The organism is Polaribacter sp. Asnod6-C07, assembly GCF_045063625.1.
Lineage (GTDB): Bacteria > Bacteroidota > Bacteroidia > Flavobacteriales > Flavobacteriaceae > Polaribacter > Polaribacter vadi_A.
Window position 1 is genome coordinate 3,402,217 of record NZ_JBEFOF010000005.1, and the last position, 115,343, is coordinate 3,517,559.

Below are 115,343 nucleotides of genomic sequence, written 5' to 3' on the forward strand. Positions count from 1 at the left end.
CTGTTTTTTTAAATAGTCATAGAAAATAACTTTTTCTTAACTTTTTGATTTATCAGTTTTTTATCAAAAGCCATGCAAATATTTCTTACAAATGGTCTTGCATTTAATGGTATTGTTATAGAATTATCATTTATGATTACGAGGTCATCTTCTATTAAAGGTTTTAATAAATCTAAATGATCATCAATATTTTCTATTTCTGTAGATGTTTTATCCCAAGAAGTGTAAAAGTTACACATTATATTTAAAATGTGTTTTCTTATAATTCTATCTTCTTTTGATAAAATATGCCCCCTAAAAACAGGAATTTCTCCAGCATTTACAATTTCTTGATAATCTTTTACCGTTTTTACATTTTGTGCAAATCCGTACCAAGAATCAGAAATTGCAGACATACCTAAACCAATCATTAATTGTGTTTTGTTTGATGTGTACCCCATAAAATTTCGATGTAAAGTTTTATTGATGGTGGCTTTATATAAACTGTCTGTTTTTAATGCAAAATGGTCCATACCAATTTCTTCGTAACCTAAATCTGTAAAAAGTTGTTTACCTATTTCATAAAGAGCTCTCTTTTCATCATCTTTTGGTAAATCATTTTCATTAAAACCTCTTTGGCCTACACCTTTTACCCAAGGCACGTGTGCATAACTGTAAAATGAAATTCTGTCTGGTTGTAATTCTTTGGTTTTATTTATAGTGTAAATTACATTTTCTTTTGTTTGATGTGGCAAGCCGAAAATTAAATCGTGACTTACAGAAGTGTAACCTATTTCTCTAGCCCAGCTTGTAACTTGAGCTACAGCCTGAAAAGATTGTATTCTGTGGATTGCTTTTTGTACTTTTTCATTATAATCTTGTACTCCAAAACTTACTCTTGTAAAACCACAATTGTATAAAGTTTTTAATTGTGCTTTAGTAGTATTACTTGGGTGCCCTTCAAAACTAAACTCTGCTTCTGAATGTTTTTCTGAGTTTGCGAATATTCCGTCTAACAAATATTCTAAGTTTTCTTTAGAAAAAAAAGTAGGAGTACCACCACCTAAATGTAGTTCTTTTATAATGGGAGTTTCATCTAACAAGTTGACATATAGTTGCCATTCTTTTAAAACCGATTTTATATAATCTTCTTCTACTTCGTGCCTTTTAGTAATGTGTTTATGACATGCACAAAACGTACATAAACTCTCGCAAAATGGTAAATGAATGTATAAACTAATCCCTTCTTTTTGATTACTTTCTACAAATGATTTTTTAAAACTCTCAATCCATTTTTGTTTTGTAAATGTATTTTCATCCCAAAAAGGTACTGTTGGATAACTAGTATATCTTGGCCCTGGAACATTATACTTTTGAACTAATGATTTCTTTTTCATAATATTTTTAGTTGATTTCTAATGCTATTTCTATCATTTCTTTAAAAGTATGTTCTCTTTCTTCTGCTGTAGTTTTTTTTTTTGTGACTAAGCTATCAGAAATTGTAAGAATAGATAACGCATTTACATTGTGTTTAGCAGCAATTGTATATAAGCCAGAAGTTTCCATTTCTACACATAAAATTCCGTATTCTGCCCATTTTTTATAACTCTCAAAATCATCAGCATAAAACTCATCAGAACTTAAAATACCACCAGCTTTAATAGGTATATTTTTATTATCTGCAATTTCAATGGCTTTCTTAAATAATTGAAAACTTGCAGTTGGTGCATAATCTGCACCATTAAAACGAATTGTATTTAATCCTGAATTTGTAGAAGCAGACATTGCAATAACAATATCTCTAATTTTAATTTCTTTTTGATAAGAACCTGCAGAACCCACTCTAATTAAATTTTTTACACCAAAATTATTAATTAATTCATGTGTATAAATTAAAGTTGATGGGATGCCCATTCCTGTACCTTGCACAGAAATTTTCTTCCCTTTGTAAGTACCTGTAAATCCTAACATTCCACGAACTTCATTGTATAAAACAACATCTTCTAAAAACGTGTCTGCAATCCATTTTGCTCTTAAAGGATCTCCAGGTAATAAAACTGTTTCTGCTATTTGACCTTTTTTTGCATTTATATGTACACTCATAATTAGTAGTCATTTTTTTCTGATATTCCTTGTGTAACCAATAAAACCCCAGATGAAGTTCCTAAACGAGTTGCCCCAAGAGCAATGTATTTTTTGGCTATTTCTATATTTTTAATTCCCCCAGAAGCTTTAATTTGTACTTTATCTTTTACAATACTCTTCATTAATTCTACATGTGCTAATGTTGCTCCATTTGTACCTAAACCAGTAGAAGTTTTTACAAAATCTGCACCAGCATTTACAGCTAATTCACAAGATTTTTCTATTTGTTTATTGGTTAAATAACAAGTTTCTAGAATTACTTTTAATACTTTGTTACCAATGGCTTTTTTTATTTTCTGAATTTCATTTTCAATATATTCAAATTCATTGTCTAATAATTTACCTACATTTAAAACCATATCTATTTCTGATGCACCATTTTCAATACAATTTTCGGCTTCAAAAACTTTTGCTTTTGTAGTCATTGCACCTAAAGGAAAACCAATTACAGCTGCAATTTTTACATCTGTATTTTTTAAGTTTTGTTTTACTAAATCTACATAACAACCATTAACACAAACAGCATAAAAATTGTACTGTTTTGCTTCATCACAAATTTTAATAATATCTTTTATTGTTGCTGTAGATTTTAATAAAGTGTGATCTATATATTTATTTATTTGCATAACTTTTATTTAATTTTTTACCTACTAAATTAGTAGAAATGGTTGTGAAAATTACAATACTAATAGAACTTAAAGGCATTAAAATTGCTGCAATTACAGGCATTAACTGACCAGTAATTGCAAAATACAAGCCTACAATATTGTAACAGAGTGAAAGTACAAAACAATATTTTATTATAGTTATCGCTTTTTTAGATGCTTTAAAAAATTGTTCTAATTTATGAAATTGTGAAGCATCTAAAATAGCATCGCAAGCAGGTGAAAAAACGTTTATATTTTCTGATAAAGCAATACCAACGTTACTTTGAGCAAGTGCACCAGCATCATTTAAACCATCACCAATCATGGCTACTTTTTTTAATGTTTTTTGCTGGTTTTCTACAACCTTTAACTTATCGTCTGGTTTTTGATTGAATAATAATGTGGTTTCTTTTGGTAAAAATTCTTTTAAATAAGTTCTTTCTCCTTCATTATCACCAGAAACTACTGCTAAATTATAATTACTTTCAAATGAATTAAAAATTTCTTTTACACCATTTCTATAAGAATTTTTAAACGTAAATTTTCCTTTATAAGTATCATTAAAATTGATGTGTACAGAAGTATCAAAAGAAGAACTATTTACATTATTATTTACAAAAGAAGCTGAACCTAATTTTAGTTTGTCATGTTGATATTCACTTTGTATTCCTTTACCTAAAAACTCATTATAATCTTCTAATTCTAAAACTTCTATATCTTTAAATGAATTGTATAAAGTTCTACTTAATGGGTGATTAGAAGCTCTTAAACTACTTTTTAAAATCCTTTTTTCTTGCTGATTTAAAGGTGTTCCATCATAAGTAATTGTACTCTCTTTGTTTGTTGTTAAGGTACCAGTTTTATCAAAAATTATTGAATTTATACTTGCTAATTGTTCAATTACTGTTGCGTTTTTTAAATAGAATTTTTGCTTACCAAAAATGCGTAATAAATTTCCTAAAGTAAAAGGAGCTGCTAATGCTATTGCACAAGGACAAGCAATAATTAATACAGCTGTAAAAACGTTTAAAGCTTTGGTAGCATCAAAAAACAACCAAAATACAGTTGCTAAAAATGCTATGGATAAAACTATAATCGTAAAATTTTTACTTATTTTATCTGTTAAGGTTTTAAATGAAGATGTTTTATCATTTTTAAAAACATCATTACTCCATAATTGCGTTAAATAGCTTTGTGAAACAGAAGACAAAACTTCCATTTCTAAAACACCAGATAATTGTTTACCACCAGCAAATAACTTATCGCCAGATTTTTTTGTTACTGGTTCTGCTTCTCCTGTAACAAAACTGTAATCTATTTGTGCATTTCCGTTGATTAAAATTCCGTCTACAGGTATTAATTCTTGATTTCTAATTAAAAGTCGATCTCCTTTTTTAACATCATAAATCTGAACATTTTCTTCTTTTTTATCTGATAAAATTCTTGTGACAGCTATTGGAAAATACGATTTATAATCGCGTTCAAAAGACAAGAAATTATACGTTTTTTGCTGAAAAAATTTACCCAATAATAAAAAGAAAACCAAACCAGTTAAACTATCAAAAAAACCAGTTCCTAAATCGAAAATAATTTCGATTGAACTTCTTATAAAAAGTACAGAAATACCAAGTGCAATAGGAACATCAATATTTAAAATTTTAGAATGTAAACCTTTAAAAGCAGAAATAAAATAATCGTTTGCAGCGTAAAAAACTACAGGTAAAGAAAAGACAAACATTAACCATCTAAAGATATTTTTATACTTTTCTAACCAAAACCCATCCACTTCAAAATATTCTGGAAAAGACAGAAACATTACGTTACCAAAGGCAAAACCTGCAATACCTAATTTGTATATTAAACTTCTATCAACCTTTTTTTTACCTGTTTCGTAATCTTCTAAACTTATATAAGGTTCGTAACCAATTGAGCTTAACAAAATTACTATTTCTTTAAGTGATGTTAAGTTACTATTGTAAGAAACACGAACTGTTTTTTTTGGAAAATCTACTTGAGAAGTAGATATTTTAGGATTTAATTTGTTTAAATTTTCTAAAACCCAAATACAAGAACTACAATGTATATGAGGTATGTATAAGGTTATAATTTGGGTATTATCATCATTAAATTCCAACAATTTTTCTATGATATCTTTATTGTCTAAAAAATCATATTTTCCTTGAATTTCAGTAGGAATTGCACCAGGGTTTTCTTGAAAATCGTAATAACAAGTTAAGTCATTCTCAGAAAAAATTTCATAAACAGTTTTACAACCATTACAACAGAAGTTTTTATCGTCTAATTTTATTGTATTTTCATTACAAGAATCTCCACAATGATAACATAGTGTAGTATTCATATTTACTCTTTTTGCCTGCCACAAATTTCTGATAAGTATTATAGATAAAATATGATATTTATCAGCTTTTTTTTATCTTGCAACAGGTTCTAAATTATTATATAATGAGCAAATGTGAACAATGTATTGTACGTCAGTTTAATTCTTTAAAACATCTTTCTAAAGATGAATTAGTCAGAATGTCTGCTTGTAAAACTTCTAAAATTATAAAAAAAGGTGAACCTTTATTTGTTGAAGGTGAACATATAAATGGTGTTTTTTGTATTAAAGATGGTATTTGTAAGGTTTCTAAAATGAGTGAAAATGGTAAAAATCAAATTGTAAACTTGGTTCATCGTGGAGATTTAATTGGAGAAAGAAGTTTAATTTCTGATGAAGTATCTAACCTAAATGCTGTTGCTTTAAACGATTTAGAAATTTGTTTTATACCCAAAACTGAAATTATTAAAGATTTAGAAAAGAATCCTAATTTTACTATGGATGTTTTAAAAACTATGGCAAATTCTTTAAAAAATGCGGATAATCTGATTGTTGATATGGCTCAAAAAACGGTTAAACAACGTTTAGCAGAAGCTTTACTAAATTTAGAAGAAAAATTCGGAACGACCAATGAAGGTGCTTTAGATATTCAACTTTCTAGAGAAGATATCGCAAACATAATTGGTACAGCTACTGAATCTGCAATTCGTTTATTATCAAACTTAAAAAAGAAAGAAATTATAGTTTTTAAAGGTAAAGACATTAAAATTATAAACCATAATGAGCTCGAAAAAATTTCTCATGGTTTTTAATTATTACTCTTTTATTTAAAAGGAATACCCAATTGCAAAGTTAAAAACGGGTTCGTCTACTCTAAAATCTAAACGCTCACCTTCTGGTAAAGAAGGATCGTGAAAAGGTGCTGCTAAATCAAAACGAATTACAAAACCTTGCACATCTATTCTTAACCCAAAACCTGCACCCATACCTAATTCATTTATAAAATTAGAGCTAAATTTATCTGTACCATTAAATGTTGGGTTTTCTACTGAATTCCAAACATTACCAGCATCAACAAAAAATGCACCTTTAAAAAAAGAATAAATAGGAAAACGATATTCTATATTTGCTTCCAAACGAATATTACCAGATCTATCAAAAAATGTTGTGCTATTTTCACTATCTGTGCCAGAGTAAGTTCCTGGTCCTAAAGAACGCGTATTAAAAGCTCTAACACTATAAGGACCTCCAGAAAAATATTGTTTTACAAAAGGGATTACATCAGAATTACCATAAGCTAAACCATAACCTGCAAAAATTCTTGCAGCCAAAGTTTGTTCTTTATTATTCCCAAAATTAAAATGATATTTTAAATCTACATCTGCTTTTGCATATTGTGCATATTCTAAACCTAAAAACTCTTTTGGTTCTCCTTCTGTTTTTTCTTTTGCAAATAAGCTTATCGAATTCCCTGCAACATCTAAATTAGTATTCATATAAAATTGATGCGTTTTATTTGCTGACAACATTTCGTTATACGTAAATGAAAATGTTAAACCAGAAATAAATTGCTGTTCAAAACTTTGCGATAAAAATGGATTATCTTCTAAAATTTGTTCAAACTCTTGTGTAGAATTAGAAAGTCTTGTATAATTTACAGAAATAGGGTTAAACTCATAAGTAATGTATTTATTGGCATTCCACACATAACCAAAAAGTGCAGTACCAGAAAGCAATGTATACAGCTCACTTCGATCTAAATATGTTGCACTTAAACTGGTTTTTGTTTTTGGGATTGAATATTCAAAAAAATCTTCCTTAATAGAAAAAGGCGCAATTACTCTTGGAAAAATTAATTCTGATTTTAACTCTAGTTCTAAACTACTTAACCCAGAATTATCGCCAGATGAAACTTGTGTTTCATAACCAACACTAGAACTAAGGTTTAATGTTTCTCCACCACCAAAAAGGTTTCTATTACTAAAAACCAAACCTAAAGTTGGCCCTGCAAAATTATTAGATTTTGTAACTGCTTGTAATTCTGCACGAATTGCACGCTTTGTTAATGGTGATAAAAATATATTGGCTTCTAAAGCACCTTCATTATCATTAGCTATAGTATCTATTTCTTTATATTGAATGTTTACATATTTATAAGCACCAATTGTAGACAAACGTCTTGCTGTGTTTTTAGATGTATTTGGGTTGTAATATTCGCCTTCTTTTAAGGTGATAAAATCATCTAAATATTTAGGTTTAAAGAAAACCTCATTCTGATAATAATTTTTATTTTCGAATCTATTTGGCTCATTAGTAGTAGAATCTCTTAAATTATAATTAGGATAAACGTTGATTGTTTTAACCTTATAAGGAATTATTGCTTTTTCTGGCACATCTTTTTTCAACTTTAAAAAAAGGTCGAATTTTTTATTTTTATATTGATTGGTATCTGCTTCGAAAATTAAAAAATTACTATTAAAATTATAATACCCTTTATCTTTCAATTCGCTATCTAATCTTTGTCTTTCTAATTTTAAATTACCTAAATCGAAACGCATATCTTTTTCGAAAGGCGATGTTGAACTTAGCTTTTTTATTTCTTTATAAATTGGTTTTATAAAACTATCTACTTTATAATTAGCCATTGTATATGGCTCTTTCACTTTTAGTTGATATTCTATTGAAGCTCTTTTTTCTGATTCTGTAAAAGAAGATGCAGCAGAACTATAAAAGAAACCATTGTTTTCTAATTTGTTTAGTAAAATTTCTTCTACTTCTAAATTCTCTACATCAGACTGATAAACAGGGGCTTCACCAAATTGTTTAAATAGCCATCTATTTATAAAATTCGTTTTTTCTTTCTGATTTTTATAATAGTAATACAAACCTAAATGCATCCCTAAAAACTTAGAATTTGGTTCTGGCCTTAAAACCTGAGTTAAGTTTTCTTTTAGTTTACTTGGTTGTTTTATAGCAGAATCTGCATCCATTTTAATGGTAGCACCTGTATATAATCTTTTACCTTCTGGTATAAATTTATTTATACTACAAGAGTATAACATAAAAGTTACCACTAAAACTAAGACACTATTTTTCAACAAATTTTTCAATGATTAATTTTTTTTCTTTTCTAAACTATTATTTGTTTTTTCTTCTTTGTCACTTATTTTTTCTTCTGCTAAAGCTTTTTCTTTTTCAACCTTATCATTTTCAGCTTTAAAAATGGCGCTCCAAAGTGCTCTAAATTCGTTAAATTCTTGTGTAAAAATTAACGCAATTCCGTTTACAATGGTTTGCCCGTCAATTACGTTTTCGTATTCACTTTTTCTAAAACCTTTTAATCTAAATCTACCATCTTCAGATAATTTGTACTCTAAACTAACATTACCTATTAAAGGTGTTTCTTCATCTGTTTGGCTGCTACCTTGTATATCTACATCACTACCCACCCTAACAATTAAACGTTCGTTAAATAATTTTTTCTGAGCAGTAACTCCCAATTGTGTTCTGTCTGTAGTAGATGTACCTTGATAATCTGTGTAACTATTTAAATCGAAATTTAATTCTATACCAGAATTTCCTAAAATTTTATCAGAAAAAGCATTTAATTGCCCAGAAACAGCATCATTTAAATTATCTCTTGCAATTGTTGCAAAACCACCTGAACTACCATCACTTCCAGAATCTGGATAAAATCGATTTAAAACCAATAAAGAAAAAACTTGTTTATTTAATTCTTCTTCTTGTTCATTTACTTGTTGTACTCTACCATAAACTTGGCCACTTACAGCACCTTGTTCTTCTTCTGGCATATCTAAATTAAAAGATATTTCTGGCTGTAATAGATTACCATCAATATTTAAGTAGACATAAAAAGGTAAAACTTGTTTAAATTTATTTTGAACTGAAGAATCTTCATCAGAAATTTGAGATGCCATTAAAGCAGATGCAGTTGTTTCTATATTGTAAACAGCACTAACATCCAAATTTGCATCAAAAGGATCTCCTGACCAAGAAACTCGTCCTCCAGGAACTAAATCGAATCTTCTATTTACTAAACTATATAAATTTAACTCATAATGTCCATCAGCAATTTCGTAAGTTCCTGTTAAAGATATTTTACCATTTGGCACCATATTTAAAAGGAATTCTCCTTCTCCAGAAACATTAAAATTGTCTCCTGTTTCTTCATCAATAATAATAGTTATTGCAGCGTCTTTACTAATATTTAATTTTGTAAAAATATCAAACCCTGTAATTGTTGCAGATTTTTCTTCGGTTTGTGTAAGTATAGCATCTGGGTTTTCTCTATTTACAAAAACCACAACATCATCTCTATTTTCTACACTTGCATAAGTTGCAGGCAAAACATAAGTTACATCTGTATCTGAACCGACAGTTACATTTGCTGATAATTTTGGTATTTGTAAATCTCCTGTTAAATCTGCTTTTGCATTAAATGTTGCTAAACCATAAAATGAAGGATTATCTTTTTTATCAGCATTTAGAAATCTAAAGTTTTTCGCAGTTAATTTTAAATCAAACTTAGGGTTGATAAAACTTTCTGTTAAGATTTTACCAGATAATACTAATGCGTTTTTCTTAGCATCTAAAATGGTGAATTTAGATAAATACAAACCATCATTATCTAAAGTTAACTTCTCATTCTTTAAAGTGAACTTTGTATTTAATTTAGTGATGTTAAAATCTGCGTTATTAAAGTTTATATTTCCATTATATATAGGGCTAGAAGTTGTACCTGTTACTTTAAAATTACCATTAAAACTACCACTTGTTTCTTTAATTTCTCCTAAAGAAAGTGTGTTTAAGGCATTCATTTTAAATTCATTTAAATTGATGTTTAAATTTAAATTGGCATCATTATTTGCAACAACATAATCGCCTGTTAAGTCTAAATCAATATCACCTTCTTTTAAATTGGCTTTAAAATCGTATTTATTACCTCCTAAAGATTTTGCATCAATAGAAAATTTACCTAAATCTGTTTTTAATACTTTAAGTTTATCTACTTGTAAATCAGCAACAATACCTGTATCATTAAAAGGTTCTTCTAAAATAAAACTACCATTTAAAATTCCATTTGCAATTTGTTTATCAGGATTTAAGTAATTTAAAACCTCACTAATTTTAAAATTTTTATAATTAACTGCAATGTGCGTTTTGTCTATATTGGCTACTTTGTCTGTTATTTCTATAGATTGATTACCTTTATTTATTTTAAAATTATTAAAACTCAATAAGTTATTATCGCTTAAAATAAGGCTATTATCATTCGCAATATTCCAAATACTATTGTTTAAAACTAAATTTTCTGGATCTACCGAAAAAACCAACTTTTCACGACTTCCTGTAATTTTTGCGCCAACATTCATTAAGGTTTTTCCTTTATCATTACCAACAAATTTTAAATTGAGCTCATTATTTATTTGTTTACCTGTAATTATTGTTTTTGGAACTCTTAATGGGTTTGCGTTAATACCATTAAAACCTAATTCGAAATTAAAACTTTCTTTATCTGTATGCATTTTAAATGCCAAACTATCTAATTCACTTCCATTATAATTTATATGAGGCACAGAAATTTTAGCTTCTAGTTTTCTTTTTACTTCATTAAAATCTAAAGCAACATCAATGGTGTCTATATCTTTTAAATTTACTAAAAACACATCTTTAATTAAAGGAGTCTGAGAAATTTTGCTTCTAAATTTAATATTTACAGGGTTTAAAATTGTATCTGTAAGTACTACATCTCTATAAAAATAGCTAAATATATGTTTTTGTAAAGCAGTTGTAAATCTCTGAGGACCTGTATTAGATTCTAACTCTAAGTTTAACATCTTATTCTTAACAGAAACTGCTGTTGTATCTTTATTTGTAAAAGCATTTGCAGTAATTTTACCTAATAAATATGTTTTATTATCGTAAACAATAACTCCATTTTCAACCTCTAAATCAGTTTTATAATCAGTTGAATTACCATTAAAATTAGCATCTATATTCAAACTCGTTTTAATGTTTCTGTCCATTAATTTTAAGCCACCTAAATCTGCTCCAATAATATTTAAATTAATTTTTGCTTCCGTATTTACAGTGTCTAATTCTACTAATGCATTTAAATCGAAATTTAAATTATCATCCTTATATTTTGATGTTAGTTCTCCTACTCCATTTTTAAAATCTCCAGTTAAAGCAACATCTTTAATTTTATAATTGTTTAAAGTAAAATCGGTAACAGTTGCCTTTAAAGAAGCATCTAAATTATTTATATTTTCTCCACTACCTGATGCAATTATATTTAAACTTAAAGCTCCTAATTGATCATTTTTTAAAAGCTCATTTAGTTTATAATTTTCTATATTAATTTCTGTATTAAAACTTATAGTTTCTTTAGAGTTGTATTTTCCTTGTAGCGCAATTGCTCCTTGAGAGGAGTTTAATTTTAACTCTGTTGCAATATCATTTAAACCTCCATTTACATTACCAGCAATTGAAATATTATCTGGTAAATTAATACCAATATCATTTTCATTCACAAAATTTAAGAGATCAGTTTTTATTGTTTTAGCTTTAAATTTTGGTAAATTTAGTTGTAAATCATCAGTATCTGTGGCATTTAAAACTGTACCATCAACAATAATATTTGTAGTGTTTCCCCAATTAATTTGACTATTGTTAATATTTATTTTTGATAAATTTCCGTTTGCAAAAAACTTACCTGTAATCGTTTTTTTACTTAGCGCATTTATGTAAATATTATTTTTCAGGTCTGGTTGAAGATTTAAAAATGGATTTAAGTTTAACTTTATAATAGGTAAATTTAAATCAACTTTTACATTTTCTGGATTATCAATAAAACTTGATAATGAAGTGTAATTCAAGCTTAAATTACCAGCAACTTTATTTTTATCAAAATCAAAAAAGAAGTTATTTAAACTCATTTTTTTATCAGAAATATTCGCTTTAAATTTTAATTCATCTAAATTTAAACCCGAACTTTCTTTAAAATTGAAGCTCTCTACATTTAAACTTCCTTTTTTATTATCGTAATTAATGCTATTTGCTAATAAATTAAATTCTGAAACTGAAATTGCATTTTGATTAAAGACATTATTTTTAATCTCATCATTATTAACAGCATAAATAATATTATTGTTTTGTAAACTAATATCATTAATATTTACAAATAATTCTGGCCATTCAAACTCAGAATTGGAAGTAGAACTTGAATTTTGAGTATTATTTAGGTTGATGTTAATTTTAGAATTGTTTAATGCTAATGAATTAATATCAAAAATTGATTCTTTTAAATTGATTCTTAATACATCAGTCTCAAAATCTTTTAAATTTACTTTCGTAGTTAGTTCATTTACTTTGTCTTCATAAAAAAGACTTGTATTTTTTATATTAATTTGGTTGGCGAATAAATTAGGTAGCTCTACTTCTTCTTCAGTAGGATTAAGCAAAACTGGCATTTGAATATATTCAATTTTTGCATCAGAAAGGTTTATTACTTCAGTTTCAAAAATCATGTTTTCAACATCAATAGTTTCTATTGTAGTTTCTAAAGCATCAATTTTAAAGCTACTTTTTATTCCTAAAGGGATATCAGTATAAACAATATCAAAATTATTTAGGTTTAGGCTACCAACAACAATTTCTGGAGATGGGTTTATAGTATCTGTTTGTACAGTCTTTGATTTTGTTGCATTTGGAGTAACTAAGGCATCAATTAAAAATTGAAAATTATAACCATTAATTGTATCTTTTCTAATGATATTTGCCTTTAAACCATTCCATTCAACATCATCTACACCTAATTTTGTTCCTCTAATTAAGCCCCAAATTGGTAAATTGGCTTTTAAAGATTTAGAATATATTAAAGTGTCTCCTTTTTTATCTTCTAAATACAATCCATCTAAAGCTAAACTACCATTAAAAGTTATAAAAGCTTTATCAATTTCTACAACCGTATTTGTTTTGTTAGTTATATAATTTGTGGCTTTGTTTACAATTATACTTTGGCCCCAAGGACTTCTTATAAATAAAACTATTAGAAAAAGAAAGATGAAGAAACCAAGTAAAACTCTAAGAAATCTTCTTAAAAATCGATGTTTATGCTTTTTCTTATCTTTTATTGACACTCTTCTGGTTTTAATTAACAAAGATATTACAGAAGTATTTTTTAAATTATCTCATTTGATTTTTTTATTAACTTTTTCGACAACAATATTTTTCTAAAAAGTTTTAATACATTTGTTAAGAACTTAATATATAGCCCCAACATATGAAACAAATTATTATTTTTTTACTTTTAATAATAGTAGCAATTATTGGCTATGGAAAATACAGTCAATATAAAAGATATAATTCACCAGAAGTTAATTATGTAAGTGATAAAAAAATAGATGAAACTTACCATAATAAAGAGCTTTTATATAATTATTACGAAGCTATTGAAGACTTAAACAGCTATGTAATGCTACAATGGTCTGCAAATAATATTGATGTTAGAACACCTAAAGATGATGATGAAGAAACTAAATTTGCAGTAGATAATTTTGCTAAAAAATTAGCTAAAGTTAAATATTATGAGGCTATACTTGGTAATTCTTTACATCTTAAAGAAAATGGATTAACAAATGAAGAAATTAAATTTTTAGAAGAAAAAGGAATGGATTTAGAATCTTACACTAAAAAATTAAAGAATTCTAAAATTAAGAATCTGTATAACTCAAATTTAAAATTATATAATGGTTCTAAAAATGCTATAATTTACGAAGTACAAAAAGAATTAAAGAAAAAAGGACATAAAATTAAAATTGATGGTGTTTATAGAATTGAAACACTAAATGCAATCAAAAAATTTGAAGAAGAAAATAACCTTTTAGTTGATGGTTTATTAGACGAATTAACAGTTGAATTAATGTTTCAATAGAATTTAATTGGGTAATATTTGTTGAATTGTTAATTTTCTTTGGATTTTACCTGTTTCAGTTTCTATGAAATTGCTAACAAAATAAATTTCTTTGGGTTTTTCGAACTTTGAAAGTGAACAATTTTCGAAACTAATTTCTTGCTTAATTCCTTCAATTATTAGAATTAATTTTTCACCTAATTTATCATCAGTAATGCCAGTTACAAAAAAACGATTTGTAATTATTTTGGATAACTTTTCTTCAATTTTCTCTGGATGTAATTTTACACCACCAGAATTAATTACATTGTCAAAACGACCTAACCATTTAAAATGGTTATCAGAAATTAGTTGTACTACATCATTTGTAAAAATAATTTCTTCGGATACTTTTTTTGCATCTATTACCAAACAATTTCGTTCATCAATATAAATGGTTACGTTTGGTAAAGTTTCATAAAACAGGTTTTCTACTAAATTAGTGTTCTTATTCGAAAAATTATTTAGCTTTTTAACAGCAATATGTGTTATGGTTTCTGTCATTCCGTAAGTTGCGAAAACATTAGTGGTAACCGTTTGCAATTTGTCTTGTAAACAATTTGATACTACTCCACCACCAACAATTAATTGCTTTATCAAATTTAATTTAGAAATCGAATTTTCTACTTGTAAAGGCACCATTGCAGAAAAATCATATTTATTTTTTATGATTTCTAAAGGATTTGAATTTGATTCGATAACATCTAATTGCCAACCTAAAGTTAAGGCTCTAATCAGCATCATTTTACCAGCTATATAAACAATTGGTAAACATAAAAGTGCTTTTGTGTTTTGGGGTAAATTAAAATAATTACCTGTTGCTTTTGCAGAATTTATAATCAATTCTTTTTTAAGCTGAATTGATTTTGGAGTACCAGTAGAACCCGAAGTTTTTACAGTAATTGCTATTTCATTAGAAAACCAATTTTGTAAAAACAGATGAATATCAACAGAAATACTTTTAGAAAAGCTCAGAATTTCATCCACAGAAGAAAATGAAACTCCATTTAATTTAAAATTCTTATGAAATTTATTCTGCTCCAATTTCATCTAAAACTCTGTAATTTTCTTGTAAATTAATTGGTTTATCTATTTTACCTGTTAATTTTTCTTTCCAATCTTGCCATTTATAAACCTTAGTAAATATGAATATTAATATAGGGAAAATTACAAAAACAGGTACAAATACATCTGCACCTAAAACTGGTTCTGAAAGATCTATTAGTAAAGAATCTGTTTGAAAAACTGTATAATCTGCAGTTACTAATAATGCAGTAATTAAGTTATTAGCTGCGTGAAAACCTAGGGCTAACTCCAAACCTTCGTCCATTAATGTTATAATACCTAAGAAAAAACCTGTACCAATGTAATAAACTAAAATACCATAACCCAATTTAGCTACCTCTGGATTTGCAATGTGTAATAAGCCAAAAACTAAAGAAGTAGAAATTAATGGAAACCATCTATTTTTAGTAACCATACCCAAACCCTGCATTAAATATCCTCTAAAAAAATACTCTTCGAAACTGGTTTGTAAAGGAATTAAAATCACTGCAATTAAAACAAGATTTAAAAATTTATCTAAATCAAAATTCCATTGATAATTTTCTGGAGACATTTTAAAATCTATTACTACAAAAAAAGTAGTTATACTCGCCCATAAAAAGAAAGCAAAAAACACTCTTTTCCAATCTATTTTTTTTCTTGAAGTTGTTAAAGAAGTTATTGTTTGTTTATGTATAAATTTTACCCAAATTAAAAGAGCTAACAAACCTACAGCAAATTGTGCTAGGCTTTCTATCAAAAATCTATTTGCACCTTTTTTAGCAATTTCTACTTTCATTATTTTTTCTACATCTAAATCTAAAAGCCAAATTGCTAAAAAATTTAATGCCATTAATCCAAAAAATAAAATAGGAATAATTAAGTATTTCCACATTCCTAATTTTCCTGTATATCCTTGTTGTATGTAGTTCATTTTTGTTTTTAAGTTTCTGAATTTGTGCTAAAACCACACAAAATTATAAGTATTTTTTTAAACTAAATTAAAATTCCAATGTAAAGCTGGGTTGTATTGTAATGTTCCGTTTTTAACTTCTAGTGGACTATTAAAATTATTGGTAAATAAACCACCTGTACCCAAACCTTGAGGCAAATTATTTTGCAATGTATACGTAAACTGTGCAATTGCATTTAAGCCAATATTACTTTCTAAAGCAGAAGTAATCCACCAACCAGATTTATTTTCTTCTGCTAATTTAATCCATTCTTTGCTACCTGCAAAACCACCTATTAAACTTGGTTTTAGAATAATATATTGAGGATTAATTTCATTAATTATCTTCTTTTTTTCTTCGGATGAAAATACACCTATTAACTCTTCATCTAAAGCAATAGGCAAAGGTGATTTTTGGCAAAGTGTTGCCATTTCTAAAAGCTGACCTTGTTTTATAGGTTGCTCTATAGAATGGATTTCTAATTCTGATAATCTTTTTAATTTCTCCAGGGCATTTGCTGGATTAAAAGCACCATTTGCATCAACTCTTAACTCAATTTCATCCGCAGAAAACTCTTTTCTAATTGATTTTAATAATTCGATTTCAGCATCAAAATCAATAGCACCAATTTTCATTTTAATGCAAGAAAAACCTGACTTTAATTTCTCTTTAATTTGGTTTTTCATGAATGCCTTTTCCCCCATCCAAATTAAACCATTTATAGAAATTGCTTTGTTTCCTTTGGTAAATTCTGATGGAAAAAGTTCAAATTTATCATCACTTTTTAAAGATAAAAAAGCTTGTTCTAAACCAAATTGAATTGATGGAAAATGTGATAATTCTGCCAATAAAAAATCTAAATCTTTATTGATATTTGCACAAACCCAACTTAATTTTTCTTCGTAATTTGGTACATCATCTATACTTAAACCTCTAAAAAGACCAGTTTCTCCAATTCCGATTTTATTACCTTTCTTTAAAATGATAAACCAAGTTTCTTTTGTTCTTAAAATTCCACGAGAAGTACCACTTGGGTTTTTGAAATTAAGAATATATTTTTTGTAGGTAGCTTTTATCAAAATAAAATTATTGTTTTTCTACAAAACTTTTAAAATTATTTAAATAATCTTGGTCTTGTCTTTTAAAAGTGCCTTTAAAATATGGAAACAAACAAGACATTATATAAGAATCACTTCTGCAAGAAGAGTTTAAAGTAACTGTTGTTAATTCATTTTCTGTTGTAAAAATGTAATCGTCTGTTTTTAGCATATTTTCGGCATCAAAAAATAATGTTACTTTTTCATTTGGTATGTAAGCCATCACTTTTTCTGTCATGGTAATTTCTTGACCTTGATTTACAACTACTATTTTATAGGTATTACCTGTTCTGCCTAAAGTTTCATTAATTACCTCAAAAGATTTTATTTCTGGAATCCATTCTTTTAAATTCTCTTGATTATTAAACGTAGTAAAAACTTCTTCTAATGGTTTATTTACAGAAACTTGTGTGGTATAATTGGTTTCTTTTACAAATAAGCCTGTTGCAAAAAATACAATTGTAAGGGCAGTTATAATCCCTAAAATAATTTTTATAATTTTCATTTAAATGTTTTTATCTTCTCCTATTTCTAAAATAATTAATTCTTTTTCTTTTGATAAAAATTTTTCTATTGCTTTATTTACATCAATCTCAATTGGCGGAAATGTGTTAAAATGACAACCAATTACTGTATTACACTCAACTAAATTACTTGCTAAAATTGCATCTTCTACACCCATTGTAAAAGTATCTCCAATTGGCAAAATTGCGGCATCTAACGTAAATGACATTGGTATTAATTTCATATCCATAGTTAAAGCTGTGTCACCAGCAATATAAATATTTTTCTCTTTAGATGATAATACAAAACCTCCTGGTTCACCACCATAAGTACCATCTGCAAAAGAAGAAGTATGAATTGCATTTACATATTTTGCCGAAAATTGATCTGCTTTAAAAGTACCTCCATGATTTAATGCAAATACATTTAAATCTTTAGCACCATAATACAGGGCAATTTCATAATTAGATACAATTACAGCTTTTGTTCTTTCTGCAATTGCCTCTACATCTAAAACATGGTCTTGATGAGCATGGGTTAACAAAATATAATCTGCTTTTAAAGTAGCTATATCAATATGAGAAGCTAAAGAATTACCAGTAATAAAAGGATCTACAATAATAGAAATATCTTCTATTTGAATAGAAAAACAAGAATGACCTAAAAACTGAATATTCATAATACTTAATTTTATCTGTTATACTTTAAAAAAATGTGTTTGTAATTCCGAAAAGAATTGCAAATAAAAAGGTACTTAATGCTACTTTTTTTAATTCTTTATCTAGTTCTGCAGGAATTTTATTTTCTGATACTGTTTTTACATTTTTAATTAACGGAATAAAAGCCATTAAAAATACAAATTGATAAACAGATTCAAAAGTTAAAAAGACAAAAGTTAATGCAGAAATTAAAGCTCCGAAAATTAAACAATAATGATATTTTTTTGCTTTCTCAGTTCCTAATTTAACAACTAAAGTATTTTTATTATTCTTTTTGTCTTCTTCTCTGTCTCTTAAATTATTTAAATTTAAAACAGCTGTACTTAATAAACCTATTGAAATTGCTGGTAAAAATATAGCAAAGTTGATACTTTTTGTAAATAAAAAATACGAACCCACAACACTTAATAATCCGAAGAAAATAAACACAAAAACATCTCCAAAACCAGAATAACCATAAGCTGAATTACCAACTGTATATTTAATTGCTGCTGTTATTGAGGCAATACCAAGTAAAAAAAACAAAATAGAATAACCAAAGTTTTCACTACCAAAAGAAACATATATTAACAGTATTGCAATAATTAAAGTGATTATTGTAGTTACTATCATTGCCCTTTTCATTTGTTTGGGCGTAATTGCACCAGAAGAAACCATTCTTGCTTCTCCTGTTCTGTTTTTGTCTGATCCTTTAATTCCATCTCCATAATCATTGGCAAAGTTAGATAATACTTGAAAGCCTATTGTGGTTAGAATTGCTAGCCAGAAAATTTCAGATTCAAAAATTGAAGGGCATCCAAAACAACAACTAAAAACATCTGGAGAGTTTAAATATTCAAAATGACCTAAAAAACTCCCCACAATTATCCCTGAAACAGATAAAGGTAAAGTTCTTAAACGTGCTGCTTTTATAAAACTTTTTACATCCATTCTTTATTTGTATTTTCTACTTTGTATAAAGTATGATTATAAATATTTATGGCATCAGAAAAAGGAATACAAGGAATTTTTATTTTACCTGAAGCAGTTTGTAAGATTATATCTGCTACATTGCTTCTTTTCTGAAAAATAGTTTGCTTCATTTTAATATTTTGCACTTTAAAAATTTCTAAATAAGTAATGTGAGTTTCTAATAAACCTTTACCAACCAACAACATAGAATCAGAGGTTTTATAAAAGCGTTTTTTTACTTTTGTAAAGACCAAAAATACAACAATAGGTATCACTAAAAGAATAGAATAGAAGATTTCAATACGAGAAAATGTTAAATATAATGCTGTGTAAACTATAATTAAAAATAAAAAAGTGAAAAGAAAAATTCTTCTCTTATAATAATTATCAGGAAATTTTTTAAGACTGTTTTCTACATCAGAAAAATGAAATAAACTATTTTTTATAGTTTCTATTTGATCTTTTTTACAACCAACTATACGTATTAATTTTTCTTTCTTTTTATTGTTTGTTTTACCACTTACAGCTTGCTTAAAAGTAACAAAATAAATACCTATTAATCGTTTTAAAGGGTTTGTTGATATTCTAATATTCTGAACCTTTCCCTTTTTTAAAACAATAGATTTCTTGGTAAATAACCCTTGATTAATTTCGAATGCGTTTTCTTTTAAATATACCTTTAAATTAAAATGCACTAAGAAAACTCTTACAAAAGATGTTATTAATGCAATTACAATTAGTGCAATTAATAGTATAAATATTAAGAATACACTTGCTGTTAGTGCATTAGTGTTTTCTTTTATAAAACCATCTAAGATTTCTGTTTTACCAATACTATCTGTAAATTGTTGTAATTGCTGAAAAAAACCAATTAGTAGTGCTAAAAATAGAAATAAGTTTTGCAAATGATTTTCGGTTAAACTTACTTTAAACAATTCTTTAACATCAATATTTAATAATGGTTTTATTTCTGTTTCTATATTATTTTCTGAATTAAATTCTTTATTTGTTGTAATAATTTCTTTTAATGCTGTTGCTTTTTCTAAGGATAGTGCTTTAATAGAAATTTCGGTTTTACTTGTACCAGCTGTTTCTATACTAACTTCATAAACATTAATGATTTGCTGAAATATATTTTGTTTAAAGTTTATGTTTTGAATTCTATGAAATGGTATAGCTGTATTCGTTTTTTTTAAAATGCCTTGATTTAATATAAAATGCTCATCTTTAATTTTAAACTGGAAATTTTTATAAATTAAGATGGCTCTTATCAATAAAAAAAGTAAAACAAAAATAAAGCCTGCATAAATGTAGTTTACATTAAAACTTGATATCTCAGAGAAATCTTTAAAAACTATAAACAACAATAACCAAGTTGCTTTTAAAACCTTGTAAATAAGTGCTGTGTAAATAACAAAAATTCCTTTTGGAGATTGTTTTGAGAAAGAAGAAAAATCAAAAGAATTATTCATTAATTTTTGTACTTATAAATTCTTTGATTTGCAGAGCTGTTTCTTTTTTAATGCCTTTTATTACCAAATCATCACTACTATCGCCTGCTGTATAAACGCTTAAAGAAGACAAGCCAAATAATCTTGAAAAGGGTTTTTCGTCAGTTTCTACGTGTTGAATTCTAGAGAAAGGTACTGTCGTTAATTTTTTAACAATTAAACCTTCTTTATAAGAAATATCTTTTTCTCTTAAAGCATATTTTCTTTTAGAAAAACTCATTTTTTCAAAAATAAAAATTAACAAAAAAAGAAATGTAAATAACAGATATAGGTATAAAATATATTCGTTTAAATAATCTGGAAAAACGAATTGATGCAACACAATTAACCCAGCTAAAAACAAACCAATAACTAAAAAAAAATTGATTAAAATTACCTTAAAGTAACTTTTATCAATTTTCTTAAATTCAATTTTTGTAATATCTGGTAATTCTGACACTAAATCATTTTTAAAATAATTCGTCATAAAAAACTACTCTTTAATATAAAATTCTTCGTTGCTTAAAACCAAAGCTTTTTTAATATCAATTCTGTCACTTTCTTTATTATATGGTACTATAAAAGCATCATCTAAACCAATTTTTTTAATTTCTTCTTTAAATAAAGTTGCTGTTGTGTAACTAGAAAAAACTCCCAATTGATAAATTCGTTTGTTTTTATTTTCAATTTCTTTAAAACTAAAATTTTCTTTTGTACTAATGTCTAAATCTAATTTTTCGAAAACGCCTAATTGAATGGTATAAATTACATCTGGATTAATAACAGCAGATTTTAAAACTGATGATTTTGGTTCAGAATTTATTCGGTTTAATAAAGTAACTATTTTTTGCTCTTTAGTTTCTAAAACAGATTGTGCATTTGAATGCTTTGAGTAAAGGAATATTGATAAAAAAACAAGTATAATGATTGCAATAATTAAAATAATAATATTTCTTCTATTTGCTTTTTTCTCTTGATTAGATTTTAGTTTTAAATCTACAAAACCAGCCTGTAGTTTTTCTTTATCGATTTTTAACTTATCTAATTCTGAGTATAATTCATTAAGTACTTCTTCTTTTATTATTGGCATGATTAAGGTTATAAATTATTAGCTTCTGCAATTAACTCTGCAATATCCTTTACAACTACTTCTGCTTCTTTTTCCTTAAATTTTATTCCATCTGTCATCATAGTATTGCAATAAGGGCAACCTGTTGCAATAATATTTGGTTTGGTTTTTAAAGCATCTTCTGTTCTTAAAACATTAACTTCTTTGTTACCAGGCTCAGCATCTTTAAACATTTGTGCACCTCCTGCACCACAGCATAAAGCAGTTTCTTTATGACGTTTCATTTCTGTTAAATTAACGCCCAATCTTCTTATTAAATCTCTTGGAGATTCGTAAACTTCGTTAGCTCTACCTAAATAACAAGGATCATGAAACGTAACTCTTTTACCTTTTAAAGTAGTATCATCTATATTTAAACGACCTTCTGATATTAAATTTTGTATGAATTGTGTATGATGATACACTTCGTATTTACCTCCTAAAGAAGGGTATTCATTTTTTAAAGTATTAAATGAGTGCGGGTCGCAAGTCACAATTTTTTTAACTTCATAACCATTTAAAACCTCAATATTCATCATGGCTTGCATTTGAAACAAGAATTCGTTTCCTGCTCTTTTTGCTGCATCTCCTGTAGAAGTTTCTTCAATACCTAAAACTGCAAAATCCACTTTTGCTTGATGTAATATTTTAACAAACGCTCTACTTATTTTTTTTGCTCTATCATCATAACTTCCTGCAGCACCAACCCAAAACAACACTTCTGGTTGTTTGCCTTGAGCCATCATATCTGCCATTGTTGGTACTATCATAAATTACAAATTTTGAATTATGAATTATGAATTTAAACAATTCGTAATTGATAATTATTAATTAAAAATTGTTTATTCTTCGTTTGCCCAGTTTAATCTGTCTTGTTGATTATATTGCCAAGGAGCTCCATTATTTTCAACATTAGTCATCATCATATTTAATTCTTGTGGAGCAGCACTTTGTTCCATAACTAAATACCTTCTCATATCCATAATAATAGATAATGGGTCTATGTTTACAGGGCATTCTTCTACACAAGCATTGCAACTTGTACATGCCCAAAGTTCTTCTGGAGAAATATAATCGTTTAGTAATTGCTTATTATCATCAACAAAAACACCATTATTAGCATCAATATTTCTACCAACTTCTTCTAAACGATCTCTTGTATCCATCATAATTTTACGAGGAGATAGTTTCTTACCAGTTAAGTTTGCAGGACAAGAAGACGTACATCTACCACATTCTGTACATGTATAAGAGTTTAATAATTGCACCCAATTTAAATCTGTAACATCTGATGCACCGAATTTTTCTGGCACAGTTTCTTCTGCTCCTTCTTCTGGCATTGCATAAGGATCTGCATCAGGGTCCATCATTAATTTAACTTCGTTAGTAACTGATTCTAAATTATTGAATTGTCCTTTTGGATTTAAATTTGCAAAATATGTATTTGGGAATGCCAATAAAATATGTAAATGCTTTGAATAATATAAATAGTTTAAGAAAACTAAAATTCCTAAAATATGAATCCACCAAGCAGTTCTTTCAATTGCATGAATTGTATCTGAAGAAAAACCATTAAATAAGGGCGCAACAAATTGACTTATTGGATTTCCAATCCCTGCTTGTTGAAATGTTGGATCAGTGGCATTCATCACCAAAAACAAGGTCATTAAAACCATTTCAAAATAAAGGATGTAATTTCCATCATTTTTTGGCCAACCTTTCATTTCTTTACTTAAAAAACGTTTAATGTTAGATACATTTCTACGTAACCAAAAGATAACTACTGCAATAAAAACTAAAGCAGCTAAAACCTCGAAAGTACCAATTAAAAAACCATAAAAAGCATTGCCTAAAACACCAAGAAAAATTCTGTGTGTGCCAAAAATACCATCAATAATAATTTCTAAAACCTCAATATTTATAATGATAAAACCAACATAAACAATAATATGCAAAAATCCTGAAAAAGGTCTTTTTACCATTTTAGATTGCCCAAGAGCAATCATCATCATATTTTTTAAACGTTCAGACTTTCTGTCTGATCTATCTACATCTTTCCCTAATTTGATGTTTCTTGATAATTTTTTGACATTCATCACAAAAAAACCAATACCTGCAATTAAGACGATAATAAAAAATATGTTTGGTAAATATTGCATTCTATAAAAATTAAATTAATATAACATTATTCTTTGATAAACAACAAACTATCTGGAGCTGTAGGAACGTATTCTTTAGGTTTTTTACCAAATAAAGAAAAATGAACATATCTCTTAGGATTTGTTTTTAAATCTCTTAATAACTGTTCTAATTCTTTTGATGCTGCTTCCATATTTTTATACAAGTCATCATCATTAATTAACCTACCAATAGTACCATCTGTTGAGTTAATTTTAATTGATAATTCGTTAAAATTGTCTACAGCATTTTCTGCTTTCTGTACAATTTGATTAAAGTTAACTGTTGTTAAACTATCTGAAAGTTTATTTAAGTTACCAGTAATATTTTTTGCATTCTCTAAGGTTATTTTTAAGTTTTCTTTATTATCAGAAACTAAATGGTTAACAGATGTAACAGCTTGTCTTAACTCATAAATAGTTGCAGCTAAATTGGTTACTGAAGAATTTATACCAACAATAGTTTCGTCATTTAAAACTTTATTTATTCCGCTAAACAAAGTATCTGCTCTTACTATAACTTTTTCTAATTTTGTTTGTAAGGGATCTAATCGTTCTCCTATAGATGTTAATAAGCCAGCTTTTATTTCTCCTTGTAAAGTATCTGATGTAACAGCAAGTTCACCTTCATAACTTGGTATAATTGCTAAATTAGAACCAGATAATGGGTTTGGTGAATATATTTTTACAATACTTTCTTTAGAGAATTCAATATCATTTTCTAAAGTGAATCTAACAACTAGTTTTCCTTTTTTACCAGGATTATTGTTAAAATTAATATCTTCTACTTGTCCTACTTTTAAACCATTTATTGTAACTAGACTAGCTTCTGTTAAACCACCTACATTATTATATTCTACAATAAACTCTCTTGCTGAGGGCGAAAAAACATCATGGCCTTTTAAAAAATTATAGCCCCAAAAAAAAGCAACTACAATTAAAATAGCTATTATACCGGTTTTTAATTCTTTTGACATATTTGGAAATTTACTAACAATATTACTAATTATTTTTGGTTGCTACCATCAAATTTAATTCATTTTATACACATCTTGTACAGCAACTTTTTCTCCATTTTTAAAAGCAACCATAAAAGCTGATTTATATCCTTTTTGTTTTGCAATCTTTAAAGATTTTAAAGCCTCTTTATATGAGTTACTTACACCATAATAATATTTGTAATAACTACCAACTTGCACTCTCTGAATATTTGATAAACCCTTAAAATTATAAGATTTTGTAGGTATTTTATTTTTACCAGAAGCAATTTGAATTTTAAATTCTACAACATCTACATTAATATTATTATATGTTTCTTGGTTAACTGTATTTAATTTTAAATTATTAATGTATTTTTTTAAAGCATCTACAATTGCTTTACCCATTTGTTGTTGTCCTTTAGAAGAATTTAAATATCTACCTTCATTTTTATTGGTTAAAAAACCCAATTCTACCAAAACACTTGGCATAATTGTTTCTCTTAATACTTGAAAATTATCTTGTTTAACCTTTCTATTATTACGTTTTAATTTATAGGCAAAATTACTCTGAATTAAACTGGCTATTTCTAAACTTTTATCTAAATTTTCTTCTTGTAAAAGCGACAAGCCAATTACAGATTCTGCAGAATTAGAGTCAAAACCTTTGTATTTTTCTTTATAATTATCTTCGTATAATAAAATTGATGCATTTTCTCTCTTAGCAATTTCTAGGTTTTTTTTATTACCCCTTAAACCTAAAACAAAAGTACCTGCCCCAAAAGCATTAGAGGTATGAGAATCGCAATGAATAGAAACAAACAAATCTGCTTTAGCTGTATTTGCAATTTCTCCTCTTTTCCAAAGATCTGGGTAAGTATCTCCTTTTCTAGTATAAATAACTTTTATATCTTTTTCTTTAGATAAACTTTCACCAACTATTAACGCTACTTTTAAAACAATGTCTTTTTCTTTATAACCATTTCCTAAATTACCAGGATCTTTACCTCCATGACCTGCATCTATTACAATAGTATATACCTTTTGTGCGTTTATTATTGATGATGACAAGAAAACAAACAAAGAAATGACTAAAAAGAATAGATTTTTTAAGTTGATATTAAATTTGTGGGCATGTAAATTATTCATCAATAAATTTTAACTAATTTTGGCTTCATTAATTTTGTGTTTCAAATATTGAGCCATACTTTTACTCACTACAAAAATAGTATTTATAGCATTGCAAACAAACCTATCATACTTACTTTTATTTTGCTGCTTCTTTGTAATAAAGAATAGTTTTTCACAAGATATAAAATCCAAAGAAAAAATAGTAATACCTACTGTAGTAAAAGACACGATTAATCCGAAGAAAAAAGACTCTTTAAATACAATTAACAAAGATTCTATCTTTCAATTTAAAAAAGATAGTTTACTCACAAAACAAATAGATACCATTGTTAATGATTCTTTAAAACCAAAAGAGTCTATTGATGATATTATTGTTCATGTAGCAAAAGATTATACAATTCAAAATGCTAAAGACCAAACAGTAACTTTATATAACGAAGCCAATATTACTTATACTGATATAGATTTAAAGGCTGGTACAATTGTTATTGATTATAAGAAAAATACACTTTTTGCAAAAGGGATTATAGATAGTACTGGTTATGCACAAAGACCAGTTTTTAAACAAGGTGGCCAAGAATCTGAACAAGATTCTATATTATATAACTTTAAAAGTAAACGTGCTTTAATTTATGGTTTAAAAACCAAACAAGGAGAAATGTTTACTTATGGTGAAAAAACAAAACGTGTAAATGATTCTACAATTTATATCAGAAAAATAAAATTTACTACTTCAGAAAAAGAAGTGCCAGATTATTACATCAAAACAGATAAAGCAAAATTAGTACCAGGAAAAAAGATTATTGTTGGTTTTAGTAATTTAGTTTTGGCAGATGTACCCACACCACTTGTATTGCCTTTTGCCTATTTCCCTATGACAGAAACAAGTACATCTGGTTTTTTAATGCCATCTTTTGATACAGGAAGTAGTAACAGAGGTGTTGGTTTACAAAATGGTGGTTACTATTTTGCTATTAATGATAATGTCGATTTAAATCTTACTGCAGATGTTTGGGCTAATGGTAGTTGGGGTATTAGAACTAACTCAAATTATGTAAAACGCTATAGGTTTAGTGGTGTTTTTAGTTTTGATTTCGAAAATATTATTAGTGGTATTAGAGGTTTTGATGATTTTAGTAAAAGCAATAATTTTAATGTAAGGTGGAGCCATAGTCAAGACTCAAAAGCCAGTCCTAATTCTAGGTTTTCTGCCTCAGTAAATTTGGGTAGTAGTAGCTTTTTTAGAGAATCTCTAAACCAATATAATGTAGCACAAACCCAAAATAATACTTTTAACTCATCTATAAATTATAGTAAAACTTTTGTTGGTACACCTTTTAATATGGCCCTTACAGCTACACATCAACAAAATACAAATACAGAAAGCATAACTATGACTTTGCCTTCTTTAACTTTAAATATGAATAGACTTTATCCTTTTCAAGGAAAAGGAGGTATAAAAAATAATCCTATTCAAAAATTAGGTTTTAATTATAATATGCAAGGTCAGTATTTAATTAACACCACAGATGATGAGTTTTTAACTAGTAAAATGTTTGAAACAGCTAGAGCTGGTGCACAACACAGCACAAGTACTAGCACCAATATAACAGCCTTTAAGTACTTTACATTATCACCAAGTGCAAATTATGAAGAAACTTGGCAATTTGATTATATTCAAAAAGAATATGATGAAACTAGTAATGTTGTTGTAACTGATACTTTAAGAGGTTTTAAAACCTATAGAGAATATAATATGGGTGTTAGTTTATCTACGAACATTTATGGTACTTTCAACTTTAAAAAAGGAAGACTAAAAGCAATTAGACATACCTTTAGACCTACAATTTCATATTCTTACAGACCCGATTTTAAAGATAAATTTATTAAAGAAGTACAACAAAGTACAGACCCAACTGACTTTGAAGAATACACAATTTTTGATCAAGGAATTTACGGAGCTCCATCCTCTGGATTAAGTAATTCTATTGGTATCTCTTTAAATAATGTTTTAGAGGCAAAAGTAGCCCCCAAAGACCCAGATAGTGATGAAGAAGATGAAAAAGTAATGCTCTTAAACAACTTAAATTTTAGTTCGTCTTATAATATTGCTGCTGATAGTTTACGTTGGTCTAATGTTTCATTTAATGCTGGTACTCGTTTATTTAAAGATAAATTAGCGTTAAACTTTACTGGTTCTTTAGATCCTTATCAAGCAATTGATGTAGATGGAAGTACTGTTAGAATTAATGAATTTAATTCTTTTCCTAGATTATCGAGTGCAAATTTAACCGCAAATTATTCTATTTCTAGTACTGATTTTGATAAATCGAAAGAGAATGATAAAGATAAAAATGGAAATGGTGCAAACAATCCTCCAGATACAATGGGTGCTAATATAGACCCTACAAATGATCAAGGTAGAAGAACTACAGCAAAAAATGAAAAAGGAGGAACTACAAAAACAGACTTATATAGAGCTAAAATACCTTGGTCTTTAAACTTAGTCTATTCTGCTAATTATAGTAATAATGGTATAGAACCTGGAGAAGTTGGTGTACATACTTTAGGTTTTAGTGGTAATATAGAATTATCACCAAAATGGAAAGTGGGTTACTCTTCTGGTTATGATGTTAAAGGTGGTGCTTTCTCTTTCTCTCGATTTAATTTTACAAGAGATTTAGATAGTTGGCAGTTTAACTTTAACTGGGTTCCTTTTGGTACAAATTCTTCTTACACCTTTTTTATTGGTGTAAAATCATCTACACTTTCTGATTTAAAATGGGATAAAAACAAACCACCAGATAGAGTTTTATTTTAATTATAGATAAAACACTTCTTCAAAATCTTTTATTATTACCCTTATTTAAATTGATATTTAAAGATATTAAACTTACATAAAAATGAAAAAAATAATAACAACTAAGTATGCTCCTGCTCCTATTGGCCCATACAATCAAGCAGTTTTAAGTGGAAATACTTTATATACTTCTGGTCAAATTGCAATTAACCCAGAAAGTGGTGAATTAGTTTTAGATTCTATTGAAAATGAAACCAAACAAGTAATGCAAAATGTAAAAGCTGTTTTAGAAGCTGCAGAAATGACCTTTGATAACGTAATTAAAACTTCTATTTTTATTGCTGATATGCATCAATTTGCTAAAATTAACGCCATTTATGGAAGCTATTTTAATGAAGAAACTGCTCCTGCCAGAGAAACTGTAGAAGTAGCTAATTTACCAAAATTTGTAAATGTAGAGATTAGCGTAATTGCTATTAAATAGCTTTAATTAATAAATTTGCAGTAGAAGGATTTGTTGCTAAAGGTACATTATGTACATCACAAATTCTTAATAACATAATAATATCTGGTTCATGAGGATGTTTTGCATGTGGGTCTCTAAAAAATAAAACCATATTACATTTACCTTCAGCTACTCTACTTGCTATTTGAGCATCACCACCAATTGGGCCTGACAAAAACTTAGTTACCTTAAAACCTGCTTTTTCTGCTTTTAAACCTGTTGTACCTGTAGAAATTAATTGAATTCTTTTTTGAAGTAATGTTTCTTTGTGTTCATTTAAAAATTGAACCATTTCTGCTTTCATGCCATCATGAGCTATAATTGCTATTTCCATATTTAAGTTTAAAATAAAAGCCTAAGTGTAATTTCTTACACTTAGGCTTAAAAATTATATAATTATTTTTGTTTATAATGATGCAGAATATTCTACTAAATCTACTAATTTAGTTGAATAACCGATTTCATTATCATACCAAGAAACAACTTTTACAAAGTTATCATTTAAAGCAATACCTGCATTTGCATCAAATACAGAAGTACGAGTTTCACCAACAAAATCTTGAGAAACTACTAACTCTTCAGTATAACCTAAAACACCTGCCATTTCATTTTCTGAAGCAGATTTCATTGCTGCTTTTACTTCTTCGTAAGAAGCACCTTTTTCTAACTTTACAGTTAAATCTACAACAGAAACATCCATAGTTGGTACTCTAAAAGCCATACCAGTTAATTTACCATTTAATTCAGGAATTACTTTACCTACTGCTTTTGCAGCTCCTGTAGAAGAAGGTATAATATTGTGTATTGCTGCTCTACCACCTCTCCAATCTTTATTAGAAGGGCTATCTACAGTTTTTTGAGTTGCAGTTGCTGCGTGAACAGTTGTCATTAAACCTTCTGCAATTCCGAAGTTATCATTTAAAACTTTAGCAATTGGTGCTAAACAATTTGTTGTACAAGATGCGTTAGAAAAGATAGTATCTGAAGCTTGTAATTTTGTGTGGTTTACCCCCATTACAAACATTGGTGCATCTCCAGAAGGAGCAGAAATAGCTACTTTTTTAGCTCCACCTTGTATGTGTAAATCAGCTTGCTCTAAGCTTTTGAAAATACCAGTACATTCTAAAACATATTCAGCTTCTACTTCATCCCATTTTAAATCAGCTGGGTTTCTTTCTGCAGAAATTCTAATTTCATTACCATCAACGATTAATTTACCATCTGCAACTTCTACAGTACCATCAAAAGCACCATGAACTGAATCGTATTTTAACATATAAGCTAAATAATCTACGTCTAATAAATCATTTATTGCAACTACTTGTACATTTTCTCTTTTAACTGCAGATCTGAATGCTAATCTACCAATTCTACCAAATCCGTTAATTCCTATTTTAATCATCTTATTCTTGTTATTTATGTTATACAGACATTATATCTGAAACTCGTATTAATTCTTTATTTATTTTTGATTGTCCTTTAATTGCTTTTTCTAATGGTGTAACAGTTATTTTATCGCTAATTAAACCTACCATTAAATTAGATTTACCATCAATTAAACTTTCTACAGCCTTTACACCCATTCTACTTGCTAAAACACGATCAAAACAAGAAGGAGACCCCCCTCTTTGCATATGACCTAAAACAGATACTCTAACTTCATATTCTGGTAAATGTTCGTTTACATAATCTTTCAATTCAAAAACATTTTTACCTGTTTTATCACCTTCAGCAACAATTACAATACTAGAAGATTTACCAGATTGTTTACTTCTTCTTAAAGATTCTAATAAACGCTCTAATCCTAAATCTTCTTCTGGTATTAAAATTTCTTCTGCACCTGCACCTACACCAGCATTTAATGCAATATGCCCTACATCTCTACCCATTACTTCTACAAAGAAAAGTCTGTTGTGTGATGATGCAGTATCTCTAATTTTATCGATAACATCTACAACTGTATTTAATGTTGTATCGTAACCAAGTGTATGAGAAGTACCTTCTATATCATTATCTATAGTTCCTGGAATACCCATTACTGGAAAACCAAATTCTTGATTAAAAACTAACCCTCCAGTGAAACTACCATCTCCACCAATTACAACAAAAGCATCAATTTTTGCTTTTTGTAACTGCTCAAAAGCTTTCTGCCTACCTTCTTTAGTCATAAATTCTTTAGACCTTGCAGACTTTAAGAATGTACCTCCTTTATTGATTATACCTTTTACACTACGTGCATTTAGTTCTATAAAATCCCCTTCAATCATACCTTGATATCCTCTATAAATACCTGCACACTCTATTTTATAAAAAGCACAAGTTCTTACAACAGATCTGATTGCTGCGTTCATACCTGGAGAATCCCCTCCAGAAGTTAAAACGCCTATTTTTTTTATTTTTTTCATATTATTATGATGTAAAAATAATTCTTTTTAATGATTTAAAATAATAAAGTTACGAAAACGTTATAGCCTTAAAGTCCCTTATTTTAAAAGGAAAATTAAAGATTCTGACTCGAAATCGTTTTCATTTTTTTGATTAGTAATTGTTATAAAATCTTTGCGGAAATGTTAATGATTAATTCCCTTCAAAATTTATTAATTGATTCTTTTTAGGTTTTAAAGTATCTTTTTTTACAAGATTTTCTGATTTGTTTATGGCTTTCTTCTTTAAACCAATTTTAGTAAGTAAACCTGATATTGTATTAAAATTAACTTGATACGATAGACCTACACCCTGAGTGTAGCCTTCTTCTTCTTGTGAGTACTGAATTTCGTTTTGACGATTAAAAATAATACCTCTAAAGTTACCATCTGTATTTAGTAATACTTCTACCTTTACCTCACCAACAACACTAGATTGAGTTTCTGCACCTACAGGTACACCTACTTTACCATTAATTATTACTCTTTCACTTACTTGAGTGCTAACAGATAAATCAAATTGATTATCAATATTTAATCGATCTATATCATTAACTTCTCCTTGTTGATAGTCTAAACCTAATTGAAACTTACTATCTGGACTGTTTAATAAATTTGAAAAAGCGCCTGCAATTGCACTTGAGGCTGTGCTAGTAAGTGTATTATTAACATCGAAACTAGCATTATCTGGGTTTCTAAATGAATTAAAAGCTAATAATGAAATAAACTGAGTGGTTTTTTCATTTACATTATTATCATTTAAAATAAATTCTAACTCACTTGCTATGGTTGGGTCTACATTTGTTAGTTGAATATCTAATTCTTGTTTAGAATTAAATAAATCTCCAGTAATTCTCGTTACTAAATCTATTTCTTCTTTTCTATTAGAATTAAAGTTTTCTAATAAAACACCAGGATTAGCTTTTGCTGTATAAATGGCTGTAACATCTAAATTAGCTTCATATGGGTTACCACTCCAAGAAACTGTACCTCCTTTTTGAATTACAAATGGTTTATTAATTATACCTCCATATTTAAAATCATATACTCCATTATCAATAATATAATCACCAAACATATCGAATTTACCTCTTGTATCTATTCTTATTTGTAAATTCCCTGAGCCTCTACCAGATAATTGGCTTCCATTAATTTCATCAATTACAACTTGTGCTTCTGCATCTTTAGTAACCTCTATATCTATGTTTAAAGACAAGTTTTTAACTGCTTCTTCTGCTAATTGCTTTTGCCTGTCTTCTGTACTAATTTTGTCTGTTTTAAAATGTATTAAACTGTAACTATCTACAGTTTCAACATCTTTTAAAGGAACTACAAACTTTGTATTTGCATTGGTTTTTGCATTAACAGTAATATCTAATTGGTCTGTTAAACCAGTTATATTTGCTGTACCATCCATAAAAGCTGTACCATAATACAATGCTTCTTCTGTATTTTGTGTATCTAAAACTAATAGATTGTTAGTGTCTATTTCTAAATCTAAAAACCATTTTTCAAAATTTTGATGTGTAATACTTCCTAAAAATTTACCTTTAGATTTATATTTTGTGTCTACTAGATTTATATCTTCTAAAATAAACGATTGTTGATCTAAAGTAACAACAGACAAACCATCAAAATCATAATCAATATTTAAATATGGGAATTTTAAACCTGCGTTTTTAAGTGTTAAACTACCTTCCATATCTGGGTTCCCTAAAAAGCCTCTTAAGTTAAAATTACCTGAAACACTACCTCTTAAAGAAGAAATTACATCTTGACCTAAAGGACTAAATGCTTCTAATTGATAATCTTCTAAAAACACCTCTAAATCTATTATAGGTCTTTTATTTGAAAAATCTAAAACACCTGTTGCTGCAATACTTTTTACTTTATCATTTTTTATTGATAAATCTACATTGTATTTTTCGTAAGAATTGTCACCAATAATATTAATGGCTAATTCTCCTTGATTAAAATTATTGACTTCAAAATCTTTGATTACTAAAACTGCTTCTGGTTGATAAATATTATCGTTTTGTACAAAATCTAAATTACCAGAAACCTTACCTTTTAATGCTAAACTATCTATATCTGGCATAAAACTTTGTAATTTAACCTTTGTAAAATCAGCAAAAAACTTCTTTTCAGAATCACCTTTTAAATTTCCTTTAAATTTAATTTCTTGTTGACCAGATGTTAATTTAAATTGGCTAAAATTAAACTCGTTATTACTTAAATCAAAAGTAATTTTATCTGTATTTTTTTCATCAGGATTAATTTTCCAAGCTGTATTTTTTAATACAAACGTAGATTTTTCGAAACCTAATACAGATTTTTCTTCTTTATCTATAGTATAGAAAAAATCTAAATTAAAGTTTTCGTTATTTTTTAAACCACCATTAAATTCTGATTTAAAAAATAAAGTATCATTTTGAGTTTTATTAAGTAAGTTTAATTTAGATACTTTATAATATTTTGTATTTACTTCTGATGCTGTTAAATGCGAATTATAAAAAGGGTTTTGATTGTCTGTTCTTAATAAAATTTCTTTTAACTCATTACCATAAACATCTATTCTTGGCGATGAAAATGTAAGTTTTAATTGGTTTTTATTAGATTCTATTTTACCTTTAATCTTGGTATTATCATCAATATAAACTTCAGGAAAAAACACGTTTACAACTTGATTGTAGATAGTAAAATTAAAATCTAGGAATTGATTAGGTTTAACCTCAAAAGGTTGATAATTTGCATAAATACTACCCAAAGCATTTTGTGCTACTCTACCTACCTCAGAAAAAGTAAATTTACCTTCTATAAAACCATTTGCAATATCTTCTGATGTTAAGTCTATTCTTTTAATACTATCTCTTACAGATGATGAAACTTTAAACTCTTTAAAACTAAATTCTTCTTTTTGATTGGTATAATACACATCTTTAAAAACAGCATTACCAACAATATCATCGAAAGTATTACCTTCTACATCTAAGACTATTAAACCTTTTAAATTAGCTATACTATCTCTAGTAAAAAGGTTGGTTTCTTTTAAATTAAGATAAGTAATATCTGATTTAAAATCGAACTTATTTATTTCGTTAGATAAATCTGCTAAACCATTAAAGTCCATTTTAAAATTGGTATCATCAATTTTTAATTCACCATCAAACTTATTGTTTTGGTACAAACCATTTGCAGAAATATTTTGATAGTTATAGTTCTTAAACTCAAATTCAGATACGTTTCCTAAAAATTTAGTGTTAATGTTATCTAATTTAAAACCACTACCATTTACATCACCTTTTAAAGAAACTTCACCAAATAATGGATCGTTAAAAAAAACACCTATATTAAAATCTTGCAGCTCAATTTCTCCATTATAAGTAGCATAGTCAATATTATCTATATTACCAATTTGTAAATCTGAAATTGTAGAACCAATCTGAGAGTTTACAATAACATCTGCCTGAATTTGAACAGGTGTAACTTTAACATGACCTTTTAAATTAAACTTACCAAGTTTCTCAAAATCTGTAGGTAGAGTTTTACCTAAAACATTGGGTAAAATATTTTTCAACTCTTTATAAGTTGCTCTTAAATTGGCTAAATCACCTTCAAAAATAAAACCTCTTTCTGTTCTTAAGGCATTTACAAAAGATAAATCTCCATTTATAAACAATCCTTTTTTAGAAGAAAGGTTCAATTTTTTAACTTCAAAATTATTTAGTTTTCCGTTAACTTTTCCGCTTTTTAAACTAAGTATATCATTACCATTTAATTCGTTATAAAACTTTTTAACGTCTTGAATAGCTATTTTACTATCTTTAAATTGCGCGTTGATTTGTACTTTATTATTAAAATCTATTAGGTCTTCTCTTTTGTAAGTAAAATCTATATTGGCTTTTATATCTGTATTCTTGGTTTGCAATGTAGTTTCTAAAAAATGCATTGCAGTTTTAGTGTACTCAAAATTAGTAGTTAAATTGGTGATTTTTAATCCGTATTTATCAGTAAAATGTAAACCCCTAATGTTTGTAGAAAAGTTTGGCCCTTCTATTGACAAATCTTGTAAATTACCACCTGCATTTTTTGCAAAATAGATTACTGAATCTGTCTTTCTTGCATCAACAATTTTATAATTTAAATTATTTACATAAACATTTGATGACCTTAAAATAAATGGATTAGCCAATGAGTCTTTAGGCTTACCATCATCAAAAGAATCTATAAAAACAGAAAGGTTATCATCATCTTCTCCTTTATAAGTTTTCATGTAAAAAAAAGCATCATCTAAAGAAATACTTTTTAAATTAACTTCGCTATCTATAATTCTTTTTGCATTTAATATTGAAGTACTTAACTTATTTACATAAATTAAGGTGTCTTTATGATGGTCTTTTATCTTAACCCCTTTTAATTGTACACTACCTAAGAAAGATAGATCTACTTTTTCAATAGTTAAATCTGTACCAAAATCCTTATTAACTTTATTAGTTAAATAATTACCTATTTTTGTTTGTACAGCAGGTATAGAAAGTATAATACTTATAAACAATAAAAAGAGTACAAAGTACCCTAGCCATTTTAGTATTATTTTTCCTTTATTTTTGATGAGATTTGTTATTTAAAATTGAAAACTATATAATTAACCAGCAAAAATATTGCCAATTATTACAAATAACGTGCAAATTTAATAAACTATTAAATATCTATAATTAAATTTGAAAACATAGCTAAATTTATACTTAATTTTGCAATACTTTAACTGAATTCATGAACAAATCCATATATATTTTAGCAATTGAATCTTCTTGCGATGATACTAGTGCATCTGTAATCTGTAACGCAAAAGTTTTAAGTAATGTTGTTGCTAACCAAGAAGTACACTCAAAATACGGAGGTGTTGTTCCAGAATTAGCTTCTAGAGCTCATCAACAAAATATTGTGCCAGTTGTACAACAAGCTTTAGAGCAGGCTAATATTACAAAAGAACAATTATCTGCTATAGCTTTTACCAAAGGCCCAGGTTTAATGGGGTCTTTACTTGTTGGTACCTCTTTTGCTAAATCTTTGGCTTTGGGTTTACAAATTCCGTTAATAGATGTAAATCATATGCAAGCTCATATTTTAGCGCATTTTATTGAAGAAGAAAACAGTAAAATACCAGAGTTTCCTTTTATCTGTTTAACAATTAGTGGTGGCCACACACAAATTGTTAAAGTTACTAATCATTTTGAAATGGAAATTTTAGGGCAAACTATAGATGATGCAGTTGGAGAAGCTTTCGATAAATCTGCCAAAATTTTAGGCTTAGCTTATCCTGGAGGACCTTTAATAGACAAATACGCAAAATTAGGTAACCCAAAAGCTTACCCATTTACCAAACCAAAAGTGGGCGATTTAGATTTTAGTTTTAGCGGTTTAAAAACAGGTATTTTGTATTTTATTCAAAAACAACAACGAATTAATCCTAATTTTATAGAAGAAAACTTAAATGATATTTGCGCTTCTATACAATATACAATTGTAGAAATTTTAATGGACAAATTAAAAAATGCAGTTAAAAAAACCGGAATTAAAAGAATTGCAATTGCTGGTGGAGTTTCTGCAAATTCAGAAATTAGAGCAAGATTACAATTGGCAGAAAAACATTTTGGTTGGTCTACTTACGTTCCTAAATTTGAATACACAACTGATAATGCTGCAATGATTGCAATTACTGGCTATTTAAAATTTTTGAATAATAATTATGCAGATGTTTCTGTAACTGCTAAAGCTCGTTTAAAGGTTACAGAATAACTTTTTGTTAATATTTTTTTTACGATAAAATAATGTTGTTTTTTTGTAAAAAATTATTCTTTTGAAAAATTTATTAAATAGAGCTAGGTTAAACGTATTCTACTATATTTTTTGGGTGCTATATTTTGTTTTTGCACGCACATTTTTTCTAACATATTATTTTGATAAAACTCAAGATATTAGCTTTTTAACCATTTTAAAAACATTTTTATATGGTTTAAGGTTAGATTTATCTTTTGCTGCATATTTGTCTATAATTCCTTTTTTATTGGTTATTTTCTCAATATTTATTAATAAAAATATAATTGTAAGTTTTATAAAATGGTATACAATTGTTTTAATCATAATTATAAACTTATTATTATTGATTGATGCTGGTCTTTATCAAGCCTGGGGAACACGTTTAGATACTTCTATTCTACCTTATTTAAATACGCCAGAATTAATGCTCTCTACTGTATCTAATTTTCAAATGTTTTCTGGTGGATTAGCTTGGTTTGTATTTTCTTATATTTTTATTAAGCTTTTTAATAAAAACCTTAAGAAGTTTAGCAGTTTTATCGATTCTGGTAAATGGTTAGAAATACCCGTTTTTCTTATTTTAACTTTATCATTATTAATACCTGTAAGAGGTGGTTTACAAATAGTACCTATTAATCAAAGTAATGTCTATTTTTCTGATAAAATGTTTGCAAATCATGCAGCAATAAATTTTATATGGAATTTCTTTAACACGTTAACTCATAAAACAGATGGTATAAATTATTATAAACATTTTGATGAACAAACAGCTCTAAACATAGAAAGCGAAAGAAGAGAACAACTTTTAAATGCTAATATAGATTCTATTTTAAATACTGATAAACCAAATGTAATTCTAATTCTTTGGGAAAGTTTGCCTGCCAAAATTGTTGGTTCTTTAGGTGGTGAACCTAATGTTACCCCTAACTTAAATAGACTATCTAAAGAAGGAATTTTATTCACAAATTTCTATGCAAATGGTGATAGAACAGATAAGGGAATACCTGCTGTTTTAAGTGGTTATTATCCACAACCCATAGAAAGAATAATGCGAACACCCAATAAAACTAGAAGTTTACCAATGTTGCCTCAAAAAATGATAGATTTAGGTTACAAAACAACTTTTTATTATGGTGGAGATTTAAATTTCGGGAATATGAATACTTATTTACGAAATGCAGGAATCACAAATTTTGTTGATGGCAGTGATTTTGATTCTAAAGATTGGAGTTCTAAATGGGGTGCTTACGATGATGTTTTTATGAAAAGATTGGCCAAAGATTTATCAACAACACCAAAAGAACCTTTTTTTAATATTGCTTTAACTTTATCTAGCCATGAGCCTTATGACATTAAGGGTGAGTATAAATTTGGGAAAGACACACACGATAATACGTTTAGAAGTGCACATCATTACACTGACAAAACTATTGGTAATTTTGTAGAATTTGCTAAAAAACAACCTTGGTATAAGAATACAATTATTGTTATAATGTCTGATCATGGACATAGTTCTCCAAAACATACGGGTCCTTATTTTTCTCCTAAAAAATTTAGAATCCCCATGCTTTGGTTGGGTGGTGCTTTAAACAAAAAAGGAATCGAAATTCCTGCTATTTCTAGTCAAGTTGATTTTTCTTATTCTCTTTTAGATTTAGTAAATGGCGATAATAAAGATTTTACTTTTAGTAAAAATATCTTTAATACATCTAACAAACAATATGCTCATTATATCTTTAATAAAGGTTATGGAACCATTTCTAAAGACGGTGTTTTTATTTACGATTACATCAGTAAAAAACCAATTCTAGATGATGGTAAAAATACAACTCAACTAGATTCTTTAGGAAAAGCGATTACTCAAAATGCTTATCAAGATTTTCTAAACAGAAAATAGATTAAGCTCCAAATTGCGTTAAATGATGATCTAAATGCTTGTAAAACATAATATTCCATTCTTCTTTAGTTAATTTACCAAAAGAAAGCGATTCTTTACCATCAAAATAATTCTCGCCCAATTCTTGAGTTTTATTGATATAATCAATCAATCTTTTTTTCTCTACAAGAAACTCTTTTTCATCAGAAATAATAAATTGAGGTGCAGTTCTGCTATTTTTAGGATAAGGTTTTGTGCCCACAACCGCTTTTTTTACAAAAGCTTTTAGCATAAACTTTACAAAAGCATTTGGTTTAGCGTGTTTATCTGTAAAAACCATTTCGTAAGTTACAGCACAATGAGCTAGCATTTGTGCCGCAGACATTTTACCCCAATTTGGTTGAGTTTTAGGTGATAATTTTTCTATTCTACCAATTACTTCTTCAGTAACACTTTTATCAAAAATATTTTTCATTTTTTATTTTTACTTTGGATTAAAACCTTTACGAATATATTTCAAAAATAGGTTAGAAATTTATATCTCTACTTGCCATATGACAAGAAATGAATTATAAAATTTCTTTTCTAATTCTACTTAAAGAAGTGTCTGTAATTCCTAAAAAAGAAGCAATATGTTTTAAAGATGCTTTTTGAATTATTTCTGGTCGATTTTGAATTAACTCTTTATATCTATCAGAAGCTTTTTCTGTAATCATGCTTAAAGTTCTTTCTTTTAAACTAAAAAAGTTGCGAACCAAATGAGCTCTTCCCCATTCTCTGTATGCTTTGTACAAATTAAAATCTTGATTAAATGTTTCTATTTTTTTAATCCATAACTCACAATTTTCTACAGCTTGTACATATTCTTTGGTAGGTATTTGCATAAAAAAAGAGTTCTCTTCTAATATTAAAGCCTCTTTACCATAAAAATTTGTGGTTACTTCATTACCATTAAAATCAATTACAAAAGAGCGTAAAAAACCATTAATTACAAGGTAATAACCTTTTACAATTGTTCCTTTTTTAATTAAAAAATCGCCTTTTTTTAAAGTCATTTTTTCGTAACCTTTTACTATATTATTTAATTCTTCTTTAGTTAAACCAATATTTCCTAATTCTTTTATTAGAATATTTTTATCGTTCATCTAATGCAAAATTTTAAATAACAATTCTTTTAAAATATCTCCTTGAGTTTGATTTGCGCCAACTCCTTTGCTCTTAACATCTGCGTCTCTTAAAAAAGCAATAACTTGTGCCACTTTTCGCATTGGATAATTTCTAGCTGCTAAAAAATAATCGTCAATAAAATAAAAACCAACTCCTAATGCTTTAGAAACTGCACTTTTAGATTTGTTTTGCAAACCGTGAAAAAGCAACAATTTTGTAAAAAAATTATTCAGTAAAGAAATGGTCATTACTGTTGGATTATTTTTCGGATTTACCACAAAATAATTTATAATTCTATTGGCTTTTGCAATGTCTTTAGCACCAATTGCTTTTTGTAATTCGAAATTATTAAAGTCTTTAGAAATACCAATATTTTCTTCTATATGTTTGTCGTTAATAATGGTTTCTTTTGGCAGAATTAACATCAACTTACTTAATTCGTTTGATATTTTACTTAAATCTGTACCCAAAAATTCTACCAACATTTGAGCTGCTTTCGGTTCTATTTGATATTTTTTTCCGCTTAAAACTCTACGAATCCAATCTGCAACTTGATTTTCATAAAGCTTTTTGCTTTCAAAAATTAAACCTGATTTTACAATAGCTTTGTGTAGCTTTTTACGTTTATCTAATTTTTTATATTTGTAATTAATTACTAAAACCGTTGTTGGTTGTGGGTTTTGAGCATAAGAAACCAACTTTTCTATAGTTCTACTTAAATCTTGTGCTTCTTTTACAATTAAAACTTGCTTTTCAGCCATCATAGGGTATCGTTTAGCAGAAGAGATAATATCTTCTACACTTGCATCTCTACCATACAACACTTGCTGATTAAATCCTTTTTCTGATTCATCTAACACAGTTTCTTCAATATAATCAGAAATTTTATCAATATAATAAGGCTCTTCTCCCATTAAAAAATAAATGGGTTTTACGTTACCTTTTTTAATATCTGAAACAATGGTTCTAATTTCGTTCATTTTATTACTTTTGATTGATGCAAAAACTCAATCTACCTACATATAATTTCAAACTCAAAAGTAGCGAAAATAAGACGCTTATTTTTGATAATTTAAGAAAAAAGTATTTTGTATTAACTCCAGAAGAATGGGTTCGTCAGCATTATGTTTCTTTTTTAATTGATAAAAAAAAATACCCTGTTACTTTAATTGCTTTAGAAAAACAATTAACTATTAATAATCGTAAAAAAAGAACTGATATTTTGGTTTTTAATGCTAAAGGAGAGCCTGATATTATAGTTGAATGTAAAGCTCCACAAATAAAAATTACACAAGACACTTTTGATCAGATTGCACGTTATAACTTAAAATTAAAAGCAAATTACTTAATAGTAACCAATGGTTTGCAACATTATTATTGTAAAATGGATTTTGAAAAAGAAACTTATGTTTTTTTGCAAGAAATTCCTACTTATAATTAAGTAAAAATTAGAAGTTAACTGATTTTTTAAATGTAATTTTGCAACCTTGAAAACTGCAATCGTAATATTAAATTGGAATGGCCAAAAACTGCTAAAACAGTTCTTACCCTCTATTGTAAATTTTAGTTCCAATGAAGCTGAAATTTACGTAGCAGATAATGCATCTACAGATATTTCCATTTCTTTTATTAAAGCAAATTTCCCATCAGTAAAAATTATTAAAAATGATGTAAATGGTGGTTATGCAAAAGGTTATAATGATGCTTTGCAAAATATTAATGCAGATATTTATTGCCTAATTAATTCTGATGTAGAAGTTACTAAAAATTGGCTCTCTCCTATTTTAGATGTTTTTAAAAGTGATGAAAAAACGGCTATTATTCAACCAAAAATTTTAGATTATAAAGACAAATCTAAATTCGAATATGCAGGTGCAGGTGGTGGCTTTATAGATTTATATGGTTATCCTTATTGTAGAGGCCGAGTTTTTAATCATTTAGAAAAAGATGAAAATCAATTTAATGATATTTCAGAAATATTTTGGGCTTCTGGTGCTTGTCTATTTATTCGCTCAACTATTTATCATAAAATAGGTGGTTTTGATGAAGATTATTTTGCTCATCAAGAAGAAATTGATTTGTGTTGGAGAACTCAAAATATTGGTTATAAAGTAAAATATGTAGGTACTTCTACTATTTTCCATGTTGGTGGTGCAACTTTACAAGAAACAAATCCGCATAAAACCTATTTAAATTTTAGGAATAGTTTATTAAATGTGGTTAAAAATGTACCAAAAAAATGGTTTCTGTTTGTGGTTTTTTCTCGTTTAGTTTTAGATGGAATTGCTGGTATTAAGTTTATTTTTGAGCTTAGACCTATTCATACTTGGGCTATTTTAAAAGCACATTTTAGTTTTTACAGAAACTTTTTTAAATTCTTAAAAAAACGTAAACGATTGCAAAAAAAACAAGATTACAATTTGCACACGAGTATTGTCTGGCAATATTTTGTTCTAGGTAGAAAAGAGTTTAAGAATTTAAGATAATTTCTAAAGAACTAAAAATAAACAACTTTACAACGTTATTACTTTTCAACTTTGCAATTTTGCAACTTAAAAAATAACCTAAAGAATATTTAAACTTCCTTTACCTTCTCTAATAACTTCTGGTTCAGAATCTGTTAAGTCTATAATTGTAGAGGCATAATTATCTCCATAACCTCCATCTACTACAACATCAACTAGGTTCTGCCATTTTTCATAAATCAATTCTGGGTCTGTAGTATATTCTAAAATATCATCATCATCTCTTATAGATGTAGAAACAATTGGATTTCCTAATGAGGAAACTAAAGTTCTTGCAATATTATTATCTGGAATACGAATACCTACTGTTTTTCTTTTCTTAAAAGCTCTAGGCAAATTATTACTACCAGGTAAAATAAAAGTATAAGGACCTGGTAAAGCACGTTTTAATAGCTTAAAAGTAGGTGAATCTATCTGTTTTATATAATCTGACAAATGACTTAAATCGTTACAAACAAAAGAAAAATTGGCTTTTTCTAGTTTCACTCCTTTAATTTTTGCTATTTTTTCTAAAGCTTTTGTATTGGTAATATCGCACCCTAAACCATAAACAGTATCTGTAGGATAAATTATTAAACCACCTTTTTTTAGAATGCTTACAACCTTATCAATTGCTCTTTGATTTGGGTTATCATTATATATTTTAATGAATTCTGCCATATTATAAAAATACAAAAAAACTCAACTTAATACTAAGTTGAGTTATATTATTTTGAGGAAGTAATTCTAATTTCTATGATTTATCAACCAATCTAAATCCTTCTCCATGTATATTTAAGATTTCAACATTTTCATCTTCTTTTAAATACTTACGTAATTTTGCAATGTAAACATCCATACTTCTAGAAGTAAAATAGTTATCATCTCTCCAAATTTTTGTAAGAGCTAATTCTCTTGGCATTAAATCATTTTTATGAATTGCTAACATACGTAACAATTTACTTTCTTTTGGCGATAATTTACTAGGCTCACCATCTTTACCAACAGATAAATGACGTAATTTAGAATTAAAGAAAAAAGATCCAATTTCAAACTCAAACTGTTCAGATTCAGTAGATTTATCTGTTTCTTTTCTTTGTAAAATTGCTTTAATTTTGTGCAATAATACTTCAGAATCAAAAGGTTTATTCAAATAATCATCTGCACCTACTGCATAACCTTTTAAAACATCTTCTTTTAACGTTTTTGCAGTTAAGAATATAATTGGCACTTCTTTGTTTGTAACTCTAATGTCTTGTGCTAAAGAAAAACCGTCTTTACGAGGCATCATTACATCTAAAATACACAAATCGAAATCGCTATTTTTAAACATAATTAAACCCTCTATTCCATCTTTTGCATGCGTAACGTTATAATCGTTTAACGCTAAATAATCTTTTAAGACTGTTCCAAAATTTGGATCATCCTCAACTAATAAAATCTTTTTACTTCCCATTTTTAAACTTTTAAATTAAAGGTAATTTCACTGTAAATATGCTTCCTTTTCCTTTTTCACTTTCCACAAACACTGTACCATGGTGTTTTTCTACAATTTCTTTAACATAGGCTAAGCCTAAACCATGACCTTTTACATCATGTACATTTCCTTTTTGTTCTCTATAAAATTTATCAAAAACATTTTTTTGAACATTTTTGCTCATTCCAATTCCTTGGTCTTTTACTTTAATTATAAAAAACTTGTTGGTACTTTCAGTATAAACATCAATTATTGGTGCACCAACTGTATATTTAATTCCGTTTTCTAAAATATTAACAAAAACATTTGTTAAATGAAATTCATTACCAGATATTTCAGAAACAATGGCCTCAAAATGTGTATTGACAGAGCCATTTCTATCTTTGATTAATAAACTAACATGATTAATGGCGTCTTCCATAACATCATGAATATCAATTACACTTTTACTTATATCTAATTGATTTTTTTCTAATCTAGAAATACGCAAAACATTTTCTACTTGCGTATGCATCCTTTTATTTTCATCTCTAATCATATTAATGTAACGTAAAACTTTTTCGTTATCACTAATAATTTTAGGGTTTTTTATAGAATCTAAAGCCAAGTTAATTGTTGCTATTGGCGTTTTAAATTCGTGTGTCATATTATTTATAAAATCAGTTTTAATTTCTGATATTTTTTTCTGTTTTGTTAACTGATACAAAGAACTTGAAAAAGCAATAATAATTATAAAAATAAAAAATAAAGAAAGTAATAATATATTAGAAATACCAGATAAAATATGCTTGTGTTTTAATGGAAACGAAATATGCAACAAGTATTCTGGGATACCTTCTCCATCACTAAACAATGGATATTTAATGCTATCATCCTTATTTATTGTATAATAACCAGATTTTAATTTTGTTGCTAAACCATCATTACTATAAACACCATATTTAAAATCTAAAATGATATTTCTTTTTTGTAATTCTTCTTTTATTGTTTCATTTAATTCTCTATTACTAACTCTACTTTGTATTGGTTTTAATTTATTATGATTTCTAAAAATTTCTTCAAATTCACTTTTTTCTATACTTTTTAATCTTTTAGTAAAAGAATATCTTTTTTCATCTGTAGTAGAAAATAGATTGTCTGCACCTTTAATTAATTTCGATTGAAAAAAATCATTTTTAACATTAATCCTTTTAACGATAATACTATCATTATCTAAGAAGTCAGTTGGCATTTTAAAATTTTCTTCTAAAATTGTACCTCCGTATGTAAACTTTTCATTTGTTGTTGTATCTATTTCTTGAAATAGAAAATTTTTAATTTGAGCTTCATCTGCAAGAACCGTACTTTCTAAAATACCTTGATATTTCTTTTCTAAAGCAGCTCTTTCATTTTCATTAATTCTTTGTGCAACATTACCCAAAGAAATCTGAACATCGTTTTTAAATTGTTCTCTTCTGCTTTCTACTGCATTGTTAATCCAATAGAGCTGAACAGCAATAATTCCTATTAAAGAAATGCTCATTAAAATAACAATAAGCACAAACATTTTTTTGCCCATAAATCAAAGTTAAGTCATTAAAAAATTGCACTTCGCGTTTTTAACGTTGATTAACAAAAATGAAGAGAATTTAAGAGTTATTTAACAATAACCTTGCAAATTAACTAACGATTTAGAAGCTTACTGTTAAAATATGATGGATTTTGCTTACTTTTATTTTAGTTTCATCAAGATTTTTATTCAAAATAATATAGTTAGATTGTATTATTTTTTTATTGTCTTTCCATTGATTTTGCATTCTATTTAATACTTCTTTTTTAGTAGATGAATCTCTAGAAATTACTCTATTAATTTTAGTATCTATATCTGCATAAACAGTTATAATAATATTGCAATATAAATTACTTTTACTTTCAAATAAAATGGCATTTTCATAGATAATATAATCTTTATCATTATTTTTTTTGATAAACTCTTGAAAATGTTTTTTTACTTCTGGATGTACAATTGCATTTAATTCTGATAATTTTTCTTTGTTATTAAAAACAAGATTAGCTATAAACTTTCTATTTAAAACATTATCAATGTATGACTCTTTACCAAAATTCTTAATTAATTTTTGTTTGATGATTTCTGATGAATTCATCAACTTTTTAGCTTCTACATCAGCAATATAAATAGCAACATTTTTATTTTCTGCAAAGAAATTTGCTACTGTAGTTTTACCACTACCAATACCACCAGTTAAACCAACAATTTTCATTTATTTTTGAATTAAGAAATCAATTTTAGTAGGCGTAATTTTAATATTCTTTAAAAAATCTGGCTTTGTAATAACTTTAGGTATTAAATAGCCTAAATTATTTTTTTCTGATATAGAATAATCACACTCAATTTTAAAAGAAGCTTTAGAAACTTTTGTAAAATTAGATAAAGCTACCACAAAAACTACTTCAATATTTTCTGTTAAAGTTGTTAAGTTTGTATTTGCTGGTAAATTTATAATATCAAAAGGCACCTGCAATTTACCTTCTGTAAACTTATCTACTTTACCAGAAATTGTTGCTTTGAGTACTTTATATTTAAGTTTTTTCTGTTTTTCTGGATTTAATATTTTTACTTCTTTGCTAAAATCTGCCTTAACGTCATTTAAAACTAATTTACTTAATTTAAGATGATTAATGTTTTTTAATTGAGATTTTGGCCCAGAAATAACAATAGAATCTGGTTGATAACTAATTTCACCCAAAAGATCATAACCAATATGATATTTAATATCTAGTTCTGGTTGTAAAGCCACTTTTTTAGAGGTTAAAACACCCAAATTTAAGTAAATAGTATCTTGTATAATCTTTTGTAATTCTACACCAGAGATTAACTGTTTCTGTATTTTTAAAGTTTGATTTTGGGGTAAAAAATAAAATTTAGAATTCTTTTTACTTTTTAAAACAGAAGCATCTAAATCTATTATTTTATTTCTAATTTTAGATCTTAAAATCTTAAAACCTGTTGCTTTTACTGCAATATCTATTTCTTTAATTGGTGTTTCTTGTAATAACTTATCTTGAGCAATATTTGTATAGTTTACAGCAAAAGTTAGTACGGATTTATATTCTTTAGAAAACGTAATTAATAACCAAATTAATGATGAGATTATTAAAAAAGTTATAAATGTTTTCGGTATTTTCTTTGAAGTTTTCACCTAAATTAAATTTAATGCAATCTACTGAAAAGCTTGTAAACAAAAAAGTGAGCTTTCTCTAATTAAAGAAAAAGCTCACTTTTATTTATTGTAATAAAATATTATTTTTTAGCTGGTGCTGTATGTTTTTTACTCATTTCCATAGAAATTGAAGAGCGTTCAAATTTAATTTTACCTGCCCCTGTTTCTAAAGTGATAGTGTTATCATTAGCATTTATCTCGATAATTTTACCGTGAATACCACTAGTGGTAATAACTTTCGCTCCTTTTTTAATTTCAGCTTGAAAAGCCTTTTCCTTTTTTTGACGGTTAATTTGTGGTCTTAAAATAAAAAAATATAAGACGATAAACATTGCCACGAATGGCAACATACTTGCTAAAGTTCCTGAATCCATTATAAAAATTAAATTATGATTTTGCTTTTGGTGTTACCATACCTTTAAGAGTTAAAATCTCTCTTCCAGTTTCGGTATTTGTAATTAAAGTAATATTTTTCTGTTGTCTATTTCTTTTACCACTTGTATTAAATCTTACTTGTATGTTTTCAGTTTCTCCTGGTTTAATAGGTTTTTTAGGCCAAACAGGTACTGTACAACCACAAGTAACTTTAGCATCAGTAATAATTAAATCTGTTTTACCAGAGTTAGTAACTTTAAAAACAGTTTCTACAACTTCGCCCTCATTTACAGTACCGAAATCAAATTCTGTGTTTTCGAATGCAATTGAAGCTGCACCTTTTTTAATAGCTACGTCTCTTGTTTTTGCTACTTCTAAATTTTCTTTATTAATCTTTGCACTTGGGTTTGCTTTATCACAAGAAATATATAAACTTGATGAAATTATAAATGCGAATAAAATTGTTATTTTTCTCATAATTCTTAAAATTTGTGTAAAAATAATAAATATTTGTTTAAATGATTAATCTTAAAGTAATCCTCTACCTATTTTAACAATTCTTTTGTCTTTTGTAAACTCTTTAGATATTTTATCTAAAACCCCATTTATAAAATAACTACTTTTTGTTGTTGAGTAATCTTTAGCTATTTCTATAAATTCATTAATGGTAACTCTTACTGGTATTGAAGGAAAACTTACAAACTCAGTAATTGCCATTTTAATTAAAATCATATCTATATCTGCAATTCTATCAGTTTCCCAATTTGGCGTTTTTGCTGTAATATCTTGTTCGTAAGTTTTATGTTTTAAAACTGTTTTTTTGAATAATTTAGACACAAACTCTTCATCATCTTTATCTTTATACAATCTACTTAATATAAAGGTTTTGTCTTGCTTACACTTGCTTAAAGTTTTTACAACCCAAGTATTTACAAATGGTATATCATCTACCCAAGAAATCATTTTATCTTCATAATACTCTGCTAACTTTTCGTTAGGAGCTATAATTTCTTTAAAAAAATCGATTACAAAAGCTTTGTCTACTTTAAAAGAATCATCAACAGTATTTAAATATTTCTTGTATAAATCACTTTTCTGTAATTCATCAAAAATAATTTTTACGTATTCATCATCTAATTCCCAATTATTCAATTTATTTAACTCAACATAACCCTCTAAACTTACACTCTCAGTAAGTTGATTGATTAGTTTATTGTCTATAAATTTAGTGTTAGGCTTTAAATCTTCTTGAGTAGCAAGAATTTTCTTTTTAGAAAGCGCTATTTTTTTTGCCGCTAGTTTTTGTACTTCAATTAATAATTGAAAGTTTAAAACGTACAAATCGTACATTTTTAGAATACTGTGCTTTAAAAACTTCTCTTCTCTAATAATATCGTCATTATGAGATTGTTGTATAGCATACACAGATTGCATTACTTTAACTCGAATATGTCTTCTGTTAATCATTGTAAAGAACTTAAAATCGCTTTTTAATTTGCTTTGCAAAAGTAGTATTAATTTAGTTTCTCAACATTACTTTTTTAATTCTTTTTTAAGAAAATATATCTTTCTGATTCTCGTATATTCGTGCTTTATTTTTAATTCAATTCTCTTTTGAAAGCATTACAATATTTAAACAAATATTTTTCTAAATACAAATGGCGAATTTTAGCAGGATTGTTAATAACAGTCTTATCTAAACTACTTGCGCTTCAAGTACCTAGAATAATAAAAGAATCTTTTAACGCTGTAGAAGATTATTTAAATGGTTCTGTTACAGATTTAGCAACTGTTAAAGAGGCGCTGTTAATGAATGTGCTCTTAATTGTTGGTTTAGCTCTTTTAAGTGGTTTTTTTACTTTTTTAATGAGGCAAACAATTATTGTAACTTCTAGATTAATTGAATTCGATTTAAAAAACGAAATCTATCAGCAATACCAAAAACTATCGCTTAATTTCTATAAAAAGAATAGAACTGGTGATTTAATGAACAGAATTAGCGAAGATGTAGGTAAGGTAAGAATGTATGTTGGACCAGCTGTAATGTACACTATGAATATGATTGTACTTTTTGCAGTAGGTTTTACACAAATGGCTAGAGTAGATTTAAAACTTACTTTATATACACTTATTCCTTTTCCTTTATTATCAATTTCTATCTTTATTTTAAGTAGAGTCATTCATAAAAGAAGTACAATAGTTCAGCAATATTTATCGAAACTAACTACTTTTAATCAAGAGTTTTTTTCCGGGATAAACGTGGTAAAATCTTATGGTATTGAAGCTTCAATTATTAAGGATTTTGATGCCATTTCAGATTTAAGCAAAGAAAAAAACATCAACCTACAAAAAGCAAATGCTTTATTTTTTCCTTTAATGATTTTTTTAATCGGAATCAGCAACTTAATTGTAATTTACGTTGGTGGTAATCAATATATAAATGGCGAAATAAAATCTGGAGTTATCATAGAGTTTATTATGTATGTAAACATTTTAACTTGGCCAGTTGCAGTTGTGGGTTGGGTTACATCTATGGTACAACAAGCAGAAGCATCTCAAGCAAGAATAAATGAGTTCTTAGATCAAGTACCAGAAATTAAAAACGAAAGCAAAACACCTACAGAAATTTACGGAAAAGTAACTTTTAAAGATGTTACTTTTACTTATGATGACACTAATATTACTGCTTTAAAAAATATCAACTTTACAGTTAATTCTGGCGAAACTTTAGCTATTTTAGGTAAAACCGGTTCTGGTAAATCTACAATTATTGAGTTAATTTCTAGATTATATAACAGCACAAAAGGAGAAGTTTTATTAGATGACAAACCAATTGAAAAAGCAAATTTAAATGATGTTAGAAGCCAGATTGGTTTTGTACCTCAAGATCCATTTTTATTTTCTGATACAATTGGTAATAATATTAAATTTGGGAAAGAAGATGCTACTGAAAATGAAATTATTGAAGCTGCTAAAAATGCAGTAATTCACAATAATATTTCTGATTTCAAAAACGGATATAATACCATTTTAGGAGAACGTGGAGTAACACTTTCTGGAGGGCAGAAACAACGTGTTTCTATTGCTAGAGCTATTATTAAAAATCCAAAAATTTTAATTTTTGATGATTGCTTATCAGCAGTAGATACAGAAACAGAAGAAAAAATACTTTCTAATTTAGAAAAAGTGTCTAAAAATAAAACTACTTTTATAATAAGTCACAGAGTTTCATCAGCAAAAAATGCAGATAAAATTATTGTATTAGATGAGGGTAAAATAATACAACAAGGAACTCACAATCAACTTATAACTCAAGAAGGATATTATAAACATTTGTACGAACAACAACTTTTAGAAAAAGAATTTTAAGGTTTAACATTGCTACATTAATTATTTTGTTAGATTTGTACAGATAACAAACAAAAAATAACTACTATTTAAAAAAGATTATGGCAGAGAGAGTTGAACAGGAGGAAATTTTTTCGCAAGTATTAAGAGCAGGAAGAAGAACCTATTTTTTTGATGTAAGAGCTACAAAAGCAGACGATTATTATTTAACTGTTACAGAAAGTAAAAAATTTACGCATGATGATGGATCTTTTCATTATCAAAAACATAAAATTTATTTATATAAAGAAGATTTTTCTGATTTTCATGAAATGCTAAAAAAAGCAACTGATTATATCATTACAGAAAAAGGTAATGAAGTAATTAGTGAACGTCATCAAAAAGACTTTAAAAAAGAAGAAAACACAACTACAGAAGAAACAAACTCTGCACAGAGTTTTACAGATGTTTCTTTTGATGATATTTAGACAGTAAAATATTTTAAAATTAACTAAAAACTTAAGTTAATTCTTAAATTTAGTTAGTTTAAAAATATAATTCAAATTCAATTTACACGTTTAAAAACTGCAATCTTTTTTAAGATTGCAGTTTTTTATTTTAACACACGTTTCATTGTTTTACTCTTAGAAACTGTTTCTTGCCACTCGTTTTTTGCCTTACTGTCTTTTGTAATTCCACCACCAATATAAATAGAAGCGGTTTTATTTTTAATAGCCATACATCTTAAATTCACAAAAAGTGATGATTTTTTATCCAAATTTAATTCACCAAGAAAACCAGTATAAAAACTTCTATCGTAATTTTCGTTTTCTAAAATAAAATCTTTTGCCAAATTTCTTGGTAAACCACAAACTGCAGGTGTTGGATGTAATGCTCTAATTAATAATTTTAAGTCTGATTTTTCACTAAGCTTCCCTTCTACTCTGGTTCTTAAATGCAGTAAATTACCTGCTTTTACAGTTTCAGTTTTATCAATTTTTAAGTGGGTAGAAATATTTTTTAATTGATGTTCTATAAAATCGGTAACCAATTGTTGTTCTTCTAATTCTTTGCTTTTCCAGACTGGTTTTAACTGTCCATTATCAACTTGAGTACCAGCCAAAGACATTGTTTTAAAAACATCATTTTCAATATTTAAAAGCGTTTCTGGAGTTGCCCCAAACCACAAACCAACTTTTGGATGATACCAACAATACACAAAAGCATTTTTATAATTTTGTAGAAGTTTTTTATAAATTTCAAGCAAATCAAAATTACTGATATTAACCAGCTCCTTTCTAGAAATTACAACCTTTTTTAAATTCGATTTTTTTATTTTATCAATAGTTTTTTCAACAATCTTTAAATGATTTTCTTTGGAATTTTCATCAACAAAAAAAGTATTTTCATCAGAATTAACATTTTCTAAATCTATTTCTTCTGTTAAGCATTCAGATTTTTCAACAGGAAATAAAATGGATTTTTCATCTGTATTAAAAGGTGCAAAAACAAAACCAGATTCTATAAATTTATTAGTAAAATGTAGTTCGTCATCAACAATAAAAAAACTAGAAATCGTATTTTTATTGGGTTTTCTATATACTACAAAAGGTAAATTTTCGTGATAATAATGTATCACTTTATCAAAAATTCTCATCAACTATTTTTGTCTAAAACAATATTGGTAAGTTTACAAATAGAAATTAAGTTCTCTTTTTCATCTACAATTTTAATTTCCCATAAATGTGTAGTTCTACCTTTATGAATAGGTTTTGCAATACCAAAAACAAAACCTTCTTTAACACTTTTTACATGATTAATACTCAACTCAATTCCTTTAACAATTTTAGTTTTTGTATCTACAAATAAAGCTGATGCACAACTACCTACAGTTTCTGCTAAGGCAGCAGTTGCACCCCCATGTAAAATACCATAAGGCTGATAAACCCTTGAATTTACTGGCATTTTTGCAGTTACAAAATCTAAACCCACATCTACAAACTCTATTTCTAAAGTTTCCATTAAAGTGTTTTTATTAAAATTATTTAAAGTAATAAGTGTTTTTTCTTTATCCATTTAAGCATAATTAAGAATGTAAAAATAAGCATAATTTATTGTATTTTTGCAGCTCAATATTTAACGGTTATATGTACAAAATACGAGTTATCTTAGACACCAAAGAAGATGTAATTAGAACAATTTTGGTTGATGAGCATATTAATTTAGAAGTTTTACACAATTCAATTGCTACTGCTTTTGGTTTTGAAGGGCAAGAAATGGCCTCTTTTTATAAAACTGATGATGAGTGGAATCAAGGTGATGAAATTCCGTTGTTTAATATGGCAGAAGCAGGCGAAGCTATTTCTATGCAAACTTGTATTTTAAAAGAAACTTTACCTCTAGAAAATGATAAACTAATTTATGTTTATGATTTTTTAAATATGTGGACATTTTATGTTGATGTCGTTGAAATTTCATCAGAAAAAAGAGACGATTTACCACAAACTATTTTAACTGTTGGCGAAATTCCTGAAGAAGCACCTGAAAAAGAATTTGTTGCTGATAAATTAGAAGGTGAAGAAGATGAAGATGATGATGAATTCGATATTTTTGATGATTTTGATTTTAACGAGTATTGATTATCAAGTTCATTGTTAACAACAATAAATGAAAAAATATAATTCTTCTTCTTCTTTTACTTTTTTTCAATCTGTTCTTGCTTCAATAATGATAATATCTATGGGAATTGGCTTCTTATATTCTATTGATAATATCTTAGTTCAAATAATTACAATACTTTCTTCTTTGGCAGTTTGTGCTACTATTTTAATTTATCAACGTAAAAATGTTTTTGAAATTGAATTTAATGATGAATTAATTGAAATTGATTTTTTTTATACAAATAGAAAAATTGCGATTGAATATTCTGAATTATTATCTATAGAATATATTTCTACTTCAAAGAACCCAACAAAGAATAAAATTGAGTATAAAATAAATGGTGAATTAAAAAAACTAAAATTTACAAGTGTAGCGCATTCTAATGAATATGTAGAATTTATCAAATTTTTAAAATCAAAAAATGATGGTATTAAATGGAAAGTTTTTCCATCAAATGACATTATGAATCATAAATTACAGAAAGTTTATGGATTTAAATATCGTTAAATTTAATTGAATACATCTCTATTTAAAACTTAACATAAATTTTAATACTGCTTAGTACTACTTAAAACTGTTTTTCTACGTAACAAAATTGTATTTTAGTCGTCTTACTTTTTATAACTGACTAAATCAATTTCTTTGGAAACAATCTTATCTCTTAAAAATTTAGACAAAAAATACGGAGTTGTTCATGCTGTAAATAATCTTTCTTTTGATATTCAAAAAGGAAACGTTTACGGAATTCTAGGTCCAAATGGCTCTGGAAAATCGACAACCTTAGGTATAATCTTGAATGTAGTAAACAGAACTTCTGGCGAATTTTCTTGGTTTGATGGAAAACTATCTACCCATGAAGCCTTAAAAAAAGTTGGTGCAATTATAGAACGCCCTAACTTTTATCCTTACATGACAGCAACTCAAAATTTAGCTTTGATTTGTAAAATAAAAGGAATATCAACAGAAAAAATTAATGAGAAACTAACGACAGTAAATCTTTTTGAAAGAAGAGATAGTAAGTTTAAAACTTTTTCTTTGGGTATGAAACAACGTTTGGCAATTGCATCTGCTTTGTTAAACGACCCAGAAATATTAATTTTAGATGAACCTACAAATGGTTTAGATCCGCAAGGAATTCACGAAATTAGAGAAATAATAAAAAAAATTGCAGCTAATGGAACTACAATTTTGTTAGCCTCTCACCTTTTAGATGAAGTAGAAAAAGTTTGTAGTCATGTAGTTGTAATTAGAAAAGGTATAAAATTATACGCTGGTAGAGTTGATGAAATGACAGCCTCTAATGGTTTATTAGAACTTAAAGTTGAAGCTAAAGAAGAGCAATTAATTGAATTTTTAGAAAATCACGATTCAATTTTAAAGGTTTCTAAAGATCATGAAACAATAATTGCAACGTTAAGTAAAAATTTATCAGCATCAGAAATTAATAAAGATTTATTTAATAAAGGTTTTGTTTTGAGTCATTTAGTAAAACGTAAACCAAGTTTAGAGCAACAATTTTTAGATTTAACAAAAAACAACTAATCAAAAAAAAATAAAGTCATGTTAAGACTACTTACTATAGAATTTCATAAATTAAGGTACAATAGAGCAAGCAAAGTTTTGTCTATTATTTACTTTGGTTTGCTTACATCAATTGCATTAATTGCTGCCATAAAATTTGAATTTGGTAATTTTAAATTACATTTAGCAGATGCAGGAATCTTTAATTTTCCTTATATATGGCACTTTAACACTTACGTTGCTGCAATTTTAAAATTCTTTTTATTGTTGGTAATTGTATCAATGATGAGTAATGAATATAGTTATAAAACCCTAAAACAGAATCTAATAGATGGTTTAAGTAAAAAGGAATTCATACTATCTAAATTTTATACAGTAATTGCTTTTGCAGCAATTTCTACTGTTTTTGTTTTTGTGGTTTCTTTGGTATTAGGTTTAGTGTATTCAGATTATAATGAATTTGCCATAATTATTTCTGATTTAGATTATTTATTAGCTTTTTTTATAAAATTAGTTGGTTTTTTCTCTTTTGGTTTATTCTTAGGTATTTTAGTAAAACGTTCTGCTTTTGCAATTGGAGCTATGTTTGTTTGGCTGATTATTGAAAACATGTTTAGAGGATATCTTTTTTGGCAGTTTAACGAAAATGAACACACCAGTAATACTGTAGATAAATTTATGCAGTTTTTACCTCTAGAATCTATGACCAATTTAATTAAAGAACCTTTTTCTAGATTAGGTGCTGTTAGATCTGCTGCAAATACTATGGGTGAGACTTTTACCAAAAGTTATTCTGTAGATTTTACAAACATTTTAATTGTTTCTTTCTGGACATTCTTATTCATTTATTTATCTTATAAATTATTATTAAAAAGAGATTTATAATCCGAATTATAAAAAAACACATTAATTAAGAATTACATCTTATTTAATAATTTTACACAAAATCATATACATTAAAAAGTATATGATTTTTTTTTAAACTATTTAGAACGTTTGTGGTCTAAGTTTGTAATAAGAATGATTCTTTTTTATTAATTTCTTATTATTTTTAGCAGATAATTCCTAATTAAATAATTACTCATTGAAATCCAAACTTTTAGTTTTAGTCATTTTTGTTTCTTTATTTTATTTGAATGATGCAAATGCACAATTAAGTAAAAAGCATTTTATACCACCTTTAACGTATGCAGAAGAAGGAAATGCAAATCCTGAAAATCAATATTTTTATATATCTACACCAAGTAATAAAGATGTAAGTTATACCATAAAACAAGTTGGTTCTGATACTGATATTACAGGTATTGTGTCTAGCTCAAATCCACAAGAAATTTTTATAGCTACTGGAGATAGCCAACTTTTTGTAGATGCCAATCAAACAGGAACTGTGCATAAAGACAAAGGATATATAGTAGAAGCAACAGATGTTATTTACGTTTCAATTCGAGTTTTAGCTGGTAGTGGATCGCAAGCTGGTGCCTTAGTTAGTAAAGGTTCATCTGCATTAGGCACAACTTTTAGAGCAGGTATGTATACTAATGAAAATCCGCAAAGTAATTACTTAAATTTTGTTTCTGTAATGGCTTCAGAAGACAATACTCAAGTTACTTTTGATGATATAACACCTGGTTTAGAAATTAAAAATTATTCAGGTGCTTTTCCGTTTTCTGTAACCTTAAATGAAGGCGAAAGTTACATTGTAGCCACAAGTGCAGATGATGTAATTATAAACAGAGATGGTTTAATTGGTACTTTAATTTCTTCGGATAAAAACATTGCAGTAAATACAGGTTCTGCAAATGGTAGTTTTCATAATGGAGCAGGTAGAGATTATGGAATGGATCAAATTGTTGGTTTAGATAAAGTTGGTACAGATTATATTTTTGTTAAAGGAGATGGAAGTGATGGTTGGGAAAACGTACTTATTGTGGCTCATGAAGATAATACAACTATAAGTATTAACGGAAATGGTGTAAGTACAACCATAAACAAAGGTGAATATAGTTTAATAGAAGGAAATCAATTCACATCAAATGGCAACCTATTTGTTAAAACTTCTAATCCTGTTTTTGCTTATCAAGGTGTGGGTGCAAGTACAAACGAAGCCAACCAAGGTATGTTTTTTGTACCGCCTTTAAGTTGCGAAAGCAGAGGAAAAGTAGACAATATACCCAACATAGAAAGTATTGGTAATGTAACATTTTCAGGTGGTGTAACCATTGTAACCAATGCAAATGCAACTGTAAATATCAATTCTCAACCTATCTCAAATTTTGCAACTTCTGGTCCTTTTGCAATTGACATAGATAATGATGGCATTGCAGATTACGAAACCTATAAGGTTACCAACCTTACAGGAAATATATCTGTTGATAGTAGTGACGAACTGTATTGTGCTTATTTTAATGTAAATGGAGCAGCAACTTCTGGTAGTTTTTATTCTGGTTTTCCTACAGCTCCAGAAATTAATTTTAACACCACAGTTTCTACTTTAGGTAATTGCATTCCTAACCTTACTTTAGAAGCTGCAAACACAGATTTATTCGACAGTATAAAATGGGAATATTATAACGAAACTACTTCAACTTGGGAAGAAAGAAGTACAAACAATACTTACAAACCCATAGAATCTGAACCAGGTAAATATCGTTTAATTGGTACTATAGATTGTACTGGAACTACTTTTGAGTCTATTGAAATACCTGTTAGTATTTGTCCAGATGATTATGATAATGATGGTATAATAGATAATTTAGATGTTGATATTGATAATGATGGAATTCTAAATTCTGATGAATCTAATGGAAATTCCGACATAAATTTTCTAGATATTACAAATCCAGAACCAGTTGGCAACACAGCATTACAAGGAGTTACTATAGAAGGAAATCTTCAGTCGAGTAATTCTGATGGTTTAACAAATTTACTTTCTGGAGGTTTTAACAGTAGTTTTACATCATCAGTAAATCCTGCTCTTATTTCTTCTAATAGTTATACATTAACTTTTTCTGAAAAAGTTAATATTGAGTTTGAGAGAGCTGCTACAACTACAGCTAGTAATAACAATAAAGAAAACTATATTTTACGACTGCCTGATGCCACAAAAAATATTACATTAATTAGTACTGATGCCTCTCTATTAATTGACACAAATTTTGATGGAATTTACGAATCTGGTGTTACACAATTTTCATCTTCAGAAATAAGATTTAGTTTTTCATCAACAATAACAAATACCACAGATTTTACTTTTTTTGCAAATAATATTAAAGAAATTATTTTTGAACATTATAATAATGAGGGCACAACCCAATCTTCATTGTCTTGTAGTCTTAAAATAACTAATTATTTAAAAGATTCAGATAATGATAATATTGAAGATGCATTCGATTTAGATTCTGATAATGATGGAATTCCTGATATTAATGAAGCTTATTTAGAATTGGGTTCACTTTCTGGGGTAGATGCCAATCAAGATGGTTTAGATGATAAGTTTATTGGAATGTTAAATATTGATTCTGATAATGATGGAATTTTAAACTATATAGATTTAGATTCTGATAATGATGGAATTTTTGATTCTACTGAAGCTGGACATAATTTAGATACCAATTTTGATGGTATAATTGATAACGCTAATGCGCTTGTTGGTATAAACGGATTAATTGATAATTTAGAAACAACTCCAGATGCTAAAACACTTTCATTAAATTATATTATTGCTAACACAGATAATGATAATGATTTTGATTTTGTAGAGCTAGATGCTGATAATGACAAATGTTATGATGTTACAGAAGCTGGTTTTACTGATAATGATGATGATGGAGTTCTAGACGCAACTCCTTTTGCAGTTAATGATAATGGAAAAATCATCAACAATACAGATGGTTATACAAGTCCAAATTTAGATTACATAACAAATGCTCCAATAGAAATAACTTCTCCTTTCGAAAACGTTATTTTCTGTGAAAACGATACAGATGTTATAACCATAAATAGTACTGCAAATCAATATCAATGGGAAGTTTCTACTGATGGCACAACTTGGAGTCTTATTGCTGATAATGCAATTTATAACAATAGTAATTCTAATAGTTTACAGCTTACAAATACACCATTAAGTTATAATAATTATCAATACAGAGTAATTTTAAACAGAACTGGTAATGCTTGTACAGAAACTTCAAACGAGATTACGTTAACTGTAAATCCTTTACCAATTTTAAAAGCAAACCCAGAATTAAATCAGTGTATAGAAGTTGCAGATACAAACACCACAGTAAATTTAACATTAGCAGAAAACAACATTTCTGAAACTGCTAATGTTACTTTTGAGTATTATGAAGATATGGCTGGAACTAATTTAATTACAGATCCTACCTCCTATCCTGTTCAAGTAAATATTACAGAAACTGTGTATGTAAAAGTAATTTCTGATTTTTCTTGTGCTTCAGAATTAAGCGAATTAACCATAAATGTTGGGCAAACTATCAGGAATTCTTACAATGAAGTTCAACCTCCTGTTTGTGATGATTTTTTAGATGCTGATGGAAATGATACTGCAGCCAATTCTGATACAGATAATATTACCAATTTTTATTTGGACAAAACTGCTATTTTAAACGGAATTGATCCTCCTACAAATACCCAAGTTTTCTTTTATGAAAATGAAAATGATAGAGATAATTCTTTAAATGAAATTGATATTACTAATTTTAGAAACGACATTACTAAAAACGAAGTTACCAATATTGCAAACGGAATTCAGTTTCCAATTTTCTATAAAATTCTAAGTACAATTAACAATGATTGCCAAGGAATTGGAGAGTTTTATTTACAAATTGATGCTGTACCAACAGCTGAAGTAGTTCCATATTTAGAATTATGTGATGATGCAATTGATGGTGATGCAACAAACGGAATTGTACAATATTTTGATTTAGAATCACAAACAACAGACATTTTAAATGGTCAAAATTCTGCTGATTTCACAGTAACTTATCACGATTCTAAAACTGATGCTAATGTAGGAATTGACGAATTAACTTCGCCTTTTGAAAACACAATTCGCGATTCTCAACCAATTTATGTTCGTGTTACAAATAATACAACTGGTTGTTTTACAGATCATACTTCTTTTAATCTAATTGTAAATCCTTTACCAATTGCCAATTTTGCCTTTTGAAAACACAATTCGCGATTCTCAACCAATTTATGTTCGTGTTACAAATAATACAACTGGTTGTTTTACAGATCATACTTCTTTTAATCTAATTGTAAATCCTTTACCAATTGCCAATTTTGTAGATGATTTAGAGGTCTGTGATGACAATTCTGATGGTTCTGCAAGAAATGGTTTTTCGCAATCTATTGATTTAGAATCGCAAACTGCTGGTATTTTAGGCTCTCAAGATTCCAATATTCACACTGTAACTTACCATCGTTCTTTGGCTGATGCTCAATCTGGAAATCTGCCTTTGGTTTCTCCTTACACAAATAATACTCAAGATAGAGAAACTATTTATGTTAGAATCTTAAACACAAATTCGATGTGTGTTAACGGAATTTCTAATTTTGATGTTATTGTAAACCCAGAACCAACTTTTGAAACACCAACAAACTTAGCCTATTGTGATGATGATTTAGATGGAGATGATGCCAATGGAATTGTACAAAACATAGATTTAGACAGTAAAATAACAGAAATTTTAGGTGCTTCTCAAAGTCCTAATGATTTTACTGTTACTTTTCATAAATCACAAACAGATGCTACTTCTGGTGATGATCCTGTAGTTTCTCCTTATCAAAACACAAATACCACAGAAACATTTTATGTACGCATACAAAACAAGCAAACACTTTGTGTTAATGATGATGCAACTTTTGATGTAATTGTGAATCCTTTACCAGATTTTATGGTAACTACTCCTCAAATTTTATGTTTAAATGATTTGCCATTAAACATATCAGCTGAAAGCCCAAGAGATGTATATACTTACGTCTGGAAAGATGAAAATGGAAACACTTTAAACACTACTTCTGTTGATAATATTGATGTAACAACTGCTGGTAAATATACAGTTACAGCTACAACAACCAATGGTACTTTTTGTGAAAGAGTAGAAACTATTGAAGTAAATGAATCTAACATTGCTACTTTAGAAAGCAGTTTTATCACCATAATTGATGAATCTAACAATATTAGTAGCGAAGATAATTTATCCATTTCTATTGATGTTATCAATAATGATTTAGGCCCTGGAGATTATCAATTTGCAATAATAAACACCACAGAAAATAACGAAAGAACACCAATGATTGGTTTTCAAGACGAACCTCTATTCGAGAATTTAGAAGGCGGAATTTACACCATTATTGTAAATGATAAAAATGGTTGTTCACCAGACACAACCTTAGATGTTTCTGTAATTCAATTTCCAAAATATTTTACTCCAAATGCAGATGGTTATAATGACACTTGGGTAGTAAAAGGAGCCAATAAAACATTTTATCCAAATGCGAGTATCAATATTTTTAATAGATATGGTAAATTAGTGGCACAAGAACCTATAGACAGCCAAGGTTGGGATGGAATGTATCAAGGNGTAAATGATAAAAATGGTTGTTCACCAGACACAACCTTAGATGTTTCTGTAATTCAATTTCCAAAATATTTTACTCCAAATGCAGATGGTTATAATGACACTTGGGTAGTAAAAGGAGCCAATAAAACATTTTATCCAAATGCGAGTATCAATATTTTTAATAGATATGGTAAATTAGTGGCACAAGAACCTATAGACAGCCAAGGTTGGGATGGAATGTATCAAGGCAAACTACTACCTTCTGATGATTATTGGTATAATATTACACTAATTCCTGCTGACACTAATAAACCCACCATCAATAAAAAAGGAAATTTCTCACTCTTAAGAAAATAGAATGCCAAATTTTTTGTTAACAAAAGCCACTATTATTTCTTAATTTAGCATAAACTTAAGAAATCGATGTAGATGGATATCAACTTCAATAAAAACGAAGATTATAACAAACTTTTAGTTTCTGATTTAAAAAGACGTTTTGCCAAAGTAAAATTAGGTGGTGGACAAAAAAGAATAGACAAACATCATCAAAAAGGAAAAATGACAGCTCGTGAAAGAGTTGATTATCTCTTAGATACTAATGCAAAATCTATAGAAATAGCAGCTTTTGCTGGTGATGAAATGTATGCAGAACATGGTGGCTGTCCTTCTGGAGGTGTAGTTGTAAAAATGGGCTACATTAAAGGCAAACAATGTATTGTTGTGGCTAATGATGCAACTGTAAAAGCTGGAGCTTGGTTTCCAATAACAGGAAAAAAGAATTTACGAGCACAAGAAATATCCATAGAAAATAAAATTCCGATAATTTATTTGGTAGATTCTGCAGGTGTTTATTTGCCAATGCAAGATGAAATTTTTCCAGATAAAGAACATTTTGGTCGTATTTTTAGAAATAATGCCATAATGAGCAGTATGGGTATTACTCAAATTTCTGCTGTTATGGGTAGCTGTGTTGCAGGTGGTGCTTATTTACCAATTATGAGCGACGAAGCTTTAATTGTAGATAAAACTGCAAGTATCTTTTTAGCAGGTAGCTATTTGGTAAAAGCTGCAATTGGCGAAAGCATAGATAACGAAACTTTAGGAGGCGCAACAACACATTGCGAAATATCTGGTGTTACAGATTATAAAGCAAAAGATGATAAAGATGCTTTAGATAAAATAAAATTTATTGTTGATAAAATTGGTGATTATGATAAAGCTGGTTTTAGTAAAACAGAAGCTTTTCTGCCAAAAGAAAACGAAGACGATATTTTCGGAATTTTACCAAAAGAAAGAAATGCGCAATATGACATGTTAGAAATCATTAAGCGTTTAGTAGATAATTCTGAATTTGAACAATATAAAGAAGGCTATGGAAAAACCATAATAACAGGTTATGCCAGAATTGATGGTTGGGCTGTTGGTATTGTTGCCAATCAACGTAAATTAGTAAAAACTAAAAAAGGAGAAATGCAATTTGGTGGTGTTATTTATAACGATTCTGCTGATAAATCTACACGTTTTATTGCCAATTGCAATCAGAAAAAAATACCTTTAGTTTTCTTACAAGATGTTACTGGTTTTATGGTAGGTTCTAAATCAGAACATGGAGGCATTATAAAAGATGGTGCAAAAATGGTAAATGCAGTTAGTAATTCTGTAGTTCCAAAATTTACTATAGTTATTGGTAATTCTTATGGAGCAGGAAATTATGCAATGTGTGGTAAAGCTTACGACCCAAGGTTAATTGTAGCTTGGCCAAGTGCAGAATTGGCTGTAATGAGTGGTAATTCTGCTGCAAAAGTTTTGTTGCAAATAGAAACAGCTTCCTTAAAAAAACGCGGCGAAGAAATTACACCAGAAAAAGAAGCTGAATTATTTGATAAAATAAAATCACGCTATGACAAGCAGATTTCACCTTATTATGCTGCAGCAAGAATCTGGACAGATGCAGTAATCAATCCTTTAGAAACCAGAACTTGGATTTCTATGGGTATAGAAGCTGCAAACCATGCTCCTATTGAAAAACAGTTTAACATGGGAGTGTTACAAGTTTAATAAAAAACAGGATTATTTTTAATCCATATTTAATGATTAATATCATAAATCGCACTTGGTATAACTATTATTTTTGTATTCTAACAAATTTTCATAAAACATGAGTAAAGCTATATATATTGCCACAATAGAATCTGATAGTGGTAAATCTTTAATTTCTTTAGGTCTTTTAAGAATGATGTTAACCAAATCTTCTAAAGTTGGTTATTTTAGACCTATAATAAATGAAGTAAAAGACAGTAAGTATGATGACCATACAAATACTGCTATTAATTTTTTTAATTTAGATATCGATTATGATGACTGCTATGCTTACAAACAAAGTGAAGTTGTAGAGTTATTAAGTGAAGGTAAATCTGATGATGTAATTCACAATGTCATCAAAAAATATAAAAAATTAGAAGCCAAATACGATTATGTATTAGTAGAAGGTACAGATTTTTCTGGTGAGGGTGGTTTTACTGAATTAGATGTTAATTTAATGATTGCCAAAAACTTAAATGCACCTGCATTAATTGTTGGTGCAGGAAATGGTAAAAAGAAGAAAGATTTTATAAATACAATGCAACTTACCTACAATTCTTTTATTACTAAAGAAGTAGATGTAATTGGTATTGTAGCTAATAAAATAGAGGTTGATGAAGTAGATTATATAAAAAATGAACTTCAAAAAAGTTTTCCTAAAAACCTACAAATAGACATTATTCCTAAAGTTGATTTCTTAACATTTCCAACTGTAAAAGAAGTAGTTCAGGCTTTAAATGGTCGTGTTTTATTTGGCGAGCAGTTTTTAGATAATGCTATTGGTAGTTACAGTACTGGTGCAATGCAACTTCGTAATTATTTAACACGTATTAAAGAAAATGCTTTAGTAGTAACTCCTGGAGATAGAGCAGATATTATTTTAGGTGCTTTACAAGCAAATGCTTCTAGTAATTATCCAAAAATTGCTGGTATTATTTTAACAGGTACATTAACTCCTGAAGAATCTATACTTAAATTAATAGAAGGTGTACAATCTACTGTGCCAATTATTTTAGCTGATGGTGGAACTTTTAAAATCACCAATAAAATTGGTTCTGTTAAATCTAAAATTTATGCAACACACGAAAAAAAGATTTTATTGTCTTTAGATACTTTTGATAAATATGTAAATGCAGAAGGTTTAACGAATAAATTAACGTCTCATAAATCAGACAAATTAACACCAAGTATGTTTCAATATAATTTATTGCAAAAAGCAAGAATTAAAAAGAAACATATTGTTTTACCAGAAGGTGATGATGAAAGAATTATTAAAGCTGCAGCTCGTTTACAATTATTAGATATTGTAGACTTAACTTTATTGGGAGATAGAAATACAATTCAGCTAAAATGTGATCAAATAGGTTTACAAATTGATTTAGATAGTATTAATATCTTAAATCCTGAAGACTCTATTCATAATGATGATTTTGGTAAAACTTTATACGAAGCTCGTAAACATAAAGGAATGACTGAAACTACTGCAAATGATTTAACCAGAGATGTTTCTTATTATGGAACCTTAATGATTATGAATGGTTTAGCAGATGGAATGGTTTCTGGAGCTGTACACACTACAATGCACACTATAAAACCTTCTTTACAACTAATAAAAACTAAACCAGGTGTATCTGTAGTTTCATCAGTGTTTTTTATGTGTTTATCAGATAGAGTTTCTGTAATGGGAGACTGTGCTGTAAATCCCAACCCAAATGCAGAACAATTAGCAGAAATTGCAATATCTTCTGCTCAATCTGCTGAAGCTTTTGGTATAGAAGCCAAAGTAGCTATGCTATCCTATTCATCAGGTAGTTCCGGAAAAGGTGAGGAAGTAGAAAAAGTTAGAAAAGCAACAGAAATCGTAAAAGAAAAAAATCCTAATTTAAAAATTGAAGGACCTATACAATATGATGCAGCTGTAGATATGTCTGTGGCAAAAACTAAAATGCCAAATTCTAAAGTAGCTGGCCAAGCATCAGTATTAATTTTTCCAGATTTAAATACTGGTAACAATACTTACAAAGCCATTCAAAGAGAAACAGGAGCATTAGCTATTGGACCAATGTTACAAGGTTTAAATAAACCTGTTAACGATTTAAGTAGAGGTTGTACAGTAGATGATATTTTTAATACAGTTTTATTAACCGCAATTCAAGCAGAACAAGAATAATTATGAATATTTTAGTTTTAAACGCAGGGTCTTCTTCATTAAAATATCAGGTAATAGAAATGCCTCAAGAAAACGTTAAATGTGTAGGTTTAGTAGAAAGAATTGGTATGCAAGATGCTATTTTTACACACGAAAAAGGTGGTAAAAAATCTACTGAAACGTTACCAATTTTAAATCATGAAATAGGTTTACAAAAAGTTGCCAAAGCATTATTAGATATTAATGTTGGTGTTATTAATACTGTTGATGAAATTGAAGCTGTTGGCCATAGAGTTGTTCATGGAGGAAACAAATTCAGTAAAACAACAATTGTAAACCAAGAAGTTAAAGATAATATTCGCGATTTATTTGATTTAGCTCCTTTGCATAATCCTGCAAATTTAACTGGTATAGAAATTGCAGAAACAATTTTTACATCTGCAAAACAAATTGCAATTTTTGATACTGCTTTTCATCAAACAATGCCTAAAGAAGCCTATCAATATGCAATAAAAAATAAATTTTTAGACGAACATTATATTAGAGCTTATGGTTTTCATGGCACAAGCCATAAATATGTATCAGAAAAAGCAATTGAGTTTTTAGGTGCTGAAAAATCAAAAAAAATTATTACAATTCATTTAGGTAATGGCTGTAGTATGGCTGCAGTAAAAGATGGTAAATGTGTAGACACTTCTATGGGGTTTGCACCTTCTAATGGTTTAGTTATGGGTACACGTTCTGGAGATATAGACCATTCTGTAATTTTCTTTTTAATTAAAAAGCTTAACAAAACTGCTGAGGAAGTATCTAATTTATTAAATAAAAATTCTGGTATGCAAGGGCTTACTGGTTTTTCTGATTTAAGAGAAATTTCTGAAAAAGCAGAAAATGGTAACCAAGATTGCCAAAATGCATTAAACCTAGCTGCTTATAGAATTAAAAAATTTATTGGTACTTATAGTGCTGTTTTAAATGGTTTAGATGCAATTATTTTTACTGCTGGTATTGGAGAAAATTCGGCATTAATGAGAAAATTGTCTTGTGAAAATTTAGATGGCTTAGGTATTGATTTAAATATTGATAAAAATAATGTTCGCTCTAAAGAAATTAGAGAAATTCAAACAGAAACATCAAAAGTAAAAATATTAGTAATACCTACTAATGAAGAGATAGAAATAGCTAAACAATCTTACGACTTAATAAAATAAAAAATAAAGGTATTTCTGAAGATAAAAATTTTCAGAAATACCTTATTAAGTTGGAGAACTAATTATTTTTTTACAATTCTTTTTGTAACAATATTTCCCTCTTCTGTTTCTAGTTTCATCAAATAAACACCATTAACTAAATTTTCAATATTAATTTTATTTATATTGGTACTTAATACTTTTTTACCAAGAACATTGTATAATTCTATTTTCTTGATTGTAAAACTATTATCTTTTATAGTTAATAAAGAAGTTGCTGGGTTTGGATAAACCTCAAAATCTACCAATGTTATATCTTTTGTATTTGCTGTATTTTCATTATAATTATAAGTTATTTTACTATCATCTGAGCTTTCACTTAAAATTTTATTTATAAAATGATGCTTTACATCAAAATATATTTTTGTACCAATTTTATCTTTAAAAGGATGAGTAATATCACTCATATTAACATTTAAATCATACTGATAAGTTAAAGGCTTAAAATTATTCATTGTAGATGATTGATCTCTATAACCTCCCTCTTGTGTAGCAATATTATTATTAGAATCATAAGTATAATCATAGAACTCTTCTAGAGTATAAATATCATTATCTTTATTATAATACTCTTCTTTAATTAACCTATTACTAGCATCATAAGTAAATACTTCTTTGCCACTTTCTACCCAAGATGAATTTATGTAATCTTCTTCAGTTGTTGTAACTAAGTTATTACCTTGATATATATATTTAATTCTTTCAGATCCATCTTCTTCTAAATACCAATTTACTCCATCCCAACCATAACCTATATAATAATCTATGTTAGTACCATTATAAAATATTTCTGCTTTATAATTATTAACCCAAACATTATTTTCTTTCTCTGAACTAATGTATGTTGTTAAAAGATTATCTGCATTATAAGTATACTCACCTTTATACTCATTATTATAATTTTCTTCTATAAGTCTACCAAAAGTATTATAAGAATAAGTTGTCGTTTCTTCTAACTCTAAAACATCATCTGAATTATAGTCAGCAAAGTATTTTTCTTGAATTAAATCTCCATTTGTATTATAACTATAATCTGTCTTAGAAGAAATATACCAACTAGAACCTGAAAAATATTCTTCTGTTACAGAAGTTAATATTTGCCCAAAAGAACTCTGTATGGTACAAAATAAAAATAATAAAGTAATTTTTTTCATAATTTATTTAATTAATTGTGAATAGTAAACTTAAAACAAATTAATAATTAAATAAATACCTACATGTAGGTATTTATTATTATAAATACGTCTTTAAAATAATTGTAAAAAAACATTGTAATCTTTACATTTGTAGGCATTTTAAAAAAAATCAACAGAAATGGGTAGAGCATTTGAGTTCAGGAAAGCAAGAAAAATGAAACGTTGGTCAGCAATGGCAAAAACTTTTACCAGAATTGGTAAAGACATTGTAATGGCAGTAAAAGAAGGTGGTCCTAACCCAGATTCAAATTCTAGATTAAGAGCAGTTATACAAAATGCAAAGGCTGCTAATATGCCTAAAGATAATGTTGCTAGAGCCATAAAAAAAGCAACAGATAAAGATACTGCTAACTATAAAGAAGTTTTATTTGAAGGTTATGCACCTCATGGTGTTGCTATTCTTTTAGAAACTGCTACAGATAATAATAATAGAACAGTTGCTAATGTTAGAGCTGCCTTTAATAAATGTGATGGAAATTTAGGTACTTCTGGTTCTGTAGTTTTTATGTTTGACCATACTTGTAACTTTACTGTAAAAAAGGAAGACATTACTATTGATATGGAAGAATTAGAGTTAGAATTAATTGATTTTGAAGTTGAAGAAGTTTTTGATGATGAAGAAGGAATTATAGTTTATGCTCCTTTTGAGCAATTTGGCTCTTTACAATCTTACTTTGAAGATAACAATATAGAAATTCTATCTTCTGGTTTTGAAAGAATACCAACTACAACTGTTAAGCTAAATGAAGACCAAAAAGCAGATGTTGAAAAATTGTTAGAAAAATTAGAAGAAGATGATGATGTAAATTCTGTTTACCATTCTATGGAAGAATAAAAATTATATTTTTTATATTAAAAAAAAGCAAAAGTCGTGATTTTAACAATCACGACTTTTTTTTAATCTAATGTAAAATATCCCCCAATATTTAATACATTAATAATAAATATTAATGCTACAAATATAACATAGTTTTTTAAATATGTTAAAATTTAGGCACAACTAACCTACTACATAGGTCTTATTTTAACTATTAAACTACTATATTTGTGCCTCTAAGCCTATTTTATCTTAAAAAATGAAGAATCTTTACAAAATAGAAACTATTTTATTTTTTTTATTATTTATTAATATCAACTCAATTTTTAGTCAAGATATTCTAATAAAAAATGAAGAAACCTGGCATTATTACGATCAAGGTTATTTAAATAATGATTGGTATAAAGATTTAGATTTCTCTGATTGGAAATCTGGTATTTCTCCAATTGGTTATGGAGATAAAAAAAATAGCACTACAATTTATGCAGAAGAAGATAGAGAAAACCGAAAAATAACAAAATATTTTGCAAAGAAAATTTTTATAAAAAACCTTCATTTAGCTTATGAATTTAAATTATTAAGAGATGATGGTGCTGTTGTTTATATTAATGGTAAAGAATTGTTTAGAGATAATATGCCTAACTCTACAATAAGCAACAAAACATTTGCTATCAGTACAGTTAAAGAGAAAAATGAACATAAATATTTTCAACACTACTTTGATAATAATGTTTTTAAAGAAGGTGAAAATACCATAGCCATTTCTATACATCAATCTTATGTAACATCTAGCGATTGTATTTTTAGTTTAGAATTGATAGGCCATAACAATTCAGATGTATTGTCTTTTGTAGTAGAAAATAAGAATAAAACAAACCAAGAGTTAGCTAATAAACTTGAACTTTTAAATTTAAAATTCGAAAATGAAAAAACTCTCATTAAAAAAGAAAGCTTAGAAAACATAAAATTTAGTTTACAAATTTTAGTTTTTATTCTTAGTACTTTACTAATTTTATCTTTAGTAGGTTATTATTTTATTTTACAAAATTATAAAAAGAAAATTATTGAAATTAAACAAGTATTAAAAGATTTAAAATCTGAAAATTTAGATAAAGAAAAAGAAATGATTTCTTTATCTACAAACCTACTACATCACAAACAATATTTTAAAGAAATAAAAGCAGATGTTAAAGGAATTAAAACTGAAGATAATAATCTAATAAAAAGTATAAATAATCAAATTGATTATGTTTTAGAGAATGATGAAGATTGGAAAGTTTTAAAACAACACTTTAATGCTGTACATGAAAAGTTTTTTGATAAATTAATTTCAAAATATCCTTCTATTACAGAAACAGAATTAAGACATTGTATGTTTATTAAACTACACTTACAAACTAAAGAGATTGCAAGAATTTTATCTATAGATCCAAGATCTGTACAAACTGCAAGATATAGAATTAAAAAGAAAATGGAATTAGATGAAGAAGTAGACTTAAGAGACTATTTGTTAAACATCTAAATTTCTGATAAAAGATAAAATAAAAAAAATCCCAAACAAATAAAGTTGGGATTTTTTTCATGAGTAATCTTAATAATTAAAACTTATTATCACCATCTAAAATATCTCCTATACCACCTAAAATAGAACCTTCTCCTCTACTACCATTTCCTGTTTTTGGTGCCATAGCTAAAACTCTACCAGCTAACCTACTAAAAGGTAATGATTGAATATAAACAGTACCTGGCCCAGTTAAATTTGCAAAAAACAAACCTTCACCTCCAAAAACGGTATTTTTAATTCCGCCTACAAACTCAATATCATAATTTACACTTTGCGTAAAACCAACTATACAACCAGTATCTACTTTTAAAACTTCGCCAGGTTGTAAAACTTTTTTTGCCATAGTTCCTCCTGCATGAATAAATCCTAAACCATCACCTTCCATTTTTTGCATGATAAAACCTTCGCCTCCAAATAATCCTCTACCTAATTTTTTAGAAAACTCAATTCCTATAGAAACTCCTTTTGCAGCGCACAAAAAAGCATCTTTTTGGCATATAAATTTACCACCAAACTCATTCAAATCAATAGGAATAATTTTTCCTGGATAAGGAGATGCAAACGATATTTGTTTTTTTCCTACACCATCATTCGTAAAAACAGTCATAAATAAACTTTCTCCTGTTAAAATTCGTTTACCAGCAGAAAATATTTTCCCTAAAATTCCTTTATCTTGATTAGATCCATCACCTAAAATAGTGTTCATTTTAATATGATTATCCATCATCATAAAAGTACCAGCTTCTGCAACAACACCTTCTTGAGGGTCTAATTCTATTTCTACAAACTGCATTTCTTCACCGAAAATTTTATAATCAATTTCGTGAGCATTCATATTATTATTTTGCGAATTATTTGGTAATCTATCTTGGAACATATGATTTAAGTTTTATTATTAGAATGATAAACTAAACTTTTGTTACAAAAAAAAGCATCATTTCTCAAATTTAAGAAATTTAGCCTCAATAAAAAGTTTTTCAGAATCTCTAGAAGTTATTCTATCAGAAAATTCTTTTAGAATGTTAGTAGAAAACTTAGTTACCAAAACTGCATCTGAACCAGCTTCTTTACCTTAATTAATAATTAAATCAGACACCTCTCTGTTATCGTGATTATCATATATTGGTTCTGTATTAAAAGTTAACAAACCCATAATCTTATATTTTCTTACTATTTGGTCTGCATCATAATAAACAGAAACATTTGTTGTTGGTGTGTAATTATTGCCTATATAATTTAAAGTTGGGGCACATTTAATAAAAAGAAAAGTAATAGTAAATAAAAAAAATGATTGTTTTTTTAGTTTCATATTAGTATGGTTTTGAAACCCTTAACTTAAAAATCTATATCATACTACAAATTTTAAAATGAATTTTACATTTAATTTATTATGTTAACATTATAATCTATAATAAACATAGATTTAAATTTAACAGTCAATTTTAAAGTTTTCTTAACTTATCACTTTTAACAAAAGAATTACTTTTGGTATAAATTTAAACAACAAATATGAAATATTTAACTCCAGAAATCGAAGCGTTATCAAAAGAATTTGAAATCACTAAATCTTTAGCAAGAACAAATGTGTCTTGTGGAATTTTTCAAGATTGTGATTATAATGAACAAAGACCTCAATTATATCAAAAGCAAAGTTAAGCTTCGCTTTTTACTTTTATACTCCAATTAAATTGGAATTTAGATACTTCAACTCCATCTGAATTCTTACCTATAGAAGTTAAAACAATCAACTGCCCCTCACCTGTTTCTATAGATTTTTGAATAGCTTCTCTAATCTCATTACCTCCTGAGCATGTAAACGTAATTCTACCAGTAGCTTTTTTATAAAAATCTGCTTCTTGGTGCGTAACCAACATCGAAACTTTTCTTTTAGAATTGTAAATAGCTTTCATTACTAAAATACCTGTTGGCATTTCTGCAGCCATACCTTGTGCAGCCCAAAACATACTTTTAAACGGATTTTGATTCATCCATCTATGTTTTATAGTAACAACCACTTCAGAATCTGTAATTGACTTTACTCTTACACCTCCAAAAAATGCTAAAGGCAGTTTTATTAGGTTAAAAAAATTGACTTTTGCAGGCGTAAACTTCATTTATAGTTTGTTAAAATTGATAATAAGTATTTTTTTTATCTTTTTCTAAAATCGATTAGCAATATAGTTAATTTATAATAAAACTCAATCATATCAAACGTTTTCAGAAATAATCAACACTAATAATTACAAATTTAATATGTTAAAAAAATGTTAATTATAGTACTATGTATTGCATAATACCTTTTTTAAGATATATATTTGCATAAGAAAGTATTATATATTTTATAAAATGAAAAAAAATAACGAAAACACTAACGCATTTTTAATTCATATATCTGCATTTGCAGGTTTAATGTTTCCTTTTGGCAATATTATAACACCATTAATTGCTTGGCAAACCTTAAAAGACAGAAGTGTTTTTTTAGATGAACAAGGTAAAGAAGCTGTAAACTTTAATATAAGCTATACACTTTATGTATTTCTAATTTCTATATTGTTTATTCCTTTTGCATTTGGTTCTATTTTTAATAATCATCGTCGTCATTTTAATTGGAATAACATCAACTTAAATTTTGATTTCGATTCACATAATCTATTTGGTTTTTTAGGTTTTGGTTCTCTTGCAGGTTTAGTATATATCATAGGCATTGCTTTGGTAATTATAGCATCTATAAAAGCTAGAGAAGGCGAAAATTACAAATACCCATTAACAATTAAATTTATTAAATAATTACAGTTATTTAATGACAAGAATTGAAACAATAATAATTAACAAAAAACACTCGACAACATTTTCTTATAATAATAAGATTTAGAACGAGTAAATAAATCACAATATATGAAGATTGAAAACACAAAAGCGCAAATGCGAAAAGGTGTTTTAGAGTTCTGCATTTTATCTATCCTAAAAAATGGTGATGCTTATACTTCTGAAATACTTTCTACGCTAAAAAGTGCAGAAATGATTGTGGTTGAAGGAACTATCTATCCACTATTAACTCGTTTAAAAAACGCAGGGTTATTAACTTATAGATGGGAAGAATCAACTTCTGGACCACCAAGAAAATATTACGTTTTAACCGAAAACGGAGGCATGTTTTTGAAAGAGTTAAGCAAAACATGGAATAATTTAGTAAACGCAGTACACCAAGTAACTAGTAAAAAATCGACTACCAATGAATAAGACAATAAATATAAATTTAGGCGGATTTTTCTTCCATATAGATGAAATTGCCTATCAGAAATTACGAAGATATCTAGAATCGATTTCTAGATCTTTAAGTGATGATCCGCAAGGAAAAAACGAAATTATTGCTGATATTGAGGCTAGAATTAGTGAGCTATTATCAGAAAAAATAACAGATGCAAGACAGGTTGTAAATGAAGGTGATATAGATGATATCATTAAAATTATGGGCCAACCAGAAGATTATGCAGATGCTGAACAAGAATATAGCGATTCTAGTTATTCTTACAGAAGAAATAGCGCTTCTGGTAAAAAATTATTTAGAGATGGTGATGATAAATTTCTTGGAGGTGTTGCCTCTGGTGTTGCTCATTATTTTAATATTGATACCATTTGGATTCGTTTAGGTTTATTGGCATTATTCTTTGGTGCTGGTTTTGGAGTGTTACTTTATATTATCCTTTGGATTTTGTTACCTGAAGCAAAAACTACTTCAGAAAAATTACAAATGGAAGGCGAACCTGTAAATATTGATAATATTGAGAAAAAGATTCGTGAAGAATTTAGCAATGTATCAGACAAAGTAAGTGTGGTAGCCAAAGAAGCATCAGAAAAAATAAAAGATGGTGCTAATGAGTTTTCTGATAAAATGAGTAAAACTTTTTCGGGAAAGACAAAAAAAAATAACGGAGCAAGCGATTTTTTAGATACAATTGGTAAAATTATTTTAGCCATTTTTAAGGTTATAGGTAAGTTTATTGGTATCTTAATTATCTTTATTTCTGCTGCTGTTATTTTATCTCTAATTGTTGGAGGGTTTTCTTTAGGAAGTTTAGAATGGTTAAATGTTGATGCTAATTTACAGTATCCACCATTTTTCTACGATTCTGTAATACCAACTTGGGCACTTACTTTATGTAGTTTTCTATTGATTGGTATACCATTTTTACTATTATTTATTTTAGGGTTAAGAATCTTATCTACTAACGTAAAAAAGTTAAGCAAACCAACATCTTTAACACTTTCTGGTATTTGGATTGTTAGTTTATTAATTATCATATTTACGGGTATTGAATTTGGTACATCTCATTCAATTAATGGGCAATCATCAGAAAAAAAGAGCTTAAATATTGTTGAGAATGATACTTTAAACCTAAAAATTATAAATGATGATGAAATTTATTATAGACATAATTTAAGATCTAACACTTATAGAGAAGAAGTGTATGTTGATAACCAACAGATGGTTTATAGCAACAATGTAAATGTTGATGTTAAAAAGAGTAATTCTGATGAAAGCTATATGATCATCTTAAAAAAATCTCAAGGTAAAAATAAAGGTAATGCCAGTCATAATGCAAAAAGAGTGAGCTATAAATATAAAATTGAAAACAACACAATAATTTTAGATGCTTACTATTTGTCTTCATTTAAAAATATTTGGAAAGATGAAGAAATAGAAATTACCATTTATTTACCTAAAAATGTAAGTATTTATTTTGATAATTCTACCAAGAATTTTTTAGATAACGTAAAAAATGAAGGAGATATTAGAGATAAAGATATGGCTAACCAACATTTTATTATGACAGATAGAACATTAAAATGTACTGATTGTGAAATTGAAGTTGAAGTTGAAGAGAATACAGAATCTGAGTTAAAAGAAACTTTTTAAAACAATTCATCATAAAATAACAACAACTGAGTAACCTTTGTTTCTTTTTAAGCGTCTAATAAAAGACCTTTATCAAGTAAACTTAAAACAAACACCATGAAAACATCAACCAAATCATTATTAGCAATCGTATTTTTAACAACATTATTAAGTTCTTGTAACGTTAATATGTTTAATAGAATTAACGGAAATAGAAATGTAGTAACAGAAGACAGAAGCCTAAAAGAAGATTTCACTAAAATAAAAGTAAGCACTGGCTTAGATTTATATCTTTCTCAAGGTAAATCAACAGAAATTACTGTAGAAGCAGATGAAAATTTACAAGACATTATTATTACAGAAATTAATGATGGTGTTTTAAAAATTTATTCAGAAAAAAATATTTGGAAAGCAAAAGCAAGAAAAGTATATGTTACTGTAGAAACTTTAGAAGGAGTTACTGCAACAAGTGGTTCTGATGTGTATACTAAAGAAACTTTAAAAGTAAACAACATTTCTGTTAGCGCAACAAGTGGTGCAGATATTAGAATGACTTTAGATGCAAATTCAGTTTCTAGTAGTGCAACAAGTGGTTCTGATATAGAAATATCTGGAATTACAAACCAACATTCTGCAAGTGCTACAAGTGGTGCTTCTATTGATGCTTACGATTTAGAAAGTAAAAACGTAACTGTAAAAGTTACTAGTGGTGCAGATATTAATGTTTATGCATCAGAAAGTATAGATGCTAAAGCTACAAGTGGAGGAGATATTGACTTTAAAGGAAGCCCAAAACAAGTAAATAAAAAATCGTCTTCTGGTGGAAGCATTTCTGCCAAATAATTACAGAATTATCAATCAACCAAAGATTTCTTGAGGCTGGAAACAGCCTTGAGATTTCAATTAAAAACAAGCTATGTACTCTTTTATAGACTCTTTTAAAGAATCTTTTATCATAAAAATATTTATTGCTATACTCCTATTTTTACATAGCTTTTTCACTACTGCTCAAGTACACGAAATTCCTGAATATAAAATTGCAAATGTTAAGTTATACAATGATATTGTAAAAATGGATAGTATTTATTTTACAGCTTACAATAACTGTGATTTAAAAACTCAAGCTGCTATTTATAATGAAAATATTGAATTCTTTCATGACAAAGGCGGTTTATTATCAGACAAAAATCAACTTTTAAAATCTCTAGAAGATAATATCTGTAATAAAGTAACCAGAACTTTAATTAAAGGCAGTGTAGAAGTTTATCCTATACATAATTATGGTGCTATTGAAATTGGTTATCATAAATTCTTTAATAAAGAAGAACCGAATGCAAAATCGGTTCCCAGTAAATTTATTGTTACTTGGAAAAAAGAAAACGAAAATTGGACAATTACTAAAGTAATTAGTCTTCATTAAAATATTTAAAAAACTGCCATTAGAATAGCTAACTCTAATAACAGTACTAATACTTGGTTTTATTAGTTTACTTGGTAAGTCGTCGTTTTGTAAAAAACGACGCTTACTTTTTTATACTGAATTTGTTTTACATCTTACCTTTACATTATTTGTATTAAAAGATAGATAAACAATTCATAATCAATAAACTTAAAAACATTTTACAAAACCTTAACTTGTCTTTCTTATCAAAAAAAACTAAATTAGCTTACAAAAAATTTAGTAATCGTTATGAATAGAAAAGAATTTTTAGAAAAAACTTCATTAGCTAGTGCTTCATTATTATTACTAAATAGTTGCGATTTTAAATCCACTAAAAATAATACAATACCAAAAATTAAAACAGCAGTAAACATTAAATCACCAAAAGTAGATGAAGATATTTTCTCATATATCAATAGTGAAAAAGGTGAATTTAACATCACTTTATACAGACAAATTTTAGGATCTGCAAACGCTTACAAAGAAGGTGATGAAACCATAAAAGTAGCTGCTTTAAATGAAAATTCTCGCAAAAACGCAAGACAGCTTTTAGCCAATACAAAGATTAAAGACCTAGTTCAGAATTCGGTTTTTACTGATGAACTTCAAGAACTCATTCAAAAAACAACATTTCAAGAAATTGAACTTTTTAATTGGTCCATGCAAGAATTAAAAGCGTTTTGTTTGCAAAAACCTGAATCAGAAATTAAAAAAATATTACCTAATTTATCCAGTGATGTTATTGCATGTTTGGTAAAATTAATGAGTAATGAAGAACTGATTGTAATCAGTCAAAAAATATTTAACCCACTACCAAACAGCAAAATAGGTAGTAAAGGTTATATGGGTGCACGAGTACAACCCAATTCTCCAACAGACAATACAGATGATATTGCTTGGCAAGTTTTTAATGCGTGGTCTTATGCTGTAGGTGATGTTGTTTTAGGTACAAATCCTGTATCTAGTGAACCTGAATCTGTGGCTAAAATTGAAAAAACACTCTTAGATATCATCCAAACTTTTGAATTGGAAGATACAATCCCCAATTGTGTTTTGTCTCATGTAGATATTCAAGCACAAGTGGAACAAGAAAATCCTGATACTACTGGTATTTGGTTTCAAAGTATTGCTGGCACAGTAAATGCCAACAATACTTTTGATGTTACCATTGAAAAAATGTTAGAATATGCAGCTCTAAGAGATGGACAATATGGTTTTTATGCAGAAACTGGCCAAGGTGCAGATTTAACCAATGGACATAGTGAAGGTTTTGATATGGTGATGCACGAATCAAGAAAATATGGTTTTTTAAGAGCCTTAAAGCAAAAGATTAATGAGGTAAAAGGTGGCAACGAATCTTGGGTGCATGTTAATGATGTTGCTGGTTTTATTGGACCTGAAGTATTCAAATCTAAAGAACAATTGGTACGTTGTTGTTTAGAAGATACAGTTATGGGTAAATTGCATGGATTAACTATTGGTTTAGACATCTGTTCTACCTTGCATATGAATGTAAATTTAGAAGATTTAGATTGGTGTATTGAACAAGTAATGCCTGCAAACCCTGCTTATTTAATGGCTTTACCAACCAAAAACGACCCAATGTTAAGCTATTTAACCACAGCTTTTAGCAATCATGTAAAAATTAGAGAACAGTTTGGTTATAAAGTGAATGATGCAATGTGGAATTTCTTCAAAAAAATAAAAATTATTGATAAAAAAGGAAAGCCTACCAAACATTTTGGAGATCCTAATTGGGTATTTTATCAATATAAAAAGGCTAAAAAAGACAAACGTTCTAAAACTGAAATTTATAAAGAAGGAGAAACCATACTTTCACAAATAGAAAAAAGAGGTGTTTCTATTGCCAAAGGTTATGGAGAAAATATTTGGGATTTAGATGCTAATTTAAACAAAGAAGTACATCGTTTGTATAATGATGCAAAAGTAAGTTTATGGACGGAAATTAATCCGAATTTTAAAAATAGTATTCCATCTGCAATAGCAATTTCAACCCAATCTAAAGACAGAAAAGATTATGTGTATCATCCAGAATCTGGAGAAATTTTAGGTGATGATGCTACAAAAATGGTTCAAAACATTAGAGCTTCTTGGAATGGTAAAACTCCTGATATACAAATTATTATTTCTGATGGTTTAAACGCAAGAGCTTTAATGGATGATGGACATTTACATCCTTTTTTAAATGAATTAAACAAACAATTAAAAACAAGTAATTACACCATTAGCAATAGCTCAATTTTTATAAATAACGGACGTGTAAGGGCTGGTTATGCATGTGGAGAACTTTTATTTGGCGAAAAAACCAACTACCCAAAAAGTCATGGCATCATTCACATAATTGGTGAAAGACCTGGTTCTGGACATCATAATTTTTCTGCTTATTTAAGTGTAACCAAATCCACAACTTGGTATCATAAAGGTGTTGTAGATCATAACATTTCTAGAGTTGTTTCTGGTATTTCAGATACAGCATTACACCCCAAAGATGCTGCGCTAACCACCTCAAAAATTCTAAGTGAGTTATTTTTAAATACTACTGATGAGAAGTTGATTTCTTAAAATAAAGGTTGTTTTTTTGACGAAATCATAATTATTGTAATAATCTATAAATTAAGGACTTATAATTTTTATTTATTTAATTAAAAACTTAATTTGTAAAAAATTAAAAAATAATTAGATATGAAAAAGATTCTTAAATTTACATTTTTACTATTAATTAGTAACCTAAGTTTTAGCCAAATTGAGTTAGATAAATCTATTAGCTATAATGATGCAGAGGGTTGGTTATTACCCTACTCTACTTCAGAAGGTAGTTTTTATTATTTAGCTGGACCTGGTTTAAAAACATTTAAAATTTTTAATTCTGACTATAGTCTTAAATCAGAATTCACACCTAACTTACCATCTGGAGTAGAAACATTTGATATATCATTATATACAGAAAACTTTGGTGTATCAAAACATATTTTTAATTCAGATGATTTGTTTGAAATAGTTATTAGCTTCTCAGAAGACGAAGATTCTTCTAGTAAAAAAATAATAATTTATAATGAAAATGGCGAAATTGTAAAAGATTTTGGTGATAATGAATTTTACATTTCAGATATATATGATTTTATAATTTTTAATGATAAAGCAGAAAATGTAAACAAATTAATAATCTATAACACTACAACTGAATCTACTGAAATTTATACACTTCCTTCATCTACTTTAGCTACAAAAGAAATTGATTACGTTAAATCATTAAAATCATTTCCTAATCCTGCTATAAACTATTTGTATATAGAAAACGTAAATACCAACCAGAGTAATTTGACGCTTTTTGATGTTAATGGAAAAGAATTTACAACAAAACTAATTAAAACTAGACAAGAAAATAGTTTTAAAATTAATTTAGAAAACTTAGCTACAGGGCTATATTTCTACGAAATAGATAACATTAAACATAAGTTTATTAAAAAATAAGTTTTATAAGTTCAAATTCAAAGTTTTAATCAAATTTTATTTCAGCTTTTTCTGCCAATAGATATTCTATTAAATGAAAAATATAAATTTATTTGAAGAACTAGAATTATTACTTTGCTTCTTTATAATACTATTTTAAACAAAAAAAAATCCAGCTTTTAGCTGGATTTTTTAATACCTTAAGAGTAAAAACTTCTTATTGATTTCCTAAAATAATTGGCATTCCAGATTTACCAGAACCAATTACAATCACTTTACTGTTTGTTGATTCAGAAAGTTTTAAAGTAGCTTCAATACCTTTTTCTTGTAAAATTTTATCGGTTAAAGACGCACTTAAAATCTTATTTGCAGTTGCTTTACCTTCTGCATCAATCTTTTGTCTTTCAGCTTCTTTTTTAGCTTTTGCTAAACGAAACTCATATTCTAAAGATTCTTGTTCTTGCTTTAATTTAGTTTCAATTGCAGTTCTAATTGTATTTGGTAATTTTACATCTTCTACCAAAACTCTTTTTACTGATAAATACTGTCCTTTTAAAACATTCTGAACTTCATCTAAAATTTCTTGCTCAATTACATCTCTTTTACTAGAGTATAATTGCTCAGGTGTATATCTACCAACAACGCTTCTTGCAGCTGCATTTATTGCAGGATCTAACAACTCACGTTCATAATCTTCACCTTTAGTTTTTATAAGTTTCCCTAAATTTTCAAATTCTGGCTCATACCAAATTGTACCATTTACTTTAACTTCTAATCCATTTACAGAAAGTACATTCATTTCATCAGAAATAGATTGCTGACGTACTTTTCTTACAATCATCTTATTCCAAGGTAAAACAATATGAAAACCTTCTCCATAAGATTTTTCTGTATTAATACCTTTACCTAAAGATTCGAAAATTACACCACCTTCTCCAGGACCAATTGTAACTGTAGATTTAGTGAATAATATGATTGCTACAACTGCAATTATAATTAGGAAAACTCCACCTTTAGGGAAATTCAAATCCATTTGATTATTTGCCATTTTAATATTTTTTAAATTTTATCAAATTTACAATTTCTATTGATGAAACCCAATGCATATATTTTATATTTTACCAAAGTATTTTCTAAGAAACCATTCTGCTGTTAAAAGTGCGATTACTAAAAATAAAATCCATTGCCAATCAATTAAATTTACTTGCTTTTTAGTTGCTTTTTGTACTGTATAAAAAGACTCATTGGCTAACAATTTTTTGGTGATTTTTGCTACCTGATTTTTATAAAACAGATTACCCCCAGTTTTATCTGCCAGTTTTTGTAATTTTTGAATATTAGCATTTGTAAATTGCTCTTCAATATTATAATCTGTTATTTTAAAACGCCCATTTTTACTGATGCTCTGACCTAAAACAGTAACTTTATAAGTATAATCTCCAGAATTTAAATTTTCTATCTCTGTTTTAAAAGCATTATTTACTAAAGAAAAAGGCACTTTAGTAACTACTTTAGTTGTTGTATTTGTAACAGTAATCTCTAAACTCGCTCTTGGGTCGAATTGATAATTTTTATCTGTGTAAAAAGCAGAAATAGTAATTGTAGAATTTGCAGGATATAGACTTTCTGCATCTACTTCTAATCGATTTCTTTTTTTGTTTGATGCCAAAAACTGAACAATATTCCCAATAAATTTATCAAAATCTTCGAAAGAATTTGTATTTAAAAAACTGTTGGCCCTCCACCTCCAAATACCTTCACCAAGTAAAATTCCAGATTTTTGATTGTTGATATCAAAAGTAGCTAACAAAGGTTGTTGTGTTTCTAAACCATTAATATTTTGAAACAATAAAGTTTGGTGTTCTTTGGTAAAACTTACTTCACCAAATTTATCTTTTAAAGGCGGATAATTATTAAAGCCAATGTCTAGTTGTAAAAAATTTAGAAAACCATCGTTAAAAACTGCTCCATAATTTTCGGTTTCATTAATTGAATTTTTTCTAACACCTAATTCTTTTTGGTTGATGAAATTCCAGTCTGTACTACCACCAGAAACCAATAAATAATTATTATTGTTTTCTTTAATTTGATCAATAATTTTATTAAACTTATTATTTAACTGAAACAATATAACCAACTGATAATCTTTAATTTTATTTTTAAAATTATCAATATTATAAATTTCTACAGAGCGTTGTTTATTACTTTCAATTGCCTTTTTAAAAGCACCTAAATCTGGATGTAAAACAGAAGTTAATAACAAGACTTTTGTTTGCTCATCAATAACTTCTACAGAAAAACTTTTGGTATTATTTTTAATATTTTTCTCATTTTCTATTTTAGAAATGGATGCAGTATAATATTGTAAACCTTCTTTAGTAGATGTTAAATTTGCAATAACTGTTAGCGATTTTTTTGATGCAGAAAAACGTACATTTTTTCTGAAAACAGTTTTTCCTTTATTAAATATAGAAAACTGAGTGGTTACATTTTCATTCCCTTCGTAATTTAAAATAACTTCTACAGGAAACTTGTTTTTAATATAACTGTATTTATTTACGTTTAATTGACTTATTTTAACATCAACATATTTTGTAGTATCACCAATTACAATTGGGTAAACAGGTTGTTTTACATTTATAAATTCATAATCTTGACCTATAGTTTGGTTTCCATCCGTAATTAAAACAATTGGAGAAATCTTATCATTTTGCAGTTCATTTACACTAAGTATTGCATTAGAAATATTTGTTTGATTTTCTGTAAAAGAAAGACTATCTAAAACTTGTAAATCATTTGCAAAAGAAAATTTTTGAACATCAAATTTAGTATTGATAGCTTTATTACTTTCTAATTCTTTAACTAAAGCCTCAACATTTTTATCCTCTTTAAAAAAAGAAACAGAATTAGAATTATCAACCAAAAAAGTTAAAACTGGTTTTATATTAGTAATATTGGTTTTCTCTATTTTTGGATTTATCAATAATAAAATCAACAAAAAGATACTTAATCCTTTTAAAACAAAAAGAGTAACTGTTATTTTTAGTTTGTTTTTTACTTTAAAATAGTATTGAAAGTATGCAATTGCTAAACCAAATAACAATGCTAAAATGAGATATAATATTAAAGTAGTCTGCAATCGTTTTATTTTAATGGGAAAGATATAAAGAACTATTTAAATAAGAAAAAACCTGCAATGTTAAATATTGCAGGTTATTTTTAAACTCTATTTACTTAGGGGTAAATTAGGAGTAGATAGGGTATTTAGGAGTACTTGGGTTTTATTTTTAGGGTAAAATTTTAATTAGATTCTATGTAATGATATTTAACATTCTGTTTGATATAACTTTTTAATATTCCCATATTTTTAAGTTCGTCTAAAACATTATAAACTACAAGTATTAATTTAATACTATTAATTCTGTTTAAAATTTGAAAACTTGTTAAATGCTCATTTTTTAATTCATTAATTACTTCTAATTGTCTGTTAGTTAAATTCTTAGTTTCCATAGGTTTTGTTGTTTTACACTGTAAAGATACTATGGATTTAAGACGTAAAATTAAATTTTAGATAGGTAATGATTAAAGTTAGGTGATTGGTATTTAAATATAGACGAATAAAAAAACACCTGTTTTCACAGGTGTTAAGTATATGTTAATTAAACGTTTAGAATATAATTATTATTACTTTTTTATTGATTAAAGCTATTTATCAAAAAAAACAATCTAAGTTAGCATTCCACCATCTACAGAAAGAGTTTGACCTGTAATATATGAACTCATATCAGAAGCTAAAAATACACAAGCGTTTGCAATATCTTCTGGCTTACCCCCTCTTTTTAAAGGAATTCCATCTCTCCAACTTTGTACAGTTGCTTCATCTAACTTATCTGTCATTTCAGTTTCTATAAAACCAGGAGCAATTACATTACTTCTTACATTTCTAGAACCTAACTCTAAAGCTACAGATTTAGAAAAACCTACAATACCTGCTTTAGATGCTGCATAATTTGTTTGCCCTGCATTACCTTTTAAACCAACTACAGAACTCATATTTATAATAGAACCTGCTCTCTGCTTCATCATTGGTCTAATAACAGCTTTAGTTAGGTTAAATACAGATTTTAAGTTAACTTCAATTACTTTATCAAAATCTTCTTCAGAAACACGCATTAACAAATTGTCTTTGGTAATACCTGCATTGTTTACTAAAATATCTATAGCACCAAATTCTTTTTGAACTTCTTTAGCTAATTCTTGAGCAGCAGCATAATCAGCAGCATTAGATTGATATCCTTTAGCAGAAACACCAAATGCTTTTAATTCTTCTTCTAAGGCATTTGCAGCATCTACAGAAGAACTATAAGTAAAAGCTACATTTGCACCTTGTTTTGCAAATTCAATAGCAATACCTCTACCTATTCCTCTAGTTGCACCAGTAATTATTGCTGATTTATTTTCTAGTAATTTCATATAGTTTAGTTGTTTTTAAGGCATCAAATATAATAAAATAAAAAAACTCGTAAAGTAAAATTACCTTACGAGTTAAAATTTAATAAGACTAAAATTTCACTAATTTAAAGAAATGCTAAAACCTTTAAAATTTATATTTATATAATTTATTTTAAATGATAATTTAAAAATTATAAAATCTAAGATTTAACTTTCTTTTCTTCTATATAATTAAATAAATAGTCTACTTCTAATTCTTTTATTTTACCTAACTTTTTCAATGATTTTACGTCTAAATCTTTTTTATTACCAATAACCATAACATTGTAAGATTCGCCTTTAATATTTTTATCAAAAAATGCTTTTAAATCTTCCATTGTCATATTTTTAATGGTGTTATACATTTCTTCTCTGTTATCATTATCAATACCTAATTTTTGTAATCTTTCATAAGACCAAAAAATATTTGATTTTGTAATTCTTTGTGCTGCTAATTTTTTTAATGTTGATTCTTTTGCAGCTTGGAATTGTTTATCAGCCTCTGGCATATCATTCATTAATTCCATCATAGCATCTACAGCTTGTTCTAATTTATTAGCCTGTGTACCAACATAAGCCATTACATAATTTGGTGAGTCTTTTTTTGATGCTCCTTGATAAGATGCAAAAGCAGAATATGCCAACGATTTAGATTCTCTAATTTCTTGAAAAACAATTGACGACAATCCACTACCAAAATAAGTATTAAATAATGTTGATGCAGCCATATTTTCTGGCTTAAAAGGATCTCCTTTAGCTAAAAACAACATTTCTGTTTGCACCATATCATAATTTGTAAAGAAAACATTACCCCCTGTTTCTGTTTCTTCGTATTTTTTTGCAATAGGGTATTCTTTTAATTCGCCGTAAATTTTATGCTGATTGTTTAAAGCTGTTACAGCATTATCTACATCTTTACCATAATAGAAAACACGTTGTTTGTAGTTTTTCATATCTTTAATTAAAGCAACTAATTCTTCTGGGTTTATGGCTTTTAATTCATCGATTTGCATAATATCCCTTAAAGGAGAATCTTCACCATATTTACCATAGTTCATTAAACCATTCCAAAGGATATTTCCTTTTTGGGTTTTTCCATCTTCACGACCTTTGTAGATTTTCTCTACATATTTATTATAAGCATCTTCATCAGCTTTAGCATTGTCCCATAAATGTTCTAATAATTCTAATCCTTTTGGTAAATTTTCTTTTAACCCGTTTAAACCTACATAGGTTTTATCACTACCTGTGCTTACGTAATAAGAGATTCCTAATTTGTAAAACTCTTTTTTTAATTCTTCATTTGTATATTTATCTGTACCTATATATTCTAAATAACCAGCAGCTAAAGATAATTTTTTATCATTATCACTCCCCATATCAAAGATGATATTCATATCGAACAAATCGTTTTTTTCATTCAATACATAAGATACTTTAATATCATTTTCTGTTTTAGTTTCTTTAATGGCCGTTTTATAATCTACAAATTGTGGTTTTAATTCTGGAGATTCCATTTTATTGAAATCTTGAATAAATTCAGAACTTTTATCTCTATTTAAGTTTACTGGCGTAATACCTGGGTTTTCAACTTTTACAATATTTTTATCTTCTCCTTTTCTTTTGTATGTTACTACATAATTATCTTGATAAAAATTATTAGCAAAAGCAACCAATTCTTCTTTAGTTACTTTCTTTAAATCGTCTAAAAACTTTACTCTATTAGCCCAATTTTGTTGATATATAAAGGCATCTACATATTTATTAGCCAAAGCTGAATTATTTTCATATTGGCGTGTTTCACTTAGTTTTAAGTCATTTACAACTGCATCTATCATCCAATCTTCAAACTCACCATTCTTTAATTTTGTAACTTGTTCTAATAACAAATCTTTTACCTCATCTAAAGTTTGACTTGATTTTGGTGAACCTGTAAATGTGTGATAGCCATAATCATTTAAAAAAGTAGGTGAGCAACTTGCATTTTGCACCACTTGTTTTTGATTTAAATTTAAATCGATTAAACCTGCGTTTCCATTAGCCATTATCATATCAACCAATGTTACCATTTTTTCATCATTTGTATTTACACCTCCAGATCTATATGCAATAGAAATATTTTCTGAAGTTGGTCCAAAAACTTCATTAATTATAGGTGATGTAATTGGTGCTTCTTTTGGTAAAGTAGGATGTGTTAATTCTTTTCTTTCAAATTTACCAAAGGCATTATTTACTTTTGCTATTGTTCCATCAAAATCTAAATCACCAACTAAAACAATAGCCATATTATTGGGTACATAATATTTGTCAAAATAATTATGAATATCAATCATTGATGGATTCTTTAAATGCTGCCCAGTACCAATTGTTGTTTGTTGACCATAAGGATGATTTGGAAATAAGCCATCTAACATAGCTGCATAACGTTTTCTAAAATCATTATCTTGTCCTCTGTTAAACTCCTCAAAAACAGCTTCTAATTCTGTATGAAACAAACGTAAAACTAGTGTACTAAAACGTTCAGATTCTAAAGTTATCCATTTATTGAATTCATTTGCAGGAATTTTATTGGTATATACTGTTTGCTCAAACCAAGTGTAAGCATTAGTCCCTGTTGCTCCTAAAGAAGCTGTCATTTTATCATATTCATTAGCAATAGAATGGTTAGAGGCTTCTAAAGAAACTTTATCTATTTCTTGATAAATGGCTTTCTTTTTCTCTGGATCTTCTTCTGTTCTGTGTTGCTCATACAAATCAGAAATTTTTGCTAAAAATACTTTTTCCTTTTCCCAATTAGCAGTACCTACTTTGTGAGTCCCTTTAAAAACCATGTGCTCTAAATAGTGAGCTAAACCTGTAGATTCTTTTGGATCGTAATTGGAACCAGCTCTTACTGCTATATAAGTTTGAATTTTGGGTTCGTCTTCATTTTTACTGAGGTACACTTTTAAACCATTGTCTAAGGTATATAGTCTTAAACCTGTAGGATCGTTTTCTACAGTTTCATAGGTTATACCATTTGTGTCTTTTTGCGATGTTACTTCGTAGCTCTTTTCCTTGTTTGTATTACAGCTTATTGCTGAAATTAATAACATACTAAAAGCAAATACTTTAATCTGTTTCATAATATTTAATTTGGTTGAATAAAAAAATCCGTTGAATTTACAAATTCAACGGATTTTAATAAGATTTATTATAAAACTTTAACAAATAATTAAAGAAATAAAGATTACTTTAATACTTTCGCAACCATTTCTCCAATTTTAGCTGGTGAACTTACAACGTGTACACCATTTGCTGCTAAGATTTCCATTTTTGCTTGTGCAGTATCATCAGCACCACCAACAATAGCTCCTGCATGCCCCATTGTTCTTCCAGCAGGTGCAGTTTGCCCAGCAATAAAACCAACAACTGGTTTTCTATTACCATCAGCTTTAATCCATTGTGCAGCTTCAGCTTCTAAATTACCACCAATTTCACCAATCATTACAATTGCTTCAGTTTCATCATCATTCATTAACATTTCTACAGCTTCTTTAGTTGTAGTTCCAATAATTGGATCTCCACCAATACCAATTGCAGTTGTTATACCAAAACCTTGTTTTACAACTTGATCTGCAGCTTCATAAGTTAAAGTTCCTGATTTAGAAACGATACCTACTTTACCTTTTTTAAAGATAAAACCTGGCATAATACCAACTTTAGCTTCATCTGGAGTAATAACTCCTGGACAGTTAGGCCCAACTAATCTAGTGTCTTTATCTGCAATGTAAGCTTTTACTTTTACCATATCTGCAGTAGGTATACCTTCTGTAATACAGATAATTACTTTAATACCTGCATCTGCAGATTCCATAATTGCATCTGCAGCAAAAGCTGGTGGTACAAATATAATTGAAGTATCTGCAGCCGCTTTTTCTACAGCTTCTGCAACTGTATTAAAAACAGGTTTCCCTAAGTGTTCTTGACCACCTTTTCCTGGAGTTACACCTCCAACAACATTGGTTCCATAATCAATCATTTGACCTGCGTGAAAAGTTCCTTCACTACCAGTAAAACCTTGTACAATAATATTTGAATTCTTATTAACTAAAACACTCATTTGCTCTGATATTTATTTTGTGTTACAAAAATAGTTTATTGTTTACTTTTATAAAAACGATATTAGTTTTTTATTTTTCTTTTAGCAATCTTTTTAAGCCTGCTAACTGTTTTAATTTTTCTCTTGATTCTTCTATTGGCGTACCAAAATAAGATTTGCCTCCAGCAACAGATTTTGTAACCCCTGTTTGCCCAAGAATAACAGCTCCTTTACCAATTGTAATTCCGCTGTTTGTACCAACTTGTCCCCAAATGGTAACCTCATCTTCAATAATTACACAACCTGCAATACCCGTTTGTGAAGCTATTAAACATTTTTCACCAATAACTGTATCATGACCTACATGTACTTGGTTATCAATTTTTGTTCCTTGTTTTATAGTGGTATCTCCTGTAACACCTTTATCAATTGTACAAGAAGCACCTAAATCTACATTATCTTCTAAAACTACTCTACCTCCAGAAATTAATTTATCGAAACCTGTTGGTCTGTTTTTGTAATAAAAAGCATCTGCTCCTAAAACTGTATTTGCATGAATTGTACAATTATTACCAATTATGGTATTATCATAAATTGTTACATTTGGGTGAATAACACAATTAGTACCAATCTGCACATTATTTCCTATAAAAACATTAGGTTGAATTATAGTTCCTTCTTCAATAATAGCATTTTCTGCTATACTTACTTTGGATGCTATAAATGGATTAAAATGTTTTGTAATTTTATTAAAATCACGAAAAGGATCATCAGAAATTAACAAAGCTTTACCTTCTGGACATGCTACTTTTTTATTAATTAAAATTGTAGTTGCATCAGAATTTAAAGCTTTATCATAATATTTAGGGTGATCTACAAAAACGATATCTCCTTTTTCTACAACGTGGATTTCATTTATCCCAAGAATTGGAAATTTTTTATCACCAATAAAATCTACATCTAAAAGTGATGCAATTTGTTGTAAAGTTTGTGGAGTTTTGAATTTCATAGTTCGCTATTAGCTTTTGGCAATTCGCTATTAGCTAAAAGCTAATTGCTAAAAGTTTTTTTACTCTTTAATACGTTCTTGGTAAGTTCCTTTTGTAGTCTCTACCTTAATTTTATCACCTTCATTAATAAATAAAGGTACATTTACAGAAGCTCCTGTTTCTACAGTTGCTGGTTTTGTTGCATTTGTAGCTGTATTACCTTTAACACCTGGTTCTGTATGCGTAACCTCTAAAATGACGCTTAAAGGCATTTCTACAGATAATGGCATATCATCTTCAGAATTGATGATTATTGTAACTATCTCACCTTCTTTCATTAAATCTGGTGAATCTAAAGCGGCCTCTAATAATCTTATTTGACTATAGTCTTGCTCGTTCATGAAATGATAAAATTCACCATCATTATATAAAAACTGAAACTTATGTGTTTCTACTCTTACATCATCTATTTTTCTACCTGCAGGAAAAGTGTTATCTACTACTTTACCATTGGTAACACTTTTTAATTTTGTTCTTACAAAAGCAGGACCTTTACCTGGTTTTACGTGTAAAAATTCTACAATTTTATAGATATCATTGTTATACCTAATACATAATCCGTTTCTAATATCTGATGTTGTTGCCATTTATATAATTTAATTTGCTTTATAATATCCTTTCATTATTCCTCTGTGAGAATCTTTAATAAACTGTATGATTTCATCACGTTCAGGAGTTGCTTCCATTTCTGCTTCTATAATATCTATTGCTTGAGAATTGTTGTAGTTTCTTTGAAATAGAATTCTAAATATTGCTTGAATTTCTCTAATTTTTTCTGTGGTATACCCTCTTCTTCTTAAACCTACAGAATTAATACCTACATAAGATAAAGGTTCTCTTGCTGCTTTTACATAAGGAGGTACATCTTTTCTTACTAAAGAACCACCCGTAACAAATGCATGATTACCAACAGATGCAAATTGATGCACAGCAACCATACCTGCTAAAACTACATTACTACCTATAGTAACATGGCCAGCTAAAGTGGTATTGTTAGAGAAAATACAATTATCACCCACAAAACAATCATGAGCTATATGACAATATGCCATTATTAAACAATTGTTACCTACAACAGTTTTTAATCTATCTTTGGTACCTCTATTTATAGTAACACATTCTCTAACTGTAACATTATTACCAATTTCTACTGTTGTTTCTTCGTCATTAAACTTTAAATCTTGTGGAATAGCGGAAATTACTGATCCTGGAAAAATTCTACAATTTTCACCAATTCTTGCACCTTCCATAATTGTTACGTTAGAACCAATCCAAGTTCCAGAACCAATTGTTACATTACTATGTATGGTAGTAAAAGGTTCTATTACAACATTTCTTGCAATTTTTGCTTGGGGGTGTACATAAGCTAAAGGCTGATTCATATTTTAATTTTTTCTTGCTATTTGAGCCATTAATTCTGCTTCTGCTACTAATTTTCCGTTTGCATAAGCATAAGCTTGCATATGACAAATACCCCTTCTTATAGGTGTTATTAACTCAGCTTTAAATGTTAAAGTATCTCCAGGTAAAACCTTTTGCTTAAACTTAACTTTATCCATTTTCATAAAATAAGTTAAGTAGTTTTCTGGATCTGGTACAGTACTTAAAACTAAGACTCCACCACATTGTGCCATAGCTTCTACCTGTAAAACTCCAGGCATAACTGGTGCTCCAGGAAAATGACCAACAAAGAAGTTTTCGTTCATTGTAACATTTTTCATACCAACTACATGTTTATCTGATAGCTCTAAAATTCTATCTATCATTAAAAATGGTGGTCTGTGAGGTAAAATATCCATTATTTGATGAATATCTAATAAAGGTGGCGCATTTAAATCGTATTGAGGAACATAGTTTCTCTTTTCTGTTTTTATAATTTTTGCCAATTTCTTTGCAAACTGAGTATTTATTAAATGCCCTGGTTTGTTTGCTATTACTTTACCTTTTATTCTTGTACCTACTAAAGCTAAATCACCTATAACATCTAATAATTTATGACGAGCAGCTTCATTTGCCCAATGTAAAGTTAGGTTGTCTAGAATTCCGTTTGGTTTTATAGAAATATTGTCTTTTTTAAATGCTTTTTTTAATTTCTGCATTGTATTATCAGACAATTCTTTATCAACATAAACAATTGCATTATTTAAATCACCTCCTTTAATAAGATCATTTTCTAGCAACATTTCAATTTCGTGTAAAAAACTAAAAGTTCTTGCATCTGCAATTTCTTCTTTAAAATCAGAAATATCTTCTAAAGTAGCATTTTGAGTTCCTAAAATTTTAGTACCAAAATCTACCATAGTTGTTACTTGGTATTCATCTGAAGGCATTAAAATAATTTCGCTACCAGAAACATCATCTTTATAAGAAATTATTTCTTTTACTACATATTCTTCTACTTCTGCATCTTGTTCTTTTATACCTGCTTTTTCTAAAGCTTCTACAAAGTACTTAGATGAACCGTCCATAATTGGTGGTTCTGATGCATCTATTTCAATTAACAGATTATCTATATCTAAACCTACTGCTGCTGCTAAAACGTGTTCTGAAGTTTGTATTTGAACACCATTTTTTTCTAAATTAGTACCTCTTTGAGTGGTAACTACATATTCAGCTTTTGCTTCAATTACTGGTGTACCTTCTAAATCTACTCTACTAAAAGCAAAACCATGATTTATTGGAGCTGGTTTTAGGGTCATTGATACATTATTACCAGTGTGCAAACCTACACCTGATAAAGTAATTTCTGATTCTATTGTTTTTTGTTTCTTACTCATGCTTTTTACTTAGAGTATTTAGTCTTTTTTCTAATTTATTAACTGATTCTACTACTGTTGGCAAGTTTTTAAAATGTACATAAGCTTTAAAATAATCTCCATAATTAAAAGCTGGTGTACCTTGCACTTTTAAACCATCTTTTAAATTTTTACTGATACCAGATTGAGCTTGTATTTGTAAATTATTACCTAAAGTTAAATGTCCTGCAATACCAACTTGACCACCAATCATACAATTTTCGCCAATTTTAGTAGAGCCTGCAACCCCTGTTAACGCAGCAATTACAGTATTTTTACCAATTTCTACATTATGGGCAATTTGTATTTGGTTGTCTAATTTTACGCCTTTTCTTATTATTGTTGATCCTAAAGTTGCTCTATCTATTGTACAACCAGAACCTATATCTACATGATCTTCTATAATTACATTTCCTATTTGAGGAATTGCATTAAACTCTCCATCATTATTTGGTGCAAATCCAAAACCATCAGAACCAATAATGCTACCTGAATGTATTTTACAATGGTTCCCTATTTGAGTTTCTGAATAGATTTTTACTCCAGCAAAAATCATACAATTATCACCAATAATAGAATTATCGCCTATATAACAATTAGGATATATTTTTACATTATTGCCAATTATTACATTTTCTCCTATATAAGAAAATGCTCCTAAATATTCATTTGTACCCACTTTTGCAGAATCTGCAATAAAATGTGGTGTTTCTCTACCTGTTTTATTATTTTTTACTTCGTTGTAAAATTCTAATAATTTAGAAAATGATTTGTAAGCATTTTCTACTTTAATAAGTGTTGTTGATATTTCTTTTTCTAATTTAAAATCTTCATTTACAATAGCAATAGAAGCATTTGTTGTGTATAAATATGGATCATATTTTGGGTTAGACAAAAAGGTTAAAGATCCTTTTTCTCCTTCTTCTATTTTAGATAATTTAGAAACTTCTTCATCAGGATTACCAACTACTTTACCTTCTAAAATATCTGCTATTTGTTGTGCTGTAAATTTCATCAAACGCAAAAGTATAAAATTTATAGGTATTTGGCTAATCTCATTTTACTTTGGATAACAAATAAAGTGTTTTATTACTGGTTTTGTGAGTGCTTGCAAGTTTAATTGATCTGATGCTTTTGCAATATCTTTTAACTTTCCTTTTTTATTTAAAATATAAATTGGCTTATCTGTTTGATATGCTAAGTTTCTTATTTCTTGAGAAAATATAAAATAATCTATATCTAGTTCTGATATTTCTAATTTCTTAGAAAACTTATTTTTCTTTTTATTGATGTAATTCTTTACAAATGGTTTATTCTGAATTTCTATTCTTAATAGTTTACGATCTACAATCATTTTAGATAATAATGATAAAACTTTATCTTTATGATGTACCCATTCTTTTATTGCAGACAATACATCATAATCATCTAATTTAGAAAACATTTCTAAAGTTTCTTCTGTAAAATTATCTTGGTTTATCTTATTATATAAAAAATAGTTTAAAGCTGTACTTGCATATAGCTCCACTCCTTTTTCTGCCAATTCTTTTGCTCTTTTTAAAACATTAACCAACATATTTTCTGCAACCAAACCTGTTTTATGTAAATATACTTGCCAATACATTAAACGTCTGGCAATTAAAAACTTTTCTGCAGAATATATTCCTTTTTGTTCTATAACTAATTCATCATCTTTAACATTCATCATTGCTATTAATCTGTCTGATGAAATATTACCTTCAGTTACACCTGTATAAAAACTATCTCTTTTTAAGTAATCTAAACGATCTATGTCTAATTGACTAGAAATTAATTGACATAAAAATTTACGATGATAATTACCTTCAAAAATATTTATTGCTAAATCTAATTCCCCATCAAATTCTTCATTTAACTTCTTCATAAACTTTAAGGAAATTTCTTCGTGCGAAATTCCGCTAACAATACTATGCTCTAATGCATGAGAAAAAGCACCATGACCAATATCATGCAATAAAATAGCGATATAAACAGCATTTTCTTCGTCTTTAGAAATTTCTATTTGCTTAAAACGTAGCACTCTAACAGCTTTTTCCATTAGATGAATACAACCCAAAGCATGATGAAAACGTGTATGATTTGCTCCTGGATACACCAAATTAGACAAACCCATTTGTGCAATTCTTCTTAAACGCTGAAAATATGGATGTTCTATAATATCAAAAATTAAAGAATTCGGAATTTGAATAAATCCGTAAATAGGATCGTTTAATATTTTAAGTTTATTAGGCTTTTTTTTCTTCAAAAGATGTGTTTTATCAATCTAAATGCAAAGTACGATTTAATGCCTTTAAATCACAAGTTTTACATATTGGTTTTGTATAAAAATTATCAAAATTGTTTTAAATTGATAGTTATTTTATCATTTTCTGATTATTGATTATTAATTATTGATTACTTTATCAATTAAAATTAGCAATATTTTATCATTTTAACCTACAGAAAAATATAACAAAATGGTACATTTAACCTTGAAAATTAAAATTTAAAAATATATGAGTAGCATACAAATTTTATGGGTGGATGATGAAATCGAATTATTAAAGCCTCATATTCTTTTTCTAGAACGTAAAAACTATAAAGTTACAACTTGTACAAATGGTGCTGATGCTATTGATTTAGTTGATGAAACGAATTTTGATATTGTTTTTTTAGATGAAAATATGCCTGGCTTAACTGGCTTGGATACACTTGGAGAAATTAAACAGAAACAGGCAAATTTACCTGTTGTAATGATTACAAAAAGCGAAGAAGAGTATATTATGGAAGAAGCCATAGGTTCTAAAATTGCTGATTATTTAATTAAACCTGTAAATCCGAATCAGATTTTATTGAGCTTAAAGAAAAATTTAGATCATTCTCGTTTGGTTTCTGAAAAAACAACTTCTAGTTATCAGCAAGAGTTTCGAAAAATTTCTATGGATTTGGCAATGGTAAATTCTTATGAGGAATGGATTGATTTATATAAAAAACTAATTCACTGGGAATTAGAGTTAGAAAACATTAGTGACCCTGGAATGTTAGGCATTTTAGAAAGTCAAAAACAAGAAGCTAACAATCAGTTTTTTAAATTTATCAAAAAGAATTATGAAGGTTTTTTAACGGCTCATGATAAACCTACTTTTTCACATACTCTATTTAAAGATTATGTAGTGCCAGAATTAAATAAAGATCAAGGTGTTTTATGGGTTGTGATTGATAATTTACGTTACGATCAATACAGAATTTTAGAACCATTGATTAACAATCATTACAAAAAAGACGAAGAATATTCTTATTTTTCTATTCTGCCAACAGCAACTCAATATGCAAGAAATGCCATTTTTTCTGGCTTAATGCCATCAGAAATGGAAAAACGTCATCCAAATTTTTGGAAAAATGATACTGATGAAGGTGGAATGAATATGTTTGAGGATGAATTTTTATCTGCCCAAATAAAAAGATTAAGTTTAAATATTAAACACGAATATTACAAAATTACTTCTTTAAAAAGCGGAAAAGAATTAGCAGATAATTTTAACGGTACCAAACAAAATGACTTAACAACAGTTGTTTATAATTTTGTTGATATGCTTTCGCATTCTAAAACAGAAATGGAAGTAATTAAAGAATTGGCAGGCGATGACAAAGCGTATAGAAGTTTAACTTTAAGTTGGTTTAAGAATTCTCCCTTGTTCGAAATTATTCAGAAAGCTCAAAATTTAGGACAGAAATTAATTATTACTACAGATCATGGAACAATTAACTGTAAACATCCTACAAAAGTAATTGGCGATAAAAACATCAGTTCTAATTTACGTTATAAAACTGGTAGAAGCTTGAGTTATGAAGATAAAGATGTTTTTGCAGTTCGTAATCCTAAAGACATATTTTTACCAACAGTGGCTATGAATAGTCCGTTTATTTTTGCGAAAGAAGATTTGTTTTTTGCGTACCCAAATAACTTTAATCACTTTGTGAAGTATTACAAAAACACGTATCAACATGGAGGTGTTTCTTTAGAAGAAGTAATTATACCTTGTGCTGTTTATAGTCCTAAATAAAAGTAGTAATTAGTTAAGGTTAATGAAAAAGTTATTTTTAATTTTATTTATAAGTTTATTTCAAATTTCTTTTGCTCAAGAAGACAAACTTTCTAATGCTGCTTTAGAATTAACAAAAGACAACGTAGTTTACGACCCTAGTTATTTTTCTATTGCTTACCCAAATGGAGATGTACCTAAAGGAAAAGGTGTTTGTACAGATGTTATTATAAGAGCTTACCGAAAATTAGGTATTGATTTACAAAAGAAAGTTCATTTAGACATGAAGAATAACTTTAATCTCTATCCTAAAATTTGGGGATTAAAAAGTACTGATAAAAATATAGACCATAGAAGAGTACCTAATTTAATGACTTTCTTTTCTAGAAAAGGAGTTGTAAAACCAATTACTAAAAACCCAAATGATTACAAACCTGGTGATATAATTTGTTGGAATTTAGGTGGTGCAATTACTCATACAGGAATTGTTGTAAATAAAAAATCTAAAGACAATCAACGGTTTTTAATTGTCCATAATATTGGTTCTGGACAAGTTTTAGAAGATTGTTTGTTTAGTTTTAAGATTATTGGTCATTATCGATATTTTAATTGAAAGCATTTTAAAATAGTATCAATAAAAAAGAGGAACATAAATGTTCCTCTTTTTAACTTTTAAAATTTATTATTAATTTAGAACCCTGTTCCTAAATCTGTGGGTGCAGCACTAAAAGCTTGAGCTTTTTTAGGATTTAAAATTAAATAAGTTCCAATAGCTGTTAAAGCTGTATATTTAGAATAATTTCCTATTTTCTTAATTGCTTCTTTTCTTGTAATCTCTTTATTATTTTTATTTTTCATAATGTTTTTAATTTAAAATTACTTTTTTCACAAAATTACTATTGTTCGAATTTAATTTGATCGTATATACACCTGTTTTTAAGTTTGATAAATCTATATCTTCATCTGAACTTAAAGACTTAACAAAAACTTTTTGACCAATTGTATTAAAAATTTCCATTTTTGATACTGTTTTTAAACCTCTTACATACAATATTTTATTGTTGGCATACATCTTTAAATTATCGTAAATATTACTTTCTACATAAAGAGATTTATTTGGTAAAATATGTAAGTAAAATCTATCTTTTGTAATATCAGAATCACTAAAATTAACTGTATAAGTATCATTTTCGTTGGTAATATCTACAAATGATTTTGTAATCTTATCTTCTAAATATAAACTTGTTGTTTGTTCTAAATTTAAATGCTTAGCAGAAAAAACCACCTCCATATTATTTGCAGAAACACCTAACGGAATTATCATATCTTCATTTAATTCATTTGGTAATGATTGAATTGTATAGTTTTTAGCATTACTAAAATCTACCAGTTTTGTAAATAAATCGAAAGATGCATCAAAATTACCAATATCTAAACCTACATCAAATCCATTGGTTGCGTTTTGAAAAAACTTAATATTAGTTTCTACTTTATTGCTACCATTGTCCGCAAAAAGTTGAATATATTTTTGTTGTGTTTTATTAAAATCGGTATCACCTGTTACAGGCTTTAATGTACGTTTAGCTTCGTTAAAATCAATTTCAAATTCACCTTCTTTTACTTTAATAAAGAAACCTTGACCAGGAGTTAACGATTTATTTTCTATGTCAGTTTCACTAGCAGCAACATATTTGTTTTGTGTATTATCCCAAACATAAATTCCTTTAAAATTATCATCTAGAATATCATAATTATCATTTATAAAACTACTTGCTCCATTTTTATTTGCAGGATAATAGGTTGTAAACGGATTACCAATTGCATTCCACTCACCTGGTTGTAACGTTCTTGTTAAATTACTTGTAGTTAAAGTACCTGTAAAACTAACAGCACCATCTGTAGCTCTAGATATTGCATAACTTTGTCCAGCTGTAAAGGTTTGATTTTCATCTATAGAAGTATCATAATACACCCATTCATTACCTAAGTCTTGAGAATCATCATAAAAACCAACAGCATAACGTACAGGAGAAACGGTTTCGTTAGTACGAATATCATTGTCTGTATTTGTAGCAAATTCTTTTATTTTTTGGCCAGAAACTGGTGGTGTAACTAAACTCCATTTATTGGCTATTAAACCTCCTCGTTTATAAACAACTTCTCCTGTAGATGTACCTTCAATAAATAAAACTGAACTATCTCCATTATCTGAATCCATAACAATAGTACCATTATTTACCATATTACTCATAGATTTTAAGGAAAAGGTTGGGTTGATAATAATAGTTCCTTCATTTTCCAAAGAGTTTACCTCAGATATATCTGCACTTATTTGTAAGGTTGTTGTTGCAGGAATTACAACATTGTCTGTTGCTGAGGGCACAACACCATTAGACCAGTTTGCAGGATCGTTCCACATACCATCTACATTTGTTGGAGTATTTATGGAAGAGCAGTCTTTACTATCGCCTGTAAATGTCCAATTGTAATCATTGATTAATTTTGTTCTTTCTGTTTCTGAATTACAATAATTTATATTTAATGCTCCTAAATTAATATTAGATTTTAAAGAAGATAATGCACTCCAACCTTTAAGAGTTTTGTCATAATTAATTACAGAGATTCCTGAGTTATCAAACATTGAAAGCATTGTATAAACCTTACCAATATTCCAATTACTCAAATCTTGGTTAAAACTGTTAGCATTTAAAAACATCTCTTTTGTATCCAAACATTTATCAACTTGCCAATTACTAATATTTTGATTAAAATTGGTTGCTCCTTCAAACATAGATGCCATATATTTTACCTCACCCACATCCCATGAACTGATATCTTGATTAAAACTAGTTGCTTCTTCAAACATTCTTGTCATATAAGTAACATTACTTGTATCCCATGAACTGATATCTTGGTTAAAATTTGTTGCCCCAGAAAAAACACCAGACATAAAAGTGATACTACTTGTATCCCAAGAATTTAAATTTTTATTAAATTTAGTAGCTCCTTTAAATATATTTGCTAATGAAGTAACTTTTGAAATATCCCAAGAACTAATATCTTGATTAAAATTTATTGCTCCAGAAAACATCTCTTCAACATAGACGACATTGCTAATATCCCAAACTCCTAAATTTTGATTAAAACTTGTAGCTCCAGAAAACATTCCCATCATACTAGTTACCTTGCTAGTATCCCAAGAACTGATATCTTGATTAAATTTTATTGCTCCATTAAACATTCTATACATAGCGTCTGTGAATACACTAGATATACCACTTACACTACTAGTATCCCATCCTCCAATATCTTGATTAAAATTAGTAGCATTATAAAACATTTCTGACATATCTGTAACTTTACTTGTGTCCCAATTTCCAATATCTTGATTAAAATTGGTTGCATAAGAAAATATCTCTGACATATCTGCTACCTTATTTGTATCCCAACTTCCAATATTTTGGTTAAAAACCTTAGAAGAATAGAACATACTTGATAAATTTGTAACATTACTTATATCCCAAGTACTAATATCTTGATTAAAATTATCCGTATTTGCAAACATTTTATGCATATTTGTAATTGAAGAAACATCCCAATTTTTAAAACTGTTGTTTCCAACTAAAGCATAACAGGTATAAAAAGCTTCTTCTAAACTGGTTAAACTGGTTAAATCAGGAGTATCTAAAGCAGTTATATCCATATTAGTACATTTGGCAAATGACAATTTTTCAGACCACTCAACATTACCCCAGTTTAATACTTCTAATAGTTTTTGAGCATTGCTTAAATACGTAAATTCTATACCTGCAACTTCACCTGAAATTTTAATTATATATTCACCTGCTGATTGATAAGTATGTCTTATATTATTATATGGACTACCCCAATATTCAAAAAATTCAGAATTACCATCTCCCCAGTCTATAGTAAAGTTTTTACTATTGCTAGTTAATGGTATCCATAAAAGTTCGTTTGCAGCAGTTGTTTTCCATTTGGTGATGAAAGGGTTAGGTATAAAACTATCATTTTCATACACTCTTATCATTCCAGGGCCAGCACTACCAAATCCTGTACCATTTAATTCTGGAACACCAATTGCTAGAATCGTACCATTTGAAGATAGGCTTACTGAGCTACCTATTTGTCGTCGATAATCATTAGCCTCAATAGACTCTATTTCATTGTCTATTTGCGACCATATATCGTTTTCATTTATAAATATTTTAACTGAACCTGAATTTGAATAAGGATTGCTGTTAAAAGGAGCACCTACTGCAATTACATCCCCATCAAAAGAAAGGCTTAAGCTTTTCCCAAAACTATCCCTGCCTTGATCACTACTAATAGTGGCACCTATCTGAGACCAACTCCCTGCACTTTTTTTATATATCTTAACGTACCCTGTTCCACTAGAATTAGGGGCTCCAATTGCTATTATTTCACCATCGCCAGATATGTCTACCTCATTTCCAAAACCTTCTGAACTACTTGCTCCTAATAATTCAGAACCAACTTGTTGCCAATTTCCTGCATTATTTTCAAACACTTTTGCGCCTGCTCCATTTATTTGTGAACCCATTACCAAAATATTTCCATCATCAGATATACTTACAGACGCTCCATATTGTTTCCCATCTGTTCCATCAATATCATTTCCAATTTGAGACCAATTCCCACTTTCCAATTGATAAACTTTAACATGTCCATCATTATCATATCCAACTCCATCAGTATCATTTCTTCTTGCACCAATAGCAATGATATTACCTGTACTATTTAAACTAACAGAATAACCAAATTCATCGCCAGTTGCTTCTCCAATAATTTCACTACCAAGTTGTACCCAATTAGAACTTATATATTGATATATTTTAACAGAACCAATATTACTATAAGGTGTACTTCCATCATTTAAAGGTGCTCCTACAGCAATTATATTTCCATCATTTGAAATATCTACAGAAAAACCAAATTCATCGCCAAGATTATCTCCTATTATATCGCTTCCTAATTGAAGATATTCCCCTGTATTTTTATCGAAAACTCTAATATACCCTTTACCATGTTCAGCTCCATCATTTTGTGGAGCACCAACAATAATTCTGGATCCATCACCAGATATTGACACAGACTTACCAAATACGTCTCTATTCGTATCTCCAAGAAGATTATTTTGAGTTAGGGTCCACTGACCAACTATCTCTATTGCTGTTAAAAATAGCAATGTGAAAAGTAATTTCAATTTCATAATTATATATTTATTTTTTCAAATATTTGATAATAAATACATTATTACAATACCTACTAATAGGTATTTTAAAAACTTCAACTCACTGATTTTTATGAAAATCACTTTTTTTTATGTAATAATTAAGATTTTGACAAAATCTGTTTTTATTCAATAACTTCACTATTTTTGTGCTACTATGAATAAAAACTATTCTATACATAACTTATCTGAAATCGCATCAGAACTTATCTCATCAGTAAATAATAAAACACTATTATTTTACGGAGAAATGGGGGTTGGTAAAACAACACTAATTAAAGAAATTTGCAAACAATTGGGGGTTTTAGATAACATCTCCTCTCCTACTTTTTCACTGGTTAATGAGTATCAATCAGAAAAAAATGAAATCGTTTATCATTTTGATTTTTATAGAATTAATGACGAAGAAGAAGCTTTAGATATGGGCATAGAAGAATATTTTTATTCTGATAATTGGTGTTTAATTGAATGGCCAGAAAATATCAAAAATTTATTACCTTTAGATGCTGTTGTAATCCATCTTACTACATTAGATGACAACCAACGTAACATAAAACTTAAATAACCAAACTATGAGTTCATTTTCTCCTTTTAGTAAAGAAGAATTATTGCCACAAACAGAAATGCTAGAGGTTAAAAAGAAAAAAGGAGAATTATTTATTGGTTTGCCTAAAGAATCTTATTTAGGTGAAAAACGAGTTTGTTTAACTCCTGATGCAGTAACAGCATTAACTAATAATGGGCATAGAATTGTTGTAGAAACTGGTGCTGGTGATGGTGCAAATTATACAGACAAAGAATATTCAGAGGCTGGAGCAAAAATTTCTTATAATGTAGAAGAAGCATTTAAATGCAAAATTGTTTTAAAAGTTGCTCCACCATCAGAAAAAGAAATAGAGTATATAAATCCGCAAACTATACTAATATCATCACTTCAACTAAAAACTCAATCTAAAAAATATTTTGAACTTTTAGAGAAAAAAAGAATTACAGCTGTTGCTTTTGATTATATAAAAGACGATCATGATACTTACCCAGTTGTAAAATCTTTAAGCGAAATTGCAGGAATTGCCTCTATTCTAATTGCTGGAGAATTAATGAGCGGAGCCAATAAAGGCAATGGCTTACTTTTAGGAAATATTGGTGGTGTACCACCATCTAGCGTAGTTATTTTTGGTGCAGGAACTGTTGGCGAATTTGCTGCAAAAACAGCATTAGGTTTGGGTGCAAGAGTAAAAGTATTTGATAATTCTATCTCTAAGCTAAGAAAATTACAACATTGCTTAAATTCACCTATTTACACCTCTACAATTCAACCAAAGTCTGTTGCAAAAGCATTAATGAGATGCGATGTTGCAATTGGAGCAATAAGAGGTAAAAACAGATCGCCAATTTGTGCTACTGAAACAATGGTAGAAACCATGAAAGAAGGATCTGTTATTGTTGATGTTAGTATTGATAGAGGGGGTTGTTTTGAAACATCTAGCGTAACTTCTCATAAAAATCCGTCTTTTGTAAAACACGGTGTAATACATTATTGTGTACCAAACATACCTTCTAGATACGCAAGAACAGCTTCTGTTTCTATAAGTAATATTTTTACTCCTTATTTGTTAAATATTGCTGATGAAGGTGGTTTTGAAAATGCTGCACGTTTTGATAAAAGCTTAAGAAATGGAATGTACTTTTATCATGGAATTTTAACCAACAAAACTGTTGCAGATTGGTTTGATATACCTTACAGAGATATTAATTTATTGATTATATAATCTCTTTTTTCAATGTAAAAAAGTACATTTGCACTTCAAAATTTTACAATGTTTATTAAAAGATTAGGGTATTTTTTATTAGGAGTTTCAATTAGCTCAATTGGAGTGTATTTTTTTTGGGAAAAGAAAAATGCATCTTTCGATTATGGTATGGATGCTAGAACATTAAAAACCATCAGAATTAAAGAACGTTTTTTTTCTGAAGATGCTAAAAAAGTTATGCAAAACTCTGATCTTGATACGCTTAAGATTTCTACTATTTTAAATAATGGTAATGTAGATTTTGGTAATAGTAAGCCAAGGCAAAAACCTTGTGCAGAATACGTTATAACTGGTAAAAAGGATTTAGAAAATGTAAACCTATATATAACCAGATGCGATTCTACTGCAACAATTGATAAGATTATTATAGATTAAATTTTCTATAATTATTGTTTTGTTTGATATAATTACTATTTAACAATTCTTATACTTATCATATAAACCAAAGTTATTTAATATTAAAGGAATAATTTTATCTAATCTAGTTTGTTTTGTTTTTGCTCTTTTTGCTGATGAAATATATTCACAAAACTCTCGTTGTTTACTATTTGTAAAATTTTCAAATTTTGATTTTAGAGTTTTATTTTTAGATAATTTTTCAGCTAATTCATCTGGTATAATAACATCTTTTTTAGATCTATCAGTTTTAATTTCCTTCCCTTCATTTACATTTTCTATAGCTTCTAAAATGTAAGCCTTTATTAAATTCGCATTAATTTCTTCTAAGTTATTAAAACGCCATTGCAACATAGCTTTCGTTTTGCCTTCTTGTGCATTAATAAATACTTTGTTTTCATCTTTTAATAAAGCTCCTTGAAAAAACCATAAACCACAATAGTTTTTAAAAGCTGCTAAACCAACAATATTTTTCCCTTTGTAAACATAAGTTGGTGCTCCCCATTTTATAGTCTCATCTAAAGGTAAATTAGTAATTATAAATCTTAACAACTCTAATTCTGTTTTCCAATTTTCTTTTTTAGAAATATAGTCGTCTATTTTATTCATAATTTATCTTTTAAATTTTCTAGATAATGAGCTTCAATCTTATCAATATTTTTAATGGTTTTCTTTACCCAATCATAATATAAAATTTCTTTTTCTTCTTTAGTTAATTGCCAATCTAATTCAGAATTTCTAAGTTTTGTAGTAACATCTTGTAAAATAATTGCTGCTGCTACAGAAATATTTAAACTTTCTGTAAAACCAACCATTGGTATTTTTAAAAATCCGTCTGCATTTTCTTTTACATAATCAGAAACCCCTTCTGCTTCTGCTCCTAATATAAATGCAGATTTTTTGTTAAAATCAAAATTGTGTAATAAATTAGAATCGCTATGAGGAGTTGTAGCAATAATTTGATATCCTTTTTCTTTTAAATTATCTAAACAGTTTTTACTATTATTTCCATCTGTTTTATAACGATGACTAGTAATCCATTTTTGAGAACCTTTGGCTACATATCTAGAAACTCTATTTATGTATCTATTTTCTATAACATGCAAATCTTGAATACCAAAAATATCGCAAGTTCGTACAACAGCACTTGCATTATGAGGTTGATATATATCTTCTAAAACTACTGTGAAATGACGAGTTCTGTTTTCTAAAACGGTTTTAAAGGTATCCTTTCTTTTATCAGTTAAAAAGCTTTCGAAATATTCTAATTGTTTTTTATCAATCATAAATACAAAATTATGATTTTATTCTTATTTTTATACTCTTAGTCTTTTTTTAAAAAAATTAGTGAATGAAAAAAATTGTTATTTTAACTGGTGCAGGAATTTCTGCAGAAAGTGGTATAGAAACGTTTAGAGATGCAGATGGTTTATGGGAAGGTCATGATGTTATGGAAGTTGCTTCACCAAAAGGTTTTGCTGCAAACCCTGAATTAGTTTTAGATTTTTATAATAAACGTAGAAAACAATTATTAACTGTAAAACCGAATAAAGCTCATTTAAATTTAGTAGAATTAGAAAACAATTTTGATGTTGAAATAATAACACAAAATGTAGATAATTTACACGAAAAAGCAGGTAGTAAAAAAGTTACTCATTTACATGGCGAGCTCTTAAAAGTACGCAGTTCTATTGATGAAACTTTTGTTTTAAATTGGCACAAAGATTTATTTCTGGGCGATTTGTGTATAAATAACAGCCAATTAAGACCACATATTGTATGGTTTGGAGAAATGGTACCAATGTTAGATAAAGCCATAGAAATTACAAAGAAGGCAGATATTTTGGTTATTATAGGTACTTCTATGCAAGTATACCCTGCTGCGAGTTTAATAAATTACGCACAGCAAAATATACCTATATATTTTATAGATCCTAAACCATCTGTTTCTGAGAGTAATTTTAATAACTTAACAATTATTAAAAACGTGGCTAGTAAAGGTACAGACGAGTTATTTGAAATATTAAACAGTTAAGCTTTTATTAACTTGCTTGATAAAAATGATCGTAAATTTCTTTACAACCACCACCAACTATAGAAAAGTTTTTATCTTTAGAACTAGCTAATGTCATTAAATGCTGAATTGCATTTAAACCATTTTTATCTATTTCTATAGCTTCTTCTATATTTAGAGTAATTTTATTTTTTTTATCAATTTTATTGATAAAATAAGTTAAAAATTTAGGAACATTTAATGAGTTTACGTTTCCTTTTAGATGATAAACACTTTTCTTTTTAGAGATTTGTAGGGGCATAATATATTTATTTAAGGGTTAATTATTCTAATTCTTATAATATAGGATGTTTTAAGAAAAATTGACTAGTTTAAAAAATGCAAAACTAAATTTTAAGTTTTTTGAATTTTTTATTTTAAATTCTCTCTTTGTTTCTGTTTTAATCTTTTCTAGTTTCTTATTACTAAGCTTACCATAACAATTAACATTTAAAGCAGTTACAAATAATGAAACTAAAATAATGAACACTCCTCTCATGATATATTTATTTATATCATAAAATTAAAAATTAATTAATTTTAAAAGTAAAATCTTCGTTTTTATCAGATTTACTTACGATGAATGAATATTTTAATACGATTAAAGTTATAGTAAATCTAAGCGTTTCATTAACTCTGGCCTATTAGATCTACTTACAGGTATAACTTCTTTTTTAATTAATACGCTATTATCTTCTATATCTATTATCTTTTTTACATTTATTATGTAAGATCGATGAACTTTTAAAAATAAAGAATCTGGTAGTTTTTCTTCAATCTTTTTTAGCGTTGAATGTACTATATAATTTTTATCTTCAGTTTTTATATCAATGTAATCACCTTTTGCTTTTATTAAATATATGGTAGACAAATCTATCTTAATTAATCTACGATCAATATTTACATAAAAATCATTTTTTACGGCAGCTTCTTTTTTAGTTTCAACTTTAGATTCTGATAATTGTAATTTTTCTGCTTTTCTAATTGCTTTTTCAAAACGAGGCAGTTCTATAGGTTTTAAAAGGTAATCTGCAATAAAATCATATTCAAAAGCTTGAATTGCAAATTTAGGATCTGAAGTAGTAAAAATTATTTTTGGTGGGTCTTTTAGTGTTTTTATAAAATCTAAACCACTAAAATTAGGCATGTGTATATCTAAAAAAATTAAATCTACACTGTTTTCGTTTAAATATTTCATAGCATCTATAGCCCCAGAAAATTCTTTAACGAGATTTATTCTTTTTATTTCATTGCAAAGAGTTCTTATAATAACTCTTGCCATTTGTTCATCATCAATAACAATACAATCCATGAAGGGGGAAGCGTCTAAATTGTTTTCAAAAATAAAGAAATATCTAATAATGTTTGTTCAAAATATTCTTTCTGCATATTATCTAAATTATGTTCTCGAAGATTTTTTTCAAACTCATTAGCCTTCTCGTAACTTGTTTCAAGTCCTAAAATACTAAATTTATGTTTAATTCGATGAACATTATCTTCAATTTCTTTAAAATCTTTTTTTTCAATGCTACTATTATATTCTTCTACTTCATCAGGAAATTCTGTTTTAATAACATCTATTAAGGTATTTTTAATAGATTCATCTCCTCTAGCTAACTTATCAATATATTCTAAATTTGGTTTTTCCATAGTTATTTTTTTAAAGTAAATATAAATGTTGTTCCATTGCCTAGTTCTGATTCTAAACAAATTTTACCATGGTAAGCTTCAACTATTTTTTTAACAATAGATAGCCCAATACCAGTAGATTTGTAATCGTTTTCTAGTTTTTGAAATGCAATAAATATTGTTTCGAAGTATTCTTTTTCTATTCCTTTACCATTATCTTTAATTTTAAACTTCCAGAAATCACCTTCATCAAAAAATAAAATCTCTACAAGCCCATCATCACCTTTATCATTAAATTTAATAGCATTACTTATTAAGTGATAAAATAATAATTCTAACCTATGTTGATCTCCGTAAATTGATGGTAATTTTTCGGGTATTGAAACAGGTATATCATTTTTATTTTCAATTGTAAATGATAAATCATCAATTAAAGAATTTAAATCTACTTTATAACGTTTTGTTTCTGCTTTACCTATTGTAGAATATTGCAAAATACCCTGAATAAGGGTGTCCATTTTTTCTACATTTTCTTTAATTAAATTTACAATTTCTCTACCACCTTCACCTAAATTTTCATAATAATCTTCCTTAATCCAACTTGATAAAGCATCTATACTTTGTAGTGGCGATTTTAAATCATGTGAAACCATGTGAGCATAATCATTTAATTCTTGATTTTGTTGCTCTAAGTTAGCTACTAATCTATCTTTCTGTTTATTAATTTCGATAATCTCTTTTGTTTGATTATCTATAAAATCTACTAACTTTAAAGAATCTGAATCTTCATGATTATTTACTTCTTCTAATTCGTAAAATTTTAAATTATTAATTACATTATTTAATTTAGAAATAATTTCTTTCTGTGATTCTGATTCTTTTTTTAATTTTTTATTCGATTCAAAAAGTTCTTCAGAACTAATAGACGCTGCTCTCTGCAGCATTGTAAATTGGTCTTCTGAAGTTATATAAGATCTATTTACAGCATCTAAGAACACTTCCAAGTCTTTGTTGGCATGTAATTCTTTAGGTAAATATTTTCTTATTTGTCTTTTTAAAAGAGAATTCATTATTCACTAATTAGAGTAATAGCCATAGTTTGGTTATGTAATTGGCAATTTACTTCATCATTAAAAGGTGCTATTTCACCATAAGAATATAAACCACAAACTGTAGCATCTTTCCCAACAACTTCTAACACTTCTTCTACTTCTTCTTCTACTCTTTGATCTAAAACTAGTTTTCTACCAATACAACTTACTAAAATTGCTAATTCTGGTTTAGCATTTCTATATTCTAAAGCTTTACTAGCTCCTAATTCTGCTGCATTAACTATACTATCTACATTTGTCATCATTAACTGAACTTTTGATTCTTCAAAAATATCACCAGCTAATATCATAGAGTTTTTTTCTTCATTTATATTAAGAATAGTTCTAACAATTGATTTTTTTTCATCCGAAGATTTTACTTTTAAAGGATATAATAATGCAGCTCCAGGTAATTCTTTACTTTTTTCTCCTAAATAAGTTTTGTATAAATCTAAAGCTGGTTGCCCATCTAATTCATATAAAATATTGCCTTGAGATTTAGTAACGATTCTTTCTGGTCCAAAAGGTGTCCATCCTCCTTTTGTAGCAAATGAAACTTCTAAAGTATCACCATATAAACCAATGGCTACAATTTTACCTTCTTTTGGTGGTTCATTGTAAGATGTTAAAGTAATTTCAAATCTAGACCCATCACCACATAAAGCTCCTGTAATTAACAAATTATCATCTGTAGCAGCATTCATACCTTTGGTTAATTGACTACCATTTACAAAGCTACCATCAGAAACCACAAAAACATATTTTAAATTTTCTTGAGGTAATTGTTTTATTAATTCTTTTCCTGTTTTAAAACTGTTGATTTTGTTTTCATTATTTAAAACATTTGTGGTTTTAATAACAAAACTACTTTTCTCAAATTCTATTGCTGTAATGGTTATAGATTCATCATCTACAGACTCTGAAGTTATGTCTCCTGAAGTTGAGCCAAATACTAAATGGCCATCTGGAAAAACTGTTTTTATTTCATCGTAAATATTTTTATCTTGTAACATATATCTATTACCAAATACAAGAACTAATGGTTCTTTTAAAGTAATTTCTTCTGATATATACTTTAGATTTTCATTTCCGATTTTCTTTAACTGAACAGTTTTCATTTCTTTATTTTTTGAGGGTGAAAATAAATTTAATGTCTATAATTTTTAAATTACAAAATGGTTTGGTTTAAATTTACAATCTTTTTTGCAATTATTAAACCAAATTAAACAGAATATTTATAATTATGTTTTAAATACAATTTAACTTATTATAGATATAATAAAAAGAAAACATTTTAAATGATTATAATCTGATATTTTAAAATTTAGTTTTATTTATAACTATAAATTTATAATTTTCTTAATTCATTAACACTCCAATAAGCTAAAACTGTTTCAATTTTCTTAACATAATCTTCGTATTTTAATGGTTTTAAAACATAACCAGACATTCCTGTTCTATAACATTCTAGCAAATCTTTTTGGTTACTAGATGTAGTTAAAATAATTGTAGGAATGTGTTTTAAATCATCATCTGCCTTAATAATTTTTAAAAACTCAATACCGTTTATTTTAGGCATATTAAGATCTAATAGAATAATATCTGGAATATTAGCTTTGTCTTCTAAAAACTGTAAAGCTTCTTCTCCGTTTTTAGCTTCGTGAATTGTGTGTTTTAATTTTAATAATGAAATGGTTCTCTTCATTTTCATTATTTCGATTAAATTATCTTCTACCAATAAAACTTTTAAAATATTTTCCATTTCAGCTATAACATTATAAGGAGTTATCAATATACAAAATAAGTTTAAAGTTAAGTTATTTTTAGGTAATGCTTGTTTAAACGTTAAAAACTTAGGTTAAAACACAAAAAAGTGTCGATAAGCTGTTTTTGTCTAAAACTAATTTATTTAATCAATTGACTAAAATACTCAAAAATTTCTCCTTTAGAGATTGCACTTCCTTTTTCAATTAAGTCAAAAATCTCTTCATTTCTCTTTGGATTATATGGTTTAGAACCTTTAAAAATATCTACAGAATTATCTAAAGGATTTTTCATTAACCACTCAAAACCTTCTTGATTTAACAAATCTACATCCCATTTAACTTGAATGGCTATTCTTTGAATTTCTTCTGCATTACACTTAAATAAATTTACTGATGTTTTAGAAAAGTGCTCTAAATAATTTGTTTTACTTAACACATCATCCCAAACAATATCAGAAAAAATATTCATTTCTTCTTCTGCAATTTCTGGTTTTTCTTTTTTTATTAGCTTCCATTCCTTTACATCTATACTTTGTGTAGCTAAAAAGTGTGCAAATTCAATATGTAAGCTTTCAAATTGTTCTTTAGTAAGTTGTCTGTATTTCATATGTATCTATAAAAAAACCGCCCAATTTTGGGCGGTTCAAATATCTTAAAAATTTATTCGTTTAGAAAATATAACGTAAACCAACTTGTGCTTGCCAACGTGAATCTAAATTAGACGAATAACCAAATGTACTAGTTTGTGTTCCATCAAAAGTATAAACTGGTGCACCAGCAGCATCAAAACTAACACCTATTGGTTGTACACTGTTTGGTTGTTGAATTAATCCCCATTTAGAGCTTAATAAATTACCAAAGTTTAAAATATCTATACTAAATTGAATAGTATTTGTTTTATCATTACCTACATTAATATTTAAATCTTGTAAGAATTTAATATCCCATCTACCTCTCCAAGGTGCTAAAGCTCCATATCTTTCTGCATATTGTCCTCTTCTACCACTTAAATAATCATCTTGAGCTATAAAAGTATCAAAAGCATCTCCTTGACCAGCTTCAGAGAATTGCATTTGAGAAATTTCATCAGTTGTTGGTATATAGATTAAATCGTTACCAGCTGCTCCATCACCATTGATATCTCCTCCATAAGTATAATTAAAACGACCACCTTGTGCATACTCAAAAAATGCAGTTAACGTAGTTGCCCATTTATCTTCTGTACCATAAGTCCATTTTTTACTAGCCACACCAATAAAACGATGAGTGTCTCCGTATTTAGAATAGCTTAATTGCTCGTCATTTACATTGTTTAAAGCAGGATTAAATGCGAAAGCATCTCCTGTAATTTCTGCTTCAATTGAGTTTACATCTTTTGCATTTAAGTAATTATAAGCTAAACTTGTATATAAACCATCATCAAAAGTTTTTTGTGCTTTAAAAGAAGCATTCCAGATTCTACCTTTATCAGAATTTGTTAAAGTATAAGCATTTGCATTTCCTAAAAATGAAGTTGCATGATCTTCTGCTAAATAAACTGGTCTATTGTCTACACCAGCTAAAGTACCTGTTGGCGTTTTTAACCCCCAGTTTTGTACATGAACTCCATTTATATCTTTTGTGTAAGAGATGTCTGTAGTTAAAACTAGACCATTTTCTAAACGTTTATCTACACCTATATTTGTTCTCCAAACTTGTGGAAATTTAAAATCTGGATCTACTACTTGGTAAAAGAAAACATCAGAACCACTTACTTGGTTACCTATCCAAACAAAAGGTAAACGACCTGTAAACAACCCTGTACCTCCTCTTATTTGTAAACTAGCATCACCATTAGTATCCCAATTAAAACCAACTCTTGGTGAAATTAACCATTGATTAGAAGGCATTTCTGTAGAATCGAAAACGTAAGCTTCTCCATCTGCTGGATCATAATACTCAATATCTGGAACAAACCACTCAGAATTCTCTGTATCAATAAATTTTTGAGCTAATTCTGAAGTATTAAAAAACAAAGGTTTATCGAATCTTATACCATAAGTTAATTTAAAATTGTTGCTTATTTCCCATTCATCTTGTACATAAAAAGCTAATTGACCAAAATTCATTTCAGCTAAATTCCAACCACCATCAACACCATCTTCTAAACTATTTCTATCATTAAAAGTGGTTTGAGCAGCAGCCAATGCAGCAGCATAATTATTAGCATCAAAATCAGCAATATCTACACTACCAAAAACATCAAAACCATAACCTTTTAAGTTAAATGAATTTTCGAACATAAATTTTTCAAAAGAAAAACCAACTGTATAAGTATGATCTCCTTGAAAAAAGCTCATATTATTTGTTAATTGAATAACTTTTTGATCTAACTTATTATTGATAGAAAATGGTTCGTGACCAGCAATAATATAAGGAGATCCGTTTTTATAAATATTAATTACTGGAGCAGGAGCAGAAAATGGATCTCTTGAATCTTCGAAATGAGAATAACCTACTTGTAATTTATTTGATACATTATCAGATAAAGTTGAATTCACTTCTAACTGAAAAGAATTTAATATGTTATTGATTCTGTATCCAGAATTTTCGAATTGTAAAGTATTAAAATCTGGACCTCTTCTGTTGATTGCTGTTGGATGAGCTGGTTTATCTTTAGATGCATCTAAAAAATTATAGATAAAAGCCAAACGATTATTATCATTTATGTTCCAATCTAATTTTAAAATACCTTTTGTAGATTCTGTTTGATGCGTATAACCCTCGTAAGTACCAGGATCGTAACCTATACCTAATAAAGCATCTCTAACATCAATTAAATCTTGTTCTAAAACTCTAGATTCATTAATTGCTCCAGAACCTGTATTTGCTAACCAACTTTGTCCTAAATCTTTACGCTCGTCTTTCTCAAAATTTGCAAAGAAAAATAACTTATCTTTAATAATAGGGCCACCAATACTAAAACCTACTTGACTTTGCGATAATTCTGGCACAAATATGTTGTCTCCATTCACTTTACTACCTGTTAAGTCTTCGTTTCTGTAAAAACCATAAACAGTTCCTTTAAATTCGTTTGTACCACTTTTGGTAACTGCATTTACAGAAGCACCTGTAAAACCAGATAAAGTTACATCATAAGGAGCAGTTGAAACAGAGATTTGATCTATTGCATCTAATGAAATTGGCTGTGAACCAGTTTGACCTCCAGGAGTTGGAGCATCTAAACCAAATGGATTATTAAAAATAGCACCATCTAAAGAAAAATTATTGAATTGATCATTTCTACCACCAAAAGAATTACCACTTGCAGATGGCTCTAAACGTGTAAAATCTGAAGCAGATCTTGATATAGTTGGTAAGATTTTTAACTGAGTAGCAGAAACACTTGTTTGTGCTCCAGTTCTATCGCTATTAAAGGTTTTATTTTTAGATGATGATATTACAATTTCATCTAAAGCTTGGCCTTCTTCTGCCAATCTACCA

99 protein-coding genes (1 of these 99 running past the window's edge) are annotated in these 115,343 nt (G+C 27.9%); 35 read left to right on the forward strand and 64 right to left on the reverse strand.

Translation table 11 applies throughout. The features are described from left to right. Positions 1-8: 8 nt before the first annotated feature. Genes hemN through ACJJVK_RS14840 form a run of 4 tightly spaced genes read right to left on the reverse strand, consistent with a single transcriptional unit; the run spans position 9 to position 5,130 of the window. Positions 9-1,376 carry an oxygen-independent coproporphyrinogen III oxidase gene (hemN, locus tag ACJJVK_RS14825; RefSeq protein WP_405567351.1) on the reverse strand — a complete coding sequence of 456 codons (1,368 nt, stop codon included), beginning with the start codon at positions 1,374-1,376 and terminating at the stop codon, positions 9-11. A gap of 7 nt (positions 1,377-1,383) precedes the next feature. Continuing rightward, entirely contained in the window at positions 1,384-2,082 is a 699-nt protein-coding gene (gene deoD / locus ACJJVK_RS14830) for a purine-nucleoside phosphorylase (RefSeq protein WP_405567354.1), read from the reverse strand. A gap of 2 nt (positions 2,083-2,084) precedes the next feature. After that, complete coding sequence (gene deoC, locus ACJJVK_RS14835) at positions 2,085-2,750, reverse strand: deoxyribose-phosphate aldolase (RefSeq protein ID WP_405567357.1); 666 nt, start codon at positions 2,748-2,750, stop codon at positions 2,085-2,087. Beyond that, entirely contained in the window at positions 2,737-5,130 is a 2,394-nt protein-coding gene (locus tag ACJJVK_RS14840) for a heavy metal translocating P-type ATPase (protein ID WP_405567360.1), read from the reverse strand. The genes deoC and ACJJVK_RS14840 overlap by 14 nt, the downstream gene beginning before the upstream one ends. Positions 5,131-5,234: 104 nt before the next feature. On the opposite strand from ACJJVK_RS14840, the gene ACJJVK_RS14845 reads away from it, so the two are divergent. After that, on the forward strand, positions 5,235-5,921 hold the full coding sequence (locus ACJJVK_RS14845; protein WP_405567362.1) for a Crp/Fnr family transcriptional regulator: 687 nt from the start codon (positions 5,235-5,237) through the stop codon (positions 5,919-5,921). Between the two features lie 15 nt (positions 5,922-5,936). On the opposite strand, the gene ACJJVK_RS14850 is transcribed toward ACJJVK_RS14845, so the two are convergent. Both ACJJVK_RS14850 and ACJJVK_RS14855 read right to left on the reverse strand, forming a co-directional pair. After that, positions 5,937-8,171 (reverse strand): BamA/TamA family outer membrane protein, encoded by a 2,235-nt coding sequence (locus ACJJVK_RS14850; protein ID WP_405568387.1) that lies wholly within the window; start codon positions 8,169-8,171, stop codon positions 5,937-5,939. 51 nt (positions 8,172-8,222) lie between these two features. Continuing rightward, positions 8,223-13,271 carry a translocation/assembly module TamB domain-containing protein gene (locus ACJJVK_RS14855; protein ID WP_405567369.1) on the reverse strand — a complete coding sequence of 1,683 codons (5,049 nt, stop codon included), beginning with the start codon at positions 13,269-13,271 and terminating at the stop codon, positions 8,223-8,225. 143 nt (positions 13,272-13,414) lie between these two features. On the opposite strand from ACJJVK_RS14855, the gene ACJJVK_RS14860 reads away from it, so the two are divergent. Further along, positions 13,415-14,065 carry a peptidoglycan-binding protein gene (locus ACJJVK_RS14860; protein ID WP_405567392.1) on the forward strand — a complete coding sequence of 217 codons (651 nt, stop codon included), beginning with the start codon at positions 13,415-13,417 and terminating at the stop codon, positions 14,063-14,065. Positions 14,066-14,068: 3 nt separating this feature from the next. On the opposite strand, the gene ACJJVK_RS14865 is transcribed toward ACJJVK_RS14860, so the two are convergent. The 13 genes from ACJJVK_RS14865 to ACJJVK_RS14925 form a co-directional block, all read right to left on the reverse strand. Then, a complete protein-coding gene (locus ACJJVK_RS14865) occupies positions 14,069-15,133 on the reverse strand; it encodes an AMP-binding protein (protein ID WP_405567394.1) in 1,065 nt (354 codons plus the stop codon). Next, complete coding sequence (locus ACJJVK_RS14870) at positions 15,114-16,061, reverse strand: CPBP family intramembrane glutamic endopeptidase (RefSeq protein WP_405567395.1); 948 nt, start codon at positions 16,059-16,061, stop codon at positions 15,114-15,116. The genes ACJJVK_RS14865 and ACJJVK_RS14870 overlap by 20 nt, the downstream gene beginning before the upstream one ends. Before the next feature lie 57 nt (positions 16,062-16,118). Next, positions 16,119-17,159, reverse strand: a complete 1,041-nt coding sequence (locus ACJJVK_RS14875) for an o-succinylbenzoate synthase (RefSeq protein ID WP_405567397.1) — start codon at positions 17,157-17,159, stop codon at positions 16,119-16,121. 7 nt (positions 17,160-17,166) lie between these two features. Further along, entirely contained in the window at positions 17,167-17,682 is a 516-nt protein-coding gene (locus tag ACJJVK_RS14880) for an SRPBCC family protein (protein ID WP_215996051.1), read from the reverse strand. Continuing rightward, positions 17,683-18,360: a metal-dependent hydrolase gene (locus ACJJVK_RS14885; protein WP_405567400.1), complete on the reverse strand. Its 678-nt coding sequence runs from the start codon at positions 18,358-18,360 to the stop codon at positions 17,683-17,685. A 25-nt stretch (positions 18,361-18,385) separates the two neighbouring features. Beyond that, positions 18,386-19,330, reverse strand: coding sequence for a 1,4-dihydroxy-2-naphthoate octaprenyltransferase (gene menA, locus ACJJVK_RS14890; RefSeq protein WP_405567402.1), 945 nt, complete (start codon positions 19,328-19,330; stop codon positions 18,386-18,388). After that, a complete protein-coding gene (locus ACJJVK_RS14895; RefSeq protein WP_405567405.1) occupies positions 19,321-20,823 on the reverse strand; it encodes a PH domain-containing protein in 1,503 nt (500 codons plus the stop codon). Before ACJJVK_RS14895 ends, menA begins: the two co-directional genes overlap by 10 nt. Beyond that, positions 20,816-21,328 (reverse strand): PH domain-containing protein, encoded by a 513-nt coding sequence (locus ACJJVK_RS14900; RefSeq protein ID WP_405567407.1) that lies wholly within the window; start codon positions 21,326-21,328, stop codon positions 20,816-20,818. Before ACJJVK_RS14900 ends, ACJJVK_RS14895 begins: the two co-directional genes overlap by 8 nt. Positions 21,329-21,334: 6 nt before the next feature. Next, positions 21,335-21,931 (reverse strand): hypothetical protein, encoded by a 597-nt coding sequence (locus ACJJVK_RS14905; protein ID WP_405567408.1) that lies wholly within the window; start codon positions 21,929-21,931, stop codon positions 21,335-21,337. A gap of 8 nt (positions 21,932-21,939) precedes the next feature. Then, positions 21,940-22,719, reverse strand: coding sequence for a (Fe-S)-binding protein (locus tag ACJJVK_RS14910; protein ID WP_405567410.1), 780 nt, complete (start codon positions 22,717-22,719; stop codon positions 21,940-21,942). Between the two features lie 72 nt (positions 22,720-22,791). After that, the gene (locus tag ACJJVK_RS14915; RefSeq protein ID WP_405567412.1) at positions 22,792-24,108 is read right to left on the reverse strand and encodes a 4Fe-4S dicluster domain-containing protein; all 1,317 of its coding nucleotides are present in this window, start codon (positions 24,106-24,108) and stop codon (positions 22,792-22,794) included. A 26-nt stretch (positions 24,109-24,134) separates the two neighbouring features. Then, on the reverse strand, positions 24,135-25,103 hold the full coding sequence (locus ACJJVK_RS14920) for an MlaD family protein (protein WP_215996043.1): 969 nt from the start codon (positions 25,101-25,103) through the stop codon (positions 24,135-24,137). A 54-nt stretch (positions 25,104-25,157) separates the two neighbouring features. Continuing rightward, the gene (locus ACJJVK_RS14925; protein ID WP_405567415.1) at positions 25,158-26,252 is read right to left on the reverse strand and encodes an N-acetylmuramoyl-L-alanine amidase; all 1,095 of its coding nucleotides are present in this window, start codon (positions 26,250-26,252) and stop codon (positions 25,158-25,160) included. A gap of 91 nt (positions 26,253-26,343) precedes the next feature. Here ACJJVK_RS14925 and ACJJVK_RS14930 point away from each other — a divergent pair, with 91 nt between their 5' ends. Together ACJJVK_RS14930 and ACJJVK_RS14935 are read left to right on the forward strand one after the other, a co-directional pair. Next, positions 26,344-29,055 (forward strand): putative LPS assembly protein LptD, encoded by a 2,712-nt coding sequence (locus tag ACJJVK_RS14930; RefSeq protein ID WP_405567417.1) that lies wholly within the window; start codon positions 26,344-26,346, stop codon positions 29,053-29,055. 82 nt (positions 29,056-29,137) lie between these two features. Beyond that, positions 29,138-29,518 carry a Rid family detoxifying hydrolase gene (locus ACJJVK_RS14935; RefSeq protein WP_405567420.1) on the forward strand — a complete coding sequence of 127 codons (381 nt, stop codon included), beginning with the start codon at positions 29,138-29,140 and terminating at the stop codon, positions 29,516-29,518. Here ACJJVK_RS14935 and ACJJVK_RS14940 read toward each other — a convergent pair. The 4 genes from ACJJVK_RS14940 to ACJJVK_RS14955 form a co-directional block, all read right to left on the reverse strand. Beyond that, positions 29,511-29,873, reverse strand: coding sequence for a methylglyoxal synthase (locus ACJJVK_RS14940; protein WP_215996039.1), 363 nt, complete (start codon positions 29,871-29,873; stop codon positions 29,511-29,513). The two genes, ACJJVK_RS14935 and ACJJVK_RS14940, sit on opposite strands and share 8 nt — an antisense overlap. 72 nt (positions 29,874-29,945) lie before the next feature. Continuing rightward, the gene (gene gap, locus ACJJVK_RS14945) at positions 29,946-30,941 is read right to left on the reverse strand and encodes a type I glyceraldehyde-3-phosphate dehydrogenase (RefSeq protein ID WP_215996038.1); all 996 of its coding nucleotides are present in this window, start codon (positions 30,939-30,941) and stop codon (positions 29,946-29,948) included. 19 nt (positions 30,942-30,960) lie between these two features. Continuing rightward, complete coding sequence (gene pfkA / locus ACJJVK_RS14950; protein ID WP_215996037.1) at positions 30,961-31,944, reverse strand: 6-phosphofructokinase; 984 nt, start codon at positions 31,942-31,944, stop codon at positions 30,961-30,963. A 172-nt stretch (positions 31,945-32,116) separates the two neighbouring features. Then, the gene (locus ACJJVK_RS14955) at positions 32,117-36,517 is read right to left on the reverse strand and encodes a translocation/assembly module TamB domain-containing protein (RefSeq protein WP_405567422.1); all 4,401 of its coding nucleotides are present in this window, start codon (positions 36,515-36,517) and stop codon (positions 32,117-32,119) included. A gap of 218 nt (positions 36,518-36,735) precedes the next feature. Between ACJJVK_RS14955 and tsaD the strand changes: the two genes are divergently transcribed. Further along, positions 36,736-37,761, forward strand: a complete 1,026-nt coding sequence (gene tsaD / locus ACJJVK_RS14960; RefSeq protein WP_405567425.1) for a tRNA (adenosine(37)-N6)-threonylcarbamoyltransferase complex transferase subunit TsaD — start codon at positions 36,736-36,738, stop codon at positions 37,759-37,761. A gap of 61 nt (positions 37,762-37,822) precedes the next feature. Next, on the forward strand, positions 37,823-39,679 hold the full coding sequence (locus ACJJVK_RS14965; RefSeq protein ID WP_405567428.1) for an LTA synthase family protein: 1,857 nt from the start codon (positions 37,823-37,825) through the stop codon (positions 39,677-39,679). A 1-nt stretch (position 39,680) separates the two neighbouring features. On the opposite strand, the gene ACJJVK_RS14970 is transcribed toward ACJJVK_RS14965, so the two are convergent. From ACJJVK_RS14970 to holA, 3 genes are all read right to left on the reverse strand, one after another. Then, entirely contained in the window at positions 39,681-40,133 is a 453-nt protein-coding gene (locus tag ACJJVK_RS14970) for a DUF1569 domain-containing protein (RefSeq protein ID WP_405567430.1), read from the reverse strand. Positions 40,134-40,227: 94 nt separating this feature from the next. Beyond that, positions 40,228-40,803 carry a Crp/Fnr family transcriptional regulator gene (locus tag ACJJVK_RS14975; protein WP_405567433.1) on the reverse strand — a complete coding sequence of 192 codons (576 nt, stop codon included), beginning with the start codon at positions 40,801-40,803 and terminating at the stop codon, positions 40,228-40,230. Next, positions 40,804-41,805, reverse strand: coding sequence for a DNA polymerase III subunit delta (gene holA / locus ACJJVK_RS14980; RefSeq protein ID WP_405567435.1), 1,002 nt, complete (start codon positions 41,803-41,805; stop codon positions 40,804-40,806). Positions 41,806-41,822: 17 nt separating this feature from the next. Between holA and ACJJVK_RS14985 the strand changes: the two genes are divergently transcribed. Together ACJJVK_RS14985 and ACJJVK_RS14990 are read left to right on the forward strand one after the other, a co-directional pair. Beyond that, positions 41,823-42,266 (forward strand): type I restriction enzyme HsdR N-terminal domain-containing protein, encoded by a 444-nt coding sequence (locus ACJJVK_RS14985; protein WP_405567438.1) that lies wholly within the window; start codon positions 41,823-41,825, stop codon positions 42,264-42,266. Positions 42,267-42,312: 46 nt separating this feature from the next. After that, positions 42,313-43,311, forward strand: a complete 999-nt coding sequence (locus ACJJVK_RS14990) for a glycosyltransferase family 2 protein (RefSeq protein WP_405567441.1) — start codon at positions 42,313-42,315, stop codon at positions 43,309-43,311. Between the two features lie 78 nt (positions 43,312-43,389). On the opposite strand, the gene ACJJVK_RS14995 is transcribed toward ACJJVK_RS14990, so the two are convergent. The 8 genes from ACJJVK_RS14995 to nusB all read right to left on the reverse strand — a co-directional run bounded on the left by ACJJVK_RS14995 (position 43,390) and on the right by nusB (position 49,869). Beyond that, positions 43,390-44,010: an L-threonylcarbamoyladenylate synthase gene (locus ACJJVK_RS14995; protein WP_405567444.1), complete on the reverse strand. Its 621-nt coding sequence runs from the start codon at positions 44,008-44,010 to the stop codon at positions 43,390-43,392. 73 nt (positions 44,011-44,083) lie between these two features. Continuing rightward, positions 44,084-44,785: a response regulator transcription factor gene (locus tag ACJJVK_RS15000; protein WP_405567447.1), complete on the reverse strand. Its 702-nt coding sequence runs from the start codon at positions 44,783-44,785 to the stop codon at positions 44,084-44,086. Between the two features lie 10 nt (positions 44,786-44,795). Next, positions 44,796-46,364, reverse strand: coding sequence for a sensor histidine kinase KdpD (locus ACJJVK_RS15005; protein ID WP_215996027.1), 1,569 nt, complete (start codon positions 46,362-46,364; stop codon positions 44,796-44,798). A 112-nt stretch (positions 46,365-46,476) separates the two neighbouring features. Beyond that, on the reverse strand, positions 46,477-47,067 hold the full coding sequence (gene coaE / locus ACJJVK_RS15010; RefSeq protein WP_405567450.1) for a dephospho-CoA kinase: 591 nt from the start codon (positions 47,065-47,067) through the stop codon (positions 46,477-46,479). Next, positions 47,068-48,006, reverse strand: a complete 939-nt coding sequence (locus tag ACJJVK_RS15015) for a CdaR family protein (RefSeq protein ID WP_405567453.1) — start codon at positions 48,004-48,006, stop codon at positions 47,068-47,070. It lies immediately after the preceding gene. Positions 48,007-48,107: 101 nt separating this feature from the next. Beyond that, positions 48,108-48,401, reverse strand: coding sequence for a preprotein translocase subunit YajC (gene yajC, locus ACJJVK_RS15020; RefSeq protein ID WP_215996024.1), 294 nt, complete (start codon positions 48,399-48,401; stop codon positions 48,108-48,110). Between the two features lie 13 nt (positions 48,402-48,414). Then, the gene (locus ACJJVK_RS15025; RefSeq protein ID WP_405567456.1) at positions 48,415-48,879 is read right to left on the reverse strand and encodes a DUF1573 domain-containing protein; all 465 of its coding nucleotides are present in this window, start codon (positions 48,877-48,879) and stop codon (positions 48,415-48,417) included. A gap of 51 nt (positions 48,880-48,930) precedes the next feature. Continuing rightward, entirely contained in the window at positions 48,931-49,869 is a 939-nt protein-coding gene (gene nusB, locus ACJJVK_RS15030; protein WP_405567459.1) for a transcription antitermination factor NusB, read from the reverse strand. A gap of 147 nt (positions 49,870-50,016) precedes the next feature. On the opposite strand from nusB, the gene ACJJVK_RS15035 reads away from it, so the two are divergent. After that, a complete protein-coding gene (locus ACJJVK_RS15035; RefSeq protein WP_405567461.1) occupies positions 50,017-51,771 on the forward strand; it encodes an ABC transporter ATP-binding protein in 1,755 nt (584 codons plus the stop codon). An 80-nt stretch (positions 51,772-51,851) separates the two neighbouring features. Continuing rightward, on the forward strand, positions 51,852-52,217 hold the full coding sequence (locus tag ACJJVK_RS15040; protein ID WP_215996020.1) for a PUR family DNA/RNA-binding protein: 366 nt from the start codon (positions 51,852-51,854) through the stop codon (positions 52,215-52,217). A 125-nt stretch (positions 52,218-52,342) separates the two neighbouring features. Here the strand turns inward: ACJJVK_RS15040 and ACJJVK_RS15045 are convergent, their stop codons facing one another. Further along, on the reverse strand, positions 52,343-53,386 hold the full coding sequence (locus tag ACJJVK_RS15045) for a chorismate-binding protein (RefSeq protein ID WP_405567464.1): 1,044 nt from the start codon (positions 53,384-53,386) through the stop codon (positions 52,343-52,345). Then, entirely contained in the window at positions 53,386-53,805 is a 420-nt protein-coding gene (locus ACJJVK_RS15050; protein ID WP_405567465.1) for a PaaI family thioesterase, read from the reverse strand. The genes ACJJVK_RS15045 and ACJJVK_RS15050 overlap by 1 nt, the downstream gene beginning before the upstream one ends. Before the next feature lie 71 nt (positions 53,806-53,876). Here ACJJVK_RS15050 and ACJJVK_RS15055 point away from each other — a divergent pair, with 71 nt between their 5' ends. The 9 genes from ACJJVK_RS15055 to ACJJVK_RS15095 all read left to right on the forward strand — a co-directional run bounded on the left by ACJJVK_RS15055 (position 53,877) and on the right by ACJJVK_RS15095 (position 67,940). Further along, positions 53,877-54,368 (forward strand): plasmid pRiA4b ORF-3 family protein, encoded by a 492-nt coding sequence (locus ACJJVK_RS15055; protein ID WP_215996017.1) that lies wholly within the window; start codon positions 53,877-53,879, stop codon positions 54,366-54,368. A 28-nt stretch (positions 54,369-54,396) separates the two neighbouring features. Then, positions 54,397-54,897 (forward strand): hypothetical protein, encoded by a 501-nt coding sequence (locus ACJJVK_RS15060; protein WP_405567468.1) that lies wholly within the window; start codon positions 54,397-54,399, stop codon positions 54,895-54,897. A 135-nt stretch (positions 54,898-55,032) separates the two neighbouring features. Next, entirely contained in the window at positions 55,033-55,932 is a 900-nt protein-coding gene (locus ACJJVK_RS15065) for an ABC transporter ATP-binding protein (RefSeq protein ID WP_405567470.1), read from the forward strand. Between the two features lie 18 nt (positions 55,933-55,950). Next, complete coding sequence (locus ACJJVK_RS15070) at positions 55,951-56,796, forward strand: ABC transporter permease (RefSeq protein ID WP_405567472.1); 846 nt, start codon at positions 55,951-55,953, stop codon at positions 56,794-56,796. Positions 56,797-56,995: 199 nt separating this feature from the next. Then, positions 56,996-61,099 (forward strand): IgGFc-binding protein, encoded by a 4,104-nt coding sequence (locus ACJJVK_RS15075; RefSeq protein ID WP_405567473.1) that lies wholly within the window; start codon positions 56,996-56,998, stop codon positions 61,097-61,099. Then, positions 61,080-62,855, forward strand: a complete 1,776-nt coding sequence (locus ACJJVK_RS15080; RefSeq protein WP_405567476.1) for a T9SS type B sorting domain-containing protein — start codon at positions 61,080-61,082, stop codon at positions 62,853-62,855. The genes ACJJVK_RS15075 and ACJJVK_RS15080 overlap by 20 nt, the downstream gene beginning before the upstream one ends. A 72-nt stretch (positions 62,856-62,927) precedes the next feature. Further along, complete coding sequence (locus ACJJVK_RS15085) at positions 62,928-64,556, forward strand: acyl-CoA carboxylase subunit beta (protein WP_405567479.1); 1,629 nt, start codon at positions 62,928-62,930, stop codon at positions 64,554-64,556. 100 nt (positions 64,557-64,656) lie between these two features. Continuing rightward, entirely contained in the window at positions 64,657-66,750 is a 2,094-nt protein-coding gene (gene pta / locus ACJJVK_RS15090) for a phosphate acetyltransferase (RefSeq protein ID WP_405567482.1), read from the forward strand. A 2-nt stretch (positions 66,751-66,752) separates the two neighbouring features. Beyond that, positions 66,753-67,940: an acetate/propionate family kinase gene (locus ACJJVK_RS15095; RefSeq protein ID WP_405567485.1), complete on the forward strand. Its 1,188-nt coding sequence runs from the start codon at positions 66,753-66,755 to the stop codon at positions 67,938-67,940. Positions 67,941-68,002: 62 nt separating this feature from the next. Here the strand turns inward: ACJJVK_RS15095 and ACJJVK_RS15100 are convergent, their stop codons facing one another. Next, entirely contained in the window at positions 68,003-69,133 is a 1,131-nt protein-coding gene (locus tag ACJJVK_RS15100) for a T9SS type A sorting domain-containing protein (RefSeq protein ID WP_405567488.1), read from the reverse strand. 160 nt (positions 69,134-69,293) lie between these two features. Here ACJJVK_RS15100 and ACJJVK_RS15105 point away from each other — a divergent pair, with 160 nt between their 5' ends. Together ACJJVK_RS15105 and ACJJVK_RS15110 are read left to right on the forward strand one after the other, a co-directional pair. Continuing rightward, the gene (locus ACJJVK_RS15105) at positions 69,294-70,010 is read left to right on the forward strand and encodes a YebC/PmpR family DNA-binding transcriptional regulator (RefSeq protein WP_215994728.1); all 717 of its coding nucleotides are present in this window, start codon (positions 69,294-69,296) and stop codon (positions 70,008-70,010) included. Between the two features lie 241 nt (positions 70,011-70,251). After that, a complete protein-coding gene (locus ACJJVK_RS15110; protein ID WP_215994729.1) occupies positions 70,252-71,514 on the forward strand; it encodes a hypothetical protein in 1,263 nt (420 codons plus the stop codon). A gap of 76 nt (positions 71,515-71,590) precedes the next feature. On the opposite strand, the gene ACJJVK_RS15115 is transcribed toward ACJJVK_RS15110, so the two are convergent. Both ACJJVK_RS15115 and ACJJVK_RS15120 read right to left on the reverse strand, forming a co-directional pair. Continuing rightward, positions 71,591-72,391: a TIGR00266 family protein gene (locus ACJJVK_RS15115; protein WP_405568390.1), complete on the reverse strand. Its 801-nt coding sequence runs from the start codon at positions 72,389-72,391 to the stop codon at positions 71,591-71,593. A gap of 237 nt (positions 72,392-72,628) precedes the next feature. Continuing rightward, positions 72,629-72,865 (reverse strand): hypothetical protein, encoded by a 237-nt coding sequence (locus ACJJVK_RS15120; protein ID WP_405567491.1) that lies wholly within the window; start codon positions 72,863-72,865, stop codon positions 72,629-72,631. A 200-nt stretch (positions 72,866-73,065) separates the two neighbouring features. Here ACJJVK_RS15120 and ACJJVK_RS15125 point away from each other — a divergent pair, with 200 nt between their 5' ends. Then, entirely contained in the window at positions 73,066-73,212 is a 147-nt protein-coding gene (locus tag ACJJVK_RS15125) for a hypothetical protein (RefSeq protein WP_215994731.1), read from the forward strand. Here the strand turns inward: ACJJVK_RS15125 and ACJJVK_RS15130 are convergent. Beyond that, on the reverse strand, positions 73,209-73,670 hold the full coding sequence (locus ACJJVK_RS15130; protein WP_215994732.1) for a DUF4442 domain-containing protein: 462 nt from the start codon (positions 73,668-73,670) through the stop codon (positions 73,209-73,211). The genes ACJJVK_RS15125 and ACJJVK_RS15130 overlap by 4 nt on opposite strands. 232 nt (positions 73,671-73,902) lie before the next feature. Between ACJJVK_RS15130 and ACJJVK_RS15135 the strand changes: the two genes are divergently transcribed. From ACJJVK_RS15135 to ACJJVK_RS15165, 7 genes are all read left to right on the forward strand, one after another. Next, the gene (locus tag ACJJVK_RS15135; protein WP_215994733.1) at positions 73,903-74,343 is read left to right on the forward strand and encodes a DUF4870 domain-containing protein; all 441 of its coding nucleotides are present in this window, start codon (positions 73,903-73,905) and stop codon (positions 74,341-74,343) included. Between the two features lie 108 nt (positions 74,344-74,451). Beyond that, positions 74,452-74,796, forward strand: a complete 345-nt coding sequence (locus ACJJVK_RS15140; protein ID WP_068358205.1) for a PadR family transcriptional regulator — start codon at positions 74,452-74,454, stop codon at positions 74,794-74,796. Next, the gene (locus ACJJVK_RS15145; protein WP_405567495.1) at positions 74,789-76,474 is read left to right on the forward strand and encodes a PspC domain-containing protein; all 1,686 of its coding nucleotides are present in this window, start codon (positions 74,789-74,791) and stop codon (positions 76,472-76,474) included. The genes ACJJVK_RS15140 and ACJJVK_RS15145 overlap by 8 nt, the downstream gene beginning before the upstream one ends. A 96-nt stretch (positions 76,475-76,570) precedes the next feature. Beyond that, the gene (locus ACJJVK_RS15150; protein WP_405567498.1) at positions 76,571-77,296 is read left to right on the forward strand and encodes a head GIN domain-containing protein; all 726 of its coding nucleotides are present in this window, start codon (positions 76,571-76,573) and stop codon (positions 77,294-77,296) included. A gap of 73 nt (positions 77,297-77,369) precedes the next feature. Beyond that, entirely contained in the window at positions 77,370-77,873 is a 504-nt protein-coding gene (locus ACJJVK_RS15155) for a nuclear transport factor 2 family protein (RefSeq protein ID WP_405567501.1), read from the forward strand. 270 nt (positions 77,874-78,143) lie between these two features. Continuing rightward, positions 78,144-80,477, forward strand: coding sequence for an ethanolamine ammonia-lyase subunit EutB (eutB, locus tag ACJJVK_RS15160; protein WP_405567503.1), 2,334 nt, complete (start codon positions 78,144-78,146; stop codon positions 80,475-80,477). A gap of 120 nt (positions 80,478-80,597) precedes the next feature. Then, positions 80,598-81,386, forward strand: a complete 789-nt coding sequence (locus tag ACJJVK_RS15165) for a T9SS type A sorting domain-containing protein (RefSeq protein WP_405567506.1) — start codon at positions 80,598-80,600, stop codon at positions 81,384-81,386. Between the two features lie 196 nt (positions 81,387-81,582). On the opposite strand, the gene ACJJVK_RS15170 is transcribed toward ACJJVK_RS15165, so the two are convergent. The 12 genes from ACJJVK_RS15170 to ACJJVK_RS15225 all read right to left on the reverse strand — a co-directional run bounded on the left by ACJJVK_RS15170 (position 81,583) and on the right by ACJJVK_RS15225 (position 96,065). Then, a complete protein-coding gene (locus tag ACJJVK_RS15170; RefSeq protein WP_252726834.1) occupies positions 81,583-82,413 on the reverse strand; it encodes a prohibitin family protein in 831 nt (276 codons plus the stop codon). Positions 82,414-82,476: 63 nt separating this feature from the next. After that, positions 82,477-84,504: a VWA domain-containing protein gene (locus ACJJVK_RS15175; RefSeq protein WP_405567508.1), complete on the reverse strand. Its 2,028-nt coding sequence runs from the start codon at positions 84,502-84,504 to the stop codon at positions 82,477-82,479. 161 nt (positions 84,505-84,665) lie between these two features. After that, a complete protein-coding gene (locus tag ACJJVK_RS15180; RefSeq protein ID WP_405567510.1) occupies positions 84,666-84,875 on the reverse strand; it encodes a hypothetical protein in 210 nt (69 codons plus the stop codon). 216 nt (positions 84,876-85,091) lie between these two features. After that, positions 85,092-85,838 (reverse strand): 3-oxoacyl-[acyl-carrier-protein] reductase, encoded by a 747-nt coding sequence (gene fabG / locus ACJJVK_RS15185; protein WP_405567513.1) that lies wholly within the window; start codon positions 85,836-85,838, stop codon positions 85,092-85,094. Positions 85,839-86,017: 179 nt separating this feature from the next. Next, positions 86,018-88,981 (reverse strand): M16 family metallopeptidase, encoded by a 2,964-nt coding sequence (locus ACJJVK_RS15190; protein ID WP_405567516.1) that lies wholly within the window; start codon positions 88,979-88,981, stop codon positions 86,018-86,020. 104 nt (positions 88,982-89,085) lie between these two features. Beyond that, positions 89,086-89,958, reverse strand: coding sequence for a succinate--CoA ligase subunit alpha (sucD, locus tag ACJJVK_RS15195; RefSeq protein ID WP_215994741.1), 873 nt, complete (start codon positions 89,956-89,958; stop codon positions 89,086-89,088). 70 nt (positions 89,959-90,028) lie between these two features. After that, positions 90,029-90,946, reverse strand: coding sequence for a UDP-3-O-(3-hydroxymyristoyl)glucosamine N-acyltransferase (locus tag ACJJVK_RS15200; protein WP_405567517.1), 918 nt, complete (start codon positions 90,944-90,946; stop codon positions 90,029-90,031). A 60-nt stretch (positions 90,947-91,006) separates the two neighbouring features. After that, a complete protein-coding gene (gene efp / locus ACJJVK_RS15205; protein WP_215994743.1) occupies positions 91,007-91,573 on the reverse strand; it encodes an elongation factor P in 567 nt (188 codons plus the stop codon). A gap of 9 nt (positions 91,574-91,582) precedes the next feature. Then, positions 91,583-92,368 carry an acyl-ACP--UDP-N-acetylglucosamine O-acyltransferase gene (gene lpxA, locus ACJJVK_RS15210; RefSeq protein ID WP_215994744.1) on the reverse strand — a complete coding sequence of 262 codons (786 nt, stop codon included), beginning with the start codon at positions 92,366-92,368 and terminating at the stop codon, positions 91,583-91,585. A gap of 3 nt (positions 92,369-92,371) precedes the next feature. Beyond that, positions 92,372-93,763 (reverse strand): bifunctional UDP-3-O-[3-hydroxymyristoyl] N-acetylglucosamine deacetylase/3-hydroxyacyl-ACP dehydratase, encoded by a 1,392-nt coding sequence (locus ACJJVK_RS15215; RefSeq protein WP_215994745.1) that lies wholly within the window; start codon positions 93,761-93,763, stop codon positions 92,372-92,374. Further along, complete coding sequence (gene lpxD, locus ACJJVK_RS15220; RefSeq protein WP_405567521.1) at positions 93,756-94,796, reverse strand: UDP-3-O-(3-hydroxymyristoyl)glucosamine N-acyltransferase; 1,041 nt, start codon at positions 94,794-94,796, stop codon at positions 93,756-93,758. The genes ACJJVK_RS15215 and lpxD overlap by 8 nt, the downstream gene beginning before the upstream one ends. Positions 94,797-94,841: 45 nt before the next feature. Continuing rightward, positions 94,842-96,065, reverse strand: a complete 1,224-nt coding sequence (locus tag ACJJVK_RS15225) for an HD domain-containing protein (RefSeq protein ID WP_405567523.1) — start codon at positions 96,063-96,065, stop codon at positions 94,842-94,844. 250 nt (positions 96,066-96,315) lie between these two features. On the opposite strand from ACJJVK_RS15225, the gene ACJJVK_RS15230 reads away from it, so the two are divergent. Then, entirely contained in the window at positions 96,316-97,863 is a 1,548-nt protein-coding gene (locus ACJJVK_RS15230; protein ID WP_405567525.1) for a response regulator, read from the forward strand. Between the two features lie 22 nt (positions 97,864-97,885). Beyond that, positions 97,886-98,455, forward strand: a complete 570-nt coding sequence (locus ACJJVK_RS15235; protein WP_405567526.1) for a DUF1287 domain-containing protein — start codon at positions 97,886-97,888, stop codon at positions 98,453-98,455. A gap of 77 nt (positions 98,456-98,532) precedes the next feature. Here ACJJVK_RS15235 and ACJJVK_RS15240 read toward each other — a convergent pair whose 3' ends face one another. Both ACJJVK_RS15240 and ACJJVK_RS15245 read right to left on the reverse strand, forming a co-directional pair. Next, positions 98,533-98,700: a hypothetical protein gene (locus ACJJVK_RS15240; protein ID WP_405567529.1), complete on the reverse strand. Its 168-nt coding sequence runs from the start codon at positions 98,698-98,700 to the stop codon at positions 98,533-98,535. Between the two features lie 7 nt (positions 98,701-98,707). Then, positions 98,708-103,093 carry a BspA family leucine-rich repeat surface protein gene (locus tag ACJJVK_RS15245; RefSeq protein WP_405567531.1) on the reverse strand — a complete coding sequence of 1,462 codons (4,386 nt, stop codon included), beginning with the start codon at positions 103,091-103,093 and terminating at the stop codon, positions 98,708-98,710. 178 nt (positions 103,094-103,271) lie between these two features. Here ACJJVK_RS15245 and tsaE point away from each other — a divergent pair, with 178 nt between their 5' ends. Genes tsaE through ACJJVK_RS15260 form a run of 3 tightly spaced genes read left to right on the forward strand, consistent with a single transcriptional unit; the run spans position 103,272 to position 105,300 of the window. Beyond that, positions 103,272-103,679, forward strand: coding sequence for a tRNA (adenosine(37)-N6)-threonylcarbamoyltransferase complex ATPase subunit type 1 TsaE (gene tsaE / locus ACJJVK_RS15250; protein ID WP_405567534.1), 408 nt, complete (start codon positions 103,272-103,274; stop codon positions 103,677-103,679). Positions 103,680-103,686: 7 nt separating this feature from the next. Beyond that, entirely contained in the window at positions 103,687-104,883 is a 1,197-nt protein-coding gene (locus ACJJVK_RS15255) for an alanine dehydrogenase (RefSeq protein WP_215994753.1), read from the forward strand. A gap of 48 nt (positions 104,884-104,931) precedes the next feature. After that, a complete protein-coding gene (locus ACJJVK_RS15260) occupies positions 104,932-105,300 on the forward strand; it encodes a DUF4258 domain-containing protein (RefSeq protein ID WP_405567535.1) in 369 nt (122 codons plus the stop codon). A gap of 39 nt (positions 105,301-105,339) precedes the next feature. Here ACJJVK_RS15260 and ACJJVK_RS15265 read toward each other — a convergent pair whose 3' ends face one another. Both ACJJVK_RS15265 and ACJJVK_RS15270 read right to left on the reverse strand, forming a co-directional pair. Then, positions 105,340-105,930: a YdeI family protein gene (locus ACJJVK_RS15265; RefSeq protein ID WP_405567536.1), complete on the reverse strand. Its 591-nt coding sequence runs from the start codon at positions 105,928-105,930 to the stop codon at positions 105,340-105,342. Then, positions 105,927-106,607, reverse strand: a complete 681-nt coding sequence (locus ACJJVK_RS15270) for a TrmH family RNA methyltransferase (protein ID WP_405567537.1) — start codon at positions 106,605-106,607, stop codon at positions 105,927-105,929. Before ACJJVK_RS15270 ends, ACJJVK_RS15265 begins: the two co-directional genes overlap by 4 nt. 65 nt (positions 106,608-106,672) lie before the next feature. On the opposite strand from ACJJVK_RS15270, the gene ACJJVK_RS15275 reads away from it, so the two are divergent. After that, positions 106,673-107,356: an SIR2 family NAD-dependent protein deacylase gene (locus ACJJVK_RS15275; protein ID WP_405567540.1), complete on the forward strand. Its 684-nt coding sequence runs from the start codon at positions 106,673-106,675 to the stop codon at positions 107,354-107,356. Between the two features lie 7 nt (positions 107,357-107,363). Here the strand turns inward: ACJJVK_RS15275 and ACJJVK_RS15280 are convergent, their stop codons facing one another. The 8 genes from ACJJVK_RS15280 to ACJJVK_RS15315 all read right to left on the reverse strand — a co-directional run. Beyond that, on the reverse strand, positions 107,364-107,636 hold the full coding sequence (locus tag ACJJVK_RS15280) for an STAS domain-containing protein (RefSeq protein ID WP_215994758.1): 273 nt from the start codon (positions 107,634-107,636) through the stop codon (positions 107,364-107,366). A 345-nt stretch (positions 107,637-107,981) separates the two neighbouring features. Then, positions 107,982-108,686 (reverse strand): LytTR family DNA-binding domain-containing protein, encoded by a 705-nt coding sequence (locus ACJJVK_RS15285; RefSeq protein WP_215994759.1) that lies wholly within the window; start codon positions 108,684-108,686, stop codon positions 107,982-107,984. A 14-nt stretch (positions 108,687-108,700) separates the two neighbouring features. Beyond that, positions 108,701-109,024 carry an Hpt domain-containing protein gene (locus ACJJVK_RS15290; RefSeq protein WP_215994760.1) on the reverse strand — a complete coding sequence of 108 codons (324 nt, stop codon included), beginning with the start codon at positions 109,022-109,024 and terminating at the stop codon, positions 108,701-108,703. Between the two features lie 2 nt (positions 109,025-109,026). Continuing rightward, positions 109,027-110,073 (reverse strand): ATP-binding protein, encoded by a 1,047-nt coding sequence (locus ACJJVK_RS15295; RefSeq protein ID WP_405567543.1) that lies wholly within the window; start codon positions 110,071-110,073, stop codon positions 109,027-109,029. Continuing rightward, positions 110,073-111,212, reverse strand: coding sequence for an FIST signal transduction protein (locus tag ACJJVK_RS15300; protein WP_405567546.1), 1,140 nt, complete (start codon positions 111,210-111,212; stop codon positions 110,073-110,075). Before ACJJVK_RS15300 ends, ACJJVK_RS15295 begins: the two co-directional genes overlap by 1 nt. 230 nt (positions 111,213-111,442) lie before the next feature. Beyond that, positions 111,443-111,856, reverse strand: coding sequence for a response regulator (locus ACJJVK_RS15305; protein ID WP_215994763.1), 414 nt, complete (start codon positions 111,854-111,856; stop codon positions 111,443-111,445). A gap of 143 nt (positions 111,857-111,999) precedes the next feature. Next, a complete protein-coding gene (locus tag ACJJVK_RS15310) occupies positions 112,000-112,467 on the reverse strand; it encodes a DUF6495 family protein (RefSeq protein WP_405567549.1) in 468 nt (155 codons plus the stop codon). A gap of 61 nt (positions 112,468-112,528) precedes the next feature. Next, on the reverse strand, positions 112,529-115,343 hold the 3' portion of the coding sequence (locus ACJJVK_RS15315; protein WP_405567552.1) for a carboxypeptidase regulatory-like domain-containing protein. Its footprint extends 314 nt past the window's final position; 2,815 of the gene's 3,129 nt are visible here — the last part of the coding sequence; the start codon falls outside the window, past its right edge; its stop codon occupies positions 112,529-112,531.

Coding starts and splice junctions, on each gene's coding strand:
- hemN (WP_405567351.1), bottom strand. CDS start 1,376: ATGAAAAAGAAATCATTAGTTCAAAAGTATAATGTTCCAGGGCCAAGA.
- deoD (WP_405567354.1), bottom strand. CDS start 2,082: ATGAGTGTACATATAAATGCAAAAAAAGGTCAAATAGCAGAAACAGTT.
- deoC (WP_405567357.1), bottom strand. CDS start 2,750: ATGCAAATAAATAAATATATAGATCACACTTTATTAAAATCTACAGCA.
- ACJJVK_RS14840 (WP_405567360.1), bottom strand. CDS start 5,130: ATGAATACTACACTATGTTATCATTGTGGAGATTCTTGTAATGAAAAT.
- ACJJVK_RS14845 (WP_405567362.1), top strand. CDS start 5,235: ATGAGCAAATGTGAACAATGTATTGTACGTCAGTTTAATTCTTTAAAA.
- ACJJVK_RS14850 (WP_405568387.1), bottom strand. CDS start 8,171: ATGTTATACTCTTGTAGTATAAATAAATTTATACCAGAAGGTAAAAGA.
- ACJJVK_RS14860 (WP_405567392.1), top strand. CDS start 13,415: ATGAAACAAATTATTATTTTTTTACTTTTAATAATAGTAGCAATTATT.
- ACJJVK_RS14865 (WP_405567394.1), bottom strand. CDS start 15,133: ATGAAATTGGAGCAGAATAAATTTCATAAGAATTTTAAATTAAATGGA.
- ACJJVK_RS14870 (WP_405567395.1), bottom strand. CDS start 16,061: ATGAACTACATACAACAAGGATATACAGGAAAATTAGGAATGTGGAAA.
- ACJJVK_RS14880 (WP_215996051.1), bottom strand. CDS start 17,682: ATGAAAATTATAAAAATTATTTTAGGGATTATAACTGCCCTTACAATT.
- ACJJVK_RS14885 (WP_405567400.1), bottom strand. CDS start 18,360: ATGAATATTCAGTTTTTAGGTCATTCTTGTTTTTCTATTCAAATAGAA.
- menA (WP_405567402.1), bottom strand. CDS start 19,330: ATGGATGTAAAAAGTTTTATAAAAGCAGCACGTTTAAGAACTTTACCT.
- ACJJVK_RS14895 (WP_405567405.1), bottom strand. CDS start 20,823: ATGAATAATTCTTTTGATTTTTCTTCTTTCTCAAAACAATCTCCAAAA.
- ACJJVK_RS14900 (WP_405567407.1), bottom strand. CDS start 21,328: ATGACGAATTATTTTAAAAATGATTTAGTGTCAGAATTACCAGATATT.
- ACJJVK_RS14905 (WP_405567408.1), bottom strand. CDS start 21,931: ATGCCAATAATAAAAGAAGAAGTACTTAATGAATTATACTCAGAATTA.
- ACJJVK_RS14910 (WP_405567410.1), bottom strand. CDS start 22,719: ATGATAGTACCAACAATGGCAGATATGATGGCTCAAGGCAAACAACCA.
- ACJJVK_RS14915 (WP_405567412.1), bottom strand. CDS start 24,108: ATGCAATATTTACCAAACATATTTTTTATTATCGTCTTAATTGCAGGT.
- ACJJVK_RS14920 (WP_215996043.1), bottom strand. CDS start 25,103: ATGTCAAAAGAATTAAAAACCGGTATAATAGCTATTTTAATTGTAGTT.
- ACJJVK_RS14925 (WP_405567415.1), bottom strand. CDS start 26,252: ATGAATAATTTACATGCCCACAAATTTAATATCAACTTAAAAAATCTA.
- ACJJVK_RS14935 (WP_405567420.1), top strand. CDS start 29,138: ATGAAAAAAATAATAACAACTAAGTATGCTCCTGCTCCTATTGGCCCA.
- ACJJVK_RS14940 (WP_215996039.1), bottom strand. CDS start 29,873: ATGGAAATAGCAATTATAGCTCATGATGGCATGAAAGCAGAAATGGTT.
- gap (WP_215996038.1), bottom strand. CDS start 30,941: ATGATTAAAATAGGAATTAACGGATTTGGTAGAATTGGTAGATTAGCA.
- pfkA (WP_215996037.1), bottom strand. CDS start 31,944: ATGAAAAAAATAAAAAAAATAGGCGTTTTAACTTCTGGAGGGGATTCT.
- tsaD (WP_405567425.1), top strand. CDS start 36,736: ATGAACAAATCCATATATATTTTAGCAATTGAATCTTCTTGCGATGAT.
- ACJJVK_RS14970 (WP_405567430.1), bottom strand. CDS start 40,133: ATGAAAAATATTTTTGATAAAAGTGTTACTGAAGAAGTAATTGGTAGA.
- ACJJVK_RS14975 (WP_405567433.1), bottom strand. CDS start 40,803: ATGAACGATAAAAATATTCTAATAAAAGAATTAGGAAATATTGGTTTA.
- holA (WP_405567435.1), bottom strand. CDS start 41,805: ATGAACGAAATTAGAACCATTGTTTCAGATATTAAAAAAGGTAACGTA.
- ACJJVK_RS14985 (WP_405567438.1), top strand. CDS start 41,823: ATGCAAAAACTCAATCTACCTACATATAATTTCAAACTCAAAAGTAGC.
- ACJJVK_RS14995 (WP_405567444.1), bottom strand. CDS start 44,010: ATGGCAGAATTCATTAAAATATATAATGATAACCCAAATCAAAGAGCA.
- ACJJVK_RS15000 (WP_405567447.1), bottom strand. CDS start 44,785: ATGGGAAGTAAAAAGATTTTATTAGTTGAGGATGATCCAAATTTTGGA.
- ACJJVK_RS15005 (WP_215996027.1), bottom strand. CDS start 46,364: ATGGGCAAAAAAATGTTTGTGCTTATTGTTATTTTAATGAGCATTTCT.
- coaE (WP_405567450.1), bottom strand. CDS start 47,067: ATGAAAATTGTTGGTTTAACTGGTGGTATTGGTAGTGGTAAAACTACA.
- yajC (WP_215996024.1), bottom strand. CDS start 48,401: ATGGATTCAGGAACTTTAGCAAGTATGTTGCCATTCGTGGCAATGTTT.
- ACJJVK_RS15025 (WP_405567456.1), bottom strand. CDS start 48,879: ATGAGAAAAATAACAATTTTATTCGCATTTATAATTTCATCAAGTTTA.
- nusB (WP_405567459.1), bottom strand. CDS start 49,869: ATGATTAACAGAAGACATATTCGAGTTAAAGTAATGCAATCTGTGTAT.
- ACJJVK_RS15040 (WP_215996020.1), top strand. CDS start 51,852: ATGGCAGAGAGAGTTGAACAGGAGGAAATTTTTTCGCAAGTATTAAGA.
- ACJJVK_RS15045 (WP_405567464.1), bottom strand. CDS start 53,386: ATGAGAATTTTTGATAAAGTGATACATTATTATCACGAAAATTTACCT.
- ACJJVK_RS15050 (WP_405567465.1), bottom strand. CDS start 53,805: ATGGATAAAGAAAAAACACTTATTACTTTAAATAATTTTAATAAAAAC.
- ACJJVK_RS15055 (WP_215996017.1), top strand. CDS start 53,877: ATGTACAAAATACGAGTTATCTTAGACACCAAAGAAGATGTAATTAGA.
- ACJJVK_RS15060 (WP_405567468.1), top strand. CDS start 54,397: ATGAAAAAATATAATTCTTCTTCTTCTTTTACTTTTTTTCAATCTGTT.
- ACJJVK_RS15070 (WP_405567472.1), top strand. CDS start 55,951: ATGTTAAGACTACTTACTATAGAATTTCATAAATTAAGGTACAATAGA.
- ACJJVK_RS15085 (WP_405567479.1), top strand. CDS start 62,928: ATGGATATCAACTTCAATAAAAACGAAGATTATAACAAACTTTTAGTT.
- pta (WP_405567482.1), top strand. CDS start 64,657: ATGAGTAAAGCTATATATATTGCCACAATAGAATCTGATAGTGGTAAA.
- ACJJVK_RS15095 (WP_405567485.1), top strand. CDS start 66,753: ATGAATATTTTAGTTTTAAACGCAGGGTCTTCTTCATTAAAATATCAG.
- ACJJVK_RS15100 (WP_405567488.1), bottom strand. CDS start 69,133: ATGAAAAAAATTACTTTATTATTTTTATTTTGTACCATACAGAGTTCT.
- ACJJVK_RS15105 (WP_215994728.1), top strand. CDS start 69,294: ATGGGTAGAGCATTTGAGTTCAGGAAAGCAAGAAAAATGAAACGTTGG.
- ACJJVK_RS15110 (WP_215994729.1), top strand. CDS start 70,252: ATGAAGAATCTTTACAAAATAGAAACTATTTTATTTTTTTTATTATTT.
- ACJJVK_RS15115 (WP_405568390.1), bottom strand. CDS start 72,391: ATGAATGCTCACGAAATTGATTATAAAATTTTCGGTGAAGAAATGCAG.
- ACJJVK_RS15120 (WP_405567491.1), bottom strand. CDS start 72,865: ATGAAACTAAAAAAACAATCATTTTTTTTATTTACTATTACTTTTCTT.
- ACJJVK_RS15125 (WP_215994731.1), top strand. CDS start 73,066: ATGAAATATTTAACTCCAGAAATCGAAGCGTTATCAAAAGAATTTGAA.
- ACJJVK_RS15130 (WP_215994732.1), bottom strand. CDS start 73,670: ATGAAGTTTACGCCTGCAAAAGTCAATTTTTTTAACCTAATAAAACTG.
- ACJJVK_RS15135 (WP_215994733.1), top strand. CDS start 73,903: ATGAAAAAAAATAACGAAAACACTAACGCATTTTTAATTCATATATCT.
- ACJJVK_RS15140 (WP_068358205.1), top strand. CDS start 74,452: ATGAAGATTGAAAACACAAAAGCGCAAATGCGAAAAGGTGTTTTAGAG.
- ACJJVK_RS15145 (WP_405567495.1), top strand. CDS start 74,789: ATGAATAAGACAATAAATATAAATTTAGGCGGATTTTTCTTCCATATA.
- ACJJVK_RS15150 (WP_405567498.1), top strand. CDS start 76,571: ATGAAAACATCAACCAAATCATTATTAGCAATCGTATTTTTAACAACA.
- ACJJVK_RS15155 (WP_405567501.1), top strand. CDS start 77,370: ATGTACTCTTTTATAGACTCTTTTAAAGAATCTTTTATCATAAAAATA.
- eutB (WP_405567503.1), top strand. CDS start 78,144: ATGAATAGAAAAGAATTTTTAGAAAAAACTTCATTAGCTAGTGCTTCA.
- ACJJVK_RS15165 (WP_405567506.1), top strand. CDS start 80,598: ATGAAAAAGATTCTTAAATTTACATTTTTACTATTAATTAGTAACCTA.
- ACJJVK_RS15170 (WP_252726834.1), bottom strand. CDS start 82,413: ATGGCAAATAATCAAATGGATTTGAATTTCCCTAAAGGTGGAGTTTTC.
- ACJJVK_RS15180 (WP_405567510.1), bottom strand. CDS start 84,875: ATGGAAACTAAGAATTTAACTAACAGACAATTAGAAGTAATTAATGAA.
- fabG (WP_405567513.1), bottom strand. CDS start 85,838: ATGAAATTACTAGAAAATAAATCAGCAATAATTACTGGTGCAACTAGA.
- ACJJVK_RS15190 (WP_405567516.1), bottom strand. CDS start 88,981: ATGAAACAGATTAAAGTATTTGCTTTTAGTATGTTATTAATTTCAGCA.
- sucD (WP_215994741.1), bottom strand. CDS start 89,958: ATGAGTGTTTTAGTTAATAAGAATTCAAATATTATTGTACAAGGTTTT.
- ACJJVK_RS15200 (WP_405567517.1), bottom strand. CDS start 90,946: ATGAAATTCAAAACTCCACAAACTTTACAACAAATTGCATCACTTTTA.
- efp (WP_215994743.1), bottom strand. CDS start 91,573: ATGGCAACAACATCAGATATTAGAAACGGATTATGTATTAGGTATAAC.
- lpxA (WP_215994744.1), bottom strand. CDS start 92,368: ATGAATCAGCCTTTAGCTTATGTACACCCCCAAGCAAAAATTGCAAGA.
- ACJJVK_RS15215 (WP_215994745.1), bottom strand. CDS start 93,763: ATGAGTAAGAAACAAAAAACAATAGAATCAGAAATTACTTTATCAGGT.
- lpxD (WP_405567521.1), bottom strand. CDS start 94,796: ATGAAATTTACAGCACAACAAATAGCAGATATTTTAGAAGGTAAAGTA.
- ACJJVK_RS15230 (WP_405567525.1), top strand. CDS start 96,316: ATGAGTAGCATACAAATTTTATGGGTGGATGATGAAATCGAATTATTA.
- ACJJVK_RS15235 (WP_405567526.1), top strand. CDS start 97,886: ATGAAAAAGTTATTTTTAATTTTATTTATAAGTTTATTTCAAATTTCT.
- ACJJVK_RS15240 (WP_405567529.1), bottom strand. CDS start 98,700: ATGAAAAATAAAAATAATAAAGAGATTACAAGAAAAGAAGCAATTAAG.
- ACJJVK_RS15245 (WP_405567531.1), bottom strand. CDS start 103,093: ATGAAATTGAAATTACTTTTCACATTGCTATTTTTAACAGCAATAGAG.
- tsaE (WP_405567534.1), top strand. CDS start 103,272: ATGAATAAAAACTATTCTATACATAACTTATCTGAAATCGCATCAGAA.
- ACJJVK_RS15255 (WP_215994753.1), top strand. CDS start 103,687: ATGAGTTCATTTTCTCCTTTTAGTAAAGAAGAATTATTGCCACAAACA.
- ACJJVK_RS15260 (WP_405567535.1), top strand. CDS start 104,932: ATGTTTATTAAAAGATTAGGGTATTTTTTATTAGGAGTTTCAATTAGC.
- ACJJVK_RS15265 (WP_405567536.1), bottom strand. CDS start 105,930: ATGAATAAAATAGACGACTATATTTCTAAAAAAGAAAATTGGAAAACA.
- ACJJVK_RS15270 (WP_405567537.1), bottom strand. CDS start 106,607: ATGATTGATAAAAAACAATTAGAATATTTCGAAAGCTTTTTAACTGAT.
- ACJJVK_RS15275 (WP_405567540.1), top strand. CDS start 106,673: ATGAAAAAAATTGTTATTTTAACTGGTGCAGGAATTTCTGCAGAAAGT.
- ACJJVK_RS15280 (WP_215994758.1), bottom strand. CDS start 107,636: ATGCCCCTACAAATCTCTAAAAAGAAAAGTGTTTATCATCTAAAAGGA.
- ACJJVK_RS15285 (WP_215994759.1), bottom strand. CDS start 108,686: ATGGATTGTATTGTTATTGATGATGAACAAATGGCAAGAGTTATTATA.
- ACJJVK_RS15290 (WP_215994760.1), bottom strand. CDS start 109,024: ATGGAAAAACCAAATTTAGAATATATTGATAAGTTAGCTAGAGGAGAT.
- ACJJVK_RS15295 (WP_405567543.1), bottom strand. CDS start 110,073: ATGAATTCTCTTTTAAAAAGACAAATAAGAAAATATTTACCTAAAGAA.
- ACJJVK_RS15300 (WP_405567546.1), bottom strand. CDS start 111,212: ATGAAAACTGTTCAGTTAAAGAAAATCGGAAATGAAAATCTAAAGTAT.
- ACJJVK_RS15305 (WP_215994763.1), bottom strand. CDS start 111,856: ATGGAAAATATTTTAAAAGTTTTATTGGTAGAAGATAATTTAATCGAA.
- ACJJVK_RS15310 (WP_405567549.1), bottom strand. CDS start 112,467: ATGAAATACAGACAACTTACTAAAGAACAATTTGAAAGCTTACATATT.